Origin of the sequence: Rhizorhapis suberifaciens (assembly GCF_014200045.1) — a bacterium.
GTDB lineage: Bacteria > Pseudomonadota > Alphaproteobacteria > Sphingomonadales > Sphingomonadaceae > Rhizorhapis > Rhizorhapis suberifaciens.
In genome coordinates this window covers 80001-193857 of the sequence record NZ_JACHOV010000003.1, presented here as the reverse complement: position 1 = coordinate 193857, position 113857 = coordinate 80001, and the positions used below count along the sequence as shown (strand labels likewise).

Below are 113857 nucleotides of genomic sequence, written 5' to 3'. Positions count from 1 at the left end.
CCCCTTGTTGGTTATGAAATCTTTGCGCGCCTGGCACTCGCCTCGGCCTATTTGTCGGCCTGCGCGGACCGCTTGGGAATCTGGGGGAGCTCGGGACCCGGTGTTGATTGGGGAAGTATGTCCGGCTTTTATGCCGCCACCGCGGCCCTGGTTCCTTATGCCCCCAACAGCTTCGTGCCCTTTATCGCGTGGTCGGTGACTATTTCCGAGCTTGCCTTGGGCATCCTGCTGATTGTTGGTACGCAGCTTAAATGGGCGTCCCTGGCGAGCGGATTACTACTCCTCGTTTTTGCCCTTTCGATGGCGCTGTTTCTCGGGTCGAAATTCCCACTCAACTACAGCGTTTTCACCGCCTCCGCCTGTTCCTTTCTGATCTTCGGTCTCGTCAGCCATCGTGTCCAACAGACGGATCTGCCGAGTATTAAGTCTATGATCGATGCGCGCATTTAGAACTCATTATAAATTACAATGAAATTCATGTCCATATCGGATTATCTTACAAATAACTCTATATATCGCGTGGAGCTATTAGGTAAGCATTCTGGTAAGTAGTATGCAACAGACACATTTATTGTGTCATATTGGGAGATATTTATGAAAAAGATCGCATCTATATTCACTATCCTGTCCAAGCGTTCGCCACGCAGCAAACTTCGCTTTATCTACACATATTAATTTTTCCCCCAGGGCAGGGGGTTTTTCTCTTTGCCCTGGACATGATATGTAATTCTATTTGTTCTGTTAATGTAAACAGCAAATTTGTAATCACCCTAATAATTGAAAAGATTTTTGATGGGTCGAACTGGAGTTGCAAAGGCTGAAATTCGGGGGCCGAAAAGACGCTTATTCTTCAGTAACGTAGCGCGCTTTCGCAATAACCCGCTTAACTTTCTCTCAAATTGTCGTGAAGTGGGCAACCCGTTAGTCCAGGTCGATGACAATGTGTATCTGGTAATCGACCCTGATCTTGTCGAAGCCGTTTTTCATGACAAGGACAACAGATTCGTTAAATCGCTGCCGGCAAACCCAAGCTCGCAAATGGTCAGTTTTCCTGCGTCCGTCATGAATAGCTCCGGCGAGGACTGGTATCGAAAACGACAGTTTCTGCAGCCCGCCTTTCATCGCCGTCAGGTTGATCGCCGGGTAACGGAAACGTTCGCCGTTGCAGAACGTCACCTCGACCAGTGGCGTAGTAACCCTGGGCCGTGTGATATACGGCGTCGTCTGCAGCCGCTTTGTCTTGATGCAGGCTGCCAGTATCTTTTGGGGACTAGGTTCAACGAAGACGAGAGATCGTTGATCATCGCCCTTGCCGACGCAATCATTCACAAAACACGGGATCAGAAACGCTGTCGGCTGTGGCCATTTGATCGCACGGAGGCGCGATTGGCTGCGGCCCGGAAGGGGGCTAGAGGCGTAATCGACACAATAGTTGCCCGGACGCGATCCTCTTCCGAGGACGATGACTGGCTGCTGAGCAAGGTGACGGAAGGTCAGGCCGAGCCAAGCGACTGGCTGCATGACGAGTTCGCGGCAATGATCCTATCCGGGCTGGAACCGATGGCCGATGCCCTTGCGTGGACCTTGTATCTGCTGGCGGGTCATTCCGGCACCCTCGACCGCGTCGTTGCCGAAATCGATGGCGCAAACAAGGCGGATCTAATGTCGGCTGCAGGTCTGGCAGGGATGGCTCAGACCCGCGCCGCAGTGAAGGAAGCGTTACGACTGTTCCCGCCGGCGTGGCTGACCGGCCGGATCGTAGCCAAAGATACCCAATTGGGGGGCTTCGATCTGCCAGAAGGGGCCGCATTGATGATTAGCCCTTGGGTCAATCATCGCGACGCCCGACATTTCGATACGCCCGACCAATATGAGGCAGATCGGTGGCTGGACGGGACGCTGGAGCGGCGGTTGCCACGCTACGCCTTCTTTCCCTTTGGGGGAGGTGCTCGCCGATGCATCGGTGAGCATTTCGCCATGATCAACATGGTGGCGATCCTGACCTGCCTACTTGGCCGGTTTGCGCTGCGCGAGGTCCAGGGCAACGATGTCCGACCTTTTCCAGCCCTGGTTCTGCGTCCGCTCGGAATACGCATGATTCTCACGCCCCGTGCTGACATTGCTGGGGCCAAAAGGAGGCGTTCATGACGAATTACTCAGCCAATCATTATGATTCCTATTCGGCGTTCTATGATTCCTGGCAGGAACACTGGCCGGAAGGCGTCATCGCGCCATGTGTCGATGCGTTGGCGCGTATTGCAGATGGCCGACAGGTGCTCGAACTGGCGGTTGGGACAGGACGGATCGCGCTGCCGCTGTCGGCGCGAGGGCTGGACGTTTCGGGTGTCGACCTTTCCGAGGCAATGCTCGAGCGTCTCAGGGGGAAGCCCGGAGCTGAGAAGCTGTCGCTGATCAAGGGGAACATGGTGGACGTCCCTTTCCAAGGTCCGTTTGGTCTTGTTTTTATCGTCGGGTCTTTTGAATATCTTCTGACACAGGAGGATCAGCTCCGTCTGTTCGCCAATGTTGGGGACCGAATGGCCAAGGACGGCTCGTTTGTTGTGCAGACGATAATCCCCAACGAGGTGATTTTCAGTGCGGACTTTCGGCTCAACCGCATGTCAGATCTTCCCCCCGGCCTAGACGGTGCGCCGTCGGTGATGCTCATGGGGGCAAAGGGCGACCTGATCGCACAATCACTCGAACAGCGCATCATGGTGATCGGCGAGCGCCCGAAAGTGTATCATCATAGAATCCGCTATGTCTGGCCGAATGAATTGGACCTTCTGGCGCGTTCGGCAGGGCTGGCGCTGCATGCGCGGTGGAGCAACTGGCAGTTGGAAGCGCTTGTTTCCACCAGCAGGACAGTGATCTCCGAATATCGGAAGGATTGGCGCGACTGACTGAGCGCGCGTCGAAATCAACAGGATAAAGGATATTCATGATGGTCCTGCAGGTGATTGGCGCCGGACTGGGCCGAACCGGTACCTTATCGCTAAAGCTCGCGCTGGAGCATTTAGGTTTCGGGCCATGTTACCATGCGATGGAAATTGCCGCCACGGTCCGCGTTTCGCTTCCTCTGTGGAATGATGCGGTCCAGGGAGCCCCGGATTGGGAGCGAATCTTCGCAGGCTATGGTGCGGTAGTGGATTATCCAGGCTGCCTGTTCTGGCGGGAATTGATGGTACGCTACCCAGAAGCGAAGATCATATTGACGGTACGCGATGCGGACAGTTGGTTTGAATCGGTAAACGCGACGATTTTTCCGGCAGAGCGGAACGGCACATTGCTGGGCGAACCGGGTTTGGGGATCAGCGATTTTCTGCGCAAGGATTTCGGCGACCAAATCGCCGACCGGGCGTTTATGGTCGATTATTTCAATAGCTGGAACCGTTCGGTCATAGAAGATGTCCCGAACGAGCGCCTTCTGGTCTTCAACGCGAGCGATGGATGGATACCGCTGTGTGATTTTCTACACGTCCCTTGCCCTGACGTCCCCTTTCCTTGGCTCCACGCCCGGGAAAAGAAGCCGCGCTGGAAAAAGCGCCGACAGATGAGCGCGACCGGACATACGCCGTCCGAACTTGAAAGGACGGTTCGCGACTATCTCGACGATCTTCGCGAAAGCGCGTTCCGGTGAAGTGAAAGCAACGTCTTGATGAAATTTGCACTGCCCTTCTTTTGAAAACCTGCCCAGATTTTCCAATTACAGGGAACCGACACACGCCTACATCGCGGCACCATACCTGCGCGTCTGTCAGTTAACTGACCCTCACTTGAAGGGTAGGGCTAAGGCAATAGCACAGGCCTTCACCAGTCCCTTGGCTTGCCGCCGCTCGTCTTTGGCTGAAGTTTTTTGTCAACGGACCTCCAGTCATCTGCCGCGTTGCTTTGTCTATTTTCCTTCGGCTCGGGATGCGACTGCTGCAGCAAGCGTCTCAGTTTTTCATTGGGTCCGAAAACCGCCTCGGCAGCGCATTGGAGCGATACCGGATATCCCTTATCGGCATTGAATGGATTGGCCATGTGTCGTCTCCGCCCCCCAAGGGTGGAGTATCAGCTTCCTATTACCCCCAGTATTTTCGGATATCAAAAGCGGCGCAACAGGCCGCCCCGTACTTGGGTGGGCATCTCTCCTCAGGCGCGAACGGGCCGCTCAAGGCCCAGCGACGATGTGGGAAGGGGACTGTGCAGTCGACCTTCTTTCCAATCGCTTCTTTTTGTCGCTATAAAATAATCCGATCTTCTTCCTAAGAATACCAGAAGATTCGACCATTTAGGATTATATATCAATCCCTTAACGAAATTCATCGGTTGACTTTTGGAAAAGGAAACGCTGACCTGAATCCTATGATATCAGGAATGTAGCCCGGACTTTCAGCTTGCCAGCCAGGCCAGGGCCTCCTCCTCACTCTCGAAACAGGCGATGGCTGGGTTATTCGCCAGGCGATCAAGCTGCATCTTCATCAGGGTGCTAGCAACCAGAAAAGCTGCTCGCCGCATTCCGTTGTCGACCAGCCATCTCAATCCGTCCTGGACCGTGCTCGTCAGTGCTTGCGGCAATGTAAATGCCTCGCGAGCATCAAGTAGAAGGTCAAAATCTTGTACGCTCGCTTTTAATATGCGGACCTGCGTTCTTATGTCGCGATCGTACCGCTCCATGTCGTCGGGTGTGGCCAAAAATCCTTGGCGATCACGAAGAGGAGTTTTCTTTCTAAATCAACGGTGATCGAATACATGTCACCTCCGGGGCAGGTTGATGGGGCAGTTTCCGGAACGCTGCTCGTTCACCGCCTGCCATCAGCTTCACCTCATAGTTAACGGAATTAAGCAGCTCGTGGGGTTTTGGATTTTGATGGTCTTCCTCTCCGCGCGAATTCCGTGGTAGATGACGTCTTACCAAAGCTTCGCTCATTTGAACAAGAGAGAACTAAAAACATAGATGACGACGCGCCGATAGGCGGCGAGCGACCATTGGACCGCTAATCCAAACTATGAAACTTCATTATTAGAGTTTCATTACCATTAATTGGATAAGCCACTGGTGAGCCGCCTTAATTATCATTTCCGCGGAAACAGAGATACGATTGCTCCTTTGGTTTCGAGCCAATAGGATCGTGCTCGTTTCCGCAGAAATGCCGATCAGGCGAAAAGGTCAGCCCATCCCTCTCAGCGCTTCGGCCCGGCTGATAAGGATACGGCCCGCATCTACCTTTACCGGAATGATGGGTGTGCAGCCCTTGTCTTCGCCCAGCGCCTCGCCGGTTATGAGTGAGATGCGCCAATTATGCAGCGGACAAGTGACACTGGTGTCATGGACTATCCCCTGACTGAGAGGGCCGTCCTTGTGCGGGCATTTGTCCACCAGCGCGTGAACGCCGCCATTGGCTGTGCGGAAGATTGCGATCTGTTCGCCTCCCTGCACGAGCAATGTGCGTGCGCCCAAAGCCGGTAACTGGTCCACCGGACCGATGTCGAGCCATTCAGCCTGCATGGTTCAGCGACCTCCCGCGATGGCCACCGCGAACGGCCGGATCTCGGCGATATGCTGGTGCAGTTCCTTTTCTGCGCCGCTTGCCCGCTCTGCCCAAGGGTCCTTCTGCAAGAAGCTTTGAGCGTAGTGGAAGCGGGCCGCCAGTGCTTCTCGGCCGACTTCATCCTCGACGATCCTTTTCTTCACATAATCGAGGCCGACCCGCTCCACCCATGGAGCGGTCCGGTCCAGATAGCGGGCTTCCTCACGATAGAGCTGGATAAACGCCGCACAATAATCGAGCGCTTGCTGTTCGGTTTCTACCTTGCAGAGCAAGTCGGTGCCGCGCAAATGGATACCGCCATTGCCACCGATATGCAGCTCATATCCGCTGTCGACGCAGATCACGCCAAAGTCCTTGATCGTTGCTTCGGCGCAATTGCGGGGGCAACCAGACACGGCGATCTTGAACTTGTGAGGCATCCAGCTGCCCCAGGTCATCTTCTCCGCCTTCACGCCGAGACCCGTCGAATCCTGAGTGCCGAAGCGACACCATTCGGATCCGACACAAGTCTTCACCGTGCGCAACGCCTTGCCATAGGCATGGCCGGATACCATGCCGGCGGCATTGAGGTCGGCCCAGATAGAAGGCAGGTCCTCCTTCTTGATACCGAACAGGTCCAGCCGCTGGCCGCCGGTGACCTTCACCATGCGGGCGTTGTATTTTTCGGCCGCGTCGGCAATCGCACGCAATTCCTGCGGAGTGGTGACGCCGCCCCACATGCGGGGGACGACCGAATAGGTGCCATCCTTCTGGATGTTGGCGTGCATCCGTTCGTTGACGAAACGGCTCTGAGGATCTTCCTCATGGCTTTCCGGCCAGGCGCATAGCAGATAGTAGTTGAGCGCCGGGCGGCAGGAGGAGCAGCCATCGGGGGTGGACCAGTGCAACGCCTGCATCACCTCCGGAATGTCCTTCAGTTCCTTTTCCTTGATCAGGCGGCGGACATCCTCATGGGTGAAGCTGGTGCATTTGCAGACGGTCTTTTCGGCGCGTTCGCCGGCATAGTCGTCACCCATGGTGATGGCCAGCAGGCCTTCGACCAAGCCCGTGCAGGATCCGCAGCTTGCCGACGCCTTGGTGCAGGCACGGATCGCATCGAGCGTGCAGGATCCGTTTTCGATCGCCGCGACCACCGTGCCCTTGGAAACGCCGTTGCAGCCGCAAATTTCCGCGTCGGCGGAAAGGGCGGCAACGGCGGCATTAGGGTTTGCGGACGCGCCCCCTCCAGAGGCGAAGGCTTGGCCGAAAATAAGCGCGTCGCGAACCTCGGAAATATCCTCCTGACGCTTCAAAAGATCGAAATACCAATTGCCGTCCGCAGTGTCGCCATAGAGCACAGCGCCGACGATCTTGTCCTCCTTGACGACGACGCGCTTGTACACGCCGCGAGAAGCGTCGCGCAGGACGATGTCCTCGCACCCCTCGCCGCCTGAAAAGTCTCCGGCTGAAAAGACGTCGATGCCCGACACCTTGAGTTTGGTGGACGTGACCGAGCCTTCATAGCCGCTGGGCGATGCGACCAGACCATCAGCAAGTGACCGGCACATTTCCCACAGGGGGGCCACCAGGCCATAGCAAGCCCCACGATGCTCCACGCATTCGCCCACCGCCAATATGTCCGCGTCGGAGGTGACCATGTGGTCGTCGACATGAATGCCACGTCCAACGGCCACGCCCGCTTCCTTGGCAAGCGTGGTGCTGGGCCGAATGCCAACAGCCATCACGACGATATCCGCTGGGATTTCCCGGCCGTCTTTCAACCGGACGCCCTCGACCTTGCCATTGCCGTAAATTTCCTGGGTGTCGGCCTGCGTCAGGATATCCTGCCCACGCGATTCGAGTTCATGCTTCAGCAGCCATCCAGCCGCTTCATCCAATTGCCGTTCCATCAGGGTCGGCATCAAGTGGATGACGGTGACTTTCATACCTCTGAGCGACAGGCCATGCGCCGCTTCCAGTCCCAAAAGGCCACCGCCGATGACCACTGCATTGCCGCCCTGGTTGGCCGCCGCGAGCATCTTGTCGACATCGTCAAGATCCCGGAAGGTCACGACGCCCGGCAAGTCCTTGCCCGGAACCGGAATGATGAAGGGATCGGAGCCCGTCGCGATCAGTAGCTTGTCATATTCGACGGCCTTGCCCGAGCGCGCGATGGCGAGCTTTTTGCCCTTGTCGATAGCCGTAACCGGATCGCCTGAAATCAGTTCAATCCCGTTGCTGCTATACCAGGCCTCATCATTGATGATGATCTCTTCAAAGCTCTTCTCTCCGGCCAGTACCGGCGAGAGCATGATCCGGTTGTAATTGACCCTTGGCTCCGCACCGAAAATGGTGATGCGATAGCGGTTGGGATCGCGGGCGAGGATCTCCTCGACGGCCCGGCATCCGGCCATGCCGTTGCCGATAACCACAAGATGTTCGCGGGCGATTATGCTCATGTCGGTCTTCCTTAAAATCCCTGTAGTCCGAATATCAAATGCGTACGTTCTGGATCGCGGCGCCCCAGGTCGTCCGCCAGCGCGTCTTGACCGAGGTGAGGCCGAGCAGCGCAATGAGCGCCAATCCGGCGAAGATCAAGAAGCCAAGCTGCGGGCTGCCGGTCAGCTGCTTGGCAAAACCAAGCGAAGAGGCGAGATAGAAGCCGCCAACACCGCCAGCGAAGCCTACAAGGCCGGTCATAACGCCAATTTCGTTTCGGAAACGCTGCGGCACCAGTTGGAACACCGCGCCATTGCCCACGCCCAACGCCAGCATGGCGAGAACGAAAAGGGACAGGGCAAGCGGGATGGTCGATGGGCCAGTGCTGATCGCAACCATCGCGGCCGCCGCTACCGTATAAACCAGCGTAAGCGTCTTGATGCCACCGAAACGATCAGCGAACGCGCCACCCATCGGACGGACCAGCGATCCTGCGAACACGCAACCGGCTGTGAAATAGCCAGCAACGATGGTCGACACGTGGAACTGATCGGTGAAATAGATGCTGAGCGAAGCAGTGAGGCCGGAGAAGCCGCCAAAGGTAACGCCATAGAAAAGCATGAACCACCAGGCATCCACATCCTTCAGCGGATCGAGATAAGCGTTCAGGGGCTTGGCGGGCGGCTGGTCTGGCGAATCCTTGGCAAAGACCATGTAGATGGCGAAAACGATAGCCAGCGGGATGCAGGCAAGACCCAGAACCGCGTTCCAGCCGAAGAGTTTGGCCAAGCCGGGCGCGAAAAGGGCGGCCAGAACGGTGCCGGAGTTGCCCATGCCGGCAATGCCCATCGCCTTGCCTTGATGCTGTGGCGGATACCAGCGCGACGCCAGCGGCAAGGCGACCGCGAAGCTCGCCCCCGCAAAGCCAAGGATAACGCCAAGAGCCAGGGTTCCTGTGAAAGTATCGACGCCCATGAACCATGCAATGAACAGGCCCACCATCACGATCACCTGTCCAATCGCGCCCGTCATTTTGGGCCCGATACGATCGACGAGCAGGCCATTGACCAGCCGCAGGATCGCTCCTGCCAGTGTCGGCACCGCCACCATCAGACCTTTTTGGGCAGGTCCCAAACCAAGCTCCTTGGCAATGTCCGGTGCGAGAGGGCCAAGCAGAACCCAAACCATGAAGGCCAAGTCGAAATAAAGGAATGCGGCGATAAGGGTGGGCCGGTGACCGGCTTCCCAGAAACTGTTGCTCTTCATGCTTTTTCCATGGGGTTGCTGGCGATGTATCTAGCCAGGGGTTGACGGGCTAAGGCAAGTTTGTGTCCCCTCGCGCGCATGTGCGAGGCGCCTGTTTCAGCGCTTGGGGAAAGGGTAGGATTCAAATGGTTCCGAGCGGAAGCCTGACAATTGCGACGGGAATAGTTAGCGAACGGGGCAAACGCCCCGACAATCAGGACTTCGCCGCCGTCTATCTTGGAACGCCGCTTGAGCGGGTGAATCACGGCATTGTTGCCGCCGTGGCGGATGGCGTTGGCGGGGCGAAAGGCGGACGCGTCGCGTCGGAACTTGCGGTCCGATCGCTCATCGACGGCTATTATTGCCAGCCCGACACGATCGGCGTCACCAAGGCTGCCTGTCGAGTCATTGACGGTTTCAACCGCTGGCTTAACGCCCAGGGTCAGACGGATCCGCGCCTGCAGGGAGCGGCCACGACATTCACCGCCGTTATCCTTCGCGGGCGGCGAGCTCATATCCTGCATGCGGGGGATAGTCGCGCCTGGCATTACCGGGACGGAACGCTCACGCTTCTGACCGATGACCATGTCCTGCCGCAGCCCGACCTGCGCCATGTGCTGTTTCGAGCCATAGGGATCGAACCGCATCTTCGCCTCGACGAACGCAGCCAGCCGCTGGCCGAACATGATCGTATTCTGATCACCAGCGATGGCATTCACGGCAGCCTCAGCGACAAGGCGCTTGCCGCGCTTCTGGAACGACGCGGTTCCGCCGAAGCGGATGCCGACGCCATTGTCCAGGCAGCGCTGGCGGCGGGAAGCCAGGACAATGCGACAGCCGTGCTGATCGACATTGTGTCGTTGCCCGCCCCGGACCAAGTGACGATCAGTTCGGTGGCAGAGGGCCTGCCGATTCCGCCTCCTCCGCACATTGGCGAAAGCGTCGATGGTTACCGCCTGGAAAGCCTGCTGGGCGAAGGCCGCTATGCTCGACTTTTCCTTGCCCGCGACGGTCGGGAAGGATCCGAACTGGTCCTGAAATTTCCAAAACCGGCTGTTCTTTCCGAAAGGGGCGCTCGCCTTGCCTTCACTCGCGAGGCAATCGTCGGTGCGCGTGTCCATAGCCCGTTCGTCGCGGAAGTTATCGATGTACCTCGCGAACGGCAAAGTCGCCTGTATGTCGCCATGCCCTTTTATGCCGGCGAAACGCTGGAACGTCGCCTCAGCCATCCACTGACCATCGCCGCCGGAGTCAGTATCGCAGCGCGGCTGACGCGGGGTGTCGCTGCTCTTCATCGACTCAATATCGTTCACCGCGACATCAAACCGGAAAATGTCATTCTGACCGAGGACGAAGGACTGCGGCTGATCGACCTTGGCGTTGCCCGCCTTCCCAAGTTGGAGGAATTTGTCGCCCGCGAGATTCCCGGCACCCCGAGCTATATGGCGCCCGAACTTTACGATGGAGAGCTGGGAAGCGAGGCGACCGACCAGTTCGCACTGGGCGTCACGCTCTATCGCATGTTCACCGGCCGCTATCCCTATGGCGAGGTGGAGCCTTTCAGCCGCCCCAAATTCGGCAAGCCGGTTCCCCCTTCGCGGCATCGCCCGGACATGCCCGCTTGGCTCGAAGCGGCGCTTTTGCGGGCCATTGCGGTCGATCCGCAAGAGCGATTCGGCGATGTGATGGAACTGCTGGTGGCACTGGAGGACGGAGGCACCCGCGCCATCGGCACGCCGAAGCCTCGTTCGCTTTACGAGCGTAATCCGCTGCGTTTCTGGCAAGCTTTCTCGTTGCTTCTGTTTGTCATGCTGATGATTGCGCTGGTCAGCCGCTGACAGAGGCGGCAGCCCCTGCTTCGAAGGATATTCAAACTGGAAGGCCAGCTTCCGCACGTACATTCACTCCCGACAACATGGCTGAAGAAGGAGGCCGAAGGCCCCCGACAGCGCCGTTGCTGTCGATTGAGAATGCCGCAGGTTCCGGCGGCCGTTAATTTCATGATGGTCGCAGCGTCGTTGCTGCGATGCAACAGGAATTAAAACGAACCCGCAGGAATGTCAATCTCGCTGTGTGGCGACCTGCGTCAAAAGTTGGACTCCGTTACTCAGCCGGAACCTTCGGCGCATTGCGCGGGTTGTTCGAAGTAGAAGCATCGGAGTACTGTACATGAGACGCTATGCTTATGCTTGGATCACCATAGCCTTCTTCCTGATTTCGCTCTTGGGCCACTGGCTTTTTGGCTGGTATGCCTTTGTCGACGAAGCGAGGGAGCACAGCCAGGCGCCGCAATTCAACCAATATTTGATTGAGATGGGACGGGATACGTTGGAGAACTGGCAGTCGGAATTTCTTCAGTTGCTTTGGCAGGTCGTAGGCTTGGCTTATTTTCTCTATGTCGGTTCTCCGTCATCGAAAGAAAATGATGACCGATTAGAAGCAAAGATCGACGAGCTTCTGAGAATCACCGGAGGAGATAAGGCAGAGACTGTGATTCTTGACTTGGACGAACGTTATTTGCGGACGCACGGTCATGCCAAGCCGCATGCTCATCGCGAATAACAGGGATTTGCTCAGTTTGGGGCGGGGGCTCTGGACAAAATTTGTTATGTGACATTATTATTTAAAGCACGAAAATCAGAAGGGGGGATGAATGTTTGAGCAATATTCAACCAGAGTCGCTGGCCGCGGAGAACGACTGGAATATTGGAATCATCTGATTGGCGGCATTTTCACCGGCATGGTCGTCGACAGCGACACCGACATCGATGCTTCCTGGAAGCAATGCACGCTAGGCGATATCAACTTTGCCATTGCCGACTCGCCAAAGGCCCGGATTTCGCGCTGGCATTCCCGATCATTGCCCCCGGATCGGTCGGGCAGGGTGATCGCCCATATCCAGAATATCGGCTATAGCTTAAGTTCGCAGCGGTATCGGGATGCAAACCTGAATGCTGGGGACTTGGCGCTCTGCATCCCCCATGAACCTTATGAACTGCAGATTTCTGACCGTAACCAGGCGATCGTCCTCGATATGCCGGAAAGCCGGCTGACGGAAATATACCCCGATTGGGAATCGACGATCGGCCATACGGTGTCCACTGGCGCGCTGGGCAGCGCTTTGTTGCGGAATTTTCTGGCGCTCCTTCATCGCCACTGCTGGCAAAGCGAGCCGTGCGAGGAAGAAGCGCAGGCCCTGGCCGAAATCGTCTGGCAACTCCTGGGCCTGTCCCTGACCGCGCGAAAGCCGAATGCCGACGCCGGTTCGCCGGATGTGGCCGCTGCGGTCACCAGCTTTGTCGAGCGGCATCTGACCGACCCTGAAATGAGTACGTCAACCATTGCGCGTTCGATGTCGCTGTCTCCCCGAACCGTTCAGAATGTATTTGCGGCCATGGCCACCACACCGACCGAGTTCGTCCTGACGCGCCGTCTCAACCGCGCTGCCGAAATTTTGTCGTCCGCCATGGATTGCGGTTCGATTACCGATCTCGCCTTTGATCTTGGCTTTAACGATTCGGCTTATTTCACCCGCCGGTTCAAAAGCCGTTTCGGGGTTACTCCAACATCTTTCCGCGCCAGCAGACGAAATTAACCTTCGCTCCCCTATGCGCGATTGTCCGGTTTTCGCTGGCATGGGCGTCCAAGAATGGACGCCGATTGTCCGTTAATCTTGGAACAAAGGACGGTAATACGCACAAGGATTAAACGGGGAGATTTCATGATATCCATTCAATTGAAACCCAGTATGCTGGCGATTGCTATCGCCAGTCTGCCGGTGTCGGCGATGGCGCAGGACGCTGCCGGTGTTGATGCGACCGAAGCCGGCGGTATTCAGCCCATCGTCGTTACTGCTCAAAAGCGCGCGGAAAATGTCCAGGACGTTCCCATCGCGATTTCCACATTCACGGCTTCGGCGCTACAGGAGCGCGCGGTCGGAGATGTAAGCCAGCTTTCGAATATCGCACCCAATGTCAGCCTTGATGCGGGCACGCCATTTTCGGCCTCCCCTGCCGTGCTGGCAGCGTTCATCCGCGGTATCGGCGCGGACGATTTTGCGTTCAACATTGATCCGGGCGTCGGCATTTATGTCGACGGCGTCTATCTCGCGCGTACCGTGGGCGCCAATCAGGACCTGCTGGATGTCGAACGGATTGAGGTGCTGAAAGGGCCGCAGGGCACGCTGTTCGGCCGTAATACTATCGGCGGCGCGATCTCTATCGTCACGCGTGATCCGGGCGATGAATTCCGCTTCACCGGCGACGTCACCACGGGCAGCTATGATTTGATTCAGGTCCGGGGTTCAGCCGACCTGCCAATCAGCGATTCGCTGAGTTCGTCCGTCACCTTCGGCGTAAAGAACCGGAAGGGTTTCCTGAAACGGCTGGTCTTTGACGACGCACGCGCCGCCAATGCCGATCCTTTCACGGCGTTCTCCCAGGCCGGCAGGGACTCCGCCGCGCGGGAAGGGGTCACCGACAACTGGAATATGCGCGGCAAGCTGAAATGGGATAATGGCGGCCCCTTGAGTCTGGTGTTGAGCGGTGACTACACCAAGGACAAGAGCACTACGGCGAACAAGCTGCTGGGGACGACGGAATTCGTGCCGGGGCCGTTCGCGCCAACAAACCCGTTCCCCGGGACGGCGTTTAATGACGGATCCATTCCCGTTTTTGGCCCACCGGCCGGAGGATTCCTCTTTGCGGGTCTCTATAATTTCTGCATCGGGGCTACCGGGGCGGAAATTTCAGCCCGGAATGCGAATGCGCTTTGCGGCGTCCGCGGAACGCAGTTCAATCCGGCGCTCCAACTCGGTAGCCTTGCCAGCGTCAATGTCGATGCTGATCCGACCAATGACCGTATCCCCTGGGACAGCCGTTTCCTGGTTAATGACGTCGACAAGAGCTATGCATCCGGCAACAGCTTTTCGGACCTGAAGACTTGGGGCCTTGGAGGCACGCTTCAATATGACGTGTCCGATGCTCTGACCTTGAAATCCATCACCGGCTATCGCGAATTGCATTGGAAGGCCGGGGTGGACGCCGACGGTTCGCCGCTCAACTTCGGGCAGCTGAGCTTCACCATGAACCAATGGCAGTTTAGCCAGGAATTGCAGGTGCTTGGCCACGCGCTCGACAGCAAGCTGAACTATGTGCTGGGCGCCTATTATTTCAAGGAAGCGGGAGACCTCCACGACTATGTCACCTTTGCCGAGGGTTTACTGCAGGTCGATGGTCCCAATGATCTGAAGACCGAGAATTACGCCTTTTTCGGGCAGATCGACTATCGCCCGATCGATCTCATCGGCATCACTGTCGGCGGCCGCTACACGCATGAAAAGAAATGGTTCGAGGGGGGGCAGCAGGACCTGAACGGCTTAAACTACAAGCTATTCGGCTGCTCGGACGCTAACGGCAATGTCACGCCTGACGCACCATTCCCGTTGGTGCCTGCCTTAAGCTGCCAAACAGCACTCCGCTTCCCCGATCCTACCAACCCGCTTCGCCTTTACACGCCGGGCGTCAACCGCAAGACGTTCAGCAACTTCTCGCCCAAGGTCGGTGTGCAGGTTCATCCCAATGACGATGTGATGGTCTATGCCAGCTGGTCGAAGGGTTACAAGACCGGCGGCTGGACCACGCGTCTCAGCAATCCGCAGGGCAATGTCGCGCCAGACTTTGATGAGGAAAAGGCGACCACCTGGGAAGCAGGTATCAAGTCCACGCTGATCGACCGCAGGCTGCAATTGAACGCCGCGGTGTTCACCACCGATTATAAGGGCATTCAGCTCAACATCCAGATCGGCACTTCGCCCACCATCGACAATGCGGGCGATGCGCGGATCAAGGGCTTTGAGTTGGAAATGGTGGCAGCTCCCGTGGATGGCCTCACCATCAGTGGTTCGGTCGGGCATTTGGATGCCGAATATTCATCCGTTGCAGCGGGGGCTCTGGCTGTCAGTGGCGCCAATCCGTTCCAGGCAGGCATCTCCGAAGGCGCTACGCTGCCCAAGACCCCGAGTTGGAAAACCAACATCAGCCCGCGTTATGAAGCGAAGCTCGGCAATGGCGGGTCGCTCGTTTTCCTCGGCGATTGGACCCATATCAGCAGCATGTGGAACGACACGCAGCGCACTTTCCTCATGAAGCGTCCGTCGGCCGATATGGTGAATGCCAGCGTCACCTATGAGGAACCGAACGGCCATTGGACGCTCACCGTTGGCGGCACGAATCTCACCAAGGACCGCTATCTGACATCTGGCGGGTCGAACATCGCTGCTGGAGTCATGTTCGGCACCTATAACAGGCCGCGCGAATGGTATGCGCGGCTTGGCGTCAAGTTCTAACCATCTCTCCTGGTCCCGGCTCATCCTCGTCGAGCCGGGACTTTTTTTCTGCCGGTCAGTTCCTCGCTGCGGAGGAATATCAAAGGGCTCGCAAGGCTCTTGAAGGCGGCACGGATATCAGCGGCAGCGAAGCCAGCAGTCCGATTCCCAGGGTCACGATTGCACCCGCCCCCAGCGTTCCCATCACGACCCACCAGTCCGGGGCCCAGCTGAATTCAAACACACGAACGATGACATACCAGGCCGCCGACAGGCCGAACGCCAGCGATACCAGCGTCAGAACCAGCGCCAGCAGCAGATATTCCAGCGCCTGGGCGCCCAATATCTGCAACCGTGTCGCACCCAATATCTTCATGATCACACTGTCATAGCTCCGTACCTGCCGCGACGCGGCAATCGCTCCTATCAAAACGGCAATCCCCGCAAGGATCGCGACTGAAGCGGCCGCGATGATGGCGCTCGACATCTGGCGGAGAAGCGTGCTGACTTGAGCCACTATTTCGTTCACCGCTATGATGGAAATCGAGGGGAAGGCGGCGAGCAACGCGCGTTGCACGGCGGCGTCGCGGCTCTTGTCCATGGTTATGGTGGCGGCCAGGCTGTGCGGAGCGTTCTTCAGCGCGTTGGGCGAAAAAACAATGATGTAGTTGAAGCCCATCGTATCCCAATTCACCTGCCGCAGGGATGCGACGCGCGCCTCGATCTCTCGCCCGAGGACGCTGACCGTCAGCCTATCGCCGATGCCGATGCCCATGACCTTCGCCGCTTCACGATCCAGGGAGACGAGCGGAGGTCCCCGGTAATTCCGGGGCCACCATTGCCCCTCCACCAGATCGCTGCCTTCCGGAAGGATATCGCTGTAAGTGACGCCTCGCTCACCGCGCAGAAACCATGCGCCGTCGGGCAGTTCATTGAGGTCGGCTACTCGCTGGCCGCCATAAGCCACGATCGTGCCGCGCAGCGCCGGTACAATGTTGAGTTCCGCTTCCGGCGCGCTTGCCGCCACCAGATTCCGGAACTCGCCCTCCCGCTCTGCGGGAATGTCGAGGACGAACTGGTTGGGCGCGCGCTCCGGAACGGTGCGTTGTATCTCCGCGTCCAGACTGGTCTGAATACCGGCCAGCGTCACGAAGAGGGTCAGAGCCAATCCCAACGCAATCACGAGCGCCGGCGTCTGCGAGCCCGGCCGATGCAGATTGGCGACCGCAAGCCGCCATAATGGGCGCCTTGGCCGTGGGGCTGCTGCGGCAATGCGCCTTACGCTCCAGCCGATGGCGAGCAGCAACAACAACACGGCCGCTGTCGCCCCCAGCACGGTTGCGGAGAAGAGGGGCTCGTCCGCCGTCCCCAAGGCGAGAAAGACAACCCCGGCAGTCGCAGCCACGCTCCCGATAAGGCTCCTCCAGCCGACCCTCGCGCGACGCTCCACCGACGCGCGGAATAATGCGGCGGCGGGTTCTGTTCTGGCCCGTGACAGCGGGGGGAGGGCAAAGATAAGCGCGATCAGCAGTCCATAGGCGGCGCTTTTCAGCAGCGGCAGGGGATGAAGCGTCATGCCCGGCTGCACCGGCAGCATGTCCTGCGCTAGCCATATGATGACCGGGGGCAACAGCGCACCTGCGACCAAGCCGCAGCCTATGGCGACCAAGGCCACTGCTCCGGTCTGCAACAGGTAGATGCGCGTGATGTCCGCGGATGTTGCTCCCAGGACCTTGAGCGTCGCAATGCTGCTTCTCTTCATGGTGAGATAAGACGAGACACCGTTGCTTACCCCAATTCCGGCAATGAGCAGGGCAGTTAGTCCAATGAGCGAGAGGAACTGGCCCATCCGCTCAAAAAAGCGATTGGCTCCGGGAGCGGCGCGATCCCGGTCCTTGAACTCCCAGCCTGTCGAAGGAAAGCGCGCCTCCAATGCTTCCCTGGTTTTATGTGCATCCTGTCCTGGGCGTAGCTTGATACGATATTTGCTTTCAAAAAGACTGCCGGGCTGGATAAGCATCGTCCGCCGCAGCCCTTCCAGGGAGGTGATCGCAACCGGGCCCAATGTGAATCCCTCGCCGACGCGATCGGGCTCTTCTGCAATCACATCGCGAATGGTGAATACCGCTTCCCCATAATGGAGCCGGTCGCCGGGACGCACATCGAGCCGATCGATAAGCGATTGGCCGACAACCAGCTCATCGGGCCGCAACGGGTGCTTGTGCGCGCCCTGGCGAAGGCTGAGGCGGCCATAAAGAGGGTAAGCTGAATCAACGCCTTTCAGCTCGGTCAGAACAGCAGCCGGCCCGTTGTTGCTTTGGCCATGGCGCTGGGCCATGGCGCGCATGCGAATTGTCTCGCTTAGCTGGCCAGTTTGGCGGAGCTGTGCCTTTTCAGCGTCACTGGCTTCCCGCTGCATCATAGCAATTTCAATGTCGCCGCCCAGTAACGCTTGGCCTTTTATCGCCAGTTCGCCAGTGATTGCCGCTGTCAGGCTCCCTATGGCGGCGAGCGTCGCCACGCCAAGAAAGAGGCAGATGAACAGCAGGCGCAGGCCACGGAAATTGGCATGCAGGTCCCGGCGTGCAATCGCCCAGCTGGCCCTCCAACCCAGTGCTTTCATCTCAGGCGGTCCGAGATGATCTGGCCGTCGCGCATCTGCACGATCCTGTCGCATCGCTCCGCAAGCAGGGAATCATGCGTGATTATGACCAATGTCGCGTTCGTGGCGGCCCGCCTTTCGAACAGCAGGTCGATGATGGCCGATCCAGTGGCCGCATCCAGATTGCCAGTCGGTTCGTCGGCGAAGATGATATCCGGTCCGGGCGCGACGGCGCGCGCGATCGCCACGCGCTGTTGCTCACCGCCTGAAAGTTGTGCTGGATAATGGTAAACGCGGTGGTCCAAACCCACTGCCTTCAGCTCGGCTTTGGCCCTTGGGAAGGGTTCGGCGAAACCCGCGAGTTCCAGCGGCACCGCCACATTTTCAAGCGCCGTCATTGTTGGCAGCAGGTGAAAGGATTGCAGCACGATACCGACCCGTCCTCGCCGGGCGCGGGCAAGGTCGTCTTCGTCCAGCACGCCGTAATTCTGGCCAGCGACCATGATCTCACCATTGGTGGCGGACTCCAGGCCGGATAAGGTCGCCATCAGCGATGACTTGCCCGATCCCGATGCACCCAGAATGGCCAGGCTTTCCCCGCGCATGATGTCCAGATCTATGTTCCGTAATATCTGTACCGGTGCATCCCGTGTACCGAGCGAGAGCGTGACATTGCGCGCGCGGATCGCAATAGTGGACTGGTCGGTTGTGCCATGCATGAGGGAAGGATGCTCCTTGGCCGGAAAGTTATTCTATTATGCGTTGGCGCCGTTGCTTTTCCAATTGGTGGCGGGCTGTTCGGATGACAAGGCCGCTTCGGATCGGACGCAGGTCAAGAGGTCGCCCGCACGATCGGACCATTCCGCTGAACATTCGCGACTGGTCGTGGTCTTTGGCGACAGTCTTTATGCCGGATATGGGTTGAAGCAAGGCGAAGGCTTCGCTCCCGAATTGCAACGTGCCTTAAGCAGAAAGGGTCTTGATGCCTATGTCCACAACGCCGGAGTTTCCGGTGACACCAGCGCCGCTGGGCTGCAGCGGTTGGCCTTCACGCTCGACGGCCTGCCGCGCAAACCCGATCTGGTGATCGTCGGCCTTGGCGGCAATGATATGCTGCGCGGGCTTAGCCCTGAGCAAACACGCGCCAATCTCGATGCTATCCTGAACGAATTGGATAAACGCCATATCCACGCCATGCTGACAGGGATGCTCGCCGCACCCAATCTCGGCAAGGACTATGCGGATGCGTTCAATGCCATTTACCCCGATCTCGCCAAGAAACACTCCGTGCCGCTATATCCCTTTTTCCTGAAGGATGTGACGGGCCAGCGAGATCTATTGTTAGAGGACGGCATTCACCCCAACGCACAGGGCGTCGATATCATCGTAAGGCATGTTGCGCCGGTGGTGGCGTCCAGCCTCGCGGCCTGATCAGTCCTCAGGCCTTTTTGGGTCGAAGTTGCAATATGTCATTGTCCTGAGCCAGGAGGCCTTCGATAGCATGAATGGCGGCATCCCGCATCAGCGGCTTGTTTACCAGGGGAGCTTGCCGGAAGGCCTCTGGCAAAGTGTCCCGCCCATATCCGGTCACGAATGCAAAGGGCTTCCCTTTGCGGGTCAGGGCGGCCGCAACCTCGTCCACCGGTTCGCCGCCAAGATTGGCATCAAGCAGTGCTGCATCGAATTCGCTGTTCGCGATGAGGCGCATGGCTTCAGGCACTGTAGGCGCGGTCCCGACGACAATGCATCCCGCTTCCGCCAAAGTGTCGGCCATGTCCATGGCGATAAGGGGTTCGTCCTCTATCAGCAGCACCCGCGCGTTGCGGAGGACAGTGGGCGGTTCTGAGGGCTTTGACGCAGGTGAGGCAGGAACGTCAGGGGAGAGCGTGCGCGAAAATATCTGCGTTGCCCGTTCGGGCAGGGGCAGAACGATGTCGCATTCCAAACCCTGGGCGCGATAACGAACAGTTGCCTGCCCTCCATCTGAAGCCAGGCTCTTTTCAATAAGCGTCGTTCCAAAACCGCTTTCTTGCGGTGCGATTACCTCTGGCCCCCCGCTTTCACGCCACCAAAGCAATAGGTGGCGTCCCTGATTTGAGCGGACCTCCCAGTCAATGGAGAGGCGGCCCTCGGGCGTCGACAATGCACCATATTTACGTGCGTTGGTGCCAAGTTCATGCAGCACCAGTGCGAGATGCAATGCAGGCTGGGGTTCAAGCTGGATCGGCGGCCCAGAAAATGAGATGCGGTCGTCCTTTTCCCCATCGACCAATAATTGGTCGCGAACCAGGGGGAGCATGGAGGCTCCCTGCCAAGCGCTTTGGGTGAGCAGGCCATGGGCGCAGGCCAGCGCCTGAATGCGTCCCGCAAATCCGGCGGCGAATTCGGATGGCGAACGGATGCTCCGCGCCATCTGGTTGGCGATCGATTGGACCGTCGCCAGCGTGTTTTTGACGCGATGGTTCAACTCTCCCATCAGCAGGCGCTGCATTTCCTCGGCTCGCTTTCGTTCGGTAATGTCTCGCGCCACCTTCGAAGCACCGATGACTCGCCCGTACTTGTCGTGAACGGGGGAGACGGTCAGCGACACATGTACTCGTTCGCCGGTCTTCGTCACTCTTTCGGTCTCGAAATGCTCAATGCGTTCGCCGCGTCGTAGTCGCGCAATGATTTCGTCTTCTTCGGATCGTAGTTCGAGTGGAATGATCTTGATGATCGGCTCGCCTATCATTTCTTCAGGAGTGTAACCGAAGAGCCTGGTGGCGCCGGCGTTCCAGGACCGGATTCGTCCGTCCAGCGTCTTGCTGACGATAGCATCGTCAGAGGACGATACGATGGCCGCGAGATGAGCGGACTGCACCTCAGCGGCGTGGCGTTCGGTTATATCGATCAGCATGTTGACCGCGCCTGTCAGTTTCCCATCAGCATCGAACAAAGGCGTTGGCCATGGCGCGAAGCGGACTTGCGCGCCATTGGGACGCTCGGCGATAGCTTCCTCGCCCCGGATTGCCCGCTTCTCCTTGATCGTGATCGCCATTGGACATTCATTGTGGGGCATTGGCCTTCCATCGAGGTGATACAGCTTCCAGGAGACGCACCATTCATCACTCAGCAGCGCCGGGGTCCGGCCGGACAATTCTACACAGGCCTGGTTGTAGTAAGTAATCCGTCCTTGAGGATCGGTTGTGTAGACGGCTGCCGGCAGCGCATCGAGCACGTCGCGAAAATGCTGTTCGCTCCGGCGGGTGCGTTCCTCTGCCTTGATGAGGTCATCCGTGCGATTTTTAAGCGCCTCCTGCGTATCGGCCAGATCGGAGATGTCCTGAAAGCAATTGACCGCACCAGCCAATTTTCCCTCATCATCGAACAAGGGATCGACATTGACGAGGACCAGTAGCCGCTCTCCATTTGGGCGTCCGATAAGAAGATGTCGGTCGCGAACCGGTTTGCCGTTCTTTAAAGCTTCGGCCATGGGCGTTTTGTCTGCAGACAATGGCTCCCCATTTGGGTCGAACAGTCGTTTGGCCGGGTTGAAGAGGCGATTGGGATCGCCCAACTCAGGCTCGAAACCCCAAAGCTCTGCGGCGCGCTCATTATAATAGCGGATCAGGCCGTCCCGGTCGCAGCAAAATACGCCCATAGGCAAGGCGTTTAGGATTATCGTCGATCCAATTGCCTGTTCAAAGGCTTTCTTGCCGCTGTCAGACGCCATCGCCGTTTCTTGGTTCATAAGATGTCCATCTATTCACCCAAGCGGGAAGAATGGCTGACGGAAGCGAGAGTTCCGCCCGAGGCCGATGAGCGTGCGGAACCGCACGATGCTTTAAGCTTTATTTTATTTTCGCCGGGGAGACCGATCGGCTCACATTCCTCCAAAGGAAATATGATGAAATGGAATCCATTTTCTCTTTGGACCGACATGTGGACCAGCGGCATGGAACTAGCGACCGCTGGACTGAAATATAGCGAAATGATGGGTGCATCGGCGCACGTCATCCACAGCCGTTGTGGATCGATCGCAGAGGCGGTGCGAGATCCGCTTCAGGGAGACTATGCCGAATTGAGCCGAATGGTGCCGGAAAAGGTGGATGCCTTTTCGCGCGCGGGTAGAGCAGCCTTCGCTGACCTTTACGCCATTCAATCGGACGTCCTCGCCAATTGGATGCTTATTGGCGCTATAGCTGCTGCAGTACGATTACCGACAGCCGTGGAAGCCGATCGGTTGGCCCGCCGCTCTTCCCGCATGGGTGCTCGTGCTTCGGCCGCCGCAGGCAAGGCGCTGGCGCCGGTTCATCGCCGTGCGACGAGCAACGCCAAGCGGCTGAAGCGGAAGAAACGCATCTGATTGGACGTCGCCATTTTCGGAAATCGGATGGAACGAACGGAACGAAGCAAGCCTCTCCGGCTTTCTTTTGTCAGTGGGTGGCCAACCGGAGGACAGGAAATGCCTACCAAGAAGTTGGATGCGATTGCGATGCTGAAGGAAGACCACCGAAAGGTGGAGGACCTGTTTGAGCAGTTCGAAAAAGCCCGTGGAGATGATCGGAAGCAAAGGCTGGCTGAAGAAATATGCATGGAATTGATCATTCACACGATGATTGAAGAAGAAATTTTCTATCCCGCGCTCCGCGGCAAAATCGAAGGCGACGTGCTGGATGAAGCCTATGTCGAACATGACGGGGCAAAGCTGTTGATTGCGGAGCTTTTGCAGAGCGGTCCGTCAGCCGACTTTTTCGACGCCAAGGTGACCGTGCTGTCGGAGGAAATAAAACATCACGTAAAGGAAGAAGAAAGGCCATCCAGTGGGATGTTCGCGCAGGCCAAGTCGGCGGGCGTCGACTTGACTGGCCTTGGCGAACGGCTTCGCCAGCGTAAGGAGGAGCTGAAGTCTGAATTCAAATCCAATGGGTTGCCTACTCCAGTGACTCGTTCATTGAGCGGTGCATCCTTGGAATTCGGTCAGCCTGTGACTGCTATGGCTTAGGGCACTATTTGACCACTAGTCATCCGGGTGCAAAGGGGCCGCCATTCCGCGATATTCGGAATGGCGGCCTTATTAGAATGACCTGCCTTTGTCCTTTAACCCACCATAGCTCGTTAGCATTAGCCATTTTGCCCTGACCGCCGTACCCCAATAACTTTTGCCCCTTGGGGGCGAAAACGGGAATATCGACACCCCAGAGAACGGCAGGGTTTCGCATCTTCCGCTGGCCAGTCTCGGCCCGGCTTGTCCGGTTGGAATGTCAGGACTGAAGTGGGAGGCAAGCATGAAAGCAATCCGGAATTTTCTCGTGGTACAAGCCGAACGCCAAACGGCTGGAGGCTCTCGTTCTCACAGTAATTCGCGCGATGCCTACGCACAGCGGCGGCCTTGGTGACCGCGCTGGAGCTGGAGAGGCCCGGGGGACAGACTGGGCGGAAGCGGGAAGGGGGAGAAAGCGTGCGCGTACTGCTGGTTGATCCTTCTCCGCTCAGCCGAAGCTGCCTTCTTGCCGGCTTCAGTGAAAATGCGACCATTTCCATCACCGGCTGCGGCCATCTCGAGGAACTTGGCAGTGATCCGCCTCCCGAAGGGGATCCGGAGGTTGTGATCCTTCAAGCCGGAGGTCAGGACATCGGTTCCCGGGAATTCGGAGAGCGGCTGAAGACACTGACGCTGCGCTTTCCGGGAGCCGCTACGATGCTCTTGTCCGGCCCTCATGACGTCACTCAGATGCTACACAGTCTTCAGCTTGGCGTCGGCGCTTATATTACCGGCGATGTGGCATTGGCCCCGACCATCGCCGCACTTCAATTGATGCGGGAAGGGCTTATCATCTATCCTCGCGCAGTCTTGGCCAATATATTTGGAAATGGAGTGGCCGCCCCCAAAGCAGGATCAGCGCCCGATATGCTTGAGACGCGAGCCGGTGATACGATCCTGACGCCGCGGCAGCTCGACGTGCTTCGACTGCTTGCCCGCGGCCTATCCAACAAGGCCATCGCGTCCCAACTGGATATCAGCGAAAGCACGGTCAAGGTTCATATCCGAGCGATCATGGAACGGACCGGCATGCTGAACCGCACTCAGATCGTGGCGCATTTTTTCCGCGAATGGCAGTAAGGAGACAGGGGCATTCCCACTTTTTGCGGAAATGCCCCTGGCACGTGGATCAGGCTGCAAGGCCTATGCGGCGCAGTCGGACAGAAGTTCGAAGCCGCTATCGTCGTCATTCAAAATCGTACGATCTTTCGGCTGCGCAGCGAGGTGCGTTTCCAGACCCCGCTTTACGGCCCAGATCGCCGCCTGCGTGCGGTTAGATACCCGCAGCTTCCGGAGAATGGCCTTTACGTGGACTTTCACTGTGGCTTCGCTGATAGTGAGCCGTCGCGAAATGACCTTGTTGGCATAGCCCAGGATCAGGCAGCGTAGTATCTCTACCTCTCTCTCCGAGAGGTTGACGTCGGCGATGCTTTCCCGCCAGTTGCGCCGTGCCATTGCCCCATTGCCATTGGCCAAAGTGCCTGCAAGCTGGGACGGCATGACCTTTTCGCCCATGGATACAAGATGCAGCGAACTGATCAGCGGCTCGCAGGATATCTCCTTGACGATATAACCGTCGACGCCGGCGCGAAAGGCCTCCGCCACTTCGCCATAATCGAACTCATCGGCTAGAAGAACCAGCTTGGAGCCCGGAAAACGTTGCTGCAGCTTGCGACAGTTTTCCAGCCCGAATTGATCTGGTCCATTGTCGATGATGATAATGTGGCTACGAAAGCCGGTCTGGTCTTTAACCGTAACGCGAAGTTGAGCCGAGTCTTCTACCGAAGCGGTAACCTGAAAATGTTCTTCGGTCAGGATTCGACGTAAACCTTCGCGTACTATTTCATTTCTTCCCAACAGGGATACTTCAATGTCGTGAGTCACAGCTTTCCCCTCTTCTGCAATCGACAGCATACGAGGCGACCCAAATTTACGAAATTCCTGCTGGCCGGTGGAAACCCGCAGGAAAAGACACACATTTACATCAATTCGGGGCGAGTTTTTCTCGTCATCCGAAGGGAAGGGTTATATCATCATTTACCACTTTGCGCAGCTTCAAATGAATTAGCCCTAAAGTTGTGTCCCAAAATGCGCCATACATTGTTGCGGCGCAAAAAAGCAAATTATTTCCAAGAACTTATATCGAACATCGTTACGATGATGTAACTTTATTGGTACGCCTAAGGTCGTAAGGCCTTCCTGGCCATTGGTACGTAATCGGACAAGGGGCCTCATCCATCCAACTTGAAACAAAGCACGTCGATGCGAGTCGTCAAATGGGCTATTGCTGAACTCGGATGAAAAAACCAAAATTGCCTGCCCCTCACTCTACTGAGCGACGCGGTAAACCATGCGAGCCGTGCAGACATTTCGGTATAATGACTGCTCGGGCAAGTTCCTTATGTCTATGCTTGCGCTAGAAGAGATGCAGGCGGGCTCTGCTAATGCATATGTCGCAGGGACCGCTTCAAGAACCTGGCGACACCTGAGAGGAAGGGCATGGCGGGAAGCGCAGCATGAGCGGCCTTCATATCCTTCCGCAGTTTATCATGATCGGCGCTGTCAAAGCGGCGACCTCTTGGCTGGCATTTCAACTGCGACACAATCCTGCGCTTTTCCTGCCACCGATTGAGCCGCATTTTTTCAGCGTAAAGTTCCGACAAGGTTTTAGTTGGTACAGTCAGTTCTTCCGCGAAGCGGGAGCCGGCCAGTTGCCGGGAGAAAAATCGACGGATTACTTAGCGCATCCGGATGCGGCCCGGCGCATCGCGGAACTGCTGCCCGATATACCCCTCATCGTGCAGCTCCGTAATCCCGTCGACCGGGCCTATTCTGAATACCGAATGCAGCTTCGCCACGGCCTCTTGAAGGGGCCGCCGGAGGACCATTTGACGCCCTCAAATGCATCGGTTCCACCCATCCTGGACGATGGCCTGTATTTCCATCACCTCAAGCGGTGGATGAATCATTTCCCACGCAGCCAGATCAAGATCCTGCTTCATGATGACATACGGGAGCGGCCTGTCTGGGTGATGGAAGAGGTGTGCGCCCATCTTGGCGTCCCGTTCCATTTTGTCGAAGTGCGGCGGGAAAAGGCCGACGAAAAGGTCGACGAACAGTCCCTGCATCCGCATCGACTTCACCACCTCTGGCGCCCTGTTCATCAAGCGGTGCGGCGCTTGCATGGAAACCGCCTGTTCGAAGCGGCCAGAAGCAAGCTTGGGCGGCCACCCTATTGCCCGCCCCTGAGCGCAGATTTGCGCGCACATCTCGAAGAATTCTACGCTCCTGAGGTCGATCGGCTTGGAAAGCTCATCCGCAGGGATCTGTCGCCATGGCTCCCAGCAGCCCGAAAGGCTGCGTGAAGGATCAAAAGCGCGGCTCGCGTGTTATGGGGCTTCTTCATCATCCTGATGTCGGGAAAAAGGGGTAATTTACCGAATGAGACACCCAAAGGGATTGAACGCCATGCCGGAATCGCCAAAGCTCCGGTTGCGTCCTTCGTTTAGGTTAAGAGGAAGGCAGTATGGGAGCACGACATGACTGAACTCGGCCGGATGTGCCATAAGCTGATGCTGATGATAGCCGCGCTTGGATTAGTGACCGCCTGCGCATCTGGCGGTTCGGCAGCGGATTTGCCGGCCTCCGCATCCTCGCCGCAAGCCACGCTTTATCGCCTCGATGCTGGCGATGAGGTCCGGATTACCGCCTATGGCCTCGACGCGCTCAACAATAATTATGTGGTCAGCGACAGTGGAGTGATTTCATTGCCGCTCATCGATAACATTCAAGCAAGGGGCAAGACAGTCGGCGAGTTGCAGTCGGACATTGCCAAAGTCCTTTTTGAACGGCAGATTCTTCGTTCGCCAAGCGTGAACGTGCAGGTCACGAAATACCGGCCCTTCTATATATTGGGCGAGGTCAAAAGTCCTGGCGAATATCCCTATCGTCCCGGCATGTCTGTCCTTACGGCCGTGTCGATGGCGGGTGGTTTCACCTTCCGCGCAGACCAGAAAAACATGACGATCACCCGCGCTATAGAGGGTCGAGGCGTCACTGGGCGAGCCAGAGAGAATACGACAGTATTGCCCGGCGATACGATCCGTATCAAGGAAAGCTGGTTCTAACAGACGAATAGGGCTGGTCTTTACATCCATAGTCATGAATATTGGGTCGCGGGCGCGAACGGGCGCAGGCGACCCATGAATGATAAGTTTCAGGGAGTTCACCATTATGCAGAACCAACGCAGGATTGCGGCCAGATCTCTGTGGCCGGTGCTGGCGGCGGCAGGCGTACTTGGGTCGGTAACGCCGGCCCTGGCGCAACTGGAGCCCGAAGGTTTCAAGGCGGAACGCAAAATGCCGGAGGGCTATGAGCCCCGCACATTACAGGCCGGCAATTTCATTATCAGGCCCGAACTGGATGTTACTGGTTATTATGACAACAACATTTATGCCGAGGAGAGCGGTAAGGACAATGACGTCGTCATAAACGCGGTTCCGCGGATCGCGTTCGACCTCGATAATCAAAAGCTGGCCTGGACCACGCAAGGGTTTGTGGGACTACGCCGGTACGTCGATCATGAATCGGAAAATAGCACAACTTTCGGCGCGATGTCGCGCATTGTGGCTCGACCATCCGAGCAGGCGCAATTTGGCGGTTCCGTTCGTTTTGTCCGCACCGCTGAAGAACGTGGCGATCCCGAAGCCCGCACCGATACGACGGTGGGGCCTCGCCTGTTTAACGAATATGGCGGCGATCTGTTCGCCAGCATTCGGGGATCGAGGCTTGGCGTTCAGGTTCGCGGAGAAGTTGAAAAGCTCGACTACCGCAATCCGGTCGATGATGAGCGTGACCGCACCACCTATACCGGCACCGTAAGAGCTCTGTATCTCGTCTCTGGGGCTCTCAACGTCTTTGGGCAGGGCCAGGTACGTCGTCGCGATTATCGCCTTGGTACAAGTGTCGTCGGCGTTGACCGCGATTCAACCACCTATAACGCCTCCGCTGGCGTTCAGATTGATCCGGGCGGGAAACTAAGCGGCGATATCTATGCCGGCGCGTATCGTTTCGATCCTGATGATCCGACGCTGAAGAAGGATACCGGGTTCCACTTCGGCGCGGGTCTGAATTACCAGGTCACGCCCCGTACGGAGCTTGAGCTGACCGCCTTCCGGGGCGACGTGGCCACGGTCCAGCCGGGCGTCACCGGCCGTACAGATATGAGGGTGAGATTGGGCGTTGAGCAGGAAATTCGGCACAACATTCGCTTTGGTGGGGGTGTCGAGTATCGCGATACACGCTATCGTGGAATTTCCGGCATCGATCAGGACCGAGTGATCGTTGATGGAGAGCTCGAATATCTGTTGAATAGGCTCGTCTCTTTTTCCGCTCTTGGCCGTTACACTGGCCGCCAGAGCGAAGTGCAGGGCGAAGATTATAACCGTTGGCAACTCGGTCTGGCAGTGCGGCTCAGATATTGAACCGTCGGGCGAAGCAACTCGTCCGGCCTGTCTGACAGCGCCTTGACGGCCGCACCGGCCGTCCATAGCCAGTGCCTTAGGGTCAGGACCCTAGTTCCGGCCGGGTTCGCTAGCGCGACCTGGTCGGACCCCGACTGGAGGACCATGTAAATGACGATCATCGTGACCGGCGCTGCGGGCTTCATCGGACATGCCGTCGCGCACCGGCTGCTGGACCGGGGCGAAACGGTGATAGGCGTCGACAATTTCAACGATTATTATGACCCCTCACTGAAAGAAGCGCGTGCAGCCACGCTGGAGCAGCGCTCCGGCTTTCGCATGGAGCGGATGGACATAGCGGATGCTCCCGCCATGGCGGCGCTGGTTCGCGACAACGCCGTGCGACGGATCGTCCACCTAGCGGCGCAGGCAGGTGTTCGCTACAGCCTGGAAAATCCTTTCGCATATGAAAAATCCAACCTGGCCGGCCATTTGTCTGTGCTTGAAGCTTGCCGCCATGCAGAAGGCTTTGAGCATCTCGTCTATGCGTCCTCCAGTTCCGTCTATGGCGACAAGCCTTTGGGTGGCGCAGGTTTTACGGAAGATGAGCCTGCGGCGAGTCCCGTTTCGCTTTATGCCGCGACAAAACGTGCTTGCGAGTTGATGAGCGCCGCCTATGCCAATCTCTACGGTTTTCCGCAGACCGGCCTTCGTTTCTTCACCGTTTATGGTCCCTGGGGCCGTCCCGACATGGCCTATTTCAGCTTCACGCAGAAGATCATGTCCGGACAGGCGATAGAGGTTTATGGCGAAGGCAAAATGGCGCGCGATTTCACCTATATCGACGATATCGTCGATGGCGTGATCGGTGCGCTGGACAATCCACCTCCCTTGTCCACCCAGCGCATCCTGAACATCGGCGATAGTCATCCGGTAGGCCTGATGGATATGATTTCCACGCTGGAAAAGGCATTGGCGCGGGAAGCGCAAAAGGTCATGCGGCCGATGCAGCCTGGAGATGTGACGGCGACCTACGCGGATGTGTCGCAACTCCACGCACTTATCGGATACCGGCCGAAGGTAATGCTGCAGGAGGGCCTTCAACGGTTCGCCGCCTGGTATCAAAGCTATTACGGCGCGCAGGGACACAGCTGACCTCTTCCAAGAGGCGGCGGCGCCATCGGCAACATGGCCCGTCAGGCCGGAATGCGGCCTTTGAACAGGCTTTCTACCGTTTCAATGAACTTCATCACCGATATGGGCTTGGACACATAAGCTTCGGCGCCGGCGGCGCGAATGCGGTCTTCATCCCCCTTTCCCGCATAGGCTGTTACCGCCATGATCGGCACCCGGGCGAGGGCCTCATCCTTTTTCAACGCCTCAATCAGTTCAAGGCCGCTGATATGAGGCAACTGGATGTCCATGATGACAAGATCCGGCGAAAAACTATGAGCGCGGTCCACCACTTCGCGGCCATCACGGACCGGCTCCGTCACATGTCCATGGGCACGCAACAGATCGCAGAAGAGCTTCAGGTTGAGTTCGTTATCCTCGACAACGAGAACTCTTTTTGCCACTTACGGTCCTTAAATAAGTCACCTGACACGGCCTCGCCGTCCCCGCTTGGATGTATCCGATGAAGATGAAGAGTACAAACGCCGATCACCCGGAAATGGTTGCATTGGCTGCGCCGCTGACGCCGGAGAATAGGAGATAGGCAGCTTCGGGCAGCGGTGGCCTTGACCTTGCGCTCAGGCGCCACGATGGGGCGGCAGAGCAAAGTGCCACTGTATCGCCGCCGCCCGCAGTGCGAACCCCAGGCTGACGGACAGATATGCGGGAAAAGGTGCTTCAATGCCTAAGCTCGTCAGTCCGACAAACGAAGCTGCTGACAGCAGGGCCGCAGTGACATACAACTCGTGTCGCATGAGAACCGATGGCACGCCCGCAGTAATATCGCGGATAATGCCCCCGACGCAGGCAGTGATCACGCCGGCAGCTACGGCGGAAATGGCTGCTATTCCAAACTGCAGAGCCTTCCCCGCTCCATAAACGGCATAGGCAGCCAGTCCGACGCCATCAAGCCAGTCCAACGCCCGCTCCGGCCACCAGCGAAGCGGTACGATCCAGGAGGCAATTGCTACTAGCACACATAAGATGACCGGCGTCGCGTCGTGCATCCAAAAGATCGGCGCTCCGATTAGCACATCGCGAAGGGTTCCTCCGCCAGTCGCGGTAATGAGCGCGAAAAAGCATGCGCCTATGAAATCGAGTTGCTTGCGGGCGGCCGCGAGCGCCCCGGAAGCCGCAAACAGGGAAAGCCCCGCAACGTCCAACCAGGGCAGAACAGATAGGACGGGCGAAGTCATTGAAACACTATAGGTTTGGAATGTAGCGTAGTCATGCCTGCTTTTAGGTCGCAACCAACAGGCCGCTTCGCACCACATGATCCCGCACTTGTGGTCCTCAACACTCGTTTCTTTCGAGCTTGTCCGTGCGCCCTTCATGTCGCTTTGATGCGGTGAGCGACGCGGTCTAGGTGGCTGCTTCTAGCTGACTTTACACCAGCACAGTTCTAGAAATGTCCGACATGTTATCGCCGAGGCTCCCAGAGCGGCGGCGAAAAAAAAGGCCGGTCCAGAGGACCGGCCTAAAGTCTTAGGAGAGGATGCCTGAAAGGCCATTTTGATATGGGACACTACCGATCATTCCGCAATTGCGAAAGACTCGCGAACGATTGCATTTTCTGCAATCGTACATGGAAGTGGCGCAATTGCAGTACATTCCAGAGCGGAGAAAGGCGCTGCGATCGGCTGATTTCCGGACTTGCACCGGTGCATCACTCTCCTGCGAACACCCTGCCTTGGGCTTGGGCGCCGACCGCAGCCTGCAAAGTCTACACCGCCTACAGAAGCATGGGAATAGGTCGAAAATCGGTGCTTTTGCTGCTTTGCGGCATAAATAAGGCGGCGATCATTCAGATCGTTCGGCTTGAAGGCCGCGCACCAGCGATTGCATGCGGCGGTCAAATTTGGCCAACATCTTATGTTCGTCAGCGGTATCGAAATGCGTGACAAGTTCCCGGCCATTCCACCAATGCAGCGCGAAGGCAGGCGGATCGGCGACAATCATCGCTCGGTCATCCGGAAGCTCGGAATCGATTGACCGCAGATCGAGCGCCAGTTGAGGAGCGGTGGACGGGCACATAATGACGGTCGTATCATTCCATGGCGCCACGATGGGGCGGTGAAGATGGCCGCACAACACCGCCTTTACCTGGCGCCTGCCAGCCAAGGCCGACGCCACGCGGCCCACCCATGGTTCTTGTGGCCCGATGTCCATCCAGTCGATGCCGACCTCAACAGGCGGATGATGCATAACCACGATTGTCGGTTTTTCGCGCTGCTCAGCCAGACGGTCCTGAAGCCAGCGGGCGCGAGTGTCGCAGAATGCGCCGCCATGGCGGCCCTCTTCAAGGGTATCGAGCACGATCAGTCTTAGCGGACCCAAATCCACCTCATATTGCACGAAGCCATCAGCAATTGGGAGATCGGGGAAATGGCGCAGGAAGTTGCCTCGATCGTCATGATTGCCGACGCAGGGCCATACCGGGAAGGGGCAGGCGCTGAGAGCGTCCAGTAGTTGCCGGTAGCTTTCAGGGTCACCCTTGTCGGCCAGATCGCCGGTCGCCAGCAGCAGATCCGGACGATTGGGCCCTTCGCAAAGCAGCCGCAGGACCTGATCCAGCCTTGTTCGGTTGAACTCGCCTGGATTACCGGGTTCGAAGCCCAGATGGACGTCGGTGATCTGTGCGATCAGCAATGGCACCTCCTGTCATTTCACGGTACTGCACGCCCGACGCCCCGATATTGGTCACCGCTTCATCTCCGCGACGCGCCGCCTGGTGGTCCACGGTGCGCCTTCATCGGCATGATAGCTGTGACATAGAGCACAGTTGGACGGAATATCGGCTTTTGCCTGTGGCCCGCCATGACAGGTGCGGCAGGTTGCAATTCCGGGCAACAAAAGGTCGCTGGCGCGGCTGGATTGGCCAGCAGCATGGCAATTCTCGCAGCGCTCGGTCTTGTGCGCGTCATGGCTGAACCAGCCCTTTTGCATATAGCGCGTCGTCTGTTGCACCGGCAATACGCGCCAGGCGGACGATCCTGCCGCAGGAGGCGGAGCGACGACATGACAATCATAGCAAGCGCCGCCCTTGGAGAAAATCGCGCGGATGGCCTGATCCGCTTTCGTCGGCCGGGACGCCGCCGCGCCAAAATAGGCATGATAGAGCTGGCCCTCCGCATATTGACCCGGCCGCCTCCTTGCCATTCCTCCCAAGCTGATTGGCCGTGCAGGGCCGGTGGAACGATAATAGGCACGCAGGTCCGCGATCACCTGCTCAGGCTCGCCGTGGCGAAGCGTGCGGACGGTGCCGCCGACCTCCTCAAAGGCCAAGCTGTGGCACATGGCGCAGTCTTTTTCCATGTCCACCGGTTGAAAACGAACGCCATCGGCGGTGGGAGTGTGGCAGTCCTTGCAGATGAGCGCATCGCCAAAGCCCTGCTCCTGCTTCATGGTCTGCGCCATCCGCGCCACGCCACCTTGGCGTGACAGGTGCAGGGCATGGGGAAATTTAAGGCCGCTGTCCTCGGTCGGATTGTTCTTCAGCGACACCCGCTCCCACGCTGGATGTGCGCCGGCAACTGTCATGATCGCGGGACGGAATTCAGGGTGGGCCGATCCAAAATCGGTGGCGTTCCCTAGTTTCGCGTCTGTAAGGCGTTCCTTAAGACCCCCATGGCAGTTGACGCAGAACTTGTCCGCCGTCGGCTCCATGGGCCCCGCGCCCTCATGCTCTGTATGGCAATCGACGCAGCGCCCTTCGGGGCGATTAAGGGCATGAGCTACCTGTGCCAGCATTTGCCCGCCGAGACCTGGTTGCCCCCTCGCCTGCAGCAGCCTTGCCGGCGCGGCATGATCGTGGACGTCCTTGTGGCAGGCTACGCAGGCATTGTCCTGCACCGCGACGAAGGATTGCGTGTGGCATGCCTGACAGTCGCCCTCCAGCGCCTTATGCGCTCGCGACAAGGGGCCGCTTGACCAGCTCTGGTCGGCATGAAAGCGCTCGGGGCGCTGCTCGACGCCCTTATAGCTGGCATAGGTCCAGATTGGCACCGCCAGAAAGGCGACCAGGATCAGGAACGCGAACGCCCAGGCGCTGGCGCGTTTGCCAGGCAGCTTGCTCCGCAGCGAAAAAGCCTGCGCTTCGTCCTTCTCCTCGGAAGCGTCAGAGAGTGCCTCCACTCGCTCGACAGCAATGACAATCTTGCAGTCTTCCAGCCCGAGCGTGAGGCGATGCCCGCCCAGGCGCAACTCCGCGCCCTTGGCACAGTCGATGTCAGCACGTTCGACCGAACGGCCGTCAATGCCGAAGGGCAACCCGCCGATTGCCGTGACGGCGACACGCCGCTCGTCCTTGATGTCGATGCGGGCGTGGTTCGGCGTGACGGCAAGATCTGGCAAGTGAATGCCGTTTTCCGCCGCGCGGCCCACGGTGATGCTTTGGGCGGCGAGTTCGGTCATCCGCACGATTTGACGGCCGCCAGCGGTGTAGGAAATCTGCCTGATGAGGAACGTCATCTTGGTCTCACCAGTAGAAAAAGACGCTGACGATGTGCGCGCAAAGCGCCGCAATCAAGGCGAAGGTGATCGGGACATGGATGTAGAGCCACACTTCCAGCAGGGCGCGAAGCTGAAGGTGCCGGCGCAGGCGGGCGAGCATCGCTTCCTTCCGTTCGAGCAAGGCGTCAACGCGCTCCAGAGGGTCGTTGCCCACATCCGGGCGGTGGCCGGTCGACAGGCGGATGCCGCTTTGCGCGCGACGGGTGGCGCAATCGGGATAACGGCCCGATAGACGCCTGACGATCCCGCCGCCGAACGGATCGTCGTCCAGCGACGCCTGCACCAATTCCGCCTGCGCGTGCGGGAGCGGCTGCGCTGCGTCGTGAAGCTGCCTGTCGATAGCGCGGATCGCGTCCAGCATTTGGGGCTGCGTCATTTCTTCGCGGTTACTACTGAGGGCGGCGGGCAGCGTGGCATAGACGAAGATGCCGAACATGCCCGACAGGATCACCACCATCATCAGCGCATAAGCAAGCGTGTGGACATTCCAGCCGAACTGGAACCCCGTATGTAGCGTCGCGACGACGATGAGGCTCAGCCCCAGATAGACATGCGCGGAGGTCCACGCCTTCAGCGACCAGCGTCCCGCCGTCATCGCCCGTTTTCTGATGCCGAGCACGGACAGCCAGAGAATCAGCAACGCGCCTATCGTGCCAAGGGCATAGCCGTACCAGCTGCCGCCATTGTGGCGCGGGTTCACGTCGATCAGTGCGTAGCCAAGGATCGCCATGGCGCTGATGGCGGCAGCGATCTTCAGCCAGCGAAAATCGCGATGGCGGAGAAAGCCCTCATGCAGCGTTTCGCCCTTCGAGTGGTGGAAAGTCCCCCGGCTGGCCATCATGCCTCCTCACGCTGCAGGCGGGCGACGCTCAGGAAATCTTCCGGCGACACGCGAATGGCGGCGCCCGTCGGGCAGGCGCGGACGCAAGCGGGACCGCCGTCAATGCCGGAGCACATGTCGCATTTGATCGCCTTCTTGGGCGATTCCACGCCCGGCGTCTTGTTCTTGTAGCGCCATTTCTTGGAGGGTTCTCCGGGGCCAGGTCCAAAGCCGAAGAACAGCCAGCTCAAAAGGCCCGGCTTTTCCGGTGGCACGCTGTCCATTCGGATTACGCCATAGGGGCAGTTGCGCTGGCAATTTCCGCAGCCGATGCAAGTCTCATCGATGAACACTTCCCCGTCCGGTCCGCGGCGGATCGCGTCGGGCGGACAGTCAGCCATGCAATGGGGATGTTCGCAATGGCGGCAACTGGTGGGGACGTGGAGATGCGCATAAGTCCGCCCTGCCTCCCGGTCGAGGCGGGAAAGGCCATCATGACTGTCGGCACAGGCCTTTTCGCAGTTATCGCAGCCGACGCACAGATTCTCATCGATCAGAAGGACGTCGGTTGCCTCGCCAATGCCATTGTCGACCAGGAACTTGGCCGTCGCCGAATACATGTCGACAACACCGGAAAAGCTGTCCTTGCGGCTTTCGACAAAGGCGTTGATGTCCTGTCGCGCAGCCATGTCGCGGCGGGCGCGTTCCAGCAGCGCGGGTTTCTTTTCCATCAGGCGGCGAAAGGCCGAGCCCTGCAACTGGATGACTTCGGATTTGACGGCCGCCCTGACGGTAGCGGTGCGTTTGCCGCCCGCGATCACCGCCATCTCCCCGACATAGGAGCCGGCGGGCAGGTAAGAGAGGAAGACCGGTTTTCCACCAACATTCTTTTGGACGATCATCGATCCCTGGCGGATGACGAAGATGTCATCGCCCTGCTCGCCTTCGGTAATTATCGGCTGACCCGCGCGCACCGAAAGAATCTCGGAACCATCGAGCACCTCTTGCACATCGGCTGAAGTAAGCCCCGAACCGAACATCTGAAGCAATTGGCGCTCCGTCGAAATCCGCGTCACCGCGCGCTTCGCCGCCGGAACCGACGCCATCAGCTTCAATGCCGCCGTCCTCGATACTTCCACGACCAGGCAGTCCTCGACCGCCCTTATGGTGGCCCCTCTGCGGCGGCCGGAGATCAGGCCTACCTCGCCAAAGATCGACCCTCGTTCAATCGGGACGGTGATATTGGCGTCGTCCTTGTTCACCTCCACAAGCACTGAGCCATCGGCAATCCCGAAAAGGGAGGAGCCGACATCCAGCCGCTGAAAGATCACCTCGCCCTTGCGATAGGTTTGAACCTCCGAATCCAGCATGAATTCACGCATTTGAAGCGGCGAAAGTTCATTCAGGATGCTGATATTGGCCCGCAGATGCTCCAGCCACTCGTCGACTGTACGCTGTTGCGGCAACCTATCGAACTTCGCTTCCAAAATCGGCTGATCGGCGGGGTTGAGAGAATGGTTGCCGTTGATGAATTCGACGACGTCATAGCCCTGGTTCATGCAATGCTTGATAAGCGGATAGCCCGCCAGCGCACCGATGACGAAAATACCCGGAGTGGTGGTTTCGAACACCGGCGACAGCTTTGGGAAAGCCTCCCGGTCCGCGCTGGTGAACTCGATGCCACAGCTTTCCACAAAGACCCGCGGCGCGGCGGAGCCCATGCGGGCGATGACCCGGTCGCAGCGGATGCTTTCCTGCCCGTCGCGCGTTTCCAGCACCAGTTCGCCGGGGCGCACCTCAGTGGGTGAGGTTTCCGTGCGGACGATTACGCGGCCATCATCGCGCGCCTCCATCAGCAGCTTGACGTTTGCGGCTTTTGCCCGCGCGAAATCGACGCCGCGATTGAGGATTGTCACGACATTGCCCTGTGCGGGATCGGCAGCGAGACCCAGCGCATTTTCGATACCGGCATCGCCCGAGCCAATAACCGTAATATGTTCATCGACATATTCGCTGGGATCGTCGAGCTGGTACTGGACATGGGGAAGATCGCCGCCCGGACAGCGCATCAGGTTGGGATTACCCTGCGTCCCTATCGCAAGAACGACGGTTTCCGTTTCGATCGTCTGGCCAGAGGTGAGCGTGATTGCGAATGCCCCCTTGGTTCCGGCTATCGCCTTTACCTCAGCATTATAGGCTACATTGATATTCTGCGCGGCCGCCTGATCATTCCAGGTCCCCAACACCGCTTCTCGCTTGCCCGCGTCAAAATCCAGGTCCGACCGAAGGACAAGCTGGCTGGGCGTCGCCATGACGTGCTTGCCTTTTTGATATTTATAGATGGTGTCGGAAAGGTGATCCGTCTTTTCGAGCAGCACATGCGACAGCCCAAGCTGAGCCGCGCGGCCAGCTGCGCTCAGCCCCGCCGGGCCGGAGCCGATAATGGCTATCCTGTAGCGCTGACCCACATTCCCCCCTTGCACCAACGCGCCTTTTATCGGCCAATTATTGCCTAAATCATAAGCCGGCCCTAGGGGCAATCTATCATTTCAAAAGCTTGAGGCCAGCGCGTTCAGGCGAATGGGGAGGCATTGGCAGGTGGGCACGGGAAAAACCGCGCGGATCGTATTGGCCGCGGCCGCAGCAATTGCGGTAGCGTCGATAGGCTATAGCTTCACGCGTAATAGGGCGGATGCTCCGGAAAACCCGATTGCGGACGTCGTCAGCAAAGGGGCGCGGGACATTGCGAGCCTGGAGGCCAGACTGGCGGACAACCCGAAGGAGGTCGAAAGTTGGCAGGCGCTGGGCTGGGCCTATTTCAACACTGGCCGTTATGACGATGCCGTCCGTGCCTATCGAAGGGCGACCGAGCTTGCGCCGGGGCAGGCCGTGCTGTGGTCCTCGCTTGGGGAGGCGATCATCATGGCCAGCGAGCGCGACCCCATGCCGAAGGAGGCGGTCACGGCATTTGAGACGGCCCTCGGCAAGGACGCTGCCGATCCCCGCGCCCGTTATTTTCTTGCCGTGCGCAAGGATCTGCAGGGCGATCATCCAGGCGCGATAGAAGACTGGTTCGCACTACTGGCGGATACGCCGCCCGGCGCGCCGTGGGAAGCGGACCTGCGCCGTACCATCGCGCAAGTGGGCCAGATCAACAATATCGCGGTCGAAAAGCGGCTGGCCGCCGCCGCGCCCTCGGCGCATCCGGCAAGTATCGCTACGGCGGCCATCCCCGGTCCGACGCGCGAGCAGATGCAGGCCGCCTCTTCGCTTCCCCCGGGGCAGCAACAGGAAATGGTCAACGGCATGGTCGAAGGGCTTGAAAGCAAGCTCAAGTCCGATCCCGCCAATGTTCAAGGCTGGATCATGCTGATGCGCAGCCGGATGACGCTGGGCGAGACGGCAAGGGCGAGTGCCGCCTACAAGAATGCGGTGGCAGCCAATCCCTCGCAGTCGGTGCGGATTAGGGATGCGGCGCGGGCACTGGGCGTGCCGGGCGTGTGAGTTCGGTTCCAATAGAAGAATGGTCTTCAGTCAGGGAGACTGCCATCCTCAAATAGCCAGGCCATGGCCTCGTCCGTATCAATAAACACTTGTACGTGCGGTTGCGGGAATGCGCGCTGCGCTTGCAATTTGTTTAACATCGAGCGCGCAAGAATTGCGTAATGGCCTTTGTTTTCCGCCATGAGTTTGTTGAACAGGACGCGGAAAGCCTCTCCTATCTCTGCGGACTGAACGGGAAAGTCGCTACAATCGGCGATGACGCGGTAATTGCTGTTCGTCTTGCGAATAGAGGCATGCAGCTTCAGAAACTCCGCTTCAAAAGCCCGGAAGACAGAGATGGACCAGTAGCCCTGCTGGCTGAGCCGCACCAAAATTTTATCTGGATCGTATGAAAAATGAAACACAATTTGTCCCGCTCTCCAGCGTCCTTCTTAACTTGATGGCTTTGCATTGTGCATTCCGACATGCGCTTTCAGAGACACGAGGACAACCAGAAAAAGGGTTGGTAGCAGCTAACCGTCGTCGGACCAAATTGGAGTTCTGCCTCTCCAAACCCATGCGCGACATTGGCTGATATTTTAGATCAGTCCCGCCAGTGGCGAGGACGGATCGGCATACATGCGCCGACCCATGCGCCCGGCAAGGTAGGACAGCCGTCCCGCTTCCACGGCGGCCTTCATCGCCTGCGCCATCAGGACCGGATTTTTGGCCTCCGCAATGGCTGTGTTCATGAGGACTCCGGTACAGCCCAGTTCCATCGCTACCGCGGCGTCCGATGCGGTGCCTACGCCGGCGTCGACCAGCACGGGCAGCGACGTCCCTTCGACGATCAGGCGGATGGTGACGCGGTTCTGGATGCCCAGCCCCGATCCGATCGGCGCGCCGAGTGGCATGATCGCCACCGCGCCCGCATTTTCCAGCCGCTTCGCCGCAATGGGGTCGTCGACGCAATAGACCATCGGCTTGAACCCTTCCTTGGCAAGGGTTTCGGTCGCCCGCAGCGTTTCCACCATGTCGGGATAAAGGGTCTTTGCCTCGCCCAGCACCTCCAATTTGACCAGATCCCATCCGCCCGCCTCACGCGCCAGACGGAGGGTGCGGATCGCATCGTCGCTGGTAAAGCAGCCCGCCGTATTGGGCAGATAGGTGATTTTTTTAGGATCGATGAAGTCGGTCAGCATCGGCGCCTTGGGATCCGACACATTGACGCGGCGCACGGCGACGGTCACGATTTCAGCGCCTGACGCCTCCACCGCAGCTGCATTCTGCTCAAAATCCTTATATTTGCCGGTGCCGACGATCAGGCGCGAGGTAAAGCGCTTGCCCGCAACTTCCCAGTCATCGCCCGCTCCATGATCGCCGCCACCCACGAAATGCACGATCTCCAGCTCGTCGCCGTCTTCGACCCGTACCTGCGAAAGGGTTGAGCGAGGCACCACCTCAAGATTGCGCTCGACCGCCACCTTTTCCGGCGCGAGGCCGATCTCATTCGCCAGTTCCGCCAGGGTGATCCCCTCGCGCACGCGGCGATGTTCGCCATTGATCCTGATTGAAATGGTGCCGTCGACGCTCATTTTCTGGTTCGCCTCACATGACATTCGCTTTTGCGCATTTGCGCTCGCCGCCATATAGGGAGGCGAACGACCGGGCTGCAACCGAAAGGACGCCTTCATGGCTGACGCGATTAAAATCTATGTATTAAACGGCCCGAACCTCAATCTGCTCGGCACGCGGGAGCCGGAAATCTATGGATCGGACACGCTGGATGATATTGCAGGCCGGCTCGAGGACCTGGCGCACCCGCAGGATGTCGAGGTCGATTTCCGCCAGTCCAATCATGAAGGCCATTTGATCGACTGGCTTCACGAAGCGCAGGCAGAGGGGGCGAAGGCAGTGATCCTCAATGCCGGCGCCCTTACCCACACTTCAGTGGCGCTGCACGACGCGATCAAGGCGATCACCACGCCTGTTATCGAGGTGCATTTGTCCAATCCGCACAAGCGCGAAGAATTCCGGCATAATTCCTATGTGGGGCAGGTCGCCAAAGGAACGATTGCCGGTTTCGGTGCGCTGTCCTATGAACTGGCGCTTTCCGCTGCGCTGAAACTTTAGCGCGGCCCTGTTGCGCTTGGTCCCGAGAGGGAATAGGCGCTCAACGCAATTGCCAACGAGGGTTATGCATGGCTGACAAGAATGAAGGGGGCGCAATGCAGATCGACGTCAAACTGGTCCGTGAACTGGCCGAAATGCTGGACACCACTGACCTGAGCGAAATCGAGGTGCAGGATGGTGAGCGCCGTATCCGCGTGGCGAGGACGCTGACCGCCGCGCCCACCGCTTTCCATGTGGCGCCGCCGGCGGCGACCATGAGCGCCCCGGCTTCGGCGGCGGCGGAGGTTCCTGCTGCGGCCGCCCCCAATAACGCGATTAAATCCCCCATGGTCGGCACCGCCTATCTGGCGCCCGAACCCGGTGCGGCCTCCTTTGTGGCTGTAGGTTCGCAGGTGAAGGCCGGCGACACCCTGCTGATCGTAGAGGCGATGAAGGTCATGAACCCGATCACCGCGCCCGCCGCAGGCACCGTAAAGGCGCTGCTGGTGGAAAATGGACAGCCCGTCGAGTTCGATCAGCCACTCGCTGTCATCGAGTAAGCGATATGGGTTTTGAAAAGATCCTGATCGCCAATCGCGGGGAAATCGCGCTTCGTATCCACCGCGCCGCGCATGAAATGGGCATCAAGACGGTAGCGGTGCATTCCACCGCCGATGCCGACGCGATGCATGTGCGCCTGGCCGACGAAGCCATCTGCATCGGCCCTCCTGCTGCTGGCGACAGCTATCTCAATATTCCCAACATCATATCGGCGGCTGAGATTTCGGGCGCCGACGCCATTCATCCCGGCTATGGCTTTTTGTCCGAAAATGCGCAGTTCGCGGAGATCGTCGAGGCGCATGACATCGCCTTTATCGGCCCCAAGCCCGAACATATCCGCATCATGGGCGACAAGGTGGAGGCCAAACGTACGGCCGGCGCTCTTGGCCTGCCCCTGGTGCCCGGTTCCGACGGCGCGATTTCAAGCGTCGCCGAAGCCAAACGGGTCGCGAAGGACATCGGCTACCCCGTTTTGATCAAGGCAGCCAGTGGCGGCGGCGGGCGCGGCATGAAAGTCGTGCCTTCCGAAGATCAGTTGGAAAGCCTGATGCAGCAGGCAGGATCGGAGGCGAAGGCCGCTTTTGGCGACGCCACCGTATACATGGAAAAATATCTGGGCAACCCGCGCCATATCGAATTTCAGGTCTTTGGCGATGGCAAAGGCAACGCCATTCACTTGGGCGAGCGCGATTGCTCGCTGCAGCGGCGGCACCAGAAAGTGCTGGAGGAAGCACCTTCCCCCGTGATTTCCTCCGAAGAGCGCAACCATATGGGAGAAGTCGTTCGGAAGGCTATGGCCGATATGGCCTATCGCGGCGCGGGCACGATCGAATTTCTCTATGAAGACGGTGAGTTCTATTTCATCGAAATGAACACCCGGCTTCAGGTCGAACATCCGGTGACAGAAATGATCACCGGCGTCGATCTGGTCCGCGAGCAGATCCGCATCGCGGAGGGCAAGCCGCTTTCCGTGACGCAAGATGAGCTGGTTTTTTCGGGGCATGCCATCGAATGCCGGATCAACGCAGAAGACCCCAGGACCTTCGCGCCTTCGCCCGGCACCGTCACCAGCTATCATGTTCCGGGCGGCATGCATGTGCGGGTGGATAGCGGCCTCTATCAGGGTTACCGCGTGCCGCCTTATTATGACAGCATGATAGGCAAGCTGATCGTCTATGGCCGCACTCGCGAAGGCTGCCTGATGCGGCTGAGGCGCGCGCTGGAGGAATATGTGATCGAAGGGATGAAGACGACCATCCCGCTGCACCAGAAGCTGCTCCGCGATCCGGAATTCCAAAATGGCGATTACACCATCAAATGGCTGGAGGAATGGCTGGCGCGGGAGGAGAACCAATGAAGGCAACCATCTGGCACAATCCCAGTTGCGGCACGTCGCGCAAGACGCTTGCCATTCTTGAAGAGACTCCTGGGGTAGAGTTGGAGGTCGTTGAATATCTGAAGACGCCGCCCAGCCGTGAAAAGCTTGCCGCGCTCTACAAGGCAGCCGGGATCACGCCGCGCGATGGACTGCGGACAAGGCAAGAAGAGGCAAAGCCACTCCTGACGTTGGAGGGCGACGCTATCCTTGACGCCATGGTGGCGAACCCGATCCTGATCGAGCGTCCGCTGGTGGAGACCGAAAAAGGCGTGCGCCTCTGTCGTCCGCAGGACAAGGTACGGGACATACTGTAAGGACTGAAGTTGTTCCTTCGTCCCGGCGCAGGCAAGGACCTCGCTTCCAGGGTGTCCCGACTTCGCTCGACCCATAGTATCTTGCCCATCACCGACACCCTCGCCTAGGTTGCGGTGCAGCAAGCAGGAGGCGGCATGGCGACGGTGGCGATTTACAGTTTGAAGGGCGGGGTGGGGAAGACGACCTTCTCGATCAACCTGGCCTGGGCCGCCGCCAAGATTTCAAAGCGCCGGACATTGATCTGGGATCTCGATCCGCAGGCGGCGTCAACCTATCTGATGGCCAAGGGTCCCGTGACGCATGCCTCCGCACAGGCGATCTTTGCGCGCAGCGTCGACGCGATGACCCTGGTGCGGCAATCTCATGTGGAGGGCGTCGATCTGCTGGCGGCCGATACGTCGCTTCGGGGGCTCGATCATTTCTTCTTTGAACTGGGCAAAAAGCGGCGGCTCGCCAAGTTGCTTGCCGGACTTTCGAAACATTATGACAGGATCATCCTGGATTGCCCGCCGGGCCTGACGCAGACGAGCGAACAGGTGTTGCGCGCCGCCGATCTGGTCGTCGTGCCCGTCATTCCCGCGCCGCTTTCGCAACGGGCGCTGACTGAAGTAGTGCACTTCCTCGACAGGCAGAGAGGCCGGCACGCGCCCATCCTGCCGGTCTATTCCATGGTTGATCGCCGGCGATCGCTGCACCGGGCCGCATTGGAAGAGAAAGCCGATTGGCCGGTGGTTCCCATGGCAAGTTCGGTGGAGCAAATGTCCGTGCGCAAGGCGCCGCTGGGGGAATTTGAGCCGCATTGCCCCGCAGCCAAGGCATTCACCAAGCTCTGGACGGGCATCGAACGGAAAATCCGGACCGCCGCCTGACCAAGCTTTATGCGACGGCGCTCCTTTGACTTGGTCCGAAGAGGGCCAAGGCTTCATGGGCGGGCATTGGGCGGCCATAATAATAGCCCTGGATTTTCTTGCAGCCGAGACGGTTTATCATTTCCGCTTCGTCCTCATTTTCAACGCCCTCAGCCGTTGTGGACATACCCAGGCTGTCCGCCAGCGCTACCACGGCGCGGATGATCGCAATACTTTCCGGAACATTTTTCGATGCGCCCTGAACGAAGCTGCGGTCGATCTTGATCGTGCTGAAACGGGTCTTGCGCAAATAGCCAAGCGATGAATAGCCGGTGCCGAAATCATCCAAAGACAATTTGACGCCCAGCGACAATAGACGGTCCAGGACCTGCTCCGCGCCAGTGCCCTGCATGAACACGCTTTCGGTGACTTCCAATTCCAGTCGGTGGGCAGGAAGACCTGTATGGGCGAGTGCCGAGGTGACTGCTGTTACGAAATTGGGATCGCTTAATTGTTCGGCCGAGACATTCACGGCAACACGAATATGGGAAGGCCAGTTCATCGCCTCCTTGCACGCGGTTCGTAGAACCCACTCGCCTATCGGCCCGATAAGGCGTGCGTCCTCCGCCACGGGGATGAATTTTACCGGAGAGATGCTGCCCATTTCCGGATGGGTCCAGCGGACAAGCGATTCGAAACCCTCGACAACGCCGGTCTGGGCATTCACCACCGGTTGATAGGCAAGGTGCAACTGGTTCTTTTCCAGCGCCTCGCGCAGCGCGATTTCCAGCATGCGGCGTTCTTCGGCATGGGCGTGCAAGCGATGCTCATAGCCATGGTGAGCGCCGCCGCCGACCTCCTTTGACCGGTAAAGCGCCAAGTCAGCGCTGCGGATCAGCGTTTCCGGCGTCCGCCCGTCACGCGGCGCTATGGCCGAACCTACGCTGGCGCCGATGTAAAGCACATGTTGGTCCACCTCATAGGGCCGTGACAGGGCTTCTATGATTTCGAGCGAGAGCCCCTCAACATATTCTGTGTCATGCACCTCCCGGATGACGACGGCAAATTCATCGCCGCCCAGGCGGCCGCACACCTCATTGTTGGAACAAACATGGCGCAGCCGTTCGGACACCCGTGCTAGCAGCCGGTCGCCGATTAGGTGGCCAAGCGTGTCGTTGACGGACTTGAATCGGTCGAGATCGATCATCAAAAAGCCGCAGCGCGTATTCCACCGCTCCATGTCCTGCATTGCTTGTTCAAGCGCTTCGGTCAGGTGCAGGCGGTTGGGGAGATTGGTGAGCGTGTCGAAGCGCGCAAGTTGCGCAATCTTATCGGATGATTCGCGCTGCTTGGTGATGTCGGACCCAACGCCGCGGAACCCCTGAAACGCGCCCTTGTCATCCGTGCGGGGAGAGGCCGAAAGCTCCCACCAATGGCGCTGACCATCAATCTCTACATCCAGTACCAGATTGGCGAAGCTTTCACGGCGTTTGATCTTCTCTGCCAACTCATGCAGCGACGGCGCAAACTCTCCCGTTTCCCAGGCAGCACCAGCGAGCAACTGAAACAGCGGCTTGCCTTCGATTTCCGACGGCTCCTTGCCAAGCGCACGTGCAAAGCGGGTTGAAACATCGGTCACGCGCCGGGCGGCATCCGTCTGCCACAGCCAGTCGGCATTGCTGTCCTCAAATTCGCGCAGCAGCAGACTGACGACCTCGCTTTTTTCCTGAAGCTGCGTCGTCGCGGTTATCTGCGTGCTGTAGGCGCGGGCGTGCTTCAGACTGGTTACGAGCAGGAGCAGTGCATAACAAACGATCACGGCCGCGAGGTGAAACGAACCGATGCCCAGCATCATATAGGCATTGGCGCTACCGAGTACGGTGAGGAACAACAGAGTCGAAAGCGGCAGACCGACATAGATCAGTGCGGTTCCGACCATGATGCAGCTCATCAACACCCAGAGGGAGATCATCTCGACTGGGTCCGTCGCATGGACGAAAAAAATGGGTGGAACGGACCACACCAGCGCCTGGACCAACATCCCGGCACCATCGCGCAACACAGTGGATGCGGACACTCCGGCATGTTCGCTTCGAAGCCTGTTCCACCCTGTACGATAGTAAAGAAAGCCGATGCCCAGGGATGAGAATGCCCATGCCGCCAGCAACGGCAAGCTGACTGATTTGGTGAAGATGCCGCCCACGAAAATGGTGGCGAAGCTCGACAGCAGGAAATAAATGAAGCCAAGGCGGTCCACAGAGCCAAGCTGCAACACGCGCAGCTGTTCGACATCCATGCCCGCGGGGCTGGAAAAGCCCATGAGCACGCCCAATGGAAGCTTCTGCGACGTCATCACCACTTCTTCGCGACAGGGTTACCGAATAACTGCAGCTTAAGAAGTCGAGGTTAGCGAAAGGTAACCGTGATACCGATTTCGTCTTGTAGATCTGACCGTCAGCAGGCGGCCGTTCCGAGGCGCTCAAGAGCCGCGTCCCGTCCGATGAGCAACAAGAGCGCTCCCATGTCCGGCCCATGCTCCCGGCCCGTCAGCGCCAGACGGAGAGGCAGGAACAAGGCCTTGCCTTTTCGGCCGCTCCGATCCTTTAGGGTCGAGGTCAGTTCCTTCCAGACCTGATCGGTCCATGGTATCTCAGCCAATGTCCCGGCCGCCTCTGCTACAAAGGCGCGGTCGCCGCTTTCCAATGTCGCGGGCTCCACAGGACCTGTAATCACGGACCACCATTGCGCGGCCTGGCTGACCGTCTCGAGATTCGGGCGAATAACATCCCACGCGGCCTCACCCATGTCGGCGGGCAGTCGCTCCCTGACGGCTGCATAATCGAGCAAGTGCACGATCCGCTGGTTGAGCGCCATCAGTTCCGCGTCATCGAAACGGGCAGGCGCCCGTCCAAAACGTGCGAAGTCGAACGCCGGAAGGAGCGAGGCCGCCTCGGTCACCGGTTCCACAGGATCGCTGGTCCCGATCCGCGCCAGCAATGCGATAAGGGCAATCGGCTCGATATCCTGCTCGCGGAAAGCCGAGACGCCAAGCGAACCGAGCCGCTTCGACAGCTTTCCTTCCGTTCCGGTCAGCAGCGCTTCATGCGCAAAGGCCGGCGGATCGTCGCCGAGCGCGGTGAACATCTGGATTTGTGTGGCCGTATTGGAAACATGGTCCTCGCCGCGTACGACATGCGTCACTTTCATGTCGACATCGTCGATGACTGACGGGAGCATATAAAGCCAGGAACCGTCTTCCCGGCGGATAACGGGATCGCTGATCAATTTGGGATCGAAATGCTGCTCCCCGCGAATGAGGTCGGTCCACTGAATCGGGACATCATGATCCAGCTTGAACCGCCAGTGCGGCCTCCGCCCCTCTGCCTCCAATGCGGTCCGCTCCTCATCCGAAAGGCCTAGCGCCGCCCGGTCGTAAACCGGTGGAAGACCACGCCCCAGAAGCACCTTTCGCTTTAAATCCAGTTCTTGCGCCGTTTCATAGCAGGCATAGACGCGCCCTGCGGTCTTCAAAACCTCGAACCGATTTTCATAAAGAGCGAGGCGAGCCGATTGTCGCTCTTCTCCGTCAGGCGTCAGGCCTAGCCAATCGAGATCGGCGCGAATCGCGTCGACATATTCCTCCTTCGACCGTTCCGCATCGGTATCATCGAGGCGCAGCAGGAAGCGTCCGCCATTTTTCCGGGCCCATATCCAGTTGTGAAGTGCGGCGCGAATATTGCCGACATGCAAATGCCCCGTAGGAGAAGGGGCGAAACGGGTAATGACGGTCATATGGTCTGCTGGCTCCGGTTGCTGGCAAATCCTGCACGACCACGAGGGCCCGAAGTCCAGCGAATATCCTTGTTCATGAGGTGCGGAATGCGTTGGTAATAGGATAGCGGCGATCGCGCCCGAAATTGCGGGTGCCAAGCTTCACGCCAGGCGGAGCCTGCCGCCGCTTATATTCGGCTACGTAAAGCAGTCGTTCAATGCGGGCGACCGTCTCCTCTTCAAAACCGCGCGCTACAAGCTGCGCGACCGACAGTTCCTCTTCGACCAAACCATAGAGGATGGGGTCCAGCACCTCATAGGGCGGCAGGCTGTCTTCATCCTTCTGATCTTCCCGCAACTCCGCACTGGGAGGCTTGGTGATGACCCGATCGGGCATCACCGGTCCTTCGGGACCGAGCGCCCATGGCGAACGGTTCTCGTTGCGCCAGCGGGACAGATCGAAGACGGTGGTCTTGTAAGCGTCCTTCAACACGGAATAACCCCCCGCCATATCGCCATAGATCGTCGCATAGCCCACCGACATCTCGCTCTTGTTGCCGGTGGTGAGCAGCATGTGGCCGAACTTGTTGCTGAGCGCCATCAACGTAACGCCGCGGAAACGGGACTGAAGATTTTCCTCAGTGAGGTCAGGATTCCTGCCGGCAAATGCAGGTGACAGCATGACGTCAAAGGCCTCCACCGCCGGATTAATGGGAATGCTGTCAAGGCGGCATCCGAGCAGTCGGGCGCATTCGGCGGCGTCCTCCAGGCTTTCCTTACTGGTGAAGCGGGAAGGCAGCATGACGCACCAGACGCGATCCGCACCAAGCGCGTCCACGGCGACGGCTGCGGAGAGGGCGCTGTCAATGCCGCCCGACAGGCCCAGCACCACGCCCGGAAAGCGATTGCGGTTCACATAATCGCGCAGGCCGAGCACCATCGCGTTATAAATATCTTCAGGATAAGGGTTTGGCGTAGCGAGATCGCCCGGCCCGCAAGTCCAGCGACCGTCATCACCCCTTGACCAATGCGACATCACCAGCGCCTCGGTCCATTCGGGAAGACGGTGTATCACCTGCCCCTCATTCGATATGATAAACGATGCCCCGTCGAAAACCAGCTCGTCCTGCCCACCGACACGATTGAGATAGATTATCGGCAGCCCCGTCTCCTTCACCCGCGCGGCGGAGATAGCGTCGATGCGCTGCTGGTCCTTGTTGATCTCATAGGGGCTGCCATTAGGGCTGATGAGAATGTCTGCCCCTTGTTCTTTCAAATGGGCGCAAACAAAGGGGAACCATATGTCCTCACATATCGGCAAGCCCAGTTTCACGCCCCGGAACTCCACCGGTTCGGGCAGCGGCCCCGGTGCAAACAGCCGCTTTTCGTCGAACGTGCCGTAATTGGGAAGTTCCCGCTTTTGACGGATCGCCTTGATTTCTCCGCCATCCAACAGGGTGATGACATTGAACAATACGCCTTGGGCAGCAATGACGGTGCCGACCAGCATCGCTGGGCCACCGTCGGCCGTCGCCTTGGCGAGGCGCAGCAGTTCGTCCCCCGCCCTTTCGATCAGCGCTGGCTTCAAAACCAGATCCTCGGGCGGATAGCCGATCAATTGAAGCTCGGGAAACACAATGAGATCTGCGCCCTTGGCCTTTTCCCGCCAGAGCAGCATCGCATCGGCATTGCCACGAAGGTCGCCCACGCACTGCGTGATCTGCGCCATCGCGATGGTGAGGTTTTCAGCAGGTCGATCATTCATGGCTGCGGTCCGTAAAACATTTTAGAGGCGCTTGGAAATGGCTTGTGGAAAAGCACAACACATCCAAGGCCTTCGAGCGAACGGAAGAGCGGCCCGCAAGGTTCCTTGCCCGCCCCGCCCCGGCCAAGCCAACACGCCCCTTCCCCAATTTCTATTTGGAGTCTACAGGGGCGCCGATTATCAGCGTCACATTGTTGTCACGGGGTGCACAAGCCATGAAATTGATGACGGGGAATTCCAACCTCCCGCTCGCACAGGCCATTGCCGATTATATCGAACTGCCCCTGATCGACGCCAGCGTCCGCCGCTTCGCCGATGAGGAGATTTTTGTGGAGATCCACGAAAATGTTCGCGGCGAGGACATCTTCGTCATCCAGTCGACCAGCTATCCGGCCAACGACAATTTGATGGAATTGCTGATCATGGTCGATGCGCTGAAGCGCGCTTCGGCCAAGCGCATAACGGCGGTGCTTCCCTATTTCGGCTATGCGCGTCAGGACCGGAAACCCGGCCCCCGCACACCTATTTCCGCCAAGCTCGTGGCCAACCTGATTACCGTCGCGGGCGCGAACCGCGTATTGTCGGTCGATCTGCATGCTGGTCAGATCCAGGGTTTCTTCGATATTCCGACCGACAATCTCTATGGCGCGCCGGTCATGTCGGCTGATATCCAGGCGCGGTTCGGCGACAAGAATATCACCGTCGTTTCGCCCGACGTAGGAGGCGTGGTGCGCGCCAGGGCGCTGGCCAAACGGCTGGACAACGCACCTTTGGCCATTGTCGACAAGCGCCGTGAGCGGGCAGGCGAATCGGAAGTGATGAATATCATCGGCGACGTCAAAGGCCGCTTCTGCATCCTGATCGACGACATCGTGGATTCCGCCGGCACGCTGTGCAACGCGGCCGCCGCCCTTAAGAAAGAGGGAGCCGAGGATGTTGTCGCCTATGTGACCCACGGCGTTCTTTCCGGCGGTGCAGTCGCTCGCGTGAATGCTTCCGAACTCCGTGAACTGGTTGTCACCGATTCGATCCTCGCCACTGATGCCCAGCGCGAATCGGCTAGCATCCGTCACCTCCCCATCGCCCCGCTTTTGGGCGAAGCCATCAAGCGCATTGCGGAAGAGACGTCGGTTTCCAGCTTGTTTGACTGAGGCATGACGATCAGGGACGATCTTGATTTCGCCCAGCGCCTCGCCGATGCGGCGGGCGAGGCCATCCGACCCTTTTATCGGGCGCGTTTCGACATCGAATCGAAGAGCGACCTGTCGCCGGTGACGCAGGCCGACCGTGCCGCCGAAGCCGCGATGCGCGCGATCATCGAAAAGGAAAGGCCACAGGACGGCATCGTTGGCGAGGAATATGGAACGGTCCGCGAAGATGCGGGGCGCGTGTGGGTATTGGACCCCATAGACGGCACGCGCAGCTTCATTGCCGGACGGCCGATTTTCGGCACTCTTGTGGCCATGATGCAGGAAGGCTGGCCGATCCTGGGCATTATCGATCAGCCGATCAGCCGCGAACGCTGGTGCGGCATGGCGGGCCAGCCGACTACACTCAACGGTCAGCCCGTTCGTACGCGACCTTGCCGCGCGCTGGATCAGGCGATCCTGGCCAGCACTGGACCTCAATATTTTCCCGGCTGCTCGGGCGAGCATTTCTCTATCCTAGCGGGGCAGTGCCGAGACACTGTCTGGGGCGGCGATTGTTATAATTATGCGCTCCTGGCGAGCGGCCAAATCGACCTGGTCGTGGAGTCGGGACTGAAACTCTATGATATCGCTGCATTGGTGCCGGTCGTTGAGGGCGCGGGCGGGCATATGTGCGACTGGACAGGCAATCCGCTCGACCGCGACAGCAAGGGCGATGTCATCGCCATGGGCGACATTGCGCGCATGGACGATATATTGGAGGCTCTGGCCCACGGGCATGAAGGCCATTGAGGGTTATGCCTTGCAAAAGCCTGCGTTCCTGCCTATAGGCGCGCCTTCCTGCGAGAAATTGCGGGATTCTGAAGGGATGGTCCGGCCAGTAGGGCTGCCGAGTCCGTCCGCAATCGTCAGATCCAAGGAGACGAAAATGCCCAAGCTCAAGACCAAGAGCGGTGTGAAGAAACGCTTCAAATTCACCGCCTCCGGCAAGGTCAAGCATGGTGTCGCCGGAAAGCGCCACCGCCTGATCAGCCATAACGCCAAATATATTCGCCAGAACCGCGGCACCGAAGTGCTGTCCGACGCCGACGTCGCGCACATTCGCCTGTGGGCTCCCTACGGCCTGAAATAAGAGAAGGACTAGAGAGATATGGCACGCGTAAAAAGGGGTGTAACCACCCGCGCCAAGCACAAGCGGATTTTGGATCAGGCGAAGGGCTATTATGGCCGTCGCAAGAATACGATCCGCATCGCCCGTCAGGCCGTCGAAAAGGCCGGCCAGTACGCCTATCGCGACCGCAAGGTTAAGAAGCGCAGCTTCCGCGCCCTGTGGATCCAGCGCATCAACGCCGCGGTTCGCATGGAAGGCCTCACCTATGGTCAGTTCATGCATGGCCTGAAGCTCGCGGGCGTCGACCTTGACCGGAAGGTCCTGGCCGACATCGCGATGCATGAAGGCGATGCCTTCAAGGCCATTGTTGCACAGGCACAGGCGGCCCTGCCGCAGGCTTGAACCGGCGATTGCTGAAGAGACAAGGGTGCCGGGGCGATGGTTCCGGCGCCTTTTTTCTTGGTTCATGCATCCCTCAATTTCGTCATTCCCGCGAAGGCGGGAATCCATCCCCGAGCCAACCTATGAGCGCCGACTTTCAACCGACGGCCTACATCATGGCCAGCCACAGGAATGGAACACTTTACACCGGAGTAACCTCGAACCTCCTTAAGCGTGTCCACGAACATCGTTTGGGCTTGATTCCCGGCTTCACGACGGACTACGGCGTCAAGCGGCTGGTGTACTTCGAACAGCACGGGACAATGGAAAACGCTATCGGCCGGGAAAAGCAGATCAAGAAATGGAAACGGCAATGGAAAATCGATCTGATAGAACGGGACAATCCGGACTGGAACGATTTAGCTGTTACGTTCGGATTTGAAGCGCTGCCTTCGCGGCGCGTCGACTAAGCATGGCACCAAATGGGCAAGGCCGGGAGATGGATTCCCGCCTTCGCGGGAATGACGAGGAAAAGTGGTGAATATCGACGAGGTCGGAAAAAGCCTTATGGCGCAGATTGAGAGCGCCAAGAATCTGGAGGAATTGGAAGCCGCCAGAATCACTGCGTTAGGCAAAAACGGCACTATAACCAATCTCTTGAAAAGCCTGGGGCGCCTGCCGGTCGAAGAGCGCCTCGCGCTAGCCCCGAAATATCAGGGCTGGAGAGGAGCGCTGAGCGGCAAAATCGAAGCCCAGCGAGCCATGTTCGAACAAGCAATCCTTCAGGAGCGGCTGACTTCCGAAAAGCTGGACATGACCCTCCCGGCTCTTCCCGATCCGCAGGGTTCGGTGCATCCGGTGAGCCAGGTGATGGACGAATTGGCCGAAATCTTTGCGGACCTTGGTTTTTCGGTCGCAACGGGACCAGAGATCGAAGACGACTGGCATAATTTCAGTGCGCTCAATATTCCCGAAACCCATCCGGCGCGGGCGATGCACGACACGTTCTACTTCCCTGATGAGCGCGACGGCCGCAAGATGCTGCTGCGCACGCATACCTCGCCGGTTCAGATCCGGACAATGACATCGGAAGAGCCGCCAATCCGTATCATTGCGCCCGGTCGGGTCTATCGATCGGACAGTGACGCCACGCATACGCCGATGTTCCATCAGATTGAGGGGCTGGTGATCGACCGAGGCATTAATCTTGGTCATCTGAAATGGACCTTGGAGACATTCCTGAAAGCGTTTTTCGAGCGCGAAGACATCGTGCTGCGCCTGCGCCCCAGCTATTTTCCCTTCACCGAACCGTCGGTGGAGGTCGATGTCGGCTACTCCATGGAAAAGGGTCAGCGCGTCATCGGCGGATCGGAAGGTTGGATGGAGGTGCTGGGGTCCGGCATGGTCCACCCCAATGTCATTCGCGCCTGCGGCCTTGATCCGGCGGAGTGGCAGGGTTTCGCCTTCGGCACCGGCGTCGACCGGCTGGCGATGCTGAAATATGGGATGAATGACTTGCGGGCCTTCTTCGACGGCGATCTGCGCTGGCTGCGGCATTATGGCTTCTCGTCTCTTGATGTACCCACGCTTTCGGGAGGAGTGGGCGCATGAAGTTCACCCTGTCCTGGCTGAAAGAGCATCTCGAAACCGGCGCGACGCTGGAACAGATATTGGAAAAGCTTAATGCCATCGGCCTGGAGGTTGAGGGCGTTGAAAATCCGGCGGAGAAGCTGGAGCCCTTTCGCATTGCCAAGGTGCTTTCGGCCGCGCCGCACCCGCAGGCGGACAAGCTGCAGGTGCTTTCGGTAGATGCCGGGGAAGGCCCCCTCCAAGTCGTCTGCGGTGCGCCCAATGCGCGCGAGGGCCTGGTTGGCGTATTCGGCATGCCAGGCGCTTATGTGCCCGGCAGCGGCATCACCCTGAAAGTTGCGGCGATCAGAGGCGTTGAATCCAGCGGCATGATGTGTTCCACACGCGAACTGGAGTTGGGCGAGGACCATGACGGCATTATCGAGCTTCCCGCCGACGCTCCGGTAGGTGCGGTTTATGCCCAATGGGCGGGGCTCAACGACCCTGTCATTGAAGTGGCCATCACGCCCAACAGACAGGATTGCATGGGCGTGCGCGGCATTGCGCGCGACCTGGCGGCGGCGGGCCTCGGCGCGCTGAAGCCATTGAAGGTGCCCACGATCAAGGGCGAAGCTTTGGGGCCGGATGTGCGCACGGACGATATCCAAAGCTGTCCCGCCTTCTTCGCGCGTTCTGTTCGGGGCGTGAAGAACGGCCCCTCGCCCGAATGGCTGCAGAAACGACTGAAAGCAATCGGACAGAAGCCGATTTCCGCGTTGGTAGACATCACCAACTTTATCATGATCGACCTTGGCCGGCCGCTGCACGTCTACGATATGGCGACGCTGAAGGGCGGCCTCGTGGCGCGCAAGGCGAAGGCCGGCGAAGAAGTGGTGGCGCTCAACGGCAAGACCTACACGCTGGACGACGGGATGACCGTCATTGCCGACAGCGAAACCGTGCACGACATTGGCGGGATCATGGGTGGCGAGCATTCCGGCGCGCAGGAAGGCACGACCGACGTCCTTATCGAATGCGCCTATTTCACTCCCGAAGCCATTGCCCGCACAGGCCAGAAGCTGGCGCTCGCCTCCGACGCGCGCAGCCGGTTCGAACGGGGAGTGGACCCTGCATTCCTGGACGATGGCCTGTCCATCGCGACGCAGATGGTGCTGGAACTCTGCGGCGGGAGCCCAAGCGAGGCGACCTATGCCGGCGAACCGCCGCTGGACACGCGGAGTATCGCCTTCGATCCGGCAGCGGTTTTATCGCTCGCCGGGGTCGAGGTCAGCCGCGACATGCAGCGGGCGATTCTCGAGAAATTGGGTTTCGGCGTTGGTGAAAGCTGGACCATCTCCATTCCCTCATGGCGCCGTGACGTTGAGGGCAGTGCGGATATCGTGGAAGAAATCGTTCGTATCCATGGCATCGACAAGGTTCCGTCGATACCCCTTCCCCGCGCAGCCGGGGTCGCGAAACCCACGGCGACGCCGCAGCAGATGACGGAACGCCGCGTTCGCCGCGCAGCCGCCGCACGCGGCCTGAACGAAGCGGTGAACTGGTCTTTCATCTCGCAAAGGGAGGCCGCCTCTGTCGGCGGCGGCGACTGGACGCTCGCCAACCCCATATCGGAAGAACTGAAGGTCATGCGGCCTTCGCTGCTGCCTGGGCTGCTATCGGCGACGCAGCGCAATGCCGACCGGGGCGCATCTTCGGTCCGGCTGTACGAAGTTGGGCGGCGCTACTTTTCAGATGGCGAACGCGCGACGGTGGGCATTGTGCTTGCGGGCGACAAGACGCCGCGCAACTGGAATAGCGGCAAGGCAAGCCTGTTCGATGCCTATGACATCAAGGCCGAAGTGGTCGCACTGCTCGCCGCGGCAGGGGCGCCCGTTGAAAATTTGCAGATGATGGGTGAGGCAAGCGCCGCCTATCACCCCGGCCAGTCGGGCACATTGCGCCTGGGACCCAAGAATGTGCTGGCCGAATATGGCGTGCTGCACCCGAACATGATCAAGCAGTTCGACCTGTCGGGCAGCATTGTCGCTGCTGAAATTTTCCTTGATGCCATACCGGTCAAGCGCAAGAGCGGCTTCATGCGCGCGCCTTATTCGCCGCCCGCATTGCAGGCGGTAAAGCGCGACTTCGCCTTTCTGGTGCCCCAGGCGCTGGAAGCCGAACAGCTTGTCCGCGCCGCCCGCAATGCCGACAAAAAGGCGATCGTCGATGCTCGCCTCTTCGACGTCTTTGCAGGACCGGGCGTGCCCGAAGGACAGAAGTCGCTCGCAATAGAAGTGACGCTGCAGCCGGGCGAGAAAAGCTTTACCGAGGAGGAGTTGAACGCAATCAGCGCGGCAGTCGTCAAGGCCGCCGACAAGCTGGGCGGGACGTTAAGGGGTTAAGAAGGACCCGTTCGTCCCTAGCGCAAAGGTGTCTCGACTTCGCTCGACACGGACGGCAAAGGGGGATGCGATGACTCACGTCCAGATCACCACCGGGAAGTTCACCGCCAGCATCAACCCGCTGGGTGCAGAGCTCTGGTCCTTGATCGATGCCAAGGGCCGGGAATTGATGACCGACGCCGACCCGGCTTACTGGACCGGCCGAGCGCCGTTGCTTTTTCCTATTGTCGGCCGGCTGAACCGGGACAGCTATTTGCTGGAAGGGCGGGAATATGCCCTGGCCAAACATGGTTTTGCGCGGCGGATGACTTTTGGCGTCGTCGAACAGGACAATATGTCGGTGCGGTTCCGCCTGGATGCCGATGAGGAGACGCGGCGCGTCTATCCCTTCGACTTTCGGCTCGAGGCGACTTTTGTGGTCGAAGACACAACCCTTTTTATGACGGTCACGGTGATCAACCAGGGCCGCATAGACATGCCGTTCAGCTTTGGTTTCCATCCCGCCTTTGCCTGGCCCTTGCCTTATGGGGGCGGCAAACATCAGCATATGATCCTGTTCGAACAGGATGAACCCGCGCCCATCAGGCGGTTGAAAGGTGAGACCGGCCTGCTCGCGCCGGAGCACTTCCCTTCACCGATCACGAACAATGCTCTTGTTCCGACGCATGAAATGTTTGAAGCCGACGCTTTGATCTGGGACCAGCTTGAAAGCCGCCGGCTCAAATGGGGCGTGCCGGGACGGCCATCGCTCGACATCGGCTTCCCCGATACGCCCTGGCTCGGCATCTGGCAGAAGCCGCGGGCGAACTATCTGTGCATTGAACCTTGGGCAGGCATGGCCGATCCGGTCGATTTTGACGGCGATATCTGGATGAAGCCGGGGATCAATCGCCTGGCTCCGGGAGCGCAGCGGGAATTTCATATGAACGTCCGGTTGGCCGAAAACTAACCAGGTCCCCGTTATTTACCGCGAAGGCGGGTATCCATTTCTTGTCCATCTCCTCGGTTCAATACCCAGAGATGGATTCCCGCCTTCGCGGGAATGCCGAAATTCAATTGTAGAGAACTTCAAATGACCATTCTCACCCGCCGCACCTTCGCGATCATCTCCCACCCCGACGCCGGCAAGACCACGCTTACGGAGAAGCTGCTGCTGGAAGGCGGGGCGATTCACCTTGCGGGCGAAGTGAAGGCGCGAGGGGCAAACCGCCGCGCCCGGTCCGACTGGATGAAGATTGAGCAGCAACGCGGCATTTCCGTCACGTCCTCTGTCATGACCTTTGAAAAGGACGGGCTGACCTTCAACCTGCTGGATACGCCGGGGCACGAGGATTTTTCCGAAGACACCTACCGCACGCTCACCGCCGTCGACAGTGCGGTGATGGTGATCGACGCCGCCAAGGGAATAGAGCCACAGACCCGAAAGCTGTTCGAAGTGTGTCGCCTGCGTTCGGTTCCCATCATCACCTTTGTCAACAAGGTGGACCGCGAGGGCCGGGACGCCTTTGCGCTGCTTGACGAGATTGCCGACATGCTGGCGCTCGACGTGTGCCCGATGAGCTGGCCGGTCGGCATGGGCGGGCAGTTTGAGGGCATTTACGACCTCTATGCCAACCGGCTGATGCAACCGACGGGCGACAGCCGGAACTTCGAAGGCAAGAGCTTCAAGTTTAGTGGTCTTGGTGATCCCAAGCTCGCCGAAACGCTGTCAGCCGAGGGACTGGAACGGCTGCGCGAGGAAGCGGAGCTGGCGCAGGCGGGCTATGCCGCATTCGACCCGGCCGCTTATCGCCATGGTGATTTGACGCCGGTCTATTTCGGATCGGCGCTTAAGCAATTCGGCGTTTCCGAACTGATCGCGGCGCTTGGCAAACACGCACCGCCACCCCGGCCTCAACCGGCAGAGCCTGCTGCTGTCGATCCTGAGCGCAATGACGTGACCGGCTTTATCTTCAAGGTACAGGCCAATATGGACCCGCAGCACCGCGACCGGATCGCCTTCATGCGGCTATGCTCCGGCACTTTCCGACGCGGCATGAAGCTGACGCCGACTGGCCATGGCAAACCGATTGCGGTGCATAGTCCGATCCTGTTTTTCGCGCAGAACCGCGAATTGGCGGACGAAGCCTATCCCGGCGACATAATCGGCATTCCCAATCACGGAACCTTGCGCGTAGGCGATACGCTGAGCGAGAAGGCCGATGTGCGCTTCACCGGTCTTCCCAACTTTGCGCCGGAAATATTGCGGCGCGTGGCCTTGAAAGATCCGACCAAGACCAAGCAGCTGCGCAAGGCGCTGGACGACCTTTCGGAAGAGGGCGTGATCCAGGTCTTCTATCCCGAAATCGGTTCAGCCTGGGTCGTCGGCGTCGTGGGACAGCTTCAGCTTGACGTGCTGCTGTCGCGCCTGGAGGCCGAGTATAAGGTGGACGCGCGGCTGGAGATGGCGCCCTTCGAAACTGCTCGCTGGATCAGCGGCGATGACGCGGCGATGAAGAATTTCGCTGAGATCAATCGCGCCAACATGGCCAAGGATCGGGATGGCAATCCCGTCTATCTGGCCAAGAGCGCATGGGACGTGGGCTATGTGCAGGACCGCAACCCCGATGTTAGGTTTAGCGCCACCCGCGAGCGATAAGGCGGACTAGCTCGCGCGGCTGATCCACTGCTGCAGGCTAAAGGCGCTTGTCGGTTCCGTTTCCGCTCGCATGCTGTGCCGAACAATGTCGAGGACCCAGTTTTTGCGCTCCGGGCTGATCCCTGCCGTGGCGTCTGCGGGCACCCAAATGTCATATTGACGCATATGAGCGTCCGCGGCGGTGAACAACAGGCAAACATCGGCCGCAATCCCCGTTAGGATCAGCCGGCTTACCCCCAAGCGTGGCAGCAATGCCGCAAGGTTGGTCGCGTAGAAGCCGGAAAAATGCGGCTTCACCACGAAATAGTCCCGTTTACGCGGCCGCAGCTTGCGAACGATTTGCTGACCCTTGCTGTCCGGGCGCAGGCAATGTTCGACAATGGAGGCTACGTCTCCATGCCACAGGCCGAAATTGTCGTTCACATAGACGACCGGTACTCCTGCCTTGGTGGCTGCGGCGCGAAGCTTGGTTATGGTGAGGGCAGCACACAAGGCTTCCGATGACATGGTCGATCCTTCTTCGAATTGCAGATCGTTGATCATGTCGATGATCAATAGGGCGGTGGCACCCGGCACCTTGTTCCTCATCTCTATATCGGCCACGGGTTCCTCATAATCAGCGGCGCGACCCACTATTATGTATGCCACGGAAACCCCCCTTCAGAACCGATGTTCCCCTGTGACGATACAGGAACGCGGCGCGTTAGTGGAAATCCCGAGATTTGGGTAATATCCGGACATCGCGGGGATGGGCGGCACGAGGGTATAGGGGGTGAGTGAAGATGTCCGCCCGTGACAATTCCACATTTGCCCGCCGGTCATCCGAAAGCCGATCGAGCTCGGCCGTGCGGTCAATGATGCGCGACGCCATCAGGTGAACGACGCCCTCTTCGCTGCGCTGCACCTCCCCCTCCACCAGCATTAGCCGCGACGCCATGACGGCTCGGCGATACCGTTCGAACAGGCGGGCCCAGATGAGTATGTTGGTGATGCCAGTCTCATCCTCAAGCGTGGCGAAGATGGCATTGCCCTTGCCTGGCCGCTGACGAACAAGAACCACGCCAGCTGTTCGCACCCGCGCACCATTTTTGGCAGCGGTGGTCTCGGCACAACTCAGCACCCCTTCGGCCTGGAAGACAGGGCGAAGAAAAGCCATGGGATGGCCCTTCAAGGACAGGCGCGTGGTCTGATAATCCGTCACCACATGTTCGGCAGCGGCCATGGCAGGAAGATTGGCGCCGGGCTCCTGCGCCAATTCGCGCGCCTGCGCAGCAGCGAAGAGGGGCAATTCGCCATTAGGCATGCGCCTTACCTCCCATAGCGCCTGGCGGCGGTCGAGGCCGATGGAGCGGCAGGCGTCCGCATCAGCAAGCAAGCGCAACGCCCTTCCCGGAAGTGCGGCTCGACGGGCGAGTGTTTCCATAGTGTCGAACGGTCCATCCTGACGCGCGGTAACCAATGCCTTTGCCCATTCCTCGCGAAAGCCGTCTATTTGGCGGAAGCCGAGGCGAAGGGCGGGCTTGCTGGCATTCTTGTCCTCTGTTTCTAATCCATTATCCCAATCGCTCGCATTGATGTCGGCCGCGAGCACCTCCACGCCATGTTCGCGTGCGTCACGGACGATCTGGGCCGGAGCGTAGAAGCCCATGGGCTGGGAATTCAATAGAGCGCAGGCGAAGACCGCCGGATGATGGCATTTGATCCAGGCGGAAACATAGACCAGCTTGGCAAAGGACTGCGCATGGCTTTCAGGAAAGCCATAGCTGCCAAAGCCCTCTATCTGCTTGAAGCAGCGCTCGGCGAAGTCGCGTTCGTAACCACGTGCCGTCATGCCACCGATCAGCTTGTCCTTGTAGACATGCATCTTGCCCAGATTGCGGAAGGTCGCCATCGCCCGGCGCAGGCCATTGGCTTCATCGGGGGTGAATTCGGCGGCGGTGATGGCAAGCTTCATCGCCTGTTCCTGGAATAGCGGCACGCCTTTGGTGCGGCCCAGAACCTCCTTCAACTCATTGGCGTCATGAGGCGGCGATGGCGATGGAAAGACAACAGCCTCCTTGCCGCTGCGCCGCCGCAGATAGGGATGCACCATGTCGCCTTCTATGGGGCCGGGGCGGACAATCGCGACCTGAATGACAAGATCGTAGAATTCACGAGGCTTGAGGCGCGGCAGCATGTTGATCTGCGCCCTGCTTTCCACCTGAAAAACGCCGATGCTGTCGCCTTTGCAAAGCATGTCGTAGACGTCGGAATCTTCCGCAGGGACGGTGGCGAGGGTAAGTTTTCCCGGCTCTCCTTTAACGTCGTCGATGGTTTTATTCAGCAGGCCAAACTTATCAATCAATTCGAAGCTCTTGCGGATGCAAGTCAGCATCCCGAGCGCGAGCACATCGACCTTCATCAGGCCAAGGGCGTCGATATCGTCCTTGTCCCATTCGATGAAGGTGCGATCCTTCATTGCCGCATTGTGGATGGGAACAGTTTCGTCCAGCCGATCCTCGGTCAGGACGAAACCGCCGACATGTTGCGAAAGATGGCGAGGGAATTCCAGCAATTCCCCCACCAGCCGATGCAACCGCACCATTTCCGGATTGGCTGGGTCGAAGCCCGCTTCTATGAAGCGCTGTTCCGGCATGTCGCTGGAATAGCTGCCCCAGGCCGTACCCGCCAGGCGGGCGGTCACATCATCGCTAAGACCAAGCGCCTTACCCACTTCGCGCACGGTACTGCGCGACCGATAGTGGATGACCGTGGCGGCGATCCCCGCGCGATGGCGGCCATAGCGACGATAGACATATTGCATCACTTCTTCACGCCGCTCATGTTCGAAATCGACATCAATGTCGGGTGGCTCGCCGCGCTTTTCAGAAAGAAAGCGGGAGAAGAGCAGGTTGTTCTCAACCGGATCAATCGAAGTGATGCCGAGCAGATAACAAACGGTGGAATTGGCGGCCGAACCCCGGCCCTGGCAAAGGATGGGCGGGTGCTGCGTGCGCGCGAACTGCACGATGTCGTGGACGGTCAGGAAGTAATAGGCATAATTGCGTTTGCGGATGAGGGTGAACTCCTCGTCCAATATGTCGCGCAGCTTTTCAGGCAAGCCATCGGGATGCCGCTTGCGGGCCTCCACCATCACCAGATGTTCAAGCCAATCCTGCGGCGTCCAACCCTGGGGCACTGGCTCATGCGGATATTCATAGCGCAACTGATCGAGCGAGAAGTTGATGCGTGAAAGAAGACGCACGCTCTCACTGACGGCCTCCGGACAGTCGCGGAACAGCCGGGTCATTTCCTGTGGTGTTTTGAGATACCGCTCCGCATTGACGGCAAGGCGGCGGCCCGCCCCGGCTATGGTCACGCCTTCGCGAATACAGGTGATGATGTCGTGCAACTGCCGTTGCCCCGGCGTCGCATAGAGAGCGTCATTGGTGGCAAGTAGCGGCGCGCCAGTCGCTGCGCTGAGGCGCATGAGCCCGGCGAGGCGGCGGCGGTCTGGACCAATGCGGTGCATGCTGGCCCCGATCCAGACCGCATTGGGACGGGTTTGGGTGAGTTGGGAGATGATGGAAGTCAAAACTTTCTCATCGCCTCCGCTTTTGTCATCGCCGCGAAGGCGGGGATCTATCTCCTGAACCATCCGCTGGCCATTAGGCTGGGAAATGGATTCCCGCCTTCGCGGGAATGACGAAGGAAGAACTATAAGTAGCAGATCCTGGCAATGCTCCAGCAAATCCGGGAGATAGAGGATGCAATCTCCCTTTTCCGCCCGTCGATTGCCGACCGTCAGCAACCGGGTGAGCCGTCCCCAGCCAAAGCGCGTTTCGGGATAGGCGACGATGTCCGGGGTTTCATCGGCAAAGACCAACCGCGCGCCTACCGCCAGCTTGAAGTCCTTCTCCCCGGCATCGCGCAAGGCCACATGAGCGCGGACCACCCCAGCCACGCTGTTGCGATCGGCAATGCCTATTCCGGCAAGGCCGAGTTCCAATGCCCGGCCGACCATGTCGGATGGATGCGATGCGCCGCGCAGGAAGGAGAAATTGGTCGCGGCAAGGAGTTCGGCGAAACCAGTACCCTCTTTCATGCGAACACCCCGTGCATATACCAATCCGGATTCCGCACCTCGCTGCCGTACAGTCCGTGGCGGAAGATCCAGTAACGGCGGCCGTGAGCATCCTCGACGCGGTAATAATCGCGGGTGAGGCCGTTATCCTGCCGCCACCATTCATGCGCGATCCGCTCCGGTCCTTCGAAACGGCGTACCTCATGGAAGGTCCGTCGCCAGCGAAAGCGATGGGGCGGACCGTCCGGAACCTCGGCCAGCACCTCGATCCGCTGGGGTGGGTCGAACATATGGAGAGGCCGCATCGCCGGTTCCCCCGGAGCGGAAAGAGTCCATTCGGCCGGAGGCTGCCCCAACGCATCTGCAGCGGGAAGAGCAAGCTGAGCCTGTTCCGGGATGTGGCTATCGCGCGGACGGAAGCGCTTCAGACGCCCCCGCCCAAGGCGAGTGCTCAGCCGGTCGACCAGCGTCGCCACTTCTCCCTCGCTGACGCTGCCGCCCTCCAGCCTCAACTGCGTCGGGGCCAAATTCTCGGTGAAGGCAACAGACAGGCGGATCATGTCGAAGCCGAAACCGGGGTCGAGCGGATCGGAAAGGCTGTCGAGCCGTTCCCGGAACAACCGCATCACCGCCTCCGCCTCTCGTGTCGGCAAGCCGGTTTCGATCGTCAGCCGCCTGGCCAGACCATCTGTGCGGAAGAATATCCCCTCAAACCGGCGGCCACCTTGTTTGCGTTCCTCCAGCCGCTGCCCTGCCTCATGCGCAAGTTCCTCAAGGATCAGGAGAGCATATTCCGTTCTGGCCACCGGTTCGGCAAAGCGGCGTTCCGCCATGATCGGGGCTAAAGGCCGGCGGGGGATGAGCGGGCTTTCCACTTCGCCTGTGATCTGCCGGAGCGCCGTTGCCGCTTCCTCGCCAAAGCGAGCGGCAATCGTGGCCATGGGGCGGCTGGCCGCATCCCCCACGGTCTTCAAGCCCGCACGGTTGAGGGCGGTTTCGCTCTCCGCCTCCAGCCTGAGGGCCGCAACGGGCAAACGGCGCACGGCAGTCGCTTCATCCGCCGATGGAGCGGTCTGGAAGCGCGCAAGAGCCAGCGCCGCTTCAGGCGTCCCGGCAATGGCATGGCGCAATGTCATGCCAAGCCGCGCCATCCGTATTTCCACATCCTCCGCAAGCTCCGTCTCGCTGCCGAAAAGATGCACGCAGCCGGTAATGTCGAGCACCAGCCCATCGGGCGCATCCAGCGCCACCGTCGGCGTATAGCGGATGCATCCGATTTGTAGGCGTTCCAGCCAATCCTGATCGGCGCGGGCATCTTGTTCCGTCACCTCCAGGTCCGGCACACGCGCGCGCGCATCGGCCAGCATCAGCCCCGGCGAAAGTCCAAGCGACAGCGCCGTCCGATCCACCGCCATCAGGCGCATCGTACCCCTGACTTTCTCGACAAAAGCGAGCGGCGCGTCAGGCCGTACGGTGGAGCGGCGGCATATCCGCAGCCGGTCGGCCGAGAGGAAGGGGAACCACAGCGCCAGGTAGCGCCGCTTCCCGGAAGCTGCGTTCGTCACGATCCCACTCCACGCGCCAGCGCATGCCGGCAGGACCGGCGCGGCGGCGCAATAATTCAATTTCCAGAACCGCAGGACCCGGGGCATTCGCCTCTAACCCCTGCGATGGCGCAGCCATCACTTGCCAGCGCGTCTCGGCCGCACTGGGCGAGGCCTGCGCATCCATGCGCAGAAGCAACAGCGTGACGCCCGATTTCTCCGCCGCCAACGCCAGTCGCCTGCTGGCGGTCAGGTCAAGTGCACGGGGGGTTCCCCAGCATTCGGTCACCACTACGCCCAAGCCTGCACAGCGCGCCGCATCGGCCGCGCAACGCAGCATGGTCACATCATCGGGAGCAAGCGCCAGCAACAGCGCGTCTGGATCCCCGCCCAGTTCTACAAAACCCGGCGCATGGAAGCTTCCACCGCGCCGCTCGGCTGTATCCGTCCGCAGCCATAGCAGCACCTTACCCGGCTGCAGCGCCCGCAGCGCCAGCATGGCCGCGAAACCTGTCGCACTGGCGGCATCATCGACACTCGCGGCAAATAATTCATGCACTCGGCCCTGCGCCAATCCACCGCCCAATGTTGTGTCCAGCGCCTTATGCCCGGTGGAGAATGGCACGGGCATTTCCGCCTGCCGCAATGCCGCTAGTTTGAAAGCCGACTCATCCATTTCGTGTTCCTGTTATGTTCTCCATAACAGCATATTCGGAATGAGAGTCAAGATTCGTGCGCATAGCCCTTTGCTTTTGCAGAAACGGAGGGAGCCGTATTGCCCCCTCCTCAAAGGAGAAGAAAATATTGTCCGCTGCCAATTCCAATCCCGTTACATCTCCTCATCATCCTCGTCGTCGTCCATATCCTCTTCATCATCTTCCTCTTCGTCGAGGCCGAGAGCGGCCTCCTCATCGGTATTCAACTGATCCTCCACTGCTTCGCTGATCAGGTCGAGCTGTTCATAAGTGGCATTGAAATCCGCCGTATCTCCATCCTCATCTTCGAGATGCAGGACATAACCATCACGCGAGCGGCTGATGGTGAATTGCGCCAGGATTTTACTCATTTCATTACTCCACGGACATGCAGGTCAGTGCCGGCTGACGGACGCTGGCCATCGGGGATTGTGCCCTCATCAGCGATACCGGCTGAAAATGATGCGGAATCGTCGCTCCCATCCGCCCGGTGCGCCCGCGCGACATAACCGATCTCGCGCCGCCTATTCCTCCACAGCATGGCAGCCGCCGCGCTTATGGCGGCACCGGCTATCAGGATCCTTGAAGTTCTCATCTGGCCTCTCCTCTTGCATCGGCAGTTGCCTTGCCCTGCCAGAACACATTTCAGACAACCGGGGTCCGTGACATTAACCTGCGTTGGTAAGGAAAGGGCGGAAGAGCGAAGAGGGCATCAGGTCACGCAATATAACATGTGATACTGCATCGATTCGCGGTCCCTTTTAATTTCAACCCATGTTCGTAGCGCCGTTTCTTGTCAGCCTGCTGATTGGAGCAGCGATCCTTGGCGGCATCTATGCGGCGCGCCGACGGGGAAAACTCAGCCGACAGGCGGCAGTCGCCTTCGCTCTTTTCATCGTGGTCCTTGTGATTGCCGTCACTTGGTTCGCGCCCATTCCCTACATCGTTTGAGGAACCCCACCCATGTCCGACAATCGCAAAACTTCCGGACCCCGGCACGACCAGGGACCAATCGACCTTCCTCCTGATGAGGATTATGATGAAGCCCAGCGCGCGGAAATATTGGAGGCCGAGGGCATTGGCCCTACCGACGGCGTCATCCAAACCGATATTCCGCCGGATACCAGCGGCAACCTGACGGATGATGACGAGATCGAGGATGATGAGGATCAACTCGACATCATAGAAGATACCGACGAGCCTTTTATCGATCCTGAGGATTGGATCGAAGAGGCCGATAGCGGGAAAACGCCCTGATCCGGCCAAGCAGACTGCGATCCGCCAGAACGACATGCGCGGCATTATGCCCCGGCGCGCCCGTGACGCCGCCCCCCGGGTGCGTGCCTGCCCCGCACATATAGAGTCCTTCGATCGGCCCCCGATAACTGCCATGCCCCAGTATCGGGCGCGCGGCCCATAACTGGTCCAGCGTCATGCGGCCATGCATGATATCCCCTCCCGACAGGCCGAAGACGCGCTCTAGCTTCTTGGGCGAAAGTACCGACCGGCCAAGGATGGAGGCGCGAAAACCGGGCGCATGCGCCTCTATCGTGTCGATCACGGTCTCGGCCGCCATGTCCTCTTCGGCATCCCAGTCGCGGCCTTCCGGCAGGTCCGGTGCGAAATGCTGGCAGAAGAGGCTGGCAACATGGCATCCGGCCGGGGCGAGGCTGTCATCGACAGTGGAAGGGATCAGCATTTCTACAATGGGCTGCCTGGACCAGCCATAGCGCTTCGCATCGGCAAAGGCGCGGTCCATATAGTCAAGGGACGGCGCGATAATGATGCCTGAACGGTGATGTTCCCCCGGTTCGGGGAGGCAGACGAAGCGTGGCAGTTCGCTAAGCGCGACATTCATCCGAAAGCTGCCCGATCCCACTTTATAGCCCCCGATACGACGGCGGAAATCAGCCGGCAGATCATGGGACCGCATCATTTTCCCATAAAGCAAGCGGGGCCCCACATTGGCGATGACCGTGGTCGCGACGATTTCCTCCCCGCTCTCCAGGCGAACGCCAGAAACCCTGCCGCCATCGACGAGCACCTGCTGCACAGGCGCTACGAGTTGAATGTCCACTCCCACGCGGCGGCAAGCGTTCGCCATTGCCTGCGTAAGGGCACCCATGCCGCCCACGCAATGTCCCCACGCGCCCCTCTTGCCATTCACCTCTCCAAACACGTGATGCAGCAACACATAGGCGCTGCCGGGCGCGTCCGGGCTCGTATAATTGCCCACTATGGCGTCAAACCCGAAGGCGGCTTTGATAGGCTCGCTTTCGAACCAATTGTTCAGGAAATCGCGCGCGCTTTTGGTTAAGAGGTCCAGAAGGTCCCGCTGCTGCCCAAGCGTAAGCCTTCCCAGCCGCAATGCCTGCGCCGCGCCGTCATAAAGCGACTGAAGCCCATCCCCCACGTTGGGCGGCGCGCGCAACACAAAGTCGCGCATGACCTTGGCGACGCCCCCCAACGCGTCATAATAGGCAGGAAGTGCTGCCGCATCGCGTTCTGAGAAACGACGAAATTCGGCTTGCGTGCGTTCCAGTCCGCCACCCAATTTCAGATAGTCGTCACCATCCAGCGGCAGGAAATTGGCGATAGGCCTTTCGATCACCCGATAACCATGACGGGCGAGCCTCATGTCCCGGATCACCTTGGGCTGGAGCAGGCCAACGGTATAGCTGGCGGTGCTGTTGCGGAATCCGGGGAAGAACTCCTCCGTTACCGCAGTGCCGCCGACGATGTGGCGGCGCTCCAGGATGCGGACCTTGAGTCCCGCGCGAGCGAGGTAAAAAGCGCAAACAAGGCCATTATGCCCACCGCCGATGATCAGGACATCAGGCTTTGACCAAAAACCGGGATGCATCACCACCCTATTTCTATGGCGTTACCGAGAGGTTCCGTATAGGTCACGCGCCGACATCCTCGACAATTGTTTTACGATTGTATAACAATTGAAAATGGGGCACAATGTGGAAAAGCTATAGGGCATGAACAGGGCATCCTTTTCTCGTGAGACTGCTGACGTCCGGCGACAGGCCATGATCGACGCCACGGCGGCTTGCCTGGCCGAAAAAGGAGCGGCAGGCGCTTCTGTTCGAGCGATTTGCATGCGCGCGGGGGTATCGCCGGGATTACTGCGCCATTATTTCGAAGGCGTCGATGCACTGATCGCCGAGACCTACCGGGCCACCACCGACCGCATGGCCCGAGCTGTCGCCGCCGCGGTTGCGCAGGCGGGGGAAGACAAGCGGGCTCGCCTCATCGCCTATATCACCGCGAATTTCCATCCTCCAATTGCCGATCCAGGGGTGCTGGCCACGTGGATCGCCTTTTGGAGCCTGATCCGCAGTGATCCAGCCATCGCGTCAATTCACAAGGAAAGCTATGCTGCGTTTCGGGCGGAACTGGAGATACTGCTCGCCGATTGCGGCATGCCCCCGGCGCAGACCGGACCGATCGCGATCGCCCTTACCGCGTTGGTGGATGGCCTCTGGCTTGAACTGTCGCTCGATGCGTCAACCCTTTCCGGCCAGCAAGCTAGCGCCATCGCCATCCGCTGGGTCGATACACTGCTGAAACACCCAAACTTCGACTGATGCCTTCACACGGTCAGCGGTAACAGCAGACTGGCACACAAACCGCCTTCCGGCCGATTGGCGAGTCTCAATTCTCCGCCATGTTCGCTCATGATCGCCCGCACTAAGGCTAGGCCGAGGCCTGTACCACCTGTGTCCCTGCTACGAGACGCCTCCATCCGGGTGAAGGGCTCCATCATCTCCGCCATGCGTTCCTCGGGCATTCCGGGGCCGTCATCCTTGACGTCGACGCGTAGTTCGTTTCCGTTCCTCACCAGCTCCACATAGGCGCGCTGGCCATATTTTGTGGCGTTCTCGATAAGGTTACGCAGCGCCCTCCGCATCAGCTGGGGCTTGATCGACACCACCACCCGGAGGCTTTCCGCTAGTTCCACCTGATGACCCAGTTCCACGAAATCTTCGACGACGGCGTCGGCCAAGGCGGCAAGATCAACTCTCTGGAGTGGCTCCATGCTGCGTCCCGCGCGGGCCAGCGACAAAATGTCATCAAGCGTGCGGTTCATTTCCAGAATGGTTTCGGTCATGCGCGCTCGTTCCCCTTCATCCTCAACCGATTCCGCGCGCACGCGGAGGGAGGCCAGGGGCGTGCGAAGGTCATGGCCGATTGCACCTAGCATTCGGTCCTTTTCCGTCAGCATGGCAAGCAGCCGCGCCCGCATGGCATTAAATGCGGTCGTCAGCCGCCGCACATCGCCGGGCCCCCGCTCCTGGACGGGTTCGGCAGCGCCGGTGCTGGCAAATTGTTGGGCCGATTGCGTGAGGTCCTCCAAAGGCCGAGCGATCCGCCGTCCGACGATCAACAACGGCACAAGCACAATGACATAGAGCACCAGCGTTTGGCCGATAAGCCAACCCAGGAATCTGGGCGGATCGCGGGGAAGCCGCGATTCCGCCGTAACCCAGCGGCCCTGAGCAAGTTTCACTGAGAGGAACAAAGCATCGCGGGGGCCCCGGTCACCCCGCATGAAGCGGCGATGCTCGTCCCGCCAGGAGGGCTCGCGGAAGTGCCGCCTTTCCTGTTCCACTGCTCGGATGGATAAAACCGTCACCCCGGCGTCTTCAAGCATGTTCTGCGCGCGCCGTTCAATGTCCAAACGCCGTTTCCCGGTTATATCGGGAGCCCCGCTTGACCATTGAACGCGTTCTATCCTGCCTGAGCGCGCCTCCCGCCTGTCGATCGCATCGACAATCCGGGCCGCCGCCGGGGCGCTTGCAATTGCCAGCAACTGCCGTTCTCTTTCCCGATAGAGGAGCGCAAAATTCAACGCCTGCGCCACGAACAGGGCGACGGCCACGACCAAAATGATCTGCCCTGCGAGGCTGGAGGGCATAAAGCGCCGCTGAAATCCCATCACATCGTCCGCACGTCGGCCGCCAGCGTATAGCCGCCGCCCCAAACGGTCTTGATCAAACGCGGGTTCTTCGGATCTTCCTCGATCTTGCGGCGCAGGCGGCTGATCTGATTATCGATAGCTCGGTCGAAGATATTCGCTTCGCGGCCTTGCGTAATATCCAACAAGTGGTCGCGGCTCAGCACCTGATTTGGTCGCGTCGCAAAAGCCAGCATCAGATTATACTCAGCCGTACTGAGTGGAACGGCTACCCCCTCCCTATCCACAAGCGTCCGTTCCCCTGTCTTGAGCACCCAGGCGTCAAAGGCATAATTTGCGCCATCGAGGTGCTGACGCATGCCGCCTGTAGCCACCCGACGGAAAATCGCCTTGATACGGGCCACGAGTTCCCGCGGGGAAAAGGGTTTCAGCACATAATCATCCGCGCCGATTTCCAGCCCTACGATGCGGTCGGTTTCCTCTGATTTGGCAGTCAGCAGGATTACGGGCAGGTCGCGATTCTCACGAATATGGCGACACAGGCTGAGGCCATCTTCGCCCGGCATCATGATATCGAGCACCACCAGGTCGATCGTGCCGGCCGCAAGCCTTGTGCGGGCCTCCGCGGCATTTGCCGCAGCCGTGACGCGAAAGCCGTTCCGGGAAAGATATTGCGACAGCGGCTCGCGGATTGAGCGCTCGTCATCCACCAGCAGCAAATGAGGTCTGTCGTTCATAACAGGATCTTTAACGTCATCGGGACCCGAAACAAGAAAGGGCGAAGGCATATGGCCTCCGCCCTTCCCGTTTCAACCGATCCCTGGGGTCAGAACCCAAGAGGAGAGGGGGCGGCTCAGTTCGAAGGCGTCTTTGCGCGTTCCTGCATCTGTTGTTTCATGCTTTGCCGTGCCGCCTGGCGTTCTGCCTGAGTGACCGTTCCGTCCTTGTTGGCGTCGGAACGATCGAACATTTCCAATGCGTTTGCCTGGAATTCGGCCTTGGTCACGACCCCATCCTTGTTGGCGTCGGTCATGGCCATTCGGCCACCGTGCATGCCGCCATGGCGCATGCCCCAATGGCCGCCCCCGTGACTGCCTTTGCCGTCGGGTCCACCCGCGCCATGGCGCTCATTCCGGCGGTCCTTGCGGGCTTCATGAGCGGCCTGCATTTCAGCTTTGCTGATCTGACCGTTATTATCCTTGTCCATTGCCGCGAAATGCTTGTCAAAACGCGCTTGGCGAGAGGCATCACGCTCCTCCTGCGTAACTTTGCCATCTCCATTCTTGTCGAATTGGGCAAACCGCTTCTCCAGGGATGCGGAGAGTTCCGCCCGAGTGATATTGCCGTCGCCATTGGCGTCAGCGCCAAAATGTTTGCCCTGCGGCGCCGCCAGCGCAAGTCCGCTAGCGAGAACTAGCCCGCCAAGTGTCGCAGAGCCGATAAGCCATGTCTTCTTCATAATGAATCCTTGATCATTGATCTCAGCCGGGCCAATCGGTCCCGCCTTAATCCGGTTTATGACCTGTCATTGTCCTCAAATTATGTCAGATGCCGCCTGAAATTGTCGCAATTTGTATCAGGCGATCAGACGCAATGCAGTTAAGATTGTTCCCAATTCCTTGTCTGCTATCCTGGTGTCCGGAGGTTTGATGCACGCCTTGTTTCCACCACGCTCAGCAGCGCGCGAGGCCAAGGGCGCTTCCAACGCGCACCCCCTTGGCAGAGTGGAAGGGATCAGTTCTTGACCGCCTCACCCTTCGTTCCGCTGCTTCAGGACGCGACTGAGGACTGGCTGGTCTATGGCGCCAGCTATAACGCCCTCGAAAGCGAGGAACCCAATCCCCGGGCATTGCTGAGCGCAGCGGAGATAGCGCGCGCGGATCGGTTTGTTTTCGAACCGGATCGCCGACGCTTCATTCTGGCCCATGCCTATTTGCGCCGCATCGTGGAAATACATACGAGACTGCCCGCCGCGACGCTGCTCCTCTCGACAATCGAAAACCGCCGCCCTGAACTTAGCTCAAGCGAAAATACGCCTGCCCTGCATCTAAGCCTTTCTCATTGCCGGTCACATGTCGCCGTGGCTATCTCCGAACGGCGGTGCGTCGGGGTCGACATAGAAAGCATCTCATCTGATCAGGGCGCTCGCGAAATCGCAGAAAATTTCTTTTCTGCTAAGGAGCGCCAAGTTCTTTCGAACCTACGGCCGGATCAATATGATGAAGCTTTCATGCGGCTTTGGACGGCGAAGGAAGCTTTCAGCAAGGCGCTGGGCCTTGGACTGGCGTTACCGCTCGACAGTCTCGTCGTCCAGGACGATGGGCGTCGGGCCGAAATCGGATTTTCTCCGCACGATGTTCATCCCACCTTCAAGGTCGCTCATATCAATGTAGAAGATATCTGCATTTGCGCTGTCGTCGGGTTAAGTCATGACGTAGTGGAAACCGCACGGGCGGCGCATGACGTCCAGTTGTAAGGGGGCAATAATGACCGTCGTCGCGGCTTATCTTTATCGTGATGGGAAGCGGGTTGGTCCAGTAAGCCTGGATAAACCCGTGCGTTGTGCTGACGACCGCTCGGAATTTGTCTGGATCGGCCTGTTCGAACCGTCCGAGGCGGAGCTACGGCAGCTTCAGGAGAATTATGATCTCCATCCCCTCGCCATAGAAGATGCGCTGAAGGCGCACCAATTGCCCAAGGTCGACGTTTTCGGCGATCAATTATTTGTGGTGGCGCGCACCGCTCATCTGGAAAACGACCATATCGCCTATGGCGAAACGGCCATATTCGTAAGCGAAGATCACATCATCACCGTGCGTCACGGTTCGGCCCGGGCCCATACCGAACTGCGCAATCAACTTGAGGCTGCGCCCCATCTGCTGAGGCACGGCGTGGATTATGTCCTCCATTCCATCCTGGACTTTATTGTCGACGGTTATCTGCCGATTGTCGAAGCCATCGAGGAAGAGGTGCTCGACACCGAGCAGCGCACGCTGGACGCTTTTCTGGAAAGAGAGGAAGTCCGGAGGCTATTTACGCACCGGCGTGAACTCATCCGGTTTCAACGCGTAATGGGTCCGATGGCTGAGGTCTGCACGCGATTGACGCATCTTGACCTTCCTTATCTCGATCCGGAGGTCCGCCCCTATTTCCGGGACGTGCTGGATCATGTCCGACGGGTGGATACCCGCGTGGGCGGTCTTCGTGAAATATTGACGTCCGTATTTGAAGCCAGCAATCTTCTGGAACAGCAGCGACAGGGCACCATCACACGCCAGCTTGCCGCATGGGCGGCGATACTGGCGGTGCCAACGGCCATTGCCGGCATATATGGCATGAACTTCCGCAACATGCCGGAGCTCAGAACCCATGACGGCTATTTCGTGGTTCTGGGGGTCATCGCCCTAATTTGCGCAACGCTGTATTTCCGTTTCAAAAAGGCGCGATGGCTGTGATCCCCGGCGGGACGGCGTGAAATATCCGGACGCTCCAAAAGGTCATCATTCCATCTCCTTTGGTGAGGCAGTGGTGACCTGGGCGCGCATTGCAGCACTGAGTTTTGGCGGACCCGCCGGACAGATTTCTGTCATGCACCGCATCCTGGTGGAGGAAAAGCGCTGGATCGGCGAGGATCGTTTCCTGCACGCGCTCAACTATTGCATGCTGCTGCCAGGACCGGAGGCGCAGCAGCTTGCCATCTATATCGGCTGGCTGCTTCACCGGACGAAGGGGGGGCTGATTGCGGGTATATTGTTCGTGCTGCCCGGCCTGCTCGCCATCATGGTTCTCAGCTACGCCTATGCGCTGCTCGGCCATTTAGGAGCAGTGGAAGGATTGTTTTTCGGATTGAAAGCGGCAGTGCTTGCGATTGTGCTGCAAGCCGTGGTGCGCATCGGTTCCCGCGCCTTGCGGAACAACGCCATGCGGGGTCTTGCCGCTATTGCTTTCACCGCGATCTTCCTGCTCGATGCGTCTTTTCCGTTGATCATACTGGGCGCCGCTCTGACCGGCTATGTAGCCGCGCGCGCCGGCGTCTTTGCGTTCCACGGAGGCAATGGGCATGCCGCGTCAGGGAAAGCCGTTCCTGATAAAGATACCGCTTTAGGCGAAGAACTTCCCCCGCACGCCAGACCGGACTTGCGCTGGTCAATCAAGATTTCGATTACGTTCCTTCTGCTCTGGCTTGTCCCGGTCGCCTTGCTGTTCCTGCTTCTTGGCTCTGATAACGTCTTCACTCGTATCGCGGGATTTTTCAGCCAGATGGCGGTTGTAACCTTTGGCGGCGCTTATGCCGTGCTCGCCTATGTCGCGCAGGAAGCCGTGAGCGGCTATGGCTGGCTGAAGCCCGGCGAGATGCTGGACGGCCTTGCGATGGCGGAAACCACCCCCGGACCATTGATCATGGTTACGCAGTTCGTCGGCTTTATGGCCGCTTTCCGGGATCCCGGCAGCCTGAATCCCTTGTTTGCCGCTGCCTTGGGCGGCCTTCTTACCACCTGGGTCACCTTCACACCCTGCTTCTTGTGGATTTTCGCAGGCGCGCCCTTTCTAGAAAGGTTGAGGCGCAATGTGGCCCTGTCGGCTGCACTTGCGGCGATTACAGCGGCGGTCGCGGGCGTTATCGCCAATCTGGCGCTCTGGTTCGCAATTCATACGCTTTTTGCCAGGGTGGAAATGGTGCGCTTTGCCGGAGCGACCGTCGAGATACCCGATCCCACTTCCCTCAACGTGGCTGGGGCGTTGCTGGCGCTTTTGGCAATAGCGGCAGTGTTTCGACTGAAAATCGGCATCCTGCCGCTGCTGGCCGGATGCTCAGCGAGCGGTATTTTATATTCCTTGCTCGGTTGACGTGCTTCGGAGGGAGGCATCCAGTCCAAACCGGCCTGCTGCAAAAAACCCGGCGAACCGAAATTCGCCGGGCAAAGAGTTGAGACGCCGAAAAAAAGTCCGGCGCCCCTCGGGTCGCAAGATGCCCATTACCAAAGTTTCAGGGCGAATCTGTGACACAGATCACGCTGTGAAGATTTCCATTTGAATTCAGGTCAGTTCATGCTGCCGCTGGACAATTTCGCCTGCAAGCTTGTGTCCGACCTCCGCCAGATGATCGAAATGCGCTTCATAGCGGGCCATGCCCTGGCTCAATGACCGCAATTCCGCCTCAAGACCGTGCAGTTCTGACTCGGGCAGCAGCACCTCAATCACGTCCCACCTTGACCAGCCATCCAATGGCGTCATGCCCAGCATTTGACCTCTTCGGCTGGCGACCGAGGAGCCGATACGCGAACTAGCAAAGCCGGGGCTGTGGATTGTCACATGAGCCACAGGCTCTAAAAGATAAGGCGCTGCGGCGGCGAGTGCATCTGAGACCGCGATTCTGCCGGCGGTTCTGAAGGCAAGCTCTGAACTGTCCACGCTGTGGAACTGGCCATCCACCAAGGTCACCGCCACATCCACGACGGGAAATCCTAGCGGCCCCTTCACCAGAGCATCCCGGGCGCCCTGCTCCACGGCCGGAATCCACTGTTTCGGCACAGCCCCGCCGGTGATGCGATCGGCGAAATGAAAACCTTCGCCCCGTTCCAGCGGCCGCAACTCGATCGTCACGTCGGCAAACTGCCCGTGCCCACCGGACTGCTTCTTGTAACGGCCCCGCTGCGTCAGGGGTTTACGGACCGACTCCTTGTAGGAGGTGCCGGGTTTATGAGCCGTCACCCCCACGCCATAGCGCCGCTTCAACCGATCCAGCGCAACCGCAAGATGCTCGTCATTAATGCCATGCAGCAGGGTTTCGTTGGAACCGCCATTTTGGCCCCAGCGTAATCCCGGGTCCTCTTCCGCCAGCCTATTAAGCGCTGTCGAAAGCCGTACCTCGTCCTTGTGGTTTTCCACTGCCACTGCGAGCGCGCAATTCGCGATCGGTCGTTCGAGCGCCAACCTTCCTTTCGATCCCAGAAAGTCGCCCGCGCGCAGCGAATCCATTTTCGCGACGCCCACAATATCGCCGGGCTCTGCTCGCCCGACCTTGGTGGTGGCAGCGCCCTGAATGGCAAAGAGCGCGCCTGCCCTTATGGCCTGGCCCTCGGGGCCGCCGGTAAGTTCTGCCCCCTCTGCAAGAGCGCGGTCGAAGACACGGGTCAGAGCCAGCCGGCCAATGGCGCTGCCATGCGAGACCTTCAGCACCAGCCCGGAAGCGTTTCCAATGTTCAGCCGTTCCGCTGTTTGCTCAGGCGCAGGTGCATCATGCCGCAGCATTTTCAACAAACGCCGGACGCCATGGCCATTGAGCGCTGAACCGAACAGAACCGGCACCACAAGCCCGCTTCGCGTCTCGCGCGCCAGATCACCAAAGACCAGGTCCAGACTGGGTATCTCGTCGGACAGAAGCTGCTCAAGCAGGATATCGTCATGATCCGCAAGTGTTTCCAGCATTAGCAAACGCGCGCGCTCCTCTTGCTGGCGTAGCGCATCGTCCAGCGGAAACTGCTCCGAAGGCTTGCCGTGGCAATAATGATAGGCGCGTTCCAAAGCTAGATCGACAAAGCCGGTGACCTGTTCGTCTTCCTGAATGGGAATTTGACGGGCGACGATCGTCGCAGCGCTCAGTGGCTTCAACGCCATGAGCAAATCTTCGATACTGCCATGAGCCTGTTCGATCTTGTTGACAAACAGCGCGTGCGGAACGCCTGCTGACTCCAACTGGCGCAGCACCGGTTCCACCAAGAGAGCCCGAGCAGGATCAGGATCGATCACCACCAGCGCCAGGTCGCACGCCTTGACCGCCAGGGCTGCGTCCGCCGCGAAACCGGCAGACCCCGGCGCATCCAATATGATGAAAGGATCGCCAAGCCATTCATATCGGAGCAGGTTGAGTTCGGTCGAACTGCCTCGCGCACGCGCTTCAGGGCTGCCGTCGCCGGCACTGCTTCCCGCAGCCACTGAACCCTGTCGGTCAATCGCTCCGGCTGCGAACAGCAGCGCTTCGGCAAGGCTGGTCTTGCCTGAACCCGCCGGGCCGACAAGAGCGACAGCCCTTACCTTCTTTCCATCTTGGGCATTATTTGGTCCGACCATAGTTGCTCTCCCAGTCCTGCGGCCAGAGCGTTTAATCGAGACTCGGAGGATCAACCCATAAGCGCCGCAGCGCAAGAGCTTTATGGCAGCCGCGCCGATGCCTGAAAACCTGTCCGGCGCTCAACGAAAGGCGCGCTTGGTCTCAGCATTCCGATAAACATAGGTATCTCTACGAATATCGCGAATAGCGAAAATGGATTTTGCTGCCAAGAATGGCCAGCACCACAATATTTCCTATCAATAGAACGCGATGGGAGGGCGCGCTCTGCTGCTTGCGGATCGAATATTACGAGGCCGACATATATGTTCGCCCGGTTTACTCAACCTGCAGGTCTTATCGACTAGAGCGGCAATGGCTCATTTGATCGGGACCTCCGGCATTAGGGAACGCGAGGCCAGACGGCAGGTGTTTCTAAGGGCCAAGATGCGTGCAGATGGCCGGCCGACTGACATCTGTGTCCGAAATATTTCGGCGCGAGGCATGCTGCTGCAGGCTGCCAATCCTCCGCCCAGAGGGACTTATATCGAGGTTCATCTCGCCCGCCACATGATTGTCGCTCGCGTTGTCTGGACAAAGGAAAGACGGTTTGGCGTACAGACAAGGGAAGCAATGAACATCGATGCCATTGCGGGGATGAACAGCGGGTGGGCATCACCCAAACGTCTTGATGCCGCCGCTCAGCCTATGGGAAAGCGGTATGTTTCGAAAGCGGATGACATATGCCGCCGGCTTGAACGAAACCGGCGCATCTCTGCCGCCCTGGAATTCAGTGTCATCATGGTCTCCAGCCTAACCGCGGCCGCCATCGCGGCGACCATCCTTTACGAGCAATTGCAGTCGACGTTCGAGACCGTAGCGCTTTACCTTTAGGAAAGGGGCTCCCGAGTCGAGGAGGATGGCGATGGAACTGAAGTTCAAAGTGGCGGCACGCATTGCCCGGCCGGTGCACGACGTATTTGAAGCGATAGCCGATCCAGACAAGCTTTCCGCTTATTTCACCACCGGTGGAGCAGCGGGGCGCTTGGAAAGCGGCAAGACCGTTACTTGGGATTTCCATGATTACCCCGGCGCATTCCCGGTCGAGGTGGAAGAGGTCGTGCCTGACGAAAAGATCGTGCTGCGTTGGAAGGCAAATGAAGGTGAAGCGCCAAATGTCGAAGGCGGAGGAATGACGGCTACCGATTACAAGACCCGCGTGACGATCAGGTTCACGGCCATTGAACAGAGCCGCACCCTCGTCGAAATCGCGGAGGAAGGCTGGCGGGAAAATCAGGGCGCGCTACAGGCCAGCTATGGAAATTGCCAAGGCTGGTCTCAGATGCTCTGTGCGCTGAAAGTCTGGATCGAGCATGGGATCAATTTGCGGGCCGACATGTACAAATAAAGGAACTGGCCATGCCCATCAAGCTCGGCGGGTCCTGCCTCTGCGGTAAGATACGCTTTTCCGTCGACAGCCACGCGCCGGTACCGTTCATGCGCTGCTATTGTTCGATATGCCGGAAGACTGCGGGCAGCGGTGGATACGCAGTCAATCTTCACGCCAACAAGCGCACGCTAAAGGTCGAGGGGAAGACCGCCGTGTTTCACGCAGAGCTTGACGATGGCCATGGCGGGTGCCGCGTCAGCACGGGTGAACGGCATTTCTGTCCCATCTGCGCCAGCGCGCTGTGGGTGTTCAGCCCGGAATATCCTGAGCTCGTTCATCCCTTCGCGTCAGCCATCGATAGCGAACTGCCGAAAGCGCCCTCGCTCGTCCATATGATGCTTTCGTCAAAGGCCGCCTGGGTTGAGCCTGAAGTTGGGCCTGACGACCAGTGTTTCGAGGAGTATCCGGACAATGCGCTGGAGGATTGGCACCGGGCGCACGGCCTTTGGATCGATTAGCTTTTCTACGGTTGCGACAGTCGCTGACACTTCGTCTCCAATGTCTAATCATATGATATTATAGACCGCGCGAAGGAGGCAAAGAGGATGAACGCCCAGCAGACGCTCACTTTCGCCGAAGCAGCCCAAGCGCCTGCCGTCGTGGAGCGCCAGGTCGCTGAACTCGATGCGCCACTGCGTATTCTGGGGCTGAGGCTGCGTGAACTGGATCCGCCATTCGTTCTCACCTGCGCGCGGGGAAGCTCCGATCACGCAGCAACTTTCGCCAAATATTTGATCGAGACTCGTGCCCTGACGCCTGTCGGCTCGTACCCGCCATCGGTGTCGTCCCTGTATGCGACGCCCTGGCAAAAGCTTCGCGGCGCTCTCTTCCTCGCCATCTCGCAGTCGGGCCAGAGTCCAGATATCGTGATTTCCGCACAGGCGGCGCGAGACGCCGGCGCGTTGGTAGTCGCGGTGGTCAACGATCCGGACTCGCCTTTGGCGCAAGCGGCCGAAATCTCCATTCCTATGCTCGCCGGGCCGGAGAAGAGCGTGGCCGCGACTAAGTCGTTCATTGCCTCGCTGTTCGCCATTCAGAAGCTTGTCGCGGTCTGGACGCAAGACGCGGATATGCTCCGCGCTTTGGGAGGGGTTCCGCGGTTGCTGCATCGCGCATGGGAGCTTGACTGGTCCCCGGCGGTCGACAGCTTGGCTGGCGCCAACAGCCTTTTCGTACTTGGCCGCGGACTGGGCCTCGCCATTGCCCAGGAAGCGGCCCTGAAGCTGAAGGAAATCTGCGGCCTGCACGCGGAAGCCTTCAGTGCAGCGGAGGTTCGGCACGGTCCAATGGCACTCGTCGGGCCCGGATTCCCGGTCATCATGTTGGCCTCCGCAGATACAGCACATGATAGCTTTGGCCAGTTGGCGGAGGATTTTGTCCGCCACAAAGCGAAAGTGATAATGGCGGGCGAAGCATGCTCTGGTGCGCTGACACTCCCGGCACTGTCCGGTCTGCATCCCGTGGTCGCTCCACTCGCCGTGATTCAGAGCTTCTATCGGTTCGCGGTCGAGCTGAGCCTGGCGCGGGGGCGCGATCCGGATCTCCCGCCTAATATCCGAAAGGTGACCGAGACCCGATGAACCCCATCGCGCTGCTGCCTTCACGTGTCCTGACACCGGCCGGATATGAGGCCGACCGCAGCGTCCTTGTGCATCAGGGCCGCATTGCGGCAGTCATACCGTCCAGCGAATGTCCGCCGAACATCGGCCAGAGGACCCTCGAGGGCGACCTGCTTCCCGGATATATCGATCTTCAGGTAAATGGCGGCGGGGGCGTCCTCTTCAACTATCATCCCACGGTTGACGGCATCGCGGCCATTGGAAGAGCGCATCGACGCTTCGGCACCACAGGCTTCCTGCCTACACTGATAAGCGACGATTTAACGGTTATCGAGTGCGCGATTGCGGCGGTGGATGCCGCGATCGGCCAAGGCCTCCCCGGCGTCCTCGGTATCCACATCGAAGGGCCTTTCCTCAATCCCGCAAGAAAGGGTGTTCACGACGCTGCGAAGTTCAGAACTCTCGATGCAGAATCGATAGATATGTTCTCTTCGCTTAAGCGTGGCCGAACGCTCTTAACGCTCGCGCCCGAACGGGTGCCGCGAGGCGCTATACGCACGCTCGTGGATCGAGGCGTGATCGTCGCCGCAGGCCACACAGCTGCTTCATACGAGGACATTCAAGCTGCTTTCGCCGAGGGGCTGTGCGGTTTCACGCATCTGTTCAATGCAATGACTCAGCTGGGGAGTCGCGAACCGGGTGTGGTCGGAGCAGCGCTCGAGGATGGCAAAAGCTGGTGCGGCCTCATCGTCGATGGTCATCATGTCCATCCTGCGACGCTCCGCATCGCGCTCGCCGCTGTCGGTGCGGAGCGTCTGGCGCTGGTGACGGATGCCATGCCTACCATGGGCTGGAGCCGAAAGGAGTTCCGGCTCGGCGGCGTCCGCGTCGTCGCCAAGGACGGGTATTGCACGGCTCCCGACGGAACCTTGGCAGGATCGAACCTGAATATGGCTGAGGCCGTGCGCAATGCCGAACGCCTTATGAGAGTGGATCGGGCGACAGCAGTCCGGATGGCAAGCGCGACTCCAGCCTCAATTCTGGGCCTGTCGCACGAGATCGGCTCGATCACCGCGGGGTTACGGGCCGATCTGGTTCTTGCCGATGCCAGCGGGAGAGTTGTCGAGACGTGGATCAACGGCGAACAGGGCTAGCCCTCTTGTTCCATCCGCTTGCGGGCAAGGAGGATAGCGCCGTCGAGGGAATCTCCAAGCGGATCACGCAGACGTGCGCGAATGCTGGCGGCCAACCAGTCGCGCATTCGTTCGGCGACACCCCCTATCAGGCAGCAATGAGGTGCGCCAAGATCGAAAAGCATACGGATCATGGCGTCGATCCGCCGCGCGGACTCCTGAACGATGAGTTCCGCCGTCGCGTCGCCCGCCAACGCATGGTCGAGCACCATGGGTGCGAAAGTCCCATAGTCGCCCGGGGTCGCACATGCGGTCCAGTCAACAATCTCACCGGGCGAGCCATGGAAGCGATCGAGCACTTCGCGGGTTAGGGGCGAATGCGGGATGCGTCCATCGCGTGCCCACAAGGCCCTGCGAATGGCCCGCAGCCCCAGTTCGGCACCGCTGCCCTCGTCCGAAACCGGAAAGCCATAGCCGCCAATCGTGAACACCTTCTCGCCGACGCGCCCGAAGCCGACGCTACCGGTGCCGAGAATGACCACACTCCCATCGGCGCCGGCATGCGCGCCGAGATTCGCGATGGCAGCGTCGCTCGCAAGGGCGATTGATCGAAATGGGAATTGATGGTCCGTAAGGCCTTGGAGCACGCCACGGCGATTGAGACCCGCCATTCCGAGCCCGGCACGGATTGAGGCCACCTCCGTCTTGGTCAGCCCCGCCGCGGCGGCGGCCTGGGACCAAGCCTCCTCAATAGCCACGAGACCCCGGATCAGCCCCGCCGGGGTATTGGCCGGTCCGCCTTCGCCAATGCCCAAGACCTTGCCTTCGGCCGAAACCAGCCTGGCTCGGGTACGGCTGCCGCCAGCGTCTATTCCGAGGTATAAATCCATGATGTCCTCGAATACCTTAACCGATATCTGTGGCAAGATGTCGTGAAACCCCGGTTTAAGGGATGAGCGAACGAATCGCGACCTATATGTGAAGAGAGGCTTCGATGCCCACCGAAGACATAAGCTTGCGCTTTAACGAGCTGGATCTGTGGTCCACGAGCGAGGCCGTGCAGTCAATGCTGGAGGGGCAGCTTTCTGCCGCTGCCGCAGTTCAACCGCAGGTTTCAGTCATTGCGGCGGCGGCAGAGGAGGCGGCAAAGCGTTTGGCGAACCCGACAGGTCGACTCATCTATGTCGGTGCGGGAACCTCGGGGCGCCTTGCTGTGCAGGATGGCGTCGAGTTGACACCGACTTATGGCTGGGCTCGGGAGCGCACAGCCTACCTCATCGCGGGCGGCGATGATGCGCTCATTGCCAGTATTGAAGGAAGCGAGGATGACGCGACGGCGGCCGAGATTGCTATGCGACATTTGGTCCCGACTGCAAACGACGTGGTTGTTGGCCTCGCGGCGAGTGGTACGACGCCCTACACCGTAGCCGCCGTTCGCCAGGGCGGCGCCAGCGGCGCGATGACGGTCGGCCTCGCAAACAATCCCAATACACCGCTGCTTGAGGCAGCAACGCACCCCATTTTGCTCGATACCGGTGCCGAAGTTGTCGCCGGATCGACACGGATGAAAGCCGGAACAGCGCAGAAGATCGCGCTCAATCTGTTCTCGACCGCGCTGATGTTGCGGCTCGGCGGCGTGTATGGGGGCCGTCTGGTCGGCATGCACGTCTCGAACGCCAAGCTCCGCGCGCGCGCCATCGCAATGATTCGTGACATGGCCGGAGTTGACGAGGCGGCCGCCACCGCTGCGCTCAAGGCCGCCAATGGCAGGATCAAGCTGGCGGTACTGATAGCGCTTGAGCAGTCCCCCGAAGAAAGCGCGGCTATCTTGTCCGCAGCCGGCGGCAATCTTCGTGTGGCCCTGGCCGCAATCAAAGTCGGCTGTGAGGCGTGAATCCTTGGGCTTAGTCGCCCTGGCCAGGTCCACGCCCCCGCGCCAAGGAGGCTTTGCGCAATCAGGGTAACGGTGCCGATATCCCAGGTTCAGCGTCGTCTTGGGAGCGTTGCGCATCTGGTTGCCCAAATAATCCGGCCCAGCAAAGTCCGTCATTTGAAACCGCTGCTGGCATTGGGATCTCCTCGGCGGCCATGTCTCGTCAACGGCGCAATGGTTACCTTCTACAGGCGGCCCAGCATCGCGATCATGAAGGCTGACATGGCCTGGCGGCGGTAGATATGGACCGGCCCTTCGCCGCGCGATATGCGCGGGGGGGCTGGCCCACATGACGTGTGAAGAAGCGGGAGAAGTAGGCCGGATCGCCAAAACCGATCGAGTGGGCGATTTGCGCGACGGAAAGGTCGGAATAGAGCAGTAAACGGCGTGCCTCCAGCAGCGCGCGCTCGTCGAGCATGGCGGCGGGAGGGGCCACTCCGCTCCGGGCGCAAGCGATGCGAAGTGCCGTCAGGCTCACCCCCAGCGCCTTAGCAAATAAATCCACAGGTTCGCGAAGTCGGAAGCGCTGTTCGATCTGCTCGCGCAGTCGTCCGACCAGTTCGGTCTGGCGCGGTTTGCCAGTCCGCCCAATTTCCTCCAATCGAGCCCCCCTTAGCGCCAAAACCATTAGGCCAAGCAGCCCGGACTCGACAGCTGCGCGCTGTCCCGGTCCAGACCAGCTTAGTTCCCTACTCATTCCGCGCAGGGACGCCTCCGCCGCCCTGCACCCATCTCTCGGCAGGGCGACTGCGATCGCTCGGCGGAAGAGGAGCGCGAAATCCGCATCCCGATCGGTCAGGTCATGCAGATAGCTGTCGGCGATGGTTACGACCTGCCCACGCGATTCCCGTAGCCAGCTGAACCCATGCACTATCCCGGCGGGGATCAGCAGCAGGCAGGGCGCTTCGAAGTTGACCCTTATCTCCTCTGCAAGCATCAAGCCGCCGCCCTCCGCGATCAAAATGATATGGTTGAGCTCGCCATGCACATGTGATCGTATCGTCCATTCGCTTGGGCGAGAGCGATCATCCAGACTCTCCACGTGCACGAAGCCTTCAGCCACGCTACGCTGCGGCTCTCCATATAGATAGAAGCTTGGAAAGACTTGGGGGTCGGCTGTCGTAGACATGCGCCTGATCCTGCGATGTTTGCTGAATTGTCCAAATAATAGGCTGGTAATGCCATGGCCTGCAAGCCTCTCTGCGCCCATCTAGAAATCGGTTGAAACCATGTTCCAGGGGAGATTCATGAAAACCCAGGTCGCGATCATCGGCGCCGGCCCATCTGGCCTGCTGCTCGGCCATTTATTGCGTGCCGGGGGATTGGAGGTCATCATCATTGAACGCTCCTCGGCAGATTATGTCCTTGGCCGTATCCGTGCCGGCGTGCTTGAGCGCACTACCACTGACCTCATGGACCAGCTTGGCCTTGGTGCACGGTTGCACGCCGAAGGATTGCCCCATGACGGCTTCCATCTTGCGGATGGCGACCGGCTGATCCGCATCGACATCGCGGCGCTTACCGGGAAACAGATCGTGGTGTATGGGCAGACCGAAATCACGCGCGACCTCATGGAGGCTGCGCCTGAACGGGGCCTCGAGATCATCTATGAGGCAGACCATGTCGCATTGCACGATGTCGACAGCGACGCACCCTACATCACCTACGACAAGGATGGTGCAACTCACCGCATCGATGCACGCTTCATCTGCGGTTGCGACGGCTTTCACGGGCCGTCCCGTAAGGCGATCCCCGCCTCCATCGCGACCACATTCGAAAAGGTCTATCCCTTCGGTTGGCTCGGCATCCTCGCGGACGTGCCGCCCTGCAACCATGAACTAATCTATGCAAATCATGAGCGCGGTTTCGCGCTTGCCTCAATGCGGTCGGAGACGCGCAGCCGCTATTATATCCAGGTGCCGCTCGACGATAAGCTCGAAAATTGGCCGGACGATCGACTGTGGGATGAATTGGCGGTGCGGCTGGGACCCGAAGCCGCGGCGAATATTACGCGTGGGCCGGCGCAGGAAAAGTCCATCGCGCCGCTGCGCTCCTTCGTATTCGAACCGATGCGTCATGGCAGTTTGTTCCTGGCGGGGGACAGCGCGCATATCGTGCCGCCGACTGGCGCAAAAGGCCTGAACCTCGCGGCATCCGACGTCGCCTATCTGTCCGACGCTCTGCTGCGCTTCTTTCAATCGTCCGATAACGACGCAGTCGCACGCTATTCCGACCGGGCGCTTGCCCGCGTCTGGAAGGCTGAACGCTTCTCCTGGCAACTCACGCGCCTTATGCATCGTTTCCCGGAAAACGATGCCTTCGACCGGCGCATGCAACTCGCCGATCTGGATTATATCGCCTCGTCCGTCGCGGCCCAGACCGCAATCGCGGAAAACTACGTGGGCTTGCCACTGTGACGGAAGAACGGCAGGAGAAATTGGAACCGGTTTAGACGGCCTCCGGCAAGCGGCTCACTGAGCGTGCAGCCCGCCAGCCGGCGGGACGGGCCTTACTTTGCGGTGACGCCCCGTCGACCACGATATGTGCGCCGGCTGGAGACGCCGCCGTCACCAGGCGTTCTACAGAACGCCGGATCACGAATTTGTTCGCATGACTGCCACGAATCGTCATGATAGCTCCCCCGTATGAAGCCACCTAAAAAATGCAGTTCTCTAACCAGGATGTGGGATATTCAGGCATAATGGAGACGAATTCGAAGCAAATTCGCCAGCGTGTCGAGCGCCGGCGCGAAGTCCAACCTATCGCACCGAGAGGAATGGGGACGGTCGAAGCGATCATGGAAGCGGCCGAACGGCTATGGGGTGAGCGTGGAATTGAGGGCGCATCCTTGCGCGAAATCTCGGTCGCTGCCGGTTCGGCCAATAAATCCTCTGTCGGCTACCATTTCGGCAATAAGAGTGGCCTGATCGACGCGATCTGTCGCTGGCGCGAAGCAGCGGTAGAGGGGCGTCGCCGGTCACTCCTCGAGGCTGCGAAGGCAGAGGGCAAGCTCGATGAGCCGGTGACGCTTTTGCGTATAGTGTTCAAGCCGATCCTTGAAGAAGTTGATCGCCATGGACGCCACATCTATGCGTCCTTCCTGCGCGCGCTCATTCACTTTCCACAGTTCGACAATGGTGCGGCGACCCGTGAGTTTTCTCCCACTGGCTATTTTGTACTGGAGTCATTGAGAAAGCAGGCGAGCCATTTGCCGCAAAACCTGTTGGACGCAAGATTGAGGCTGATCTACGAAATCTGCCACGCAGCGATGACCGATCAGGATGACAATCGGCTCGCTGCAAGCCCTGATCCGGTTCTGGCGAACAAGATATTCGAAGATGGGTTGAGCGCGTCCGCTCATCTCCTGTTTCTGGATAAATGATCCGGTCGAGCCGTCCGCCCCGCATCCGGGAGCGTGGCGTGTGATATTAAGGACCGGCGTGCGGATGTCTGTCATGATGGCCAGCCCTTGCAGGAATAGAATGGCGCTGTCGGCGTGATGACAAATGGGTCCGCGCCTCCACCCAGTGTAAGTTCATTTCCTCGCCTTGACTCATTCAGGCAGTTGCCTTAGCGTGCGTTTAAGGCGATTACCTTAATAGCGAAAACATTCGGTAAGCGCAGACAAAATGTTCGAAGGATGGCATGAGGGAAGGGCTCATGCTCTAGTACAAGTCCTGTCAGCCGGGAGTGTGCATGCATGAGCTCGGCACGACAGTAAGGAGATCTACCGACACGTACGGAGTCCGCTGCCGGTTACCGACAGCCGAAGCTTCTTAATGAAAGTGAGAGGATGAACGAAAGAGAGTTGGAGGGGAAGTGCGCCCTGGTGACTGGCGGAACACGCGGTATTGGCAAGGCGGTGGTATTCGCACTGGCTGCCAAAGGCGCGAGCGTTGCGTTCAGCTATCATTCGTCAGCAGCCGAGGCGGAGGCAATCGTCACCGAATTGGAGCGGCAAGGCGTGCGCGCCAAAGCTTTTCAAGCGGACCAGGGTGACCCCAGTGCTGCGCAGCAGCTTGTCGACGACGTGGTGGAGGCATTCGGTCGGCTAGATATACTGGTCAATAATGCCGGCCTTGCGCATCTGCAGCGCTTGGGCGAAGCGCATGATTATAGCGAGCTCGACCGCATCTGGGCCGTCAACACGTTGGGTGTCGTCGCCACGATCCGCGCAGCTGCGCATGTCATGGCCGACGAGGGGCGCATCATAACCATAGGTTCCGGCAGCGGCAGCCGTGCCGGCATGCCGACGGCTGCCGACTATTGTGGCAGCAAGGCGGCGGTCGCCGGCTACAGCCGTGGCGCCGCCCATGACCTTGCCCCACGCAAGATCACGGTCAATGTCATCCAGTCAGGCATGATGAACACCGAAATGGCGCACGGCATGCCCGAAAGCGAAAAGGCGCGTATCAGCGCCGCCATTCCGCTGAAGCGTTTCGGGGAATTGAGCGAGATCAGCGCCTTGGTGACATTCCTCGCCAGTCCCGACGCAGCCTATATCACGGGCGCGACATTGGCGATCGACGGCGCCTATTCGGCTTAGGCAGGCATGACATGATGTCGCGGAGAAGCCACGCGCGCGCGTCGCGACCTTCGTGACAATCGTGGGAATTATGGAGATCAACCGGTGAGCTATACCCATGTAGACAAGCCGATCCGGCTCGGCAATCTTGAAGTGAAGAACCGGACGTTCCGGCCGGCCCATGGCACGGGCATCGGTTGGGGCGCGATGACTGATGCGCTGATCGCCTATCACGAGGAGCGCGCGCGTGGCGGCGTGGGACTGATCATCAGCGAAGTCGGTTCGGTGCACCCTTCAACGGCATTCAACCTCGATATATATAAACCCGAGATCGAAGACGGCATGCGCGCGTTTGCTGAGCGGATCAAACGACACGGGACGGCGGTGTTCCAACAGCTCTGGCACGCCGGCGCCGCTTTTGGCCCGCACGACGGTTCGCCGCCGTGGAGCGCGTCCGACATTCCCAATGTCGCGAACGGCGTCGTTCCCACGCCCATGACCAAGGACATGATCGATGAGATCGTCGGCGCCTATGCGGATTGCGCGCGCCGTATGGAGCAATATGGCCTGGATGGCGTCGATATACATGGCGCGCACGGCTATCTGCCGGCTCAGTTCTTCTCTCCCAACAGCAACAAGCGCGAAGACGAATATGGCGGCAGCTTTGAGAACCGCGCCCGCTTCATCATGGAACTGATGCGGGCGATCCGGAATGCGGTTTCGAGGGACTTCGTCGTCGGGATTCGCGTCGGTACCGATCTTATCGAAAATGGCCTCAGCATTGAGGACTATCTCAAGCTGACGCATATGCTCGAGGCCGAGGCGCTCATCGACTATGTGAACTTGTCGGTCGGCAGCTACAATCGCAACGACAAGATGATCGGCGGCATGAACGAGCCCGTCGGCTACGAATTGCCTTACGGCATTCCGATCACCCATCACGTCCAGCTGCCGACGCTGGTCACGGGTCGATTCCGGACGCTGGAGGAATGTGACCAGGTCATCCGTGCGGGTGATGCGGACATGGTGGGTCTTGTTCGGGCGACGATCGCCGATCCATATCTGGTGACCAAGAGCCTGGCCGGTGAGGCGGACAGGGTGCGCCCTTGTATCGCCTGCAATCAGGCGTGCGTGACCAAGCAGATATATGGCCTGCCGATCGAATGCGCGGTCAATGCGGGCGCCGGGCATGAGCTCGAACGCGGCGACCATCTGCTGCAACCTGCACCGGAACCAGGCCATATCGTCGTTGTGGGCGGCGGGCCGGCGGGTCTGGAGGCTGCCCGTGTGGCGGCGCTGCGCGGCCACAAGGTCACGCTGATGGAGGCCAATTCCCATCTCGGCGGCTCCATGCGCGCTGCGGCCAAGGCGCCCACGCGGCATCAGATGATCGACATTGTCACCTGGCTCGAAGAAGAGGTGTACCGCTTGGGGGTGGATGTCCAGCTCAGCACTTATGTTGACGCCGAAGACGTTCTTGCCACCGACCCCGATGCGGTCATCGTCGCCACCGGCGCGATGGAGCGGATGGACGGCATGCAGATCTCCCACCCGGGCGAGCCGATCAAGGGCGTGGAACGGCGCGGCGTCATTTCATCGACCGAGCTTTTCATGATGACGCCCGCCAATCTCGGGCGGACGGCCGTCGTGATCGATGATGTTGGTCATTATGAAGGCCTTGGCTCGGCAGAGTTTCTGGTCAGCCAGGGCCTTGAAGTCACCTATGTGACGCCCAAGCGCGAGATTGCGCCCCATGTTTGGGCAACGCTGATGCTCGAGCCTTTTCTGCAGCGGATGCAGGGCAAGCCTTTCCGTTTCATGATCCGGACGCGCGGCATCGCTATCGAGGAAGGGCGGGTCATAGTGGGACCCGCGCATCTGCAGGCCACGCTGCAGGATTCGACCGAGCTGGCGGCGGACACGGTGATACTCGTGTCCAGCAATCGTCAGAATCGCGACATATATGACGGGTTGTTGGGGCGAATCGCGCACCTGCACCTTGTCGGCGACGCCAGTTCGCCCCGCTATCTGCAGACTGCGATCCGCGAAGGCTATCTTGCCGGTGCGACGGTCTGATGGTGGCCCTGTTGAACCCAAGGGGAGAAATTGAGAAATGACCGGAAGAAAGACTGTAGCGGTATTGTGTGCGAGCAGCCGCATGGGACAGGCCGAGATTCGCGAACTGCTCGCCCAGGGCCATTCTCCCCGCGCGATCTCGCGAAATCGCGACATCTTCATGCGGGACGAGTTTCGCGGCACGGAAGTCGTCAGCGCGGATTTTTTGGACGTCGACGCGTTGCAGGCTGCCTTCGCCGGAACCGACGCTATTTTGAGCGCTATCCCTTCGCTCGCGGGCGAGAAGTCTCCCCAATATGCGCAAAACCTTGTCGAGGCGGCAAAGCAGGCGGGCGTGCGCCGGATCATCCACAACTCCATGATGTGGGCCCCGGATGAGCCATGCGGCGAGCCCTTTTACGATGGGGTTCTGGGTCTGGAGAATATCATCGCCAAGTCGGGCCTTGACGTGACCATCTTCCGCCCCGTGCTCTTCATGGACAATCTGCTGACGCGTTTCGCCAAGCCTAACTTGGTCAATCACGGTCTTTATCGCTACTGCCAGCGGCCCGGTATGTTGGCGAATTGGATCTCGATGGACGATGTCGCGAAATTCATGGTGGCGGCTCTGGCGCGGGATGACCTCGTCGGTCGACGCATCGCTATCGGGGGACCGGAAACCCTTGCGGTTGAGGAGGTGGTTCAGATCATGTCCGAGGTTCTCGGGCGCCCGATCACCTATGAATATGAAGATCCGTATGACTGGGGCGCGCGGGTCCATGGCGAAGTAGGTCTTTCCGATCTCATGCCGCGTGAAGTCTACGCGGAAGCGATGGGAAGCTTCTATACCTTCAACAATGAATCGCCCCACAGGCCTTTTGAGGTCGATATGAAACCGGTGATCGAGGAGATTCCGATCCGCATGATCACGCTGCGGGAATGGGCGGCTCGACAGGACTGGTCGCGCGAGGCGGAAGCGGTCGGTTCCCCGTCGGGGTGAAAATCGACGTCAGCGGAACCAGTAATCGATTTTGACGGAGTTCATCATGAAGAAAATGATTCTTTTTATAAAGAAGAAAGAAGGAATGTCGTTCGAGGATTTTCGCAATCACTATGAAAACGTCCATGTTCCGCTTTGTGGAGAACGGATTGGGCATCTCATCCAGGATTTCAGGCGATATTATCCGCAGAACCTGAACAATCTCTATCATGGGCGAGCCGACGCGGATGCGGGCTACGAAGGCGGCACCCGCTACGACGCGATCGCCATCTATACGATCAAGGATGAACAGGCGTTGGAGGAACTTGTCAGGATTGGCCAAGACCCCGAATTCCAGCGCATCATCACCGAGGACGAGGAGCGCTTCTGCGACCGTGCGGCTACGGTTGAAGGGGTTGCGGACGAGTTTTTCGGCCCAGGCCTGAACGGCGAGATGCTGTGAGCAAAAAAACTAGAACCATCGCCAATCCGGCGTTAGTATGTAGTACCCATATTACTGACCATCCTAAGGCACAAAAAAGTCGGTCGGTGTGGAGCAGATAGGGCGTCGAGAACGGCGCCGTAGCTGGAAACTTGAAGAAAAGGGGACGTCTATGAAGATGAAATTGAGAAGCGCGCTCTGTTGTGGGGCGTCTGGCCTGCTGTTCGCTGCGGCGACTATGTCCGCCCATGCGCAGGAGGTGCCGGCGACCGAGACCTCGCCAACAGCGGAACCGGTCGAGACGACCGGAGATATCATCGTGACCGCGCAACGCCGTTCCGAGCGTCTGCAGGATGTCCCTCTTGCGATCACTGCGGTGTCCGCCGAGGCTGCGACCCAACTCGGCCTACGCAACATGCGTGACGTTACCCTGGCCATGCCGGGCACCGATTTCACGGTGGCCAGCGGCTTCCTGGCGCTGTTCATTCGTGGCGTTGGCGTGCAATACGCTACGCCCGGGCTGGAATCGTCGATCGCAATCTATATGGACGGCGGGTATATTCCGAGGGCGGGCGGCGTGAACTCGCTGCTCGACATCGTCGACCCCGGCACCATCGAGGTGCTGCGCGGTCCGCAGGGGACCTTGTACGGCAGAAACGCCACCGGCGGTGTCGTCCGGGTCAACAGCGCGGCCCCTACGGATAAGCTCGAGGGCCGGATTCTGGCCGAATATGGCCGCTTCGATCATAAGCAGGTCGACGGAATGCTGAACGTGCCGGTGTCGGACACGCTGAGCGTTCGCCTCGCGGGCCGTTACAAGAAAGAAGACGGCTATATCACCAACATCGACGGCACGAAGCTGGCCGCGACGAACAACTATACCGCGCGCGGCCGGTTCAAATGGGACCCCAGCGATGTCCTGAGCATCACCGGCGGCGTTGAATGGCAGCGCAGCAACGCGCGCACCTACAATGACGCCCTAGGCCTGGGTGCGCCCTCTTGCTATGTGTGCCTATCAACCGGGCAGACCGCGCCTGGTTTCTACGAGGCGGTCCAGAACGATACGGGACCTTATTATAACCGCATGTTCCGGTCCGACTTGCGCATCGGCCTCAGCCTGGGCCAGTTCGACCTGACCAGCACCACCACCTATTTGAACAACATCAGCCGCCAGAACGCGGACAATGATTTCACGCCCAGTCCCGTCTTCAACTTCACCGTCCATCGCAATGGCGGCAAGGCTTATTCGCAAGAGTTTCAGCTGACGTCCAATCTGGATGGCCCGTTCAACTATCTGTTTGGCGTGAACTATTTCTATGACAAGAGCTTCATCGACTTCTCGCTGACCGGTTCGGCCTATGATTTCGCGGTGGCGGCAACCGGGACCTATCCACGGAACAATAACAGTGTGAAGACCGAATCCGTGTCCGCCTTTGTCGAGGGCACCTATGAGCTGACCGACCAGATCAAGGTGACGGCCGGCGGGCGCTACACCTATGACAAGCGCGACATCTCCGTGAACAACAGCGCCGGCTTCGGGCTTTTCGGCGCGCCGGCGAGCTTCACCGGCTCCGCCTCGTTCCGGGCCTTTACGCCGCGCTTCGTCCTCGCCTGGGACAATGGTCCCACCAACATCTACTATAGCTTTACGCGCGGCTTCAAGGCGGGCGGCTTCTCTACTCCCTCACCATTCCCCGGCGAATCGGTCGATCCCGAGAAGGTCTTCAACCACGAAGTCGGCATCAAGAATTCGATGTTCGGCGGAAAGCTGCGGACCAGCCTTGCAGTCTTCTACTACAAGAACAAGGGCCTTCAGCAGCAGACCATCGATGCCACCGGGTCGGGCACGAAAACCGAGAATGTCGGTGCCGCCGAAGGTTATGGCGCCGAGCTTGAGATCAATGGCGATCCGATGGAAGGCCTGGTTGTCGGTAGCTCGATCGGCTATCTGCACGCCGAATATGTAAGCTATCCCGTGGCGTCGCAGATCTGCTTCGATCCGGCGGGCGCGTCCAATGTGCTTTTCCCGAACGCGACGCTGTATCAGTGCGCAGCGGATCTGTCGGGCAGCCGCGTTCCACACGCGCCACGCCTGACCGCTTCGCTCAACGCCAGCTATACGTTCGATATTGGAAGCTGGACCGCGAACTTGGCGGGGGTCGCGCAATACCGTTCGCGCTTCCTGTTCTGGCCGGGAGCCGGCGGCGATCTGAAATATGATCAGGAAGACGATTATGTCGTCGCGAACTTCTCAGGCTATGTCAGCCCGCCGGGTGAGCAACTGCGTCTGGGCTTCTATCTGGATAACGCGTTCGACAAGCAATATGCCGTCAACCGCACCACCGGACAGCCTTATGGCGTGAACTTCAATGCCGCAAAGCCACGGACTTACGGCGTTCGCGCGGAATATCGGTTCTGAATGATGACGGGGCGGCGAATACCGGCGCTGCCCGGCTCCACCGCCCCGTCGCTTCCCGAACCCCGAGAAATGCGTAGAGCCATCATTTCATCCCAGTATATCGGAGCTATCCATGCCACTGATCGGAGTTCTCCTTAATCAGCACGCCTACGATCTGCAGGCAGAGGCGCTTGCAAAACTGGCCGTATCGGTCGAGGCGTTGGGTTATGAAAGTGTATGGCTGCTCGATTCCTTCAGCCGCGACCCCTATCTTGCCGCGTCTTTCATTCTCGGCAGCACGAAAACCCTGAAGGTCGGGACCGGCGTCGCCACCGTCTACAGCCGCGATGCGATGGCGGCTGTTCAGGCGCGCGAGACATTGTCCGAATATTATCCCGGCCGCTTCCTGATGGGAATGGGTGCGTCCAACGAGACGATCGTCAGCATGCGCAAGGGGCAGTGGATGCCTCCCGTGAAGAAGATGACGACCTATCTGGAGGATATGGAGCAGGTTCAACTCGCCCACCCGAAGCCGGCGCAACTTGCTCCTCTCCATATGGCGGCTCATGCGCCCGGACTTCAGAATCTGGCAATGAAGCATGCCAGCGGCATCTTCACCTGGATTCTGCCGGCGGAAAATGTGCGTCAGGCGCGCGCCCATGTCGGACCAGACCTTGAGGTCACCGCCAATTTCCCCGTGATCCTGAACGAAAATGCCGATGAGGCGCGCCGGATTGCTCGGGCGTTCATGATGTTCTACATCACGATTCCTTACTATCAGGCCGCTTATTCGAAGATCGGCTTCAACGATGCGGACTTCAAAAATGGCGGCAGCGATCGGCTGATGGATGCGATCGTCGCCTGGGGTAGCCCCGAGAAGATCAAGGCGCGGGTAGAGGAATATGCCGCGGCCGGAGCATCGCGCGTCGTCATCAATCCCATCCGTGCCGCTGAGGGAGAACCTGTCGGGGGCGAGAGGGATGTTGATGCGGATTGGGATGGCCTTTCCGCTCTCACCGGCCTGCTGCGCTGAGCGCGCAGGCGAATTCCAGGTTCCAGGATTGATAGAGAGGAGGCCATCATGAAGAATGTTCTGGCCGTAGGGGCAGCGGGAGGCAGCGGCTCGGCGACGGTGCGTGCGCTTCTTCAGCGGGGCGATCGCGTCCATGGGACCGTGCTCAATGATGCTGAAGCGACAGCGGCAAAGGAACAGAATCCGGGTCTCGCATCGATCAGCCTGCTCGACCTCGGCCGCTCCGAGGAACTGCTTGCGGCGATGCCCTCGGTTCTGGCGACGACTGGCGAACTCGACGCCGTGATCGTGTGCGCGGGCCTGTCGGTTGCCGGCCCGCTCGAAACCACACCGATCACGCAGCTGCGGCGCGTGATGGAGGTGAACTGCGTCGGCTGTCTGGCCATCTATCAGGCGGTCATGCCGATGCTTCGCCGCACGAGCGGCCGTCTGATCATGATCAGCTCTATCGGCGGGCAGGTCGCGATGCCGTTCCTTGGAAATTATTCGGCTTCCAAGCACGCGCTCGAAGGCCTGGCGGACTCGATGCGGCGCGAGACGATGAACTCTGGTGTCGATGTCGTCCTGGTCCAGCCGGGTGGCGTCAAGACGACGATGACGCTCAACCAACTGCGCGATGTCGAAGAGCGTACCGCAAAGCTTTCGCCGGACGAGGAAGCGCTCTACGGCGGTCTCTATCGCCAGTTCCACAAGGTTGTGGCCACCGGCTATCACGAAGACTATTCGCCGCCCGAAAAGATCGCGGAAGTGATTGTGGAAGCGCTGGATGCGGAGAAACCGGCGCCTCGCTATCTCGCAGGTCCCGACGCTGAGCAATTTTATGCAATGGCCAGCAGCATGTCCGATCAGGAACTTGACGCTGTTTTCGCGCGGACCTTCTCGCCTGCTGATTGATAGAACTTCGAGGTGGGTGTGAAGGTTGGCTGATGCGGGCAGGAGGTCAAAATGAGATGAACGACTATCAGGAAATTCAGCAGCTAACGCATCTTTATGCATTGCATATCGATTTGTTTCAGATCGACGAGTGGGTCGACGTCTTCACTTCTGACGCCTATTTCGACGAACGGGAATTCGATAGCGGCCTGTTCGTGGGCCACGAAGCCATACGCGGATATGGGCGGTCGCTGGCCGATACGGTGCAGCATGTCACGCACCTCATGGCCAATCTGGTCATAAGGGATCTCACCGCCGACAGCGCATCGGGGGTCATTTTCGCCTTTGTCGACCACATGATGAAGACAGGCGAGCGGGAGCGAAATCACGTCCGATATGAGGATCAATATGTGAAGATCGATGGACGTTGGAAGATCGCACGGCGAATATTGCGCAAGACCTTGCCCGCCGAAAGGGTATCGGCCTGACTGTCATCGGGTCCGTTTGAGAGGCGGCGCGATCTGGCGTTTGCAGCGGTAATCGAACGGTTGAGCGGCAGCAGCGCAACCAACCCGGATGCGGAATACACCGTCCGGCTGAACCGTGCGCTCTACATGTGAGCGTTTGCCGATGACAGGCAAAGGCTGCCATCTTCCAGTACATCAATGGCTTCTACATCATCCGTCGCCGCCAAAGGCCTAGCACCGCCGCCGTTTGCCTTGCCAGGCATGGACGCAAGGCGATGGGATCAATCCCCTCCTAACATGCATGATACACAAAGCTTATTACCGACGGGATCGCGAAGATAGGCTGCATAAGCCCTGAAAGGTTCCCGAACGCCGGGCGGCGCCTCGCAAGTGACGCCCCCCGCCTTTACGCCGGCATCGTGCCATGCTTCAACCTGCTCCCGCGAGACGGCCGCAAAGCCGATTGTTCCCCCATTTGCTGCCGACGCCCTTTGGCCGTCGATCGGCTTGGTGATTCCGAATGATCCAGTGGGCGTCCGGTAGAATATCCGGCCTAATGGATCCCTCTCGCCAGCAGCTATTCCCAAGACTTGGAATATGGCATCATAGAATGCCTTCGAAGCCTCGATATCATCAGCGCCTACCATGATGTGCGTGAACATGACTTGCCTTCAGGATCATGATCATTTTTATCTTTCGCAAAAAGTCTTTTGTCAAAGGATGCGGTGGTGTGGCGATCTGGCAGTTCGTCAGCCCAGGCATTTCCTTCCCGATCACGATTCAGGCACGCGCTGAGCTATATCCTTCCATTTTCACAGAAAAATCAGCCGCTTATGGAAGGAAATGGTGGCGGAGACGGAGGGATTCGAACCCTCGGTAGGGAATTAACCCCTACGGCGGTTTAGCAAACCGCTGGTTTCAGCCACTCACCCACGTCTCCGCATCGGCACTGCGCGGCAAAGACGCGCTGGCTTGCAAGGACAGGGGCTATAACGAGAGCCGCGGTTCTTATCAACCTGCTTGGCGGCTATGGAGGGCTTGTTGCCAAATTTTTTTGCTTGGTTCCCGAATCCGCAGTTTTCCAGCGCCTTTCGGGTGTCTTTTCGCGCCGTCTGGCGTAAATTCGACTCGGGTCGCCGCCCGTTCATTGCTGTTTCATGTTGCGCGGAGATAATCGGGACCAAAGATTTTTGCGGGGGATATGAATATCATGCGTGCTTTTGTCACTGGACTTGCCGGCCTAGCCGCCTTGCTCTCGGTCGGAATATCGCCCGTGCAGGCGCAGGTGCGGTCGGTGGACCCCAATAGCGCTATCGACGCCGACCTTGCACCTGTGCCTTCTGAGAATGCTCCAAGCACGCCGCCCGCGACGTCTTCGGCGCAAGACATGCCGGTGGACGGCAGTGTGTATAATCAACAGGCAGATACTCAGGGCAATGCTGCCGGTGCGGCGCCCCCTTCAGCGCATGGCGCGGCAGCATCGTCTCAAGTTTATCAAAAAGACGATTTGATTGGCGCCGCTGAAGGTGTTTTCGGAAAGGGGGCCGAAGGGCTCGCCGGCATTATCGAGAAAATCCTGAACGACCAGGGCGAACCCAATGCTTATGTCGCTGGACGAGAGGCGAGCGGCGCGTTCGTCGTGGGCCTTCGCTATGGCTCCGGCACGCTCTATCACAAGGTGGAAGGTCAAAGAGAGGTCTATTGGACCGGCCCGTCAGTCGGATTCGACGTCGGCGGTAATGCATCAAAAAGTTTCGTGCTTGTCTATAACCTCTACGACACCCAGGATATCTTTAAGCGCTATCCGGCCGGCGAAGGCGCGGCCTATCTGGTCGGCGGTTTTACGGCCAGTTACCTGCGGCGCGGCGACGTGGTGCTCATTCCCATTCGTTTGGGCGTCGGCTACCGGCTGGGGGCGAATGTCGGCTATATGAAGTTCACCGAGAAATCGAACTGGCTGCCTTTCTGATCGGTTAAAGCGATTGCGAGCGAGACGGACTCGTCTGACGGCACGCCAACCACGGCAGCAAAAGCGGTTCAGACTAGCCCCAGGCGCGTCAGTTCTCCCAACAGGCGTGGCGGCATTTCGGAGATGCCGTCCTCCGATCCTGTGAGGTCGGGTGGAGCATCTGCCTCTTCCAGATACCGCCAACCCTGATGTGCCCGCCTTGGAACGGATTGTACTGCAATGAGGCGCGGTTCCAGCCGGATTCTTATCCGGCCGTCCGGAGCGTCGGCAAAGCCCAAGAGTGGGCTGCGCCCGGCAAAGCGGTGGTTCAGAATCCAATAGAGCGAGCCGCCCGTCATCTCCTCCTGCCGCTTGGGTAGATAGCGCGTGGTGAGATATGCCTCGCCAATATCGGCCTTTGCTTCCAACCATTCGCGCAGTTCGGCAATGCTTTCGCATCGAAACGCAATTTTGGTGATATGCAGGGACATGGGATAAAGATGGCCGTGACGAGCCCCGGGATCAAGCGGGACTCAATCTGGATCCCGTTCAGGTTGAACCGGATCAAGTCAAAGATTTATCGGTTTTGCGCGATTTTCGAGTTGGCAGATGATTCCCTCTTCCTCGAAACCGCTTTAGCCCAAGCTAACCATGCCGCTTGCCACCGAGAGCCCCAGGAAGGCGAAGAAGCCCATGGAGTCGGTTATCATCGTCACGAATACCGAAGAGGCGACCGCAGGGTCCTGGTCGAACCGTTCCAGCAGGACCGGCACCATGACTCCAACGCATCCCGCCACCACGATGTTGATCAGCATGGCGCACGCTACCACCAGCCCCAGCATGTAGTTGCCGAAGACCAACCCCACGCCCAAACCGATCAGCATCGCGATTGTGAACCCGTTCAGCATCGCCACGCGGATTTCCCGCCCGACGATGCGCCAGGTATTCGATTGCGTAAGCTGGTTCATGGCTAGCGCGCGAACGCTGACCGCCATTGTCTGCGTGCCGGCGTTGCCGCCTATGGAGGCGACGATCGGCATCAGCACCGCCAGCGCCACCATCTGTTCGATGGCACCTTCGAAAAAAGCGATGATTGACGATGCCACAAGGGCGGTGCCCAAATTGGCCACCAGCCAGCGAACGCGACTCTTATAACTGTCGCGGATCGGCTCGTTGATGTCGCCTTCGCCAGCGCCGGACAGCCGCAAGATGTCCTCGCCGGCTTCTTCCTGAATGATGTGAACGATGTCGTCCACTGTGATCATGCCGACCAGACGGCCATTGCCGTCAATGACTGCGGCGGAGATCAGCGCGTATTTCTGAAAACGGAGCGCCACTTCCTCCTGATCCATATCGACCGGGATCAGCGTTTGCTCCCGCTTCATGACGTCGGAAAGTGGAACGCCGCGGGGACAGCGCAGGATCCAGCTCAGCTGACAGGTGCCGATGGGCTTATGCTGCTCATCGACAATGAAAATTTCCCAGAAATCGGTGGTGAGGTCGCCATGCTCACGCAGATAGTCGATGACCTGCCCCACGGTCATATATTCCGGCACCGCGACCAGGTCGCGCTGCATCAGGCGGCCGGCGGACTCTTCAGGATAGGAAAGGGCGTCCTCAATCGCGGCGCGATCTTCGGGGTCCAGCGCTTCCAGGACCGCCTGCTGGTCCTCTTCCTCCATGTCCTCAATGATCGCGACGGCGTCGTCAGTATCGAGCTGGGTTGCGAATTCGGCCACCTGCTCGGGCGCCAACGCGCCGATCAGGTCTTCACGGACATAATCGTTAAGTTCGGACAGCACTTCTGCCGTCACCAACTCGCCCAACGCGCCGGCCAGCGAGGCGCGGCGGTCCGAGGGCGTAAGTTCGAACAAATCCGCGATATCGGCAGGGTGCAGGGGACGGACCAGGTCCCGCGCCTCTTCGTCCTGTCCTTCTTCGACATGATCGAGAACGGAGGAAACAAACTCCGGTTTCAGCCGGTCGTCCTCATCGAGCCGGGTGTCATGGGGCAGCTCTTCCGCTTCGGGCGGCGACTGGGTGACATCGGTATCGCTCATCGCCGTCTCCCTTTTGCGCCCTTGGTCCGCTCCCTTTCGCCCAAGGAACATATAATTGCAATGCTTGGGCTCTGTTCAATGAAGCGCCCAGAAAGCGGTAGAAGGGGGGTTCCAAACCGGCTGACAGGCTCTATATCGGCGCATTCACTTCATTCAAGACTCTCACTTTAGGAGACGATCATGGCCGGCGACACTCTCATCATGACCCTGGATGGCGGCGATGTCGTCATCAAGCTGCGGCCCGACCTTGCGCCCAAACATGTCGCGCAGATCAGCGAGCTGGCCAATGAGGGTTTTTATGACGGCGTCGTCTTCCACCGGGTCATCCCCGGTTTCATGGCGCAGGGCGGCGACCCCACAGGGACCGGCATGGGCGGTTCTCAGCGACCCGACCTGCCGGCTGAGTTCAACAGTGAACCTCATGTCCGGGGGGTCTGCTCGATGGCGCGCTCGTCGAACCCGAACAGCGCCAATAGCCAGTTCTTCATCTGCTTCGATGATGCGACGTTCCTCGACCGCCAATATACCGTCTGGGGTGAGGTCATCGAAGGCATGGAGCACATTGATGCGCTGCCGAAGGGTGAGCCGCCAGCAAATCCCGGCAAGATCGTGAAGATGCGCGTGCCCGAATAAGCGCGCTATTCCGCCCTTAGTGACTGGATGCAGCTGTTCTGATCCACATCTGCTCCGGTCGCCAGGCGGGTATCGACATGGGTGACGACGGGCTCCCGCTTGTTGCCGAGCACATAAAGATAGGCGTCGAGCACGCATCGTCCATTGGAAAATTGCAGCTTTCTTACGGTGCGCTCGCGCACGTCCAGCCGGGGTTGCCCAAACAACGCCACCAATTTGCGCGCATCCGCACCGGCAAGGCCCACGGGCGCTTTGCCATAGGCAGCGGCGCTGCGATCAGGAACAGAGGTGGGCGCCTTGCTGACGGGGGCGGAAACGCAGGCAGACAATATGAGCGGCAGCGCAAGCGAGGCCGCAACGAAACGACGATCAATCATCGTGCTTCCATTGCGCAAGGTCGCACGCCTGGTCAATCCACATTGCATCGCAACAATCCGCGCTATAGGCCATGTGAGTTGAATGGCGGATGATTTGAAGACAGGAGATCCCGTGACCCAAGCTACTCTGGACATCGTCGGCATAGGCAACGCCATTGTGGATGTGATCGCACAATCGGACGACGCCTTCATTGCCAGCCACGCGCTCAACAAGGGGGCTATGCAACTCGTCGATGCGGAAACCGCCGAACTCCTCTATGGCGAGATGGGACCGGGCCTGGAAGTGAGCGGAGGATCAGCCGCCAATACGCTGGCGGGAATGGCGGCCTTGGGCATGAAGTGCGGCTTCATTGGCCAGGTCAGCGAGGATCAGCTGGGTGGCGTGTTCGCGCATGACATACGCGCGCTCGGCATCCATTACACCACGCCGGCAAGTAACGAAGGCGTGCCAACGGCCCGCTGCCTGATATTGGTGACGCCGGATGCGCAGCGCACGATGAACACCTTTTTGGGGGCGTCGCAATATCTTCCGGCTTCGGCCCTCGATCCAGAGCTGATTGCCTCGGCGCGGATGCTGTATCTGGAAGGCTATCTTTGGGACCCGGAGGAGCCGCGCAAGGCGATGCGCTCCGCCATCGCCCTGGCGCGCGAGGCGGGTAGGGAGGTCGCCTTCACACTGTCGGACAATTTCTGCATCGCGCGCCATCGTGACGATTTCTGCGCGCTCATCGACAATGGACAAATCGATGTCCTGTTCGCTAATGAGGGCGAGATCAAATCGCTCAACGAAACGGACAATTTCGAAAAGGCTGTTGCTGCGACTGCCGGCAAGGTCCGGACGCTGGTTGTGACGCGCAGTGAAAAGGGGGCTATCGCAGTACAGGATGGCAGTCGGTACGAGGTCGCCGCCGAACCGGTGCCGCAGGTCGTCGATACCACCGGAGCCGGAGATCTTTTCGCCGCCGGTTTCCTTACAGGTTATCTGAGCGGCCGCCCGGTTGGCGAAAGCCTTTCCATGGGAGCGATCGCTGCGGCGGAAGTCATTTCGCATTATGGCGCGCGAGCAGAAGCCGATCTGAAGGCATTGATGCCAAAGGCTTAGGAATTGGATCCTCCCCGTAAACGGGGAGGATCAACATTCTCACGCCGCTGCTTTGGCCTTTTTAGCGGCGTCTATAGCTTCCAGCACGACGCGGCGCGCCTCATCGGCATCACCCCAAGTGCCGATACGCACCCACTTCTTGGCTTCCAGATCCTTGTAGTGGGTGAAGAAGTGCTCGATCTGCTGCATGACGATCTCTGGCAAATCGTCCTTCTCGTCGACCTTGCTGTAATAAGGGAAGGTGCCGTCGACCGGAACAGTCAGCAGTTTTTCATCGCCGCCCGCTTCATCTTCCAGTTTTAGCACCGCGATCGGGCGCACGCGTACGACGCAGCCCGGCACGAAGGGAGAGCGCGCCACCACCAGCGCATCAAGTGGATCGCCATCGGGCGAAAGGGTGTGCGGAACAAAGCCGTAATTGGCGGGGTAGCGCATCGGCGTGTGCAGGATGCGGTCAACGAACAGCGCGCCCGACTTCTTGTCGAATTCATATTTGACCGGTTCGCCGCCGACTGGCACCTCAATTATTACATTGAGGCTGTTGGGCGGATCGTCTCCGACCGGGATCAGATCGATATTCATTTCAAGCAAATCCTGTCTTTATCAGTGTTCTAGCTGGCCGCCTTCAGGAGCAGGTCGATACCGCTTTCACCCTCACCTGGTCTTGATCTTTCTATCTTTTGCAGGTGCGGATAAACCAGTCCACCTGAATAATCGAGTTCAATATTACGATATTTATCGCCCGATCGCACCAACAGCACAATTGGACTTTTGCGCCCTTTATTCTCCGAAATGGCCTTTTTCATGCGTTCGGCAGAATAAGCCGTGCCGTTTACCGCGACCACGTTCATCCCCACGGCAAGTCCGGCGTCAAAGGCTGGACTGTCCCAGATGACGGCGGTCACTTTTCCCGATTTGGAAAGGATAATTCCTGGCCCATAAATCAGATCGGCCGCGCCCGTACGCTCCTCGGAATGAGCGACCGTGCTGTTGGGCTGTTCGGTATAAACAAGACGATATCCTCCTTTGGCAAGGCCCCCTTTGGGCGCCTCGGCATTGGTTTGGTTTACCCGCTGATGCAGAAAGCCGTCCCAATCATAAGGGGCCAGGCCATTGAGCGCTGTCACCACATCGTTGAGGTTATAGGCCGATACGCCCCAGTCTCCCTCACGTCCGCCAAAAAAGGCTTTCGCGAAATCATCCATCGACCGGCGGCCTCGTGTCAGCTCCCGCAGCAGGCCATCGACCTCCAGCCAGATCAGCAGTCCCTCATTATAATAATCTTCAGAGCGCTGCCAGCTGGTCCAGGGCTTGGGCCGCCGGGCAGCGATGATAGGATCATGTGTCGTGTCCTCCAGCGGCCGCCAGCTCCGTCCGACCCGCTGGTCCAATCCTGCTGTAATGGCGGCTAGGGCGTCGAGCGTCTGGTCCTTGGAATAAAGCCCGGATCGCGCACCCAGCACATAACCCCAGAATTGCGTCTGCCCTTCATAAACCCAAAGCAGATTGTCCTGCATTGGCGTCCGGAAATCAGGCGTCCAGATGCCCTGCGGCCGACGGTATTTGCCGTTCCAGCTGTGGACCAGTTCATGGGGCAACAGATTGCGGCGGCCGGGGCCCTTGTCCCATCCGGAAAAATATTCCCGGTCCACGCTGTTTTCGGAACTGCGATGATGTTCCAGGCCGATGCCGCCAAGGCTTTCGCTCAGCGCCAGCAGGAAATCATAATGGTCATAATGTTCAGTGCCGAAAAGCGCTCGTGCTTCTTCGACCAGCCGTTGATGGAGCGCCATCTGCGCGGGCGTATAAGCCAGGTCTGCAGCTTCGTCGGCGACCATGTTGAGCCGCACCTTCGGACTTAGCGCCACGCTCTTGAAATAACGCCCCGCGAAAACCGGCGAATCGACCAGCGTGTCATAATCGCTCGTCTCATAAGTGACTGTGTTTCCCGACATACTCGTCGGCCGAAGCGCCGTCGCTGCTTGCCAACCCGCCGGGTAGGTGACGCTCGCCTGCACAGGAATGTTGCGGACGTAATATCCCGCCGGATAGAGTGAAACCGATGACCATTGCAGGTTCAGCATATTGGGCGTGACGACGATACGTCCCTGGTCATCCTCCGTCGCCGAAACAAACTGGAACTCCAGGTTCAACTCCTTGGATCCCTGCGGCACATCTATGTGAAAGGCGTAGACGTCGACGGGATCGCGCACCCATGGCACAGTCTTGCCCCCCGCGCTGATCTTTAGCCCGACCAGCTTGTCTATGGGTCCGCGCGGCCCATGATTGCCTGGCAGCCATTCGGGGTAGAGCAGCACCATTGGCCCCGCCGCCACGGGAATGACTTGGCGCACACGGAAGATATTCTGGTTGATGTCTGTCGCATCCACCATCAGCCGCATCGTTCCAGGATAAGCAACATCTTGCGCGGCAGGAATGTCGTTGGCGATCGGCTGGGCGGCGGCTGGTTTGCTGTTCTGAGCGGAGGCGGGCGTAATGAGGAGGGCGGCGATGACGACGATCGGCGCAAGGCGCATAGGGTTACTCTCCCATTCTTTTAAGCGCTTAGCATGGCGAGTGAGAGACATAAGGTCCAGCACCCAAATTGGCCTCAAGCGCAGCGGGGCACGGAACTGAGCCATTCCCCTTTCTTCAAAATCCCGCTAGAGGGCGCTGCCATGAGCAGGATCGAGACCCCACGCCCGATACGCGGCACGCAGGACATGATTGGTGAGACGCAGGCGCGCTTTGCCCATGTGGCCGCGGCCTTCGATCATGTGCGGCGGCTCTATGGTTTTCAACGGGTCGAAGTGCCGGTGTTCGAAGCAACGGCGGTGTTCGCGCGATCGCTTGGCGAAACGACCGATGTCGTGTCGAAGGAAATGTACACATTTCCGGACCGTGGCGGCGACAGCCTGACCCTGCGGCCGGAATTCACCGCCGGACTGGCCCGGGCTTATCTGACCGAGGGCTGGCAGCAATTCGCTCCGCTGAAGATTGCCGCCTCCGGGCCGGTGTTCCGCTATGAACGCCCCCAAAAGGGGCGCTACCGCCAATTCCATCAGATTGACGCGGAAATTATCGGCGCGGGCGAACCGCTGGCTGACATCGAACTACTGGTGTTTGCGGACCAGTTGCTACGCGAGTTGGGGATCGCCGGCAGTGTGACGCTGCAACTTAACACGCTGGGCGATGCCGCGACGCGCGAAGCCTGGCGCGCTGCGCTGGTCGATCATTTCCAAGCGCATCGGGCGGAATTGTCGGAAGACAGCGTCGACCGTCTTTCGCGCAATCCGCTGCGCATTCTGGACAGCAAGGACCCGCGCGACCGTCCGGCGGCTGACAGCGCGCCCGACATTGATGGCTATTTGACCACGGAAGCGGCGGATTTCTTTGCAAAGGTGACCGAGGGCCTGGATGCCGCCGGCGTGGCCTGGACCCGCAATGCGCGTCTGGTACGCGGACTTGATTATTACCGCCACACGGCGTTCGAATTCGTCACTGACAGATTGGGCGCGCAGGGCACGGTTCTGGCCGGCGGGCGCTATGACGGCCTCATCGAGGCGCTGGGCGGCCCGGAAACCCCCGGCGTCGGCTGGGCGGCGGGAATTGAGCGGCTCGCCATGCTGATCGACGCGCCGCACGAGGAAAAGCCGCAGGCCGTCCTCATTCCAATGGGCGATGCGGCGGAAAAAGCGGCGACTGGTCTCCTTGCCGATCTTCGCCGGGCAGGAATTGCCGCTGATATGGGTTTTCGTGGCAATATGAAAAAGCGGATGCAGCGCGCCAATGCAAGCGGCGCCGCCTTTGCTATTATCATTGGCGAGGACGAGCTGGCGCGAGGAGAAGCAGCCGTGAAAAATCTCACCAATGGGGAGCAGCACATGGTGGCGATCGGCAAAGTTGCAGGGATGCTGGGCACGCGCTGATGCAGATTTCTCCCGAGCGCATCCGCGCCATTGAGGCGCGTCACCACGAGGTTCAAGCCAATATGGCTCGCCCCGACCTTGCGCCGGAGGAATTTGTCCGCCTGTCCAAGGAATATGCCGAGTTGGAGCCGGTGGCCAAGGCCGCACGTGAAGTCCGCCGACTGCATCAGGAATTAAAGTCTCTTGAGTTCATGACCGGTCCCGAAGGCGAACCTGACATGCGCGCGATGGCCGAAGAAGAGATGCGTTTCATCCGTGAGCAGCTTCCCGAGGCCGAACGGGCGCTGGCCCTCCAGCTCCTGCCGAAGGATGCAGCAGATGCGCGTCCTGCCATGCTCGAAATCCGCGCGGGCACTGGGGGGGATGAAGCAGCACTGTTCGCAGGCGACCTGTTTCGCATGTATGCGCGCTATGCCGAAGAACAGGGTTGGAAGGTCGAGCCCATTTCCGCCAGCCCCTCCGATGTCGGAGGCTATAAGGAGGTGGTCGCCAGCGTGACCGGGACCGGCGTGTTCGCCAAGCTGAAGTTCGAAAGCGGCGTCCACCGGGTCCAGCGCGTCCCGGTGACTGAAAGCGGGGGCCGCATTCACACCTCCGCCGCTACAGTAGCGGTTTTGCCGGAACCCGAAGAGGTGGATGTGCAGATTGCTGACAAGGACCTTCGCATCGATGTCTTTCGCGCATCGGGGTCAGGCGGGCAACATGTCAACACCACCGACAGCGCGGTGCGGATCACCCACTTGCCCACAGGGCTTGTAGTTTCTCAGCAGGATGAAAAGTCCCAGCACAAGAACAAGGCCAAGGCCCTGAAGGTGCTGCGCGCCCGCCTCTATGAGCTGGAGCGCGAGCGGACACAAAGCGAACAGGCGGGAGCGCGCAAGGCCATGGTCGGTTCGGGCGACCGTTCGGAGCGCATCCGCACCTACAATTTCCCGCAAGGCCGCGTGACGGACCACCGCATCAACCTGACCCTCCACCGTCTGCCGGAAATACTGGAAGGGCCGGGGCTGCAGGAAGTGATCTCTGCGCTGATTGCCGAGGATGAAGCTGCGCGCCTGTTGCAATTGGATGGGGCGGGGTGATCCCGGTCGGTTTTTTTGTCGTCGTCCCGGCGAATGCGGGGATCCAATTTTTCTTATATGACGCATAAAGAAGGCAGCTGGATTCCCGCTTTCGCGGGAATGGAAATACAGGAGGTCCAATGACTCCCTCCCAATCCCTCCGCGCTGCCGCCGAGCGGCTTGCCGGCCATAGCGACACCCCTCGCCTGGACGCCGAGTTGTTGTTGGCGCATGCACTGGGGATTGAACGCGAAGAACTGCTCCTGAAGCTTCGCGATCTTCTGGTTCCCGCTGGATTCGACGCTTTTATCAAACGCCGCGTCGCCGGCGAGCCAGTCGCCTATATAACCGGGGTCCGCGACTTCTGGACCATCAGCCTTCAGGTGAGCCCGGCGGTCCTCATTCCCCGGCCTGACACCGAAACCCTGATCGAGGCCGCCGTCGAGCATTTCCAGGGACGTGCGCCGCACCGTATCCTCGATCTTGGCACCGGATCGGGCGCGCTGCTTCTGGCTGCTCTTGACGAATGGCGGCAAGCCACGGGCCTTGGCATAGATATCTCGCCCGAAGCCCTTTCGGTGGCTCAGGCGAATGCAGAGCGGCTGGGCCTTGCGTCGCGAGCAGAATTGCTGGTCGGGGATTGGGCCGGAAAAATTGATGAGCGCTTTGACCTTATTCTCATTAATCCTCCTTATATAAGTAGTCGCGCCATGCTTCCCCGCGATGTGGCCGCGTATGAACCGCATGGCGCACTTTTTGCCGGAGTGGACGGTCTTGACGATTACCGGCGGCTTGCCCCGCAACTGCCTGCTCTGCTGACGCCCCAGGGCATGGCGGCTATCGAAATCGGCTTTGATCAGGGGCAAAGCGCCGCCGATTTGTTTCGCGCCGTGGGTCTTCAGGTCAGGTGCCGACGGGACTTGGCGGGGCGCGACCGTTGTCTGGTCGTTACGACATAGACTCGATTGAGTTCAGAACCGGCAAATGATTTTTCCACTTGAAATCCCTCTGAGGGTTCAAAAGTCGGTTCGTAAAACTTATATTCTTTTCAGCGCTTGCTTTTTCGTAAGTGCAGGAAATTATCTCTTGGTTTCTGATCGCGGACAGGTTAACAGCGGTCAAAGGGGGCGGCTTCATCCGGTAGGACGGATTTACCCGCACACCTGCTCCCACAGTCAAGAAGACGCTGATGTCCGGCGGCTCTGGCGAACGAACGGATCGGCATTTGCATGACGCGGGGCCGGCGCCATTGGGGAAAACGCATCCACATCGGAAGCGGCGCTTTTTTGGGATGTTATTGAAGCAAGGACTAGACGTTGATCAATAATCGTCAGGCCGGCCGCCGTCGCGGTCGGAATAATTCGCGCCCTCAGGGAAATGGCCGGGGCGGTGATCAGGGTAACCGCATTGACAGCCGTGCCCGCGGCAACGCTGCTCAGTTGCTTGAAAAGTACAAGAATCTGGCGCGCGACGCTCAGACTCAGGGCGATCGAGTGAATGCGGAATATTTTCTGCAGTTTGCCGACCATTATTTCCGCGTCCTTGCCGACAATCGCGCTCGTCAGGAAGAGCAGCAGAATTGGCGTCGCAATCGCGACGACAATCGCTTCGACATGGATGACGAAGAAGATCTCGGTATGGAAGGCGAACTGGAAACCGGCCCGGTGGAAGCTCAGCCATATCTTCAGCAGCGGGTTCAATCCGATGAGCGTCGGTCAGAGGGCTGGAACGACCGCTCGAATGATCGCCAGAGCGAACGATCGGGCGAGCGCCAGAACGAACGCCAATACGAACGTCAAAATGATCGTGGGCCTCGTCGTCCTCGCCGTGACCGCGATGAGGCTCCTGCCCCTGTAGAGGCGGCGGATCATGCTGTCGTAGAAGCGGTAGAGCCGCAGCCGATGGCCGAGGAAGCTGCATCCAAGCCGAAGCGCGCACTGCGCCAGAAGCGAGTGACCAAAGCGGATACGACGGACGAGAATCACGCCATGGACGCGGCGATATTGCCGCCATCAATCTCGCGCGCGGATAATGACAGCGAAGAGGCAGCGCCTCGTAAACGCACCCGCCGGCCGCGGCAGGCAGCAGAAGCCGCGGAATAATTCACCGCGCCATTCACTCTGTTCATCGCAGGGTCAATTAAGCGATAATAATCAAGGAGCGACGCCATCATTGGTGTCGCTCTTTTTTTGTGTCTGTACGATGACGAAATTTGTTTGGGGCGTCTGCCTGGTGATAAGTGCCCACGGTCAAGATTGCCCACCCAACAGAAGACAGGGAGATTATATTTATGAATGCTGCCCGCCTCCTGCCTCTTCTTCTTGCGGCAGCACCGACGGCTTTATGCGCTCAGACCAGTCCTAACGCGCAGGGCAATGTATCGGTCACGATCTATAATGACAATCTGGCCTTGGTGCAGGACGTGCGGCAACTGAATATCCCGGCGGGGACGAACCGGATCGAGTTTCCCGACGTCTCCGCTCAGATTCGTCCTGAAACGGTGTCCTTCAACGCTGCGGGCGCGTCCATCGTCGAGCAGAACTTCGACTTCGATCTGCTTTCTCCCGACAAGTTGATGGAAAAGGCTGTGGGGCAGACCATAACCATCGTGCGCACCAATCCCGCCACCGGCGCTGAAACGCGTCAGCAGGCCAAGGCGCTGGCCGTCAATGGCGGAGTCGTGCTTCAAATCGGCAATCAGATTGAGGTGCTGCGCGACGACGGCCTCCCGGTTCGTGTGATCTTTGATAAGGTGCCACCCAATTTGCGGTCGCGACCCACGCTGTCGATTACCGTGGACAGCCAGCAGGGCGGATCGCGACCAGCTTCGCTCCGATATCTGACCCCCGGTCTTGGCTGGAGCGCCGATTATGTCGCGCTCTATGATGAAAAAGCCGGCCGTATTGACGTGCAGGGCTGGGTCACGCTGACCAACAACAGCGGCATTACTTATAATGAGGCCGATACCCTGTTGGTAGCCGGCAGCGTCAATCAGGGCCGTAATGGCCGCCCTCGCCCGATGATCTATCCTCCGCAGCCGGAGGTCAGCAATATTCGCCAAGCCGGAACGGAAACGGCGGGGCGGGAACAGCTTGGCGATTATTACCTCTATCCGATCAGCGGCCGTACCACGATTGCGGATCGTCAGACCAAGCAGGTCAGCTTCCTGGATGTGCAGGGGGTTCCGGCTCGCCGCGCCTACGAATATCGGGTCGACTGGTTGCAAAACGTCGAGGAGCCTCAAAGCTTCAACACCGTTCTTAAATTTTCTTCCAGCAGCAAAGGCGGGCTGGGTGATGCATTGCCCGCCGGTACGGTACGCTTCTACATGAAGGATGCGAGCGGAGCGCCGCAGTTCATCGGCGAAAGCAATATCGGCCACACACCGATGGGCAGCGAATTGGCGCTCGCCACCGGGCAAGCATTTGACGTCAAGGTCAAGACGGTGGTGGAAAAGCGGGAGCGCCTGTCTCCCGTCAAATGGCGTTCGACGATGCGCTACGAAATCACCAATGCAAAGGCTCAGCCGGTGCAGGTGGATCTGACTCAATCAGGCTTGGATTTTTACCTGGTCGACACGCGGATCGTGGAGGAAAGCCAGAAGAGCCAGCGGGTGAGCAGCGATGCCACGCGCTGGACGGTCGATGTGCCAGCCAATGGCAGCGCGACCGTGACCGCGACCTTCGACACGCGGTATTGAGATGCCTGTCCGCAATGACGGGAAAGTTTGGGCGCTGGGTTTGGTTCTCCTCCTCACCGGCGCCCCGGCCTTTTCGCAGACGACCATCACCTCGCCTGCGCCGGGTTCCACATCCGTCACGATTTACCGCGATCCGGATCGGGGTGACGGCGGCATCGATCTTAGTTGGCTCAACGGTTTCGCGCTTATTACAGAGCATCGCCGCATCGCGGTGCCACAGGGCGAATCGCTGATTCGCTTTGAGGGGGTGGCTAACGGCATGATCGCGGTGAGCGCCGTGGTGACTGGTCTGCCCGGCGGAGTGATACAGAAAAATCGCGACGCGAAGCTTTTGACTCCGGCGTCCTTGCTCGATGGCGCGCTGGGGAACCGCGTCCATATCCGCCGCACCAATATCGCGACGGGGAAAATCATTGAGGCGGAGGCCGTGATTCGTTCTGGAGCGGACAATGCTGTGGTGCTCCAGACCGCCGAGGGCGTTGAGGGACTGAGATGTTCGGGCCTTCCCGAAACTCTGGTCCATGGCACCATGCCGGAGGGACTTTCCGCCAAGCCCACGCTTTCCGTGACCACCCGCAGCGAACAGGCGACGACCGCCGATGTGACGCTGACCTATCTTGCCACAGGTTTCGACTGGTCCGCCAATTATGTGGCGCGCGTAAATGCTGAGGGGAGGACGTTGGACCTGCTTGGCTGGCTGACCGTGGCCAATAGCAACGACATCAGCTTTGCCGATTCGCAGCTTCTAGCCGTCGCTGGCCGGGTTAATCGAAAGAGCAGTTTTGCAGAGCTGGTAGCGCCGGAACCCTCGCCGGTCCTCAATCTGCGCTGCTGGCCGATGGATACGACCAGCACCGCAGACATACAGATGTATGAGCAAATGATGGCCGGGTCGCCCGCGCCACCCCCAGCGCCGATGATGGCGCGGATGGAAGCCGCTGCCGCCGACGTCGTTGTCACGGCGCAAAGTCGAAAGGCTGTGCAGGAAGATTTGGGCGATCTGAAGCTTTATCGCGTGCCTATGCGTGTCGATGTCAACGCCAATGGTCAGAAGCAAATGGCGATGCTGGAAAAGCGCGGCGTGCCCTTCACACATGTTTATGGGGCGACGCTCTGGCCGGAAAATGTGACCGACGCGGCACCGCTCCAAATGCTGATCCGCATGCGCAACCGGGAAAAGGACGGCCTGGGCGCACCGCTGCCATCGGGTGGCCTTGCCCTGTTCGAAAGTGTGAACGGCCAGGAAATGCTTGTGGGCGAAGACAAGCTTCGCGACCATGCCGTCGGAGAAGAAGTTGAGGTTAAGGTCGGTGCGAGCCCGCAGCTGCAATTTCGGCTGGAATGCGTCCAATGCGGAAAGGGGGCGAAATCCTCATATCGATTGACCATTACCAACGCCAATAACCGTCCGGCCGCGGTGGAGCTTCGTCTCCAGCAATCGGATGGTTTTACCTACTCCAGAACCAGTACAAAATTGGCGCGAAAAGAGGGCGATCTTCTCTGGAAAGCCATGGTCCCTGCCAATGGTTCCGCGCGACTGGATTACACGCTGATGCGCAGGCAGTAACATCTCGCTACATGCCGCTTAGAGGGTGCTCTGTTGCAGACCGGCCGCTCAGACGGCGGGGAGGGGTTTTGGTCTGTGATTTGCATCCAGCGCCACAAAGGTAAACAGGCCGCTGGTCACTCGCACTTCTTCTTGTTTCCGGCCGCGTGTGGCGATCACATCCAACCGGATGGCCACCGATGTGCGCCCGCGCCGCTCCACCTCGGCATAGATCGATATGATGTCGTGCAGCAGAATGGGCGCGATGAACTCCATCGCCTCGATTGCGACCGTGGCGACTGGTCCGGCCGCCTCTCGGGCCGCCAGTATCCCGCCCGCAATGTCCATCTGGCTCAAAATCCATCCGCCAAAAATATGACCATTGGCGTTGATGTCTCTTGGGCCTGGCATTGTCCGCAATATGGGATCCCGCCCTGCTGACAGCTTCTCGCTCGACTCAGTCATCGATGTCCTTATCCCCTTTCAGTGGATGGTGGATCTGTTCGTCATGCCCCGTGCCGCTCGATAGGAAGACAAGGCCCATGAGCGCTGCTGTCAGCAACACAGTCAAACCGATGCCCGCCGCAGATGCGATCAGCATATGCACGGACGGCACCCCGTTCCACCACCAAAGCAGCCCCACACCGACGATCACGCATAGAAGCGCGACCATTCCCATCCAGCGCATGATCCGCCAGTAGCGGCCCCATGCAAACGCCGCATAATCGGGATCGTCCAAGTCAGGCTTTTGATCATTCATAGCTTTCCTTTGGGGACGGAGCGTGGGATCATCAAGGTGGAAGACAAAAGAAAAAGGAGGGATTCGAGTTATGACCATAGCGGCAATCCTGCAAAATAAGGGATCAGAAGTGGTGCAGGTGGGCAGCGGCGAAACGGTCCGCTCGGTGGTGACGCTATTGGCGGAGCGGCGCATTGGCTGCGTCCCCGTCATGGAAGGCGGCAAGGTCATAGGCATCTTCTCCGAGCGCGATCTTGTCCGCCAAATTGCGAAGACGGGTCCTACTGTGCTCGATGCGCCCGTATCAGAGGTGATGACATCCCCTGCATACACCGTGGAGCCGGGTATGTCGGTCCTGACTGCACTGTCCCTCATCACGCAAAGACGCATGCGTCATCTGCCGGTATGCGAGGGGGATAGGCTGATCGGTTTCATCTCGATCGGCGATCTGGTGAAATACCGAATCGACAAGATCGAGGCGGAAGCATCGGCATTGCGCGATTATATCCAGAGCGCCTGACGCTCCTCACAACGGGGCCGGGGCCTGCTTCCTGCCCACCAACCGAATGAGCTCGTCGGTCGCCTCACGCGCCAGACCGAAAAGAAGCATTCCGAATGCCAGCGCTCCCGCGGTGACCAGAATGGCGAGCTCCACCGGGGCGGGCAATGGCGGCAGCGCTGTTTTCAGCAACAGCACGAGCATTGCCATTGCGGCGGAACTCGCCACTGCCGGAAGCGCCGCGCGGCCAATCTGGATGAATCCTATGCCCATAGGCCTACCTGCCATGCGAATCGTGACAAGTGTCAGGGCGGGAAAGGCAATCGCCCAGGCCGTCGCCAATCCGACCGCTCCGAATCGGATGCCCAGGGAAAAGGCCGCTGGCATCAGAACTGCACCTGCTGCAGCGATTCGCATCGTGGTTCCCGGCCGACCAAGGGCGTTGCTTGCAGGAGCGAACATGACCTGCACCGTCATGAACGGCATGGAAAGCGCCAGAATGGTTACCAGCGGAGCCATCTCCAGCCATTTCTGTCCAA

106 protein-coding genes, 1 tRNA gene and 1 pseudogene (2 of these 108 only partly in view) are annotated in these 113857 nt (G+C 59.2%); 63 read left to right on the top strand and 45 right to left on the bottom strand.

Annotation, left to right across the window (positions count from 1 at the left end; genetic code table 11):
• The 4 genes from HNQ99_RS05125 to HNQ99_RS05110 form a co-directional block, all read left to right on the top strand.
• Positions 1 to 450: the 3' portion of a MauE/DoxX family redox-associated membrane protein gene (locus HNQ99_RS05125; RefSeq protein WP_184474561.1), read on the top strand. It extends 9 nt beyond the left edge of the window; only the last 450 of its 459 coding nucleotides appear in the window; its start codon lies off the left edge, out of view; it ends in the stop codon at positions 448 to 450.
• 342 nt (positions 451 to 792) lie between these two features.
• Positions 793 to 2148 (top strand): cytochrome P450, encoded by a 1356-nt coding sequence (locus tag HNQ99_RS05120; protein WP_184474560.1) that lies wholly within the window; start codon positions 793 to 795, stop codon positions 2146 to 2148.
• A complete protein-coding gene (locus tag HNQ99_RS05115) occupies positions 2145 to 2903 on the top strand; it encodes a class I SAM-dependent DNA methyltransferase (protein ID WP_184474559.1) in 759 nt (252 codons plus the stop codon). The genes HNQ99_RS05120 and HNQ99_RS05115 overlap by 4 nt, the downstream gene beginning before the upstream one ends.
• A 38-nt stretch (positions 2904 to 2941) precedes the next feature.
• The gene (locus tag HNQ99_RS05110; protein ID WP_221232579.1) at positions 2942 to 3640 is read left to right on the top strand and encodes a sulfotransferase family protein; all 699 of its coding nucleotides are present in this window, start codon (positions 2942 to 2944) and stop codon (positions 3638 to 3640) included.
• Between the two features lie 737 nt (positions 3641 to 4377).
• Here the strand turns inward: HNQ99_RS05110 and HNQ99_RS05105 are convergent.
• The 4 genes from HNQ99_RS05105 to HNQ99_RS05090 form a co-directional block, all read right to left on the bottom strand.
• Positions 4378 to 4680, bottom strand: a complete 303-nt coding sequence (locus tag HNQ99_RS05105) for a SpoIIAA family protein (RefSeq protein WP_184474558.1) — start codon at positions 4678 to 4680, stop codon at positions 4378 to 4380.
• A gap of 475 nt (positions 4681 to 5155) precedes the next feature.
• Positions 5156 to 5494, bottom strand: coding sequence for a nitrite reductase small subunit NirD (gene nirD / locus HNQ99_RS05100; protein WP_184474557.1), 339 nt, complete (start codon positions 5492 to 5494; stop codon positions 5156 to 5158).
• 3 nt (positions 5495 to 5497) lie between these two features.
• Positions 5498 to 7975: a nitrite reductase large subunit NirB gene (gene nirB / locus HNQ99_RS05095; RefSeq protein ID WP_184474556.1), complete on the bottom strand. Its 2478-nt coding sequence runs from the start codon at positions 7973 to 7975 to the stop codon at positions 5498 to 5500.
• A gap of 34 nt (positions 7976 to 8009) precedes the next feature.
• Positions 8010 to 9221 (bottom strand): nitrate/nitrite transporter, encoded by a 1212-nt coding sequence (locus HNQ99_RS05090; RefSeq protein ID WP_184474555.1) that lies wholly within the window; start codon positions 9219 to 9221, stop codon positions 8010 to 8012.
• Between the two features lie 125 nt (positions 9222 to 9346).
• Here HNQ99_RS05090 and HNQ99_RS05085 point away from each other — a divergent pair, with 125 nt between their 5' ends.
• The 4 genes from HNQ99_RS05085 (at position 9347) to HNQ99_RS05070 (ending at position 15546) form a co-directional block, all read left to right on the top strand.
• A complete protein-coding gene (locus tag HNQ99_RS05085) occupies positions 9347 to 11038 on the top strand; it encodes a bifunctional protein-serine/threonine kinase/phosphatase (RefSeq protein WP_184474554.1) in 1692 nt (563 codons plus the stop codon).
• A gap of 331 nt (positions 11039 to 11369) precedes the next feature.
• Positions 11370 to 11762, top strand: a complete 393-nt coding sequence (locus HNQ99_RS05080) for a DUF6766 family protein (RefSeq protein WP_184474553.1) — start codon at positions 11370 to 11372, stop codon at positions 11760 to 11762.
• A 91-nt stretch (positions 11763 to 11853) separates the two neighbouring features.
• Complete coding sequence (locus HNQ99_RS05075; RefSeq protein WP_184474552.1) at positions 11854 to 12795, top strand: helix-turn-helix domain-containing protein; 942 nt, start codon at positions 11854 to 11856, stop codon at positions 12793 to 12795.
• A gap of 126 nt (positions 12796 to 12921) precedes the next feature.
• Positions 12922 to 15546, top strand: a complete 2625-nt coding sequence (locus tag HNQ99_RS05070; protein WP_184474551.1) for a TonB-dependent receptor — start codon at positions 12922 to 12924, stop codon at positions 15544 to 15546.
• A 79-nt stretch (positions 15547 to 15625) separates the two neighbouring features.
• Here HNQ99_RS05070 and HNQ99_RS05065 read toward each other — a convergent pair whose 3' ends face one another.
• Both HNQ99_RS05065 and HNQ99_RS05060 read right to left on the bottom strand, forming a co-directional pair.
• A complete protein-coding gene (locus tag HNQ99_RS05065; protein WP_184474550.1) occupies positions 15626 to 18148 on the bottom strand; it encodes an ABC transporter permease in 2523 nt (840 codons plus the stop codon).
• Positions 18145 to 18846 (bottom strand): ABC transporter ATP-binding protein, encoded by a 702-nt coding sequence (locus HNQ99_RS05060; RefSeq protein WP_184474549.1) that lies wholly within the window; start codon positions 18844 to 18846, stop codon positions 18145 to 18147. The genes HNQ99_RS05065 and HNQ99_RS05060 overlap by 4 nt, the downstream gene beginning before the upstream one ends.
• Here HNQ99_RS05060 and HNQ99_RS05055 point away from each other — a divergent pair.
• Positions 18845 to 19558, top strand: coding sequence for an arylesterase (locus HNQ99_RS05055; RefSeq protein ID WP_184474548.1), 714 nt, complete (start codon positions 18845 to 18847; stop codon positions 19556 to 19558). The genes HNQ99_RS05060 and HNQ99_RS05055 overlap by 2 nt on opposite strands.
• Positions 19559 to 19565: 7 nt before the next feature.
• On the opposite strand, the gene HNQ99_RS05050 is transcribed toward HNQ99_RS05055, so the two are convergent.
• The gene (locus tag HNQ99_RS05050) at positions 19566 to 21857 is read right to left on the bottom strand and encodes a PAS domain S-box protein (protein WP_184474547.1); all 2292 of its coding nucleotides are present in this window, start codon (positions 21855 to 21857) and stop codon (positions 19566 to 19568) included.
• 156 nt (positions 21858 to 22013) lie between these two features.
• On the opposite strand from HNQ99_RS05050, the gene HNQ99_RS05045 reads away from it, so the two are divergent.
• From HNQ99_RS05045 to HNQ99_RS05035, 3 genes are all read left to right on the top strand, one after another.
• Positions 22014 to 22472 carry a hypothetical protein gene (locus HNQ99_RS05045; protein WP_184474546.1) on the top strand — a complete coding sequence of 153 codons (459 nt, stop codon included), beginning with the start codon at positions 22014 to 22016 and terminating at the stop codon, positions 22470 to 22472.
• Positions 22473 to 22571: 99 nt separating this feature from the next.
• Positions 22572 to 23111, top strand: coding sequence for a hemerythrin domain-containing protein (locus HNQ99_RS05040; protein ID WP_184474545.1), 540 nt, complete (start codon positions 22572 to 22574; stop codon positions 23109 to 23111).
• A 390-nt stretch (positions 23112 to 23501) separates the two neighbouring features.
• Entirely contained in the window at positions 23502 to 24230 is a 729-nt protein-coding gene (locus HNQ99_RS05035) for a response regulator transcription factor (RefSeq protein WP_184474544.1), read from the top strand.
• Between the two features lie 63 nt (positions 24231 to 24293).
• Here HNQ99_RS05035 and HNQ99_RS05030 read toward each other — a convergent pair whose 3' ends face one another.
• Positions 24294 to 25034: a LuxR C-terminal-related transcriptional regulator gene (locus tag HNQ99_RS05030; RefSeq protein ID WP_184474543.1), complete on the bottom strand. Its 741-nt coding sequence runs from the start codon at positions 25032 to 25034 to the stop codon at positions 24294 to 24296.
• Between the two features lie 632 nt (positions 25035 to 25666).
• Here HNQ99_RS05030 and HNQ99_RS05025 point away from each other — a divergent pair.
• The 4 genes from HNQ99_RS05025 (at position 25667) to HNQ99_RS05010 (ending at position 29768) form a co-directional block, all read left to right on the top strand.
• Complete coding sequence (locus HNQ99_RS05025) at positions 25667 to 26515, top strand: sulfotransferase domain-containing protein (protein ID WP_184474542.1); 849 nt, start codon at positions 25667 to 25669, stop codon at positions 26513 to 26515.
• A 174-nt stretch (positions 26516 to 26689) separates the two neighbouring features.
• Positions 26690 to 27277 carry a polysaccharide biosynthesis/export family protein gene (locus HNQ99_RS05020; RefSeq protein ID WP_246414530.1) on the top strand — a complete coding sequence of 196 codons (588 nt, stop codon included), beginning with the start codon at positions 26690 to 26692 and terminating at the stop codon, positions 27275 to 27277.
• A 79-nt stretch (positions 27278 to 27356) separates the two neighbouring features.
• Positions 27357 to 28634, top strand: coding sequence for an outer membrane beta-barrel protein (locus HNQ99_RS05015; protein ID WP_184474541.1), 1278 nt, complete (start codon positions 27357 to 27359; stop codon positions 28632 to 28634).
• Positions 28635 to 28784: 150 nt separating this feature from the next.
• A complete protein-coding gene (locus HNQ99_RS05010) occupies positions 28785 to 29768 on the top strand; it encodes an NAD-dependent epimerase/dehydratase family protein (protein ID WP_184474540.1) in 984 nt (327 codons plus the stop codon).
• A 41-nt stretch (positions 29769 to 29809) separates the two neighbouring features.
• On the opposite strand, the gene HNQ99_RS05005 is transcribed toward HNQ99_RS05010, so the two are convergent.
• From HNQ99_RS05005 to HNQ99_RS04980, 6 genes are all read right to left on the bottom strand, one after another.
• Positions 29810 to 30190, bottom strand: a complete 381-nt coding sequence (locus HNQ99_RS05005; protein WP_184474539.1) for a response regulator — start codon at positions 30188 to 30190, stop codon at positions 29810 to 29812.
• Between the two features lie 174 nt (positions 30191 to 30364).
• On the bottom strand, positions 30365 to 30982 hold the full coding sequence (locus tag HNQ99_RS05000; protein ID WP_184474538.1) for a trimeric intracellular cation channel family protein: 618 nt from the start codon (positions 30980 to 30982) through the stop codon (positions 30365 to 30367).
• A gap of 604 nt (positions 30983 to 31586) precedes the next feature.
• Positions 31587 to 32435: a phosphodiesterase gene (locus tag HNQ99_RS04995; RefSeq protein ID WP_184474537.1), complete on the bottom strand. Its 849-nt coding sequence runs from the start codon at positions 32433 to 32435 to the stop codon at positions 31587 to 31589.
• Positions 32436 to 32486: 51 nt separating this feature from the next.
• On the bottom strand, positions 32487 to 34256 hold the full coding sequence (locus HNQ99_RS04990) for a cytochrome c3 family protein (RefSeq protein ID WP_184474536.1): 1770 nt from the start codon (positions 34254 to 34256) through the stop codon (positions 32487 to 32489).
• Positions 34257 to 34263: 7 nt separating this feature from the next.
• Positions 34264 to 35136: a hypothetical protein gene (locus HNQ99_RS04985; protein ID WP_407692301.1), complete on the bottom strand. Its 873-nt coding sequence runs from the start codon at positions 35134 to 35136 to the stop codon at positions 34264 to 34266.
• Positions 35136 to 37586 (bottom strand): cyclic nucleotide-binding domain-containing protein, encoded by a 2451-nt coding sequence (locus HNQ99_RS04980; protein WP_184474534.1) that lies wholly within the window; start codon positions 37584 to 37586, stop codon positions 35136 to 35138. The genes HNQ99_RS04985 and HNQ99_RS04980 overlap by 1 nt, the downstream gene beginning before the upstream one ends.
• Before the next feature lie 130 nt (positions 37587 to 37716).
• On the opposite strand from HNQ99_RS04980, the gene HNQ99_RS04975 reads away from it, so the two are divergent.
• Positions 37717 to 38622 carry a tetratricopeptide repeat protein gene (locus HNQ99_RS04975; RefSeq protein ID WP_322790316.1) on the top strand — a complete coding sequence of 302 codons (906 nt, stop codon included), beginning with the start codon at positions 37717 to 37719 and terminating at the stop codon, positions 38620 to 38622.
• Positions 38623 to 38648: 26 nt separating this feature from the next.
• Here HNQ99_RS04975 and HNQ99_RS04970 read toward each other — a convergent pair whose 3' ends face one another.
• Both HNQ99_RS04970 and thiS read right to left on the bottom strand, forming a co-directional pair.
• Positions 38649 to 39026 carry a hypothetical protein gene (locus HNQ99_RS04970; protein WP_184474532.1) on the bottom strand — a complete coding sequence of 126 codons (378 nt, stop codon included), beginning with the start codon at positions 39024 to 39026 and terminating at the stop codon, positions 38649 to 38651.
• A 174-nt stretch (positions 39027 to 39200) separates the two neighbouring features.
• Positions 39201 to 40196: a sulfur carrier protein ThiS gene (thiS, locus tag HNQ99_RS04965; RefSeq protein ID WP_184474717.1), complete on the bottom strand. Its 996-nt coding sequence runs from the start codon at positions 40194 to 40196 to the stop codon at positions 39201 to 39203.
• A gap of 97 nt (positions 40197 to 40293) precedes the next feature.
• On the opposite strand from thiS, the gene aroQ reads away from it, so the two are divergent.
• The 5 genes from aroQ to HNQ99_RS04940 all read left to right on the top strand — a co-directional run bounded on the left by aroQ (position 40294) and on the right by HNQ99_RS04940 (position 43836).
• Positions 40294 to 40734: a type II 3-dehydroquinate dehydratase gene (gene aroQ / locus HNQ99_RS04960; protein WP_184474531.1), complete on the top strand. Its 441-nt coding sequence runs from the start codon at positions 40294 to 40296 to the stop codon at positions 40732 to 40734.
• 68 nt (positions 40735 to 40802) lie between these two features.
• A complete protein-coding gene (accB, locus tag HNQ99_RS04955) occupies positions 40803 to 41273 on the top strand; it encodes an acetyl-CoA carboxylase biotin carboxyl carrier protein (protein WP_184474530.1) in 471 nt (156 codons plus the stop codon).
• Positions 41274 to 41278: 5 nt separating this feature from the next.
• Positions 41279 to 42631 (top strand): acetyl-CoA carboxylase biotin carboxylase subunit, encoded by a 1353-nt coding sequence (gene accC, locus HNQ99_RS04950; protein WP_184474529.1) that lies wholly within the window; start codon positions 41279 to 41281, stop codon positions 42629 to 42631.
• The gene (arsC, locus tag HNQ99_RS04945) at positions 42628 to 42966 is read left to right on the top strand and encodes an arsenate reductase (glutaredoxin) (protein WP_184474528.1); all 339 of its coding nucleotides are present in this window, start codon (positions 42628 to 42630) and stop codon (positions 42964 to 42966) included. The genes accC and arsC overlap by 4 nt, the downstream gene beginning before the upstream one ends.
• A gap of 135 nt (positions 42967 to 43101) precedes the next feature.
• Positions 43102 to 43836 carry a ParA family protein gene (locus HNQ99_RS04940; protein WP_184474527.1) on the top strand — a complete coding sequence of 245 codons (735 nt, stop codon included), beginning with the start codon at positions 43102 to 43104 and terminating at the stop codon, positions 43834 to 43836.
• 7 nt (positions 43837 to 43843) lie between these two features.
• Here HNQ99_RS04940 and HNQ99_RS04935 read toward each other — a convergent pair whose 3' ends face one another.
• The 3 genes from HNQ99_RS04935 to HNQ99_RS04925 form a co-directional block, all read right to left on the bottom strand.
• Positions 43844 to 46168 (bottom strand): putative bifunctional diguanylate cyclase/phosphodiesterase, encoded by a 2325-nt coding sequence (locus tag HNQ99_RS04935; protein WP_246414527.1) that lies wholly within the window; start codon positions 46166 to 46168, stop codon positions 43844 to 43846.
• Positions 46169 to 46269: 101 nt separating this feature from the next.
• The gene (gene gltX / locus HNQ99_RS04930; protein ID WP_184474526.1) at positions 46270 to 47607 is read right to left on the bottom strand and encodes a glutamate--tRNA ligase; all 1338 of its coding nucleotides are present in this window, start codon (positions 47605 to 47607) and stop codon (positions 46270 to 46272) included.
• 73 nt (positions 47608 to 47680) lie between these two features.
• Positions 47681 to 49351 (bottom strand): NAD+ synthase, encoded by a 1671-nt coding sequence (locus HNQ99_RS04925; protein WP_184474525.1) that lies wholly within the window; start codon positions 49349 to 49351, stop codon positions 47681 to 47683.
• A gap of 215 nt (positions 49352 to 49566) precedes the next feature.
• Between HNQ99_RS04925 and HNQ99_RS04920 the strand changes: the two genes are divergently transcribed.
• From HNQ99_RS04920 to HNQ99_RS04880, 9 genes are all read left to right on the top strand, one after another.
• Complete coding sequence (locus HNQ99_RS04920; protein ID WP_184474524.1) at positions 49567 to 50502, top strand: ribose-phosphate pyrophosphokinase; 936 nt, start codon at positions 49567 to 49569, stop codon at positions 50500 to 50502.
• A 3-nt stretch (positions 50503 to 50505) separates the two neighbouring features.
• The gene (hisN, locus tag HNQ99_RS04915) at positions 50506 to 51291 is read left to right on the top strand and encodes a histidinol-phosphatase (RefSeq protein WP_184474523.1); all 786 of its coding nucleotides are present in this window, start codon (positions 50506 to 50508) and stop codon (positions 51289 to 51291) included.
• A gap of 136 nt (positions 51292 to 51427) precedes the next feature.
• Entirely contained in the window at positions 51428 to 51631 is a 204-nt protein-coding gene (gene rpmI, locus HNQ99_RS04910; RefSeq protein WP_184474522.1) for a 50S ribosomal protein L35, read from the top strand.
• Between the two features lie 18 nt (positions 51632 to 51649).
• Positions 51650 to 52012, top strand: coding sequence for a 50S ribosomal protein L20 (gene rplT / locus HNQ99_RS04905; RefSeq protein ID WP_184474521.1), 363 nt, complete (start codon positions 51650 to 51652; stop codon positions 52010 to 52012).
• Between the two features lie 122 nt (positions 52013 to 52134).
• A complete protein-coding gene (locus tag HNQ99_RS04900; RefSeq protein ID WP_184474520.1) occupies positions 52135 to 52461 on the top strand; it encodes a GIY-YIG nuclease family protein in 327 nt (108 codons plus the stop codon).
• Positions 52462 to 52558: 97 nt separating this feature from the next.
• Entirely contained in the window at positions 52559 to 53602 is a 1044-nt protein-coding gene (gene pheS / locus HNQ99_RS04895) for a phenylalanine--tRNA ligase subunit alpha (RefSeq protein WP_221232586.1), read from the top strand.
• Positions 53599 to 55962, top strand: a complete 2364-nt coding sequence (gene pheT / locus HNQ99_RS04890; RefSeq protein ID WP_184474518.1) for a phenylalanine--tRNA ligase subunit beta — start codon at positions 53599 to 53601, stop codon at positions 55960 to 55962. The genes pheS and pheT overlap by 4 nt, the downstream gene beginning before the upstream one ends.
• Before the next feature lie 70 nt (positions 55963 to 56032).
• On the top strand, positions 56033 to 56911 hold the full coding sequence (locus tag HNQ99_RS04885) for an aldose 1-epimerase family protein (RefSeq protein ID WP_184474517.1): 879 nt from the start codon (positions 56033 to 56035) through the stop codon (positions 56909 to 56911).
• A gap of 123 nt (positions 56912 to 57034) precedes the next feature.
• Positions 57035 to 58600 carry a peptide chain release factor 3 gene (locus HNQ99_RS04880; RefSeq protein ID WP_184474516.1) on the top strand — a complete coding sequence of 522 codons (1566 nt, stop codon included), beginning with the start codon at positions 57035 to 57037 and terminating at the stop codon, positions 58598 to 58600.
• A gap of 6 nt (positions 58601 to 58606) precedes the next feature.
• On the opposite strand, the gene HNQ99_RS04875 is transcribed toward HNQ99_RS04880, so the two are convergent.
• The 6 genes from HNQ99_RS04875 to HNQ99_RS04855 form a co-directional block, all read right to left on the bottom strand.
• Complete coding sequence (locus HNQ99_RS04875; protein ID WP_322790315.1) at positions 58607 to 59248, bottom strand: cysteine hydrolase family protein; 642 nt, start codon at positions 59246 to 59248, stop codon at positions 58607 to 58609.
• 55 nt (positions 59249 to 59303) lie between these two features.
• Positions 59304 to 62684, bottom strand: coding sequence for an error-prone DNA polymerase (locus tag HNQ99_RS04870; protein ID WP_184474515.1), 3381 nt, complete (start codon positions 62682 to 62684; stop codon positions 59304 to 59306).
• Positions 62681 to 64228, bottom strand: coding sequence for a Y-family DNA polymerase (locus tag HNQ99_RS04865; RefSeq protein WP_322790314.1), 1548 nt, complete (start codon positions 64226 to 64228; stop codon positions 62681 to 62683). The genes HNQ99_RS04870 and HNQ99_RS04865 overlap by 4 nt, the downstream gene beginning before the upstream one ends.
• Positions 64125 to 64883, bottom strand: a complete 759-nt coding sequence (locus HNQ99_RS16580) for an ImuA family protein (protein ID WP_246414524.1) — start codon at positions 64881 to 64883, stop codon at positions 64125 to 64127. The genes HNQ99_RS04865 and HNQ99_RS16580 overlap by 104 nt, the downstream gene beginning before the upstream one ends.
• A gap of 153 nt (positions 64884 to 65036) precedes the next feature.
• Positions 65037 to 65273, bottom strand: a complete 237-nt coding sequence (locus HNQ99_RS04860; RefSeq protein WP_184474513.1) for a hypothetical protein — start codon at positions 65271 to 65273, stop codon at positions 65037 to 65039.
• The gene (locus tag HNQ99_RS04855; RefSeq protein WP_184474512.1) at positions 65270 to 65497 is read right to left on the bottom strand and encodes a hypothetical protein; all 228 of its coding nucleotides are present in this window, start codon (positions 65495 to 65497) and stop codon (positions 65270 to 65272) included. Before HNQ99_RS04855 ends, HNQ99_RS04860 begins: the two co-directional genes overlap by 4 nt.
• Before the next feature lie 179 nt (positions 65498 to 65676).
• Here HNQ99_RS04855 and HNQ99_RS04850 point away from each other — a divergent pair, with 179 nt between their 5' ends.
• Together HNQ99_RS04850 and HNQ99_RS04845 are read left to right on the top strand one after the other, a co-directional pair.
• The gene (locus HNQ99_RS04850) at positions 65677 to 65853 is read left to right on the top strand and encodes a hypothetical protein (protein WP_184474511.1); all 177 of its coding nucleotides are present in this window, start codon (positions 65677 to 65679) and stop codon (positions 65851 to 65853) included.
• 12 nt (positions 65854 to 65865) lie between these two features.
• Positions 65866 to 66159, top strand: coding sequence for a DNA primase (locus HNQ99_RS04845; protein WP_221232578.1), 294 nt, complete (start codon positions 65866 to 65868; stop codon positions 66157 to 66159).
• Here HNQ99_RS04845 and HNQ99_RS04840 read toward each other — a convergent pair.
• The gene (locus HNQ99_RS04840) at positions 66107 to 67765 is read right to left on the bottom strand and encodes a phytoene desaturase family protein (RefSeq protein WP_184474713.1); all 1659 of its coding nucleotides are present in this window, start codon (positions 67763 to 67765) and stop codon (positions 66107 to 66109) included. The two genes, HNQ99_RS04845 and HNQ99_RS04840, sit on opposite strands and share 53 nt — an antisense overlap.
• A 124-nt stretch (positions 67766 to 67889) precedes the next feature.
• On the opposite strand from HNQ99_RS04840, the gene betI reads away from it, so the two are divergent.
• On the top strand, positions 67890 to 68498 hold the full coding sequence (gene betI / locus HNQ99_RS04835) for a transcriptional regulator BetI (protein ID WP_184474510.1): 609 nt from the start codon (positions 67890 to 67892) through the stop codon (positions 68496 to 68498).
• Between the two features lie 5 nt (positions 68499 to 68503).
• Here betI and HNQ99_RS04830 read toward each other — a convergent pair whose 3' ends face one another.
• The 3 genes from HNQ99_RS04830 to HNQ99_RS04820 form a co-directional block, all read right to left on the bottom strand.
• Positions 68504 to 69829, bottom strand: a complete 1326-nt coding sequence (locus tag HNQ99_RS04830) for a HAMP domain-containing sensor histidine kinase (protein ID WP_246414522.1) — start codon at positions 69827 to 69829, stop codon at positions 68504 to 68506.
• A gap of 20 nt (positions 69830 to 69849) precedes the next feature.
• Complete coding sequence (locus HNQ99_RS04825) at positions 69850 to 70566, bottom strand: response regulator (protein ID WP_184474508.1); 717 nt, start codon at positions 70564 to 70566, stop codon at positions 69850 to 69852.
• A gap of 116 nt (positions 70567 to 70682) precedes the next feature.
• Positions 70683 to 71288: an EF-hand domain-containing protein gene (locus tag HNQ99_RS04820; protein WP_221232577.1), complete on the bottom strand. Its 606-nt coding sequence runs from the start codon at positions 71286 to 71288 to the stop codon at positions 70683 to 70685.
• A gap of 282 nt (positions 71289 to 71570) precedes the next feature.
• Here HNQ99_RS04820 and HNQ99_RS04815 point away from each other — a divergent pair, with 282 nt between their 5' ends.
• The 3 genes from HNQ99_RS04815 to chrA are packed head-to-tail and all read left to right on the top strand — an operon-like array spanning position 71571 to position 74677.
• On the top strand, positions 71571 to 72305 hold the full coding sequence (locus HNQ99_RS04815) for a 4'-phosphopantetheinyl transferase family protein (protein WP_184474507.1): 735 nt from the start codon (positions 71571 to 71573) through the stop codon (positions 72303 to 72305).
• Between the two features lie 10 nt (positions 72306 to 72315).
• Complete coding sequence (locus tag HNQ99_RS04810; protein ID WP_184474506.1) at positions 72316 to 73284, top strand: magnesium and cobalt transport protein CorA; 969 nt, start codon at positions 72316 to 72318, stop codon at positions 73282 to 73284.
• Between the two features lie 16 nt (positions 73285 to 73300).
• The gene (chrA, locus tag HNQ99_RS04805; protein ID WP_184474505.1) at positions 73301 to 74677 is read left to right on the top strand and encodes a chromate efflux transporter; all 1377 of its coding nucleotides are present in this window, start codon (positions 73301 to 73303) and stop codon (positions 74675 to 74677) included.
• Positions 74678 to 74866: 189 nt separating this feature from the next.
• Here chrA and HNQ99_RS04800 read toward each other — a convergent pair whose 3' ends face one another.
• Entirely contained in the window at positions 74867 to 76900 is a 2034-nt protein-coding gene (locus tag HNQ99_RS04800) for an elongation factor G (RefSeq protein ID WP_184474504.1), read from the bottom strand.
• Positions 76901 to 77252: 352 nt separating this feature from the next.
• Here HNQ99_RS04800 and HNQ99_RS04795 point away from each other — a divergent pair, with 352 nt between their 5' ends.
• The 5 genes from HNQ99_RS04795 (at position 77253) to nagA (ending at position 81040) form a co-directional block, all read left to right on the top strand.
• On the top strand, positions 77253 to 77771 hold the full coding sequence (locus HNQ99_RS04795) for a PilZ domain-containing protein (protein ID WP_184474503.1): 519 nt from the start codon (positions 77253 to 77255) through the stop codon (positions 77769 to 77771).
• A gap of 31 nt (positions 77772 to 77802) precedes the next feature.
• Positions 77803 to 78285, top strand: a complete 483-nt coding sequence (locus HNQ99_RS04790; protein ID WP_184474502.1) for an SRPBCC domain-containing protein — start codon at positions 77803 to 77805, stop codon at positions 78283 to 78285.
• Positions 78286 to 78296: 11 nt separating this feature from the next.
• A complete protein-coding gene (locus tag HNQ99_RS04785) occupies positions 78297 to 78785 on the top strand; it encodes a GFA family protein (RefSeq protein ID WP_184474501.1) in 489 nt (162 codons plus the stop codon).
• An 87-nt stretch (positions 78786 to 78872) separates the two neighbouring features.
• Positions 78873 to 79907 (top strand): SIS domain-containing protein, encoded by a 1035-nt coding sequence (locus tag HNQ99_RS04780; protein WP_184474500.1) that lies wholly within the window; start codon positions 78873 to 78875, stop codon positions 79905 to 79907.
• On the top strand, positions 79904 to 81040 hold the full coding sequence (nagA, locus tag HNQ99_RS04775) for an N-acetylglucosamine-6-phosphate deacetylase (RefSeq protein WP_184474499.1): 1137 nt from the start codon (positions 79904 to 79906) through the stop codon (positions 81038 to 81040). The genes HNQ99_RS04780 and nagA overlap by 4 nt, the downstream gene beginning before the upstream one ends.
• Here nagA and HNQ99_RS04770 read toward each other — a convergent pair.
• The gene (locus tag HNQ99_RS04770; protein WP_184474498.1) at positions 81037 to 81909 is read right to left on the bottom strand and encodes a BadF/BadG/BcrA/BcrD ATPase family protein; all 873 of its coding nucleotides are present in this window, start codon (positions 81907 to 81909) and stop codon (positions 81037 to 81039) included. The two genes, nagA and HNQ99_RS04770, sit on opposite strands and share 4 nt — an antisense overlap.
• 104 nt (positions 81910 to 82013) lie before the next feature.
• On the opposite strand from HNQ99_RS04770, the gene HNQ99_RS04765 reads away from it, so the two are divergent.
• Entirely contained in the window at positions 82014 to 82913 is a 900-nt protein-coding gene (locus tag HNQ99_RS04765; protein ID WP_184474497.1) for an N-acetylmuramic acid 6-phosphate etherase, read from the top strand.
• Positions 82914 to 83160: 247 nt separating this feature from the next.
• Here HNQ99_RS04765 and HNQ99_RS04760 read toward each other — a convergent pair whose 3' ends face one another.
• Positions 83161 to 84081: a helix-turn-helix domain-containing protein gene (locus tag HNQ99_RS04760; protein ID WP_184474496.1), complete on the bottom strand. Its 921-nt coding sequence runs from the start codon at positions 84079 to 84081 to the stop codon at positions 83161 to 83163.
• A gap of 118 nt (positions 84082 to 84199) precedes the next feature.
• Here HNQ99_RS04760 and pobA point away from each other — a divergent pair, with 118 nt between their 5' ends.
• Positions 84200 to 85369 carry a 4-hydroxybenzoate 3-monooxygenase gene (gene pobA, locus HNQ99_RS04755; RefSeq protein WP_184474495.1) on the top strand — a complete coding sequence of 390 codons (1170 nt, stop codon included), beginning with the start codon at positions 84200 to 84202 and terminating at the stop codon, positions 85367 to 85369.
• 31 nt (positions 85370 to 85400) lie between these two features.
• Here the strand turns inward: pobA and HNQ99_RS04750 are convergent, their stop codons facing one another.
• Complete coding sequence (locus HNQ99_RS04750; protein ID WP_184474494.1) at positions 85401 to 85583, bottom strand: hypothetical protein; 183 nt, start codon at positions 85581 to 85583, stop codon at positions 85401 to 85403.
• Between the two features lie 70 nt (positions 85584 to 85653).
• On the opposite strand from HNQ99_RS04750, the gene HNQ99_RS04745 reads away from it, so the two are divergent.
• From HNQ99_RS04745 to HNQ99_RS04705, 9 genes are all read left to right on the top strand, one after another.
• The gene (locus HNQ99_RS04745) at positions 85654 to 86334 is read left to right on the top strand and encodes a TetR/AcrR family transcriptional regulator (RefSeq protein WP_184474493.1); all 681 of its coding nucleotides are present in this window, start codon (positions 85654 to 85656) and stop codon (positions 86332 to 86334) included.
• Between the two features lie 411 nt (positions 86335 to 86745).
• The gene (locus HNQ99_RS04740; protein WP_184474492.1) at positions 86746 to 87498 is read left to right on the top strand and encodes an SDR family oxidoreductase; all 753 of its coding nucleotides are present in this window, start codon (positions 86746 to 86748) and stop codon (positions 87496 to 87498) included.
• A gap of 84 nt (positions 87499 to 87582) precedes the next feature.
• Entirely contained in the window at positions 87583 to 89553 is a 1971-nt protein-coding gene (locus tag HNQ99_RS16890; protein ID WP_184474491.1) for an oxidoreductase, read from the top strand.
• A gap of 37 nt (positions 89554 to 89590) precedes the next feature.
• A complete protein-coding gene (locus HNQ99_RS04730) occupies positions 89591 to 90532 on the top strand; it encodes an SDR family oxidoreductase (protein WP_184474490.1) in 942 nt (313 codons plus the stop codon).
• A gap of 46 nt (positions 90533 to 90578) precedes the next feature.
• Entirely contained in the window at positions 90579 to 90974 is a 396-nt protein-coding gene (locus HNQ99_RS04725) for an EthD domain-containing protein (RefSeq protein ID WP_184474489.1), read from the top strand.
• A gap of 151 nt (positions 90975 to 91125) precedes the next feature.
• Positions 91126 to 93372: a TonB-dependent receptor gene (locus HNQ99_RS04720; RefSeq protein WP_221232576.1), complete on the top strand. Its 2247-nt coding sequence runs from the start codon at positions 91126 to 91128 to the stop codon at positions 93370 to 93372.
• A gap of 112 nt (positions 93373 to 93484) precedes the next feature.
• A complete protein-coding gene (locus tag HNQ99_RS04715; RefSeq protein ID WP_184474487.1) occupies positions 93485 to 94384 on the top strand; it encodes an LLM class flavin-dependent oxidoreductase in 900 nt (299 codons plus the stop codon).
• 48 nt (positions 94385 to 94432) lie between these two features.
• Positions 94433 to 95278 (top strand): SDR family NAD(P)-dependent oxidoreductase, encoded by an 846-nt coding sequence (locus tag HNQ99_RS04710; protein ID WP_184474486.1) that lies wholly within the window; start codon positions 94433 to 94435, stop codon positions 95276 to 95278.
• Between the two features lie 56 nt (positions 95279 to 95334).
• Positions 95335 to 95745 carry a nuclear transport factor 2 family protein gene (locus HNQ99_RS04705; RefSeq protein WP_184474485.1) on the top strand — a complete coding sequence of 137 codons (411 nt, stop codon included), beginning with the start codon at positions 95335 to 95337 and terminating at the stop codon, positions 95743 to 95745.
• Positions 95746 to 96005: 260 nt separating this feature from the next.
• Here HNQ99_RS04705 and HNQ99_RS04700 read toward each other — a convergent pair whose 3' ends face one another.
• Together HNQ99_RS04700 and HNQ99_RS04695 are read right to left on the bottom strand one after the other, a co-directional pair.
• Positions 96006 to 96386: a VOC family protein gene (locus HNQ99_RS04700; protein WP_184474484.1), complete on the bottom strand. Its 381-nt coding sequence runs from the start codon at positions 96384 to 96386 to the stop codon at positions 96006 to 96008.
• Between the two features lie 185 nt (positions 96387 to 96571).
• A tRNA-Ser gene (locus HNQ99_RS04695) sits at positions 96572 to 96664 on the bottom strand.
• Positions 96665 to 96934: 270 nt separating this feature from the next.
• Here HNQ99_RS04695 and HNQ99_RS04690 point away from each other — a divergent pair.
• Complete coding sequence (locus tag HNQ99_RS04690; protein ID WP_184474483.1) at positions 96935 to 97693, top strand: DUF1134 domain-containing protein; 759 nt, start codon at positions 96935 to 96937, stop codon at positions 97691 to 97693.
• A 68-nt stretch (positions 97694 to 97761) separates the two neighbouring features.
• On the opposite strand, the gene HNQ99_RS04685 is transcribed toward HNQ99_RS04690, so the two are convergent.
• Both HNQ99_RS04685 and mgtE read right to left on the bottom strand, forming a co-directional pair.
• The gene (locus tag HNQ99_RS04685) at positions 97762 to 98163 is read right to left on the bottom strand and encodes a DUF1489 family protein (protein ID WP_184474482.1); all 402 of its coding nucleotides are present in this window, start codon (positions 98161 to 98163) and stop codon (positions 97762 to 97764) included.
• Between the two features lie 144 nt (positions 98164 to 98307).
• The gene (gene mgtE, locus HNQ99_RS04680; RefSeq protein WP_184474481.1) at positions 98308 to 99732 is read right to left on the bottom strand and encodes a magnesium transporter; all 1425 of its coding nucleotides are present in this window, start codon (positions 99730 to 99732) and stop codon (positions 98308 to 98310) included.
• 180 nt (positions 99733 to 99912) lie between these two features.
• Between mgtE and HNQ99_RS04675 the strand changes: the two genes are divergently transcribed.
• A complete protein-coding gene (locus HNQ99_RS04675) occupies positions 99913 to 100365 on the top strand; it encodes a peptidylprolyl isomerase (protein WP_184474480.1) in 453 nt (150 codons plus the stop codon).
• Between the two features lie 5 nt (positions 100366 to 100370).
• Here the strand turns inward: HNQ99_RS04675 and HNQ99_RS04670 are convergent, their stop codons facing one another.
• A complete protein-coding gene (locus HNQ99_RS04670; protein WP_184474479.1) occupies positions 100371 to 100742 on the bottom strand; it encodes a hypothetical protein in 372 nt (123 codons plus the stop codon).
• Positions 100743 to 100824: 82 nt separating this feature from the next.
• Between HNQ99_RS04670 and HNQ99_RS04665 the strand changes: the two genes are divergently transcribed.
• Positions 100825 to 101844 (top strand): adenosine kinase, encoded by a 1020-nt coding sequence (locus tag HNQ99_RS04665; protein WP_184474478.1) that lies wholly within the window; start codon positions 100825 to 100827, stop codon positions 101842 to 101844.
• Between the two features lie 39 nt (positions 101845 to 101883).
• Here the strand turns inward: HNQ99_RS04665 and ppa are convergent, their stop codons facing one another.
• Together ppa and HNQ99_RS04655 are read right to left on the bottom strand one after the other, a co-directional pair.
• The gene (gene ppa, locus HNQ99_RS04660) at positions 101884 to 102426 is read right to left on the bottom strand and encodes an inorganic diphosphatase (protein ID WP_184474477.1); all 543 of its coding nucleotides are present in this window, start codon (positions 102424 to 102426) and stop codon (positions 101884 to 101886) included.
• Positions 102427 to 102455: 29 nt separating this feature from the next.
• Positions 102456 to 104381, bottom strand: a complete 1926-nt coding sequence (locus HNQ99_RS04655; protein WP_184474476.1) for a M61 family metallopeptidase — start codon at positions 104379 to 104381, stop codon at positions 102456 to 102458.
• 141 nt (positions 104382 to 104522) lie between these two features.
• Here HNQ99_RS04655 and hisS point away from each other — a divergent pair, with 141 nt between their 5' ends.
• The 4 genes and pseudogenes from hisS to HNQ99_RS16885 all read left to right on the top strand — a co-directional run.
• Complete coding sequence (gene hisS, locus HNQ99_RS04650) at positions 104523 to 105773, top strand: histidine--tRNA ligase (protein ID WP_184474475.1); 1251 nt, start codon at positions 104523 to 104525, stop codon at positions 105771 to 105773.
• Complete coding sequence (gene prfA, locus HNQ99_RS04645; RefSeq protein WP_184474711.1) at positions 105770 to 106855, top strand: peptide chain release factor 1; 1086 nt, start codon at positions 105770 to 105772, stop codon at positions 106853 to 106855. The genes hisS and prfA overlap by 4 nt, the downstream gene beginning before the upstream one ends.
• A gap of 119 nt (positions 106856 to 106974) precedes the next feature.
• Positions 106975 to 107793 carry a peptide chain release factor N(5)-glutamine methyltransferase gene (gene prmC, locus HNQ99_RS04640; RefSeq protein ID WP_184474474.1) on the top strand — a complete coding sequence of 273 codons (819 nt, stop codon included), beginning with the start codon at positions 106975 to 106977 and terminating at the stop codon, positions 107791 to 107793.
• A 357-nt stretch (positions 107794 to 108150) separates the two neighbouring features.
• Positions 108151 to 108333 (top strand): annotated as a pseudogene (locus HNQ99_RS16885) (DUF4167 domain-containing protein); the annotation flags it as partial.
• Between the two features lie 216 nt (positions 108334 to 108549).
• Here the strand turns inward: HNQ99_RS16885 and HNQ99_RS16880 are convergent.
• Together HNQ99_RS16880 and HNQ99_RS16875 are read right to left on the bottom strand one after the other, a co-directional pair.
• Positions 108550 to 108819 carry a hypothetical protein gene (locus tag HNQ99_RS16880; protein WP_322790325.1) on the bottom strand — a complete coding sequence of 90 codons (270 nt, stop codon included), beginning with the start codon at positions 108817 to 108819 and terminating at the stop codon, positions 108550 to 108552.
• A complete protein-coding gene (locus HNQ99_RS16875; RefSeq protein ID WP_322790324.1) occupies positions 108816 to 109007 on the bottom strand; it encodes a hypothetical protein in 192 nt (63 codons plus the stop codon). The genes HNQ99_RS16880 and HNQ99_RS16875 overlap by 4 nt, the downstream gene beginning before the upstream one ends.
• A gap of 117 nt (positions 109008 to 109124) precedes the next feature.
• On the opposite strand from HNQ99_RS16875, the gene HNQ99_RS04630 reads away from it, so the two are divergent.
• Together HNQ99_RS04630 and HNQ99_RS04625 are read left to right on the top strand one after the other, a co-directional pair.
• Entirely contained in the window at positions 109125 to 110534 is a 1410-nt protein-coding gene (locus HNQ99_RS04630; protein WP_246414521.1) for a DUF4139 domain-containing protein, read from the top strand.
• A gap of 1 nt (position 110535) precedes the next feature.
• The gene (locus HNQ99_RS04625) at positions 110536 to 112101 is read left to right on the top strand and encodes a DUF4139 domain-containing protein (protein ID WP_184474472.1); all 1566 of its coding nucleotides are present in this window, start codon (positions 110536 to 110538) and stop codon (positions 112099 to 112101) included.
• 48 nt (positions 112102 to 112149) lie between these two features.
• On the opposite strand, the gene HNQ99_RS04620 is transcribed toward HNQ99_RS04625, so the two are convergent.
• Positions 112150 to 112545: an acyl-CoA thioesterase gene (locus HNQ99_RS04620; RefSeq protein WP_184474471.1), complete on the bottom strand. Its 396-nt coding sequence runs from the start codon at positions 112543 to 112545 to the stop codon at positions 112150 to 112152.
• Complete coding sequence (locus HNQ99_RS04615) at positions 112538 to 112840, bottom strand: hypothetical protein (RefSeq protein WP_184474470.1); 303 nt, start codon at positions 112838 to 112840, stop codon at positions 112538 to 112540. Before HNQ99_RS04615 ends, HNQ99_RS04620 begins: the two co-directional genes overlap by 8 nt.
• Before the next feature lie 70 nt (positions 112841 to 112910).
• On the opposite strand from HNQ99_RS04615, the gene HNQ99_RS04610 reads away from it, so the two are divergent.
• The gene (locus tag HNQ99_RS04610; RefSeq protein WP_184474469.1) at positions 112911 to 113339 is read left to right on the top strand and encodes a CBS domain-containing protein; all 429 of its coding nucleotides are present in this window, start codon (positions 112911 to 112913) and stop codon (positions 113337 to 113339) included.
• A 6-nt stretch (positions 113340 to 113345) separates the two neighbouring features.
• Here the strand turns inward: HNQ99_RS04610 and HNQ99_RS04605 are convergent, their stop codons facing one another.
• On the bottom strand, positions 113346 to 113857 hold the 3' portion of the coding sequence (locus HNQ99_RS04605; protein WP_184474468.1) for a lipopolysaccharide biosynthesis protein. Its footprint extends 973 nt past the window's final position; only the last 512 of its 1485 coding nucleotides appear in the window; the start codon falls outside the window, past its right edge; the stop codon is at positions 113346 to 113348.

Excerpts from the sequence above, each read along its gene's own strand:
- HNQ99_RS05065 (WP_184474550.1), bottom strand. The coding sequence starts at position 18,148 with ATGAAAGCACTGGGTTGGAGGGCCAGCTGGGCGATTGCACGCCGGGAC.
- HNQ99_RS04990 (WP_184474536.1), bottom strand. The coding sequence starts at position 34,256 with ATGACGTTCCTCATCAGGCAGATTTCCTACACCGCTGGCGGCCGTCAA.
- HNQ99_RS04690 (WP_184474483.1), top strand. The coding sequence starts at position 96,935 with ATGCGTGCTTTTGTCACTGGACTTGCCGGCCTAGCCGCCTTGCTCTCG.
- accC (WP_184474529.1), top strand. The coding sequence starts at position 41,279 with ATGGGTTTTGAAAAGATCCTGATCGCCAATCGCGGGGAAATCGCGCTT.
- HNQ99_RS04740 (WP_184474492.1), top strand. The coding sequence starts at position 86,746 with ATGAACGAAAGAGAGTTGGAGGGGAAGTGCGCCCTGGTGACTGGCGGA.
- HNQ99_RS04935 (WP_246414527.1), bottom strand. The coding sequence starts at position 46,168 with ATGACGTCGCAGAAGCTTCCATTGGGCGTGCTCATGGGCTTTTCCAGC.
- HNQ99_RS16875 (WP_322790324.1), bottom strand. The coding sequence starts at position 109,007 with ATGATGGCGTCGCTCCTTGATTATTATCGCTTAATTGACCCTGCGATG.
- HNQ99_RS05040 (WP_184474545.1), top strand. The coding sequence starts at position 22,572 with ATGCCTACCAAGAAGTTGGATGCGATTGCGATGCTGAAGGAAGACCAC.
- HNQ99_RS04785 (WP_184474501.1), top strand. The coding sequence starts at position 78,297 with ATGCCCATCAAGCTCGGCGGGTCCTGCCTCTGCGGTAAGATACGCTTT.
- HNQ99_RS04610 (WP_184474469.1), top strand. The coding sequence starts at position 112,911 with ATGACCATAGCGGCAATCCTGCAAAATAAGGGATCAGAAGTGGTGCAG.
- arsC (WP_184474528.1), top strand. The coding sequence starts at position 42,628 with ATGAAGGCAACCATCTGGCACAATCCCAGTTGCGGCACGTCGCGCAAG.
- HNQ99_RS04880 (WP_184474516.1), top strand. The coding sequence starts at position 57,035 with ATGACCATTCTCACCCGCCGCACCTTCGCGATCATCTCCCACCCCGAC.
- pobA (WP_184474495.1), top strand. The coding sequence starts at position 84,200 with ATGAAAACCCAGGTCGCGATCATCGGCGCCGGCCCATCTGGCCTGCTG.
- hisS (WP_184474475.1), top strand. The coding sequence starts at position 104,523 with ATGAGCAGGATCGAGACCCCACGCCCGATACGCGGCACGCAGGACATG.
- HNQ99_RS04920 (WP_184474524.1), top strand. The coding sequence starts at position 49,567 with ATGAAATTGATGACGGGGAATTCCAACCTCCCGCTCGCACAGGCCATT.
- HNQ99_RS05050 (WP_184474547.1), bottom strand. The coding sequence starts at position 21,857 with ATGAACCAAGAAACGGCGATGGCGTCTGACAGCGGCAAGAAAGCCTTT.
- HNQ99_RS05010 (WP_184474540.1), top strand. The coding sequence starts at position 28,785 with ATGACGATCATCGTGACCGGCGCTGCGGGCTTCATCGGACATGCCGTC.
- HNQ99_RS05110 (WP_221232579.1), top strand. The coding sequence starts at position 2,942 with ATGATGGTCCTGCAGGTGATTGGCGCCGGACTGGGCCGAACCGGTACC.
- pheT (WP_184474518.1), top strand. The coding sequence starts at position 53,599 with ATGAAGTTCACCCTGTCCTGGCTGAAAGAGCATCTCGAAACCGGCGCG.
- HNQ99_RS04925 (WP_184474525.1), bottom strand. The coding sequence starts at position 49,351 with ATGAATGATCGACCTGCTGAAAACCTCACCATCGCGATGGCGCAGATC.
- prmC (WP_184474474.1), top strand. The coding sequence starts at position 106,975 with ATGACTCCCTCCCAATCCCTCCGCGCTGCCGCCGAGCGGCTTGCCGGC.
- HNQ99_RS04840 (WP_184474713.1), bottom strand. The coding sequence starts at position 67,765 with ATGCATCCCGGTTTTTGGTCAAAGCCTGATGTCCTGATCATCGGCGGT.
- HNQ99_RS04630 (WP_246414521.1), top strand. The coding sequence starts at position 109,125 with ATGAATGCTGCCCGCCTCCTGCCTCTTCTTCTTGCGGCAGCACCGACG.
- HNQ99_RS05055 (WP_184474548.1), top strand. The coding sequence starts at position 18,845 with ATGAGGGAAGGATGCTCCTTGGCCGGAAAGTTATTCTATTATGCGTTG.
- HNQ99_RS04705 (WP_184474485.1), top strand. The coding sequence starts at position 95,335 with ATGAACGACTATCAGGAAATTCAGCAGCTAACGCATCTTTATGCATTG.
- HNQ99_RS04810 (WP_184474506.1), top strand. The coding sequence starts at position 72,316 with ATGACCGTCGTCGCGGCTTATCTTTATCGTGATGGGAAGCGGGTTGGT.
- HNQ99_RS05045 (WP_184474546.1), top strand. The coding sequence starts at position 22,014 with ATGAAATGGAATCCATTTTCTCTTTGGACCGACATGTGGACCAGCGGC.
- HNQ99_RS04830 (WP_246414522.1), bottom strand. The coding sequence starts at position 69,829 with ATGCCCTCCAGCCTCGCAGGGCAGATCATTTTGGTCGTGGCCGTCGCC.
- HNQ99_RS04685 (WP_184474482.1), bottom strand. The coding sequence starts at position 98,163 with ATGTCCCTGCATATCACCAAAATTGCGTTTCGATGCGAAAGCATTGCC.
- gltX (WP_184474526.1), bottom strand. The coding sequence starts at position 47,607 with ATGACCGTCATTACCCGTTTCGCCCCTTCTCCTACGGGGCATTTGCAT.
- HNQ99_RS04825 (WP_184474508.1), bottom strand. The coding sequence starts at position 70,566 with ATGAACGACAGACCTCATTTGCTGCTGGTGGATGACGAGCGCTCAATC.
- HNQ99_RS05020 (WP_246414530.1), top strand. The coding sequence starts at position 26,690 with ATGACTGAACTCGGCCGGATGTGCCATAAGCTGATGCTGATGATAGCC.
- HNQ99_RS04655 (WP_184474476.1), bottom strand. The coding sequence starts at position 104,381 with ATGCGCCTTGCGCCGATCGTCGTCATCGCCGCCCTCCTCATTACGCCC.
- hisN (WP_184474523.1), top strand. The coding sequence starts at position 50,506 with ATGACGATCAGGGACGATCTTGATTTCGCCCAGCGCCTCGCCGATGCG.
- HNQ99_RS05060 (WP_184474549.1), bottom strand. The coding sequence starts at position 18,846 with ATGCATGGCACAACCGACCAGTCCACTATTGCGATCCGCGCGCGCAAT.
- rplT (WP_184474521.1), top strand. The coding sequence starts at position 51,650 with ATGGCACGCGTAAAAAGGGGTGTAACCACCCGCGCCAAGCACAAGCGG.
- HNQ99_RS04615 (WP_184474470.1), bottom strand. The coding sequence starts at position 112,840 with ATGAATGATCAAAAGCCTGACTTGGACGATCCCGATTATGCGGCGTTT.
- HNQ99_RS04750 (WP_184474494.1), bottom strand. The coding sequence starts at position 85,583 with ATGACGATTCGTGGCAGTCATGCGAACAAATTCGTGATCCGGCGTTCT.
- HNQ99_RS04765 (WP_184474497.1), top strand. The coding sequence starts at position 82,014 with ATGCCCACCGAAGACATAAGCTTGCGCTTTAACGAGCTGGATCTGTGG.
- HNQ99_RS05070 (WP_184474551.1), top strand. The coding sequence starts at position 12,922 with ATGATATCCATTCAATTGAAACCCAGTATGCTGGCGATTGCTATCGCC.
- HNQ99_RS04870 (WP_184474515.1), bottom strand. The coding sequence starts at position 62,684 with ATGAAAGAGGGTACTGGTTTCGCCGAACTCCTTGCCGCGACCAATTTC.
- HNQ99_RS04800 (WP_184474504.1), bottom strand. The coding sequence starts at position 76,900 with ATGGTCGGACCAAATAATGCCCAAGATGGAAAGAAGGTAAGGGCTGTC.
- HNQ99_RS04940 (WP_184474527.1), top strand. The coding sequence starts at position 43,102 with ATGGCGACGGTGGCGATTTACAGTTTGAAGGGCGGGGTGGGGAAGACG.
- HNQ99_RS04900 (WP_184474520.1), top strand. The coding sequence starts at position 52,135 with ATGAGCGCCGACTTTCAACCGACGGCCTACATCATGGCCAGCCACAGG.
- aroQ (WP_184474531.1), top strand. The coding sequence starts at position 40,294 with ATGGCTGACGCGATTAAAATCTATGTATTAAACGGCCCGAACCTCAAT.
- rpmI (WP_184474522.1), top strand. The coding sequence starts at position 51,428 with ATGCCCAAGCTCAAGACCAAGAGCGGTGTGAAGAAACGCTTCAAATTC.
- HNQ99_RS04860 (WP_184474513.1), bottom strand. The coding sequence starts at position 65,273 with ATGAGTAAAATCCTGGCGCAATTCACCATCAGCCGCTCGCGTGATGGT.
- HNQ99_RS04780 (WP_184474500.1), top strand. The coding sequence starts at position 78,873 with ATGAACGCCCAGCAGACGCTCACTTTCGCCGAAGCAGCCCAAGCGCCT.
- HNQ99_RS04700 (WP_184474484.1), bottom strand. The coding sequence starts at position 96,386 with ATGTTCACGCACATCATGGTAGGCGCTGATGATATCGAGGCTTCGAAG.
- HNQ99_RS04715 (WP_184474487.1), top strand. The coding sequence starts at position 93,485 with ATGCCACTGATCGGAGTTCTCCTTAATCAGCACGCCTACGATCTGCAG.
- ppa (WP_184474477.1), bottom strand. The coding sequence starts at position 102,426 with ATGAATATCGATCTGATCCCGGTCGGAGACGATCCGCCCAACAGCCTC.
- HNQ99_RS04770 (WP_184474498.1), bottom strand. The coding sequence starts at position 81,909 with ATGGATTTATACCTCGGAATAGACGCTGGCGGCAGCCGTACCCGAGCC.
- nirD (WP_184474557.1), bottom strand. The coding sequence starts at position 5,494 with ATGCAGGCTGAATGGCTCGACATCGGTCCGGTGGACCAGTTACCGGCT.
- HNQ99_RS05015 (WP_184474541.1), top strand. The coding sequence starts at position 27,357 with ATGATAAGTTTCAGGGAGTTCACCATTATGCAGAACCAACGCAGGATT.
- HNQ99_RS04625 (WP_184474472.1), top strand. The coding sequence starts at position 110,536 with ATGCCTGTCCGCAATGACGGGAAAGTTTGGGCGCTGGGTTTGGTTCTC.
- HNQ99_RS05085 (WP_184474554.1), top strand. The coding sequence starts at position 9,347 with ATGGTTCCGAGCGGAAGCCTGACAATTGCGACGGGAATAGTTAGCGAA.
- HNQ99_RS05025 (WP_184474542.1), top strand. The coding sequence starts at position 25,667 with ATGAGCGGCCTTCATATCCTTCCGCAGTTTATCATGATCGGCGCTGTC.
- HNQ99_RS04855 (WP_184474512.1), bottom strand. The coding sequence starts at position 65,497 with ATGAGAACTTCAAGGATCCTGATAGCCGGTGCCGCCATAAGCGCGGCG.
- mgtE (WP_184474481.1), bottom strand. The coding sequence starts at position 99,732 with ATGAGCGATACCGATGTCACCCAGTCGCCGCCCGAAGCGGAAGAGCTG.
- HNQ99_RS04885 (WP_184474517.1), top strand. The coding sequence starts at position 56,033 with ATGACTCACGTCCAGATCACCACCGGGAAGTTCACCGCCAGCATCAAC.
- HNQ99_RS04745 (WP_184474493.1), top strand. The coding sequence starts at position 85,654 with ATGGAGACGAATTCGAAGCAAATTCGCCAGCGTGTCGAGCGCCGGCGC.
- thiS (WP_184474717.1), bottom strand. The coding sequence starts at position 40,196 with ATGAGCGTCGACGGCACCATTTCAATCAGGATCAATGGCGAACATCGC.
- HNQ99_RS04725 (WP_184474489.1), top strand. The coding sequence starts at position 90,579 with ATGAAGAAAATGATTCTTTTTATAAAGAAGAAAGAAGGAATGTCGTTC.
- nirB (WP_184474556.1), bottom strand. The coding sequence starts at position 7,975 with ATGAGCATAATCGCCCGCGAACATCTTGTGGTTATCGGCAACGGCATG.
- HNQ99_RS05075 (WP_184474552.1), top strand. The coding sequence starts at position 11,854 with ATGTTTGAGCAATATTCAACCAGAGTCGCTGGCCGCGGAGAACGACTG.
- HNQ99_RS04720 (WP_221232576.1), top strand. The coding sequence starts at position 91,126 with ATGAAGATGAAATTGAGAAGCGCGCTCTGTTGTGGGGCGTCTGGCCTG.
- HNQ99_RS04790 (WP_184474502.1), top strand. The coding sequence starts at position 77,803 with ATGGAACTGAAGTTCAAAGTGGCGGCACGCATTGCCCGGCCGGTGCAC.
- HNQ99_RS05000 (WP_184474538.1), bottom strand. The coding sequence starts at position 30,982 with ATGACTTCGCCCGTCCTATCTGTTCTGCCCTGGTTGGACGTTGCGGGG.
- betI (WP_184474510.1), top strand. The coding sequence starts at position 67,890 with ATGAACAGGGCATCCTTTTCTCGTGAGACTGCTGACGTCCGGCGACAG.
- HNQ99_RS04730 (WP_184474490.1), top strand. The coding sequence starts at position 89,591 with ATGACCGGAAGAAAGACTGTAGCGGTATTGTGTGCGAGCAGCCGCATG.
- HNQ99_RS05080 (WP_184474553.1), top strand. The coding sequence starts at position 11,370 with ATGAGACGCTATGCTTATGCTTGGATCACCATAGCCTTCTTCCTGATT.
- HNQ99_RS04795 (WP_184474503.1), top strand. The coding sequence starts at position 77,253 with ATGGCTCATTTGATCGGGACCTCCGGCATTAGGGAACGCGAGGCCAGA.
- pheS (WP_221232586.1), top strand. The coding sequence starts at position 52,559 with ATGGCGCAGATTGAGAGCGCCAAGAATCTGGAGGAATTGGAAGCCGCC.
- HNQ99_RS04845 (WP_221232578.1), top strand. The coding sequence starts at position 65,866 with ATGTCCGACAATCGCAAAACTTCCGGACCCCGGCACGACCAGGGACCA.
- HNQ99_RS04620 (WP_184474471.1), bottom strand. The coding sequence starts at position 112,545 with ATGACTGAGTCGAGCGAGAAGCTGTCAGCAGGGCGGGATCCCATATTG.
- HNQ99_RS04820 (WP_221232577.1), bottom strand. The coding sequence starts at position 71,288 with ATGAAGAAGACATGGCTTATCGGCTCTGCGACACTTGGCGGGCTAGTT.
- HNQ99_RS04850 (WP_184474511.1), top strand. The coding sequence starts at position 65,677 with ATGTTCGTAGCGCCGTTTCTTGTCAGCCTGCTGATTGGAGCAGCGATC.
- HNQ99_RS16580 (WP_246414524.1), bottom strand. The coding sequence starts at position 64,883 with ATGGATGAGTCGGCTTTCAAACTAGCGGCATTGCGGCAGGCGGAAATG.
- HNQ99_RS04985 (WP_407692301.1), bottom strand. The coding sequence starts at position 35,136 with ATGGCCAGCCGGGGGACTTTCCACCACTCGAAGGGCGAAACGCTGCAT.
- HNQ99_RS04665 (WP_184474478.1), top strand. The coding sequence starts at position 100,825 with ATGGCGGATGATTTGAAGACAGGAGATCCCGTGACCCAAGCTACTCTG.
- HNQ99_RS04710 (WP_184474486.1), top strand. The coding sequence starts at position 94,433 with ATGAAGAATGTTCTGGCCGTAGGGGCAGCGGGAGGCAGCGGCTCGGCG.
- HNQ99_RS05090 (WP_184474555.1), bottom strand. The coding sequence starts at position 9,221 with ATGAAGAGCAACAGTTTCTGGGAAGCCGGTCACCGGCCCACCCTTATC.
- HNQ99_RS05115 (WP_184474559.1), top strand. The coding sequence starts at position 2,145 with ATGACGAATTACTCAGCCAATCATTATGATTCCTATTCGGCGTTCTAT.
- HNQ99_RS04670 (WP_184474479.1), bottom strand. The coding sequence starts at position 100,742 with ATGATTGATCGTCGTTTCGTTGCGGCCTCGCTTGCGCTGCCGCTCATA.
- nagA (WP_184474499.1), top strand. The coding sequence starts at position 79,904 with ATGAACCCCATCGCGCTGCTGCCTTCACGTGTCCTGACACCGGCCGGA.
- accB (WP_184474530.1), top strand. The coding sequence starts at position 40,803 with ATGGCTGACAAGAATGAAGGGGGCGCAATGCAGATCGACGTCAAACTG.
- HNQ99_RS05120 (WP_184474560.1), top strand. The coding sequence starts at position 793 with ATGGGTCGAACTGGAGTTGCAAAGGCTGAAATTCGGGGGCCGAAAAGA.
- HNQ99_RS04760 (WP_184474496.1), bottom strand. The coding sequence starts at position 84,081 with ATGTCTACGACAGCCGACCCCCAAGTCTTTCCAAGCTTCTATCTATAT.
- HNQ99_RS04675 (WP_184474480.1), top strand. The coding sequence starts at position 99,913 with ATGGCCGGCGACACTCTCATCATGACCCTGGATGGCGGCGATGTCGTC.